This window comes from Mucilaginibacter phenanthrenivorans, from assembly GCF_024721155.1.
GTDB classification, from domain to species: Bacteria; Bacteroidota; Bacteroidia; order Sphingobacteriales; family Sphingobacteriaceae; genus Mucilaginibacter; species Mucilaginibacter phenanthrenivorans.
Genome location: NZ_JAHVAP010000001.1, coordinates 1 through 114410, shown reverse-complemented (window position 1 = coordinate 114410; position 114410 = coordinate 1). Strand labels below are relative to the sequence as shown.

119 protein-coding genes (1 of these 119 running past the window's edge) are annotated in these 114410 nt (G+C 41.9%); 58 read left to right on the top strand and 61 right to left on the bottom strand.

Annotated features, from left to right (window positions below; translation table 11 throughout):
• On the bottom strand, positions 1-842 hold the 5' portion of the coding sequence (locus KXD93_RS00590; protein WP_258134910.1) for a M16 family metallopeptidase. 400 nt of this gene lie to the left of the window's left edge; the window shows 842 of its 1242 coding nt (coding positions 1-842); it begins with the start codon at positions 840-842; its stop codon lies off the left edge, out of view.
• Between the two features lie 152 nt (positions 843-994).
• Here KXD93_RS00590 and KXD93_RS00585 point away from each other — a divergent pair, with 152 nt between their 5' ends.
• Complete coding sequence (locus tag KXD93_RS00585; protein ID WP_258134909.1) at positions 995-1549, top strand: HEAT-like fold family protein; 555 nt, start codon at positions 995-997, stop codon at positions 1547-1549.
• On the opposite strand, the gene KXD93_RS00580 is transcribed toward KXD93_RS00585, so the two are convergent.
• Positions 1546-1917, bottom strand: a complete 372-nt coding sequence (locus KXD93_RS00580) for a phosphoribosylpyrophosphate synthetase (RefSeq protein ID WP_258134908.1) — start codon at positions 1915-1917, stop codon at positions 1546-1548. The genes KXD93_RS00585 and KXD93_RS00580 overlap by 4 nt on opposite strands.
• Before the next feature lie 251 nt (positions 1918-2168).
• On the opposite strand from KXD93_RS00580, the gene KXD93_RS00575 reads away from it, so the two are divergent.
• Positions 2169-3632 carry a serine hydrolase gene (locus tag KXD93_RS00575; protein WP_258134907.1) on the top strand — a complete coding sequence of 488 codons (1464 nt, stop codon included), beginning with the start codon at positions 2169-2171 and terminating at the stop codon, positions 3630-3632.
• A gap of 9 nt (positions 3633-3641) precedes the next feature.
• Here the strand turns inward: KXD93_RS00575 and KXD93_RS00570 are convergent, their stop codons facing one another.
• Positions 3642-4070 (bottom strand): SRPBCC family protein, encoded by a 429-nt coding sequence (locus KXD93_RS00570; protein WP_258134906.1) that lies wholly within the window; start codon positions 4068-4070, stop codon positions 3642-3644.
• A gap of 160 nt (positions 4071-4230) precedes the next feature.
• Positions 4231-6846, bottom strand: coding sequence for an ATP-dependent chaperone ClpB (clpB, locus tag KXD93_RS00565; RefSeq protein ID WP_258134905.1), 2616 nt, complete (start codon positions 6844-6846; stop codon positions 4231-4233).
• A 300-nt stretch (positions 6847-7146) separates the two neighbouring features.
• Here clpB and KXD93_RS00560 point away from each other — a divergent pair, with 300 nt between their 5' ends.
• Entirely contained in the window at positions 7147-8481 is a 1335-nt protein-coding gene (locus KXD93_RS00560) for a sensor histidine kinase (RefSeq protein WP_258134904.1), read from the top strand.
• Between the two features lie 373 nt (positions 8482-8854).
• Here the strand turns inward: KXD93_RS00560 and KXD93_RS00555 are convergent, their stop codons facing one another.
• The 4 genes from KXD93_RS00555 to KXD93_RS00540 form a co-directional block, all read right to left on the bottom strand.
• Positions 8855-10432 (bottom strand): tetratricopeptide repeat protein, encoded by a 1578-nt coding sequence (locus tag KXD93_RS00555; RefSeq protein ID WP_258134903.1) that lies wholly within the window; start codon positions 10430-10432, stop codon positions 8855-8857.
• A 428-nt stretch (positions 10433-10860) separates the two neighbouring features.
• Complete coding sequence (locus KXD93_RS00550; RefSeq protein WP_258134902.1) at positions 10861-11286, bottom strand: hypothetical protein; 426 nt, start codon at positions 11284-11286, stop codon at positions 10861-10863.
• Between the two features lie 78 nt (positions 11287-11364).
• Positions 11365-12069, bottom strand: coding sequence for a dienelactone hydrolase family protein (locus tag KXD93_RS00545; protein ID WP_258134901.1), 705 nt, complete (start codon positions 12067-12069; stop codon positions 11365-11367).
• Between the two features lie 79 nt (positions 12070-12148).
• Entirely contained in the window at positions 12149-14968 is a 2820-nt protein-coding gene (locus KXD93_RS00540; protein ID WP_258134900.1) for a TolB family protein, read from the bottom strand.
• 195 nt (positions 14969-15163) lie between these two features.
• On the opposite strand from KXD93_RS00540, the gene hscA reads away from it, so the two are divergent.
• Both hscA and KXD93_RS00530 read left to right on the top strand, forming a co-directional pair.
• The gene (gene hscA, locus KXD93_RS00535) at positions 15164-17020 is read left to right on the top strand and encodes a Fe-S protein assembly chaperone HscA (protein ID WP_258134899.1); all 1857 of its coding nucleotides are present in this window, start codon (positions 15164-15166) and stop codon (positions 17018-17020) included.
• 120 nt (positions 17021-17140) lie between these two features.
• The gene (locus KXD93_RS00530; protein ID WP_258134898.1) at positions 17141-18133 is read left to right on the top strand and encodes a hypothetical protein; all 993 of its coding nucleotides are present in this window, start codon (positions 17141-17143) and stop codon (positions 18131-18133) included.
• Between the two features lie 85 nt (positions 18134-18218).
• On the opposite strand, the gene KXD93_RS00525 is transcribed toward KXD93_RS00530, so the two are convergent.
• Positions 18219-18509, bottom strand: a complete 291-nt coding sequence (locus tag KXD93_RS00525) for a hypothetical protein (RefSeq protein ID WP_258134897.1) — start codon at positions 18507-18509, stop codon at positions 18219-18221.
• A 93-nt stretch (positions 18510-18602) separates the two neighbouring features.
• Between KXD93_RS00525 and KXD93_RS00520 the strand changes: the two genes are divergently transcribed.
• The gene (locus KXD93_RS00520) at positions 18603-19748 is read left to right on the top strand and encodes a tetratricopeptide repeat protein (protein ID WP_258134896.1); all 1146 of its coding nucleotides are present in this window, start codon (positions 18603-18605) and stop codon (positions 19746-19748) included.
• Here the strand turns inward: KXD93_RS00520 and KXD93_RS00515 are convergent.
• Together KXD93_RS00515 and KXD93_RS00510 are read right to left on the bottom strand one after the other, a co-directional pair.
• Complete coding sequence (locus tag KXD93_RS00515) at positions 19745-20329, bottom strand: riboflavin synthase (protein ID WP_258134895.1); 585 nt, start codon at positions 20327-20329, stop codon at positions 19745-19747. The two genes, KXD93_RS00520 and KXD93_RS00515, sit on opposite strands and share 4 nt — an antisense overlap.
• 122 nt (positions 20330-20451) lie before the next feature.
• Complete coding sequence (locus KXD93_RS00510) at positions 20452-20949, bottom strand: SRPBCC family protein (RefSeq protein ID WP_258134894.1); 498 nt, start codon at positions 20947-20949, stop codon at positions 20452-20454.
• Between the two features lie 81 nt (positions 20950-21030).
• Here KXD93_RS00510 and KXD93_RS00505 point away from each other — a divergent pair, with 81 nt between their 5' ends.
• Positions 21031-21486 (top strand): NUDIX hydrolase, encoded by a 456-nt coding sequence (locus tag KXD93_RS00505; RefSeq protein WP_258134893.1) that lies wholly within the window; start codon positions 21031-21033, stop codon positions 21484-21486.
• Here the strand turns inward: KXD93_RS00505 and accC are convergent.
• Positions 21483-22964, bottom strand: coding sequence for an acetyl-CoA carboxylase biotin carboxylase subunit (accC, locus tag KXD93_RS00500; RefSeq protein WP_258134892.1), 1482 nt, complete (start codon positions 22962-22964; stop codon positions 21483-21485). The genes KXD93_RS00505 and accC overlap by 4 nt on opposite strands.
• 292 nt (positions 22965-23256) lie before the next feature.
• Between accC and KXD93_RS00495 the strand changes: the two genes are divergently transcribed.
• The 3 genes from KXD93_RS00495 to KXD93_RS00485 all read left to right on the top strand — a co-directional run bounded on the left by KXD93_RS00495 (position 23257) and on the right by KXD93_RS00485 (position 25694).
• The gene (locus KXD93_RS00495) at positions 23257-24066 is read left to right on the top strand and encodes a hypothetical protein (protein WP_258134891.1); all 810 of its coding nucleotides are present in this window, start codon (positions 23257-23259) and stop codon (positions 24064-24066) included.
• A 45-nt stretch (positions 24067-24111) separates the two neighbouring features.
• A complete protein-coding gene (locus KXD93_RS00490) occupies positions 24112-24786 on the top strand; it encodes a hypothetical protein (RefSeq protein ID WP_258134890.1) in 675 nt (224 codons plus the stop codon).
• Between the two features lie 77 nt (positions 24787-24863).
• Positions 24864-25694, top strand: a complete 831-nt coding sequence (locus KXD93_RS00485; RefSeq protein WP_258134889.1) for a DUF6263 family protein — start codon at positions 24864-24866, stop codon at positions 25692-25694.
• Positions 25695-26017: 323 nt separating this feature from the next.
• Here the strand turns inward: KXD93_RS00485 and KXD93_RS00480 are convergent, their stop codons facing one another.
• Positions 26018-26533: a GNAT family N-acetyltransferase gene (locus tag KXD93_RS00480; protein WP_258134888.1), complete on the bottom strand. Its 516-nt coding sequence runs from the start codon at positions 26531-26533 to the stop codon at positions 26018-26020.
• Positions 26534-26589: 56 nt separating this feature from the next.
• Positions 26590-27012, bottom strand: a complete 423-nt coding sequence (locus tag KXD93_RS00475; RefSeq protein WP_258134887.1) for a c-type cytochrome — start codon at positions 27010-27012, stop codon at positions 26590-26592.
• A 235-nt stretch (positions 27013-27247) separates the two neighbouring features.
• Here KXD93_RS00475 and KXD93_RS00470 point away from each other — a divergent pair, with 235 nt between their 5' ends.
• From KXD93_RS00470 to KXD93_RS00460, 3 genes are read left to right on the top strand one after another with little or no spacing between them, the layout of a single operon-like run.
• Positions 27248-27604, top strand: a complete 357-nt coding sequence (locus KXD93_RS00470) for a BlaI/MecI/CopY family transcriptional regulator (RefSeq protein ID WP_258134886.1) — start codon at positions 27248-27250, stop codon at positions 27602-27604.
• 12 nt (positions 27605-27616) lie between these two features.
• Positions 27617-29380, top strand: coding sequence for a M56 family metallopeptidase (locus tag KXD93_RS00465; RefSeq protein WP_258134885.1), 1764 nt, complete (start codon positions 27617-27619; stop codon positions 29378-29380).
• 27 nt (positions 29381-29407) lie between these two features.
• A complete protein-coding gene (locus KXD93_RS00460; RefSeq protein ID WP_258134884.1) occupies positions 29408-31249 on the top strand; it encodes a M56 family metallopeptidase in 1842 nt (613 codons plus the stop codon).
• A gap of 115 nt (positions 31250-31364) precedes the next feature.
• Here the strand turns inward: KXD93_RS00460 and KXD93_RS00455 are convergent, their stop codons facing one another.
• On the bottom strand, positions 31365-32450 hold the full coding sequence (locus KXD93_RS00455; protein ID WP_258134883.1) for a DNA topoisomerase IB: 1086 nt from the start codon (positions 32448-32450) through the stop codon (positions 31365-31367).
• Between the two features lie 205 nt (positions 32451-32655).
• On the opposite strand from KXD93_RS00455, the gene KXD93_RS00450 reads away from it, so the two are divergent.
• The gene (locus KXD93_RS00450) at positions 32656-33681 is read left to right on the top strand and encodes an aldo/keto reductase (RefSeq protein ID WP_258134882.1); all 1026 of its coding nucleotides are present in this window, start codon (positions 32656-32658) and stop codon (positions 33679-33681) included.
• A gap of 61 nt (positions 33682-33742) precedes the next feature.
• Here KXD93_RS00450 and KXD93_RS00445 read toward each other — a convergent pair whose 3' ends face one another.
• On the bottom strand, positions 33743-34756 hold the full coding sequence (locus KXD93_RS00445) for a threonine aldolase family protein (RefSeq protein WP_308726274.1): 1014 nt from the start codon (positions 34754-34756) through the stop codon (positions 33743-33745).
• A 77-nt stretch (positions 34757-34833) separates the two neighbouring features.
• On the opposite strand from KXD93_RS00445, the gene KXD93_RS00440 reads away from it, so the two are divergent.
• On the top strand, positions 34834-35523 hold the full coding sequence (locus KXD93_RS00440) for a hypothetical protein (protein ID WP_258134881.1): 690 nt from the start codon (positions 34834-34836) through the stop codon (positions 35521-35523).
• A 254-nt stretch (positions 35524-35777) separates the two neighbouring features.
• Here the strand turns inward: KXD93_RS00440 and KXD93_RS00435 are convergent, their stop codons facing one another.
• Positions 35778-36992, bottom strand: a complete 1215-nt coding sequence (locus KXD93_RS00435; protein WP_258134880.1) for a BaiN/RdsA family NAD(P)/FAD-dependent oxidoreductase — start codon at positions 36990-36992, stop codon at positions 35778-35780.
• On the opposite strand from KXD93_RS00435, the gene KXD93_RS00430 reads away from it, so the two are divergent.
• Entirely contained in the window at positions 36991-37644 is a 654-nt protein-coding gene (locus tag KXD93_RS00430) for an NADH-quinone oxidoreductase subunit A (protein ID WP_258134879.1), read from the top strand. The two genes, KXD93_RS00435 and KXD93_RS00430, sit on opposite strands and share 2 nt — an antisense overlap.
• Positions 37634-38164 carry an NADH-quinone oxidoreductase subunit B gene (locus KXD93_RS00425; RefSeq protein ID WP_258134878.1) on the top strand — a complete coding sequence of 177 codons (531 nt, stop codon included), beginning with the start codon at positions 37634-37636 and terminating at the stop codon, positions 38162-38164. The genes KXD93_RS00430 and KXD93_RS00425 overlap by 11 nt, the downstream gene beginning before the upstream one ends.
• A gap of 19 nt (positions 38165-38183) precedes the next feature.
• On the opposite strand, the gene KXD93_RS00420 is transcribed toward KXD93_RS00425, so the two are convergent.
• Both KXD93_RS00420 and KXD93_RS00415 read right to left on the bottom strand, forming a co-directional pair.
• On the bottom strand, positions 38184-38939 hold the full coding sequence (locus tag KXD93_RS00420; protein WP_258134877.1) for a molybdopterin-dependent oxidoreductase: 756 nt from the start codon (positions 38937-38939) through the stop codon (positions 38184-38186).
• 2 nt (positions 38940-38941) lie between these two features.
• Positions 38942-39667, bottom strand: a complete 726-nt coding sequence (locus KXD93_RS00415) for a cytochrome b/b6 domain-containing protein (protein ID WP_258134876.1) — start codon at positions 39665-39667, stop codon at positions 38942-38944.
• Positions 39668-39890: 223 nt separating this feature from the next.
• Here KXD93_RS00415 and KXD93_RS00410 point away from each other — a divergent pair, with 223 nt between their 5' ends.
• Positions 39891-40292, top strand: coding sequence for an RDD family protein (locus tag KXD93_RS00410; protein ID WP_258134875.1), 402 nt, complete (start codon positions 39891-39893; stop codon positions 40290-40292).
• A gap of 229 nt (positions 40293-40521) precedes the next feature.
• Here KXD93_RS00410 and KXD93_RS00405 read toward each other — a convergent pair whose 3' ends face one another.
• Together KXD93_RS00405 and KXD93_RS00400 are read right to left on the bottom strand one after the other, a co-directional pair.
• A complete protein-coding gene (locus KXD93_RS00405; RefSeq protein WP_258134874.1) occupies positions 40522-40932 on the bottom strand; it encodes a hypothetical protein in 411 nt (136 codons plus the stop codon).
• A gap of 118 nt (positions 40933-41050) precedes the next feature.
• Complete coding sequence (locus tag KXD93_RS00400) at positions 41051-41719, bottom strand: fasciclin domain-containing protein (protein ID WP_258134873.1); 669 nt, start codon at positions 41717-41719, stop codon at positions 41051-41053.
• A gap of 270 nt (positions 41720-41989) precedes the next feature.
• On the opposite strand from KXD93_RS00400, the gene KXD93_RS00395 reads away from it, so the two are divergent.
• Positions 41990-42508 (top strand): hypothetical protein, encoded by a 519-nt coding sequence (locus tag KXD93_RS00395; RefSeq protein ID WP_258134872.1) that lies wholly within the window; start codon positions 41990-41992, stop codon positions 42506-42508.
• A gap of 3 nt (positions 42509-42511) precedes the next feature.
• Here KXD93_RS00395 and KXD93_RS00390 read toward each other — a convergent pair whose 3' ends face one another.
• Entirely contained in the window at positions 42512-43111 is a 600-nt protein-coding gene (locus KXD93_RS00390; RefSeq protein WP_258134871.1) for a hypothetical protein, read from the bottom strand.
• Positions 43112-43732: 621 nt separating this feature from the next.
• On the opposite strand from KXD93_RS00390, the gene KXD93_RS00385 reads away from it, so the two are divergent.
• Complete coding sequence (locus KXD93_RS00385; protein ID WP_258134870.1) at positions 43733-44872, top strand: 5-(carboxyamino)imidazole ribonucleotide synthase; 1140 nt, start codon at positions 43733-43735, stop codon at positions 44870-44872.
• Positions 44873-44999: 127 nt separating this feature from the next.
• Positions 45000-45491, top strand: a complete 492-nt coding sequence (gene purE, locus KXD93_RS00380; RefSeq protein WP_258134869.1) for a 5-(carboxyamino)imidazole ribonucleotide mutase — start codon at positions 45000-45002, stop codon at positions 45489-45491.
• Between the two features lie 125 nt (positions 45492-45616).
• On the opposite strand, the gene KXD93_RS00375 is transcribed toward purE, so the two are convergent.
• Positions 45617-46180 carry a YqgE/AlgH family protein gene (locus KXD93_RS00375; RefSeq protein WP_258134868.1) on the bottom strand — a complete coding sequence of 188 codons (564 nt, stop codon included), beginning with the start codon at positions 46178-46180 and terminating at the stop codon, positions 45617-45619.
• A gap of 177 nt (positions 46181-46357) precedes the next feature.
• Between KXD93_RS00375 and pdxH the strand changes: the two genes are divergently transcribed.
• The 4 genes from pdxH to KXD93_RS00355 all read left to right on the top strand — a co-directional run bounded on the left by pdxH (position 46358) and on the right by KXD93_RS00355 (position 49942).
• Positions 46358-47005, top strand: a complete 648-nt coding sequence (gene pdxH, locus KXD93_RS00370; RefSeq protein ID WP_258134867.1) for a pyridoxamine 5'-phosphate oxidase — start codon at positions 46358-46360, stop codon at positions 47003-47005.
• Entirely contained in the window at positions 47002-47499 is a 498-nt protein-coding gene (locus KXD93_RS00365; protein ID WP_258134866.1) for an NADH-quinone oxidoreductase subunit C, read from the top strand. Before pdxH ends, KXD93_RS00365 begins: the two co-directional genes overlap by 4 nt.
• 242 nt (positions 47500-47741) lie before the next feature.
• Complete coding sequence (locus tag KXD93_RS00360) at positions 47742-48584, top strand: cupin-like domain-containing protein (protein WP_258134865.1); 843 nt, start codon at positions 47742-47744, stop codon at positions 48582-48584.
• A 233-nt stretch (positions 48585-48817) separates the two neighbouring features.
• Complete coding sequence (locus KXD93_RS00355) at positions 48818-49942, top strand: NADH-quinone oxidoreductase subunit D (protein ID WP_258135689.1); 1125 nt, start codon at positions 48818-48820, stop codon at positions 49940-49942.
• A gap of 293 nt (positions 49943-50235) precedes the next feature.
• On the opposite strand, the gene KXD93_RS00350 is transcribed toward KXD93_RS00355, so the two are convergent.
• Both KXD93_RS00350 and KXD93_RS00345 read right to left on the bottom strand, forming a co-directional pair.
• Positions 50236-51339 (bottom strand): S1C family serine protease, encoded by a 1104-nt coding sequence (locus KXD93_RS00350; protein ID WP_258134864.1) that lies wholly within the window; start codon positions 51337-51339, stop codon positions 50236-50238.
• Positions 51340-51352: 13 nt separating this feature from the next.
• Positions 51353-51922, bottom strand: coding sequence for an RNA polymerase sigma factor (locus tag KXD93_RS00345; protein ID WP_258134863.1), 570 nt, complete (start codon positions 51920-51922; stop codon positions 51353-51355).
• A gap of 227 nt (positions 51923-52149) precedes the next feature.
• On the opposite strand from KXD93_RS00345, the gene KXD93_RS00340 reads away from it, so the two are divergent.
• The 8 genes from KXD93_RS00340 to KXD93_RS00305 all read left to right on the top strand — a co-directional run bounded on the left by KXD93_RS00340 (position 52150) and on the right by KXD93_RS00305 (position 58205).
• Entirely contained in the window at positions 52150-52422 is a 273-nt protein-coding gene (locus tag KXD93_RS00340; protein ID WP_258134862.1) for a hypothetical protein, read from the top strand.
• A 153-nt stretch (positions 52423-52575) separates the two neighbouring features.
• The gene (locus tag KXD93_RS00335) at positions 52576-52773 is read left to right on the top strand and encodes a hypothetical protein (protein ID WP_258134861.1); all 198 of its coding nucleotides are present in this window, start codon (positions 52576-52578) and stop codon (positions 52771-52773) included.
• Between the two features lie 141 nt (positions 52774-52914).
• Positions 52915-53136, top strand: a complete 222-nt coding sequence (locus KXD93_RS00330; RefSeq protein WP_258134860.1) for a hypothetical protein — start codon at positions 52915-52917, stop codon at positions 53134-53136.
• 141 nt (positions 53137-53277) lie between these two features.
• On the top strand, positions 53278-54780 hold the full coding sequence (locus tag KXD93_RS00325) for an ATP-binding cassette domain-containing protein (protein ID WP_258134859.1): 1503 nt from the start codon (positions 53278-53280) through the stop codon (positions 54778-54780).
• 114 nt (positions 54781-54894) lie between these two features.
• Positions 54895-56019 carry a CofH family radical SAM protein gene (locus KXD93_RS00320; protein WP_258134858.1) on the top strand — a complete coding sequence of 375 codons (1125 nt, stop codon included), beginning with the start codon at positions 54895-54897 and terminating at the stop codon, positions 56017-56019.
• Between the two features lie 63 nt (positions 56020-56082).
• Positions 56083-56643, top strand: coding sequence for an SMC-Scp complex subunit ScpB (gene scpB / locus KXD93_RS00315; protein WP_258134857.1), 561 nt, complete (start codon positions 56083-56085; stop codon positions 56641-56643).
• A gap of 161 nt (positions 56644-56804) precedes the next feature.
• A complete protein-coding gene (locus tag KXD93_RS00310) occupies positions 56805-56990 on the top strand; it encodes a hypothetical protein (RefSeq protein ID WP_258134856.1) in 186 nt (61 codons plus the stop codon).
• 84 nt (positions 56991-57074) lie between these two features.
• Positions 57075-58205, top strand: coding sequence for a GNAT family N-acetyltransferase (locus tag KXD93_RS00305; RefSeq protein WP_258134855.1), 1131 nt, complete (start codon positions 57075-57077; stop codon positions 58203-58205).
• Between the two features lie 68 nt (positions 58206-58273).
• Here KXD93_RS00305 and KXD93_RS00300 read toward each other — a convergent pair whose 3' ends face one another.
• The 9 genes from KXD93_RS00300 to mce all read right to left on the bottom strand — a co-directional run bounded on the left by KXD93_RS00300 (position 58274) and on the right by mce (position 64596).
• Positions 58274-58615, bottom strand: coding sequence for a helix-turn-helix domain-containing protein (locus KXD93_RS00300; protein ID WP_258134854.1), 342 nt, complete (start codon positions 58613-58615; stop codon positions 58274-58276).
• A gap of 205 nt (positions 58616-58820) precedes the next feature.
• A complete protein-coding gene (locus tag KXD93_RS00295) occupies positions 58821-59669 on the bottom strand; it encodes a universal stress protein (RefSeq protein ID WP_258134853.1) in 849 nt (282 codons plus the stop codon).
• Positions 59670-59798: 129 nt separating this feature from the next.
• Positions 59799-60635 carry a 50S ribosomal protein L11 methyltransferase gene (gene prmA, locus KXD93_RS00290; RefSeq protein WP_258134852.1) on the bottom strand — a complete coding sequence of 279 codons (837 nt, stop codon included), beginning with the start codon at positions 60633-60635 and terminating at the stop codon, positions 59799-59801.
• Positions 60636-60690: 55 nt separating this feature from the next.
• The gene (locus tag KXD93_RS00285) at positions 60691-61119 is read right to left on the bottom strand and encodes a hypothetical protein (protein ID WP_258134851.1); all 429 of its coding nucleotides are present in this window, start codon (positions 61117-61119) and stop codon (positions 60691-60693) included.
• Between the two features lie 95 nt (positions 61120-61214).
• Positions 61215-61979, bottom strand: coding sequence for a triose-phosphate isomerase (gene tpiA, locus KXD93_RS00280; RefSeq protein ID WP_258134850.1), 765 nt, complete (start codon positions 61977-61979; stop codon positions 61215-61217).
• Positions 61980-62102: 123 nt separating this feature from the next.
• The gene (locus KXD93_RS00275; protein WP_258134849.1) at positions 62103-63284 is read right to left on the bottom strand and encodes a GlmU family protein; all 1182 of its coding nucleotides are present in this window, start codon (positions 63282-63284) and stop codon (positions 62103-62105) included.
• Between the two features lie 65 nt (positions 63285-63349).
• Positions 63350-63598 carry a type B 50S ribosomal protein L31 gene (locus KXD93_RS00270; protein ID WP_258134848.1) on the bottom strand — a complete coding sequence of 83 codons (249 nt, stop codon included), beginning with the start codon at positions 63596-63598 and terminating at the stop codon, positions 63350-63352.
• Positions 63599-63696: 98 nt separating this feature from the next.
• Positions 63697-64173, bottom strand: coding sequence for a hypothetical protein (locus tag KXD93_RS00265; RefSeq protein WP_258134847.1), 477 nt, complete (start codon positions 64171-64173; stop codon positions 63697-63699).
• A gap of 21 nt (positions 64174-64194) precedes the next feature.
• Positions 64195-64596, bottom strand: a complete 402-nt coding sequence (gene mce / locus KXD93_RS00260; protein WP_258134846.1) for a methylmalonyl-CoA epimerase — start codon at positions 64594-64596, stop codon at positions 64195-64197.
• Positions 64597-64690: 94 nt separating this feature from the next.
• On the opposite strand from mce, the gene KXD93_RS00255 reads away from it, so the two are divergent.
• The 3 genes from KXD93_RS00255 to KXD93_RS00245 all read left to right on the top strand — a co-directional run bounded on the left by KXD93_RS00255 (position 64691) and on the right by KXD93_RS00245 (position 66801).
• Complete coding sequence (locus tag KXD93_RS00255) at positions 64691-65902, top strand: IscS subfamily cysteine desulfurase (protein WP_258134845.1); 1212 nt, start codon at positions 64691-64693, stop codon at positions 65900-65902.
• Positions 65903-65975: 73 nt separating this feature from the next.
• Complete coding sequence (iscU, locus tag KXD93_RS00250) at positions 65976-66389, top strand: Fe-S cluster assembly scaffold IscU (RefSeq protein ID WP_258134844.1); 414 nt, start codon at positions 65976-65978, stop codon at positions 66387-66389.
• Between the two features lie 85 nt (positions 66390-66474).
• Entirely contained in the window at positions 66475-66801 is a 327-nt protein-coding gene (locus tag KXD93_RS00245; protein WP_073401317.1) for a HesB/IscA family protein, read from the top strand.
• A 138-nt stretch (positions 66802-66939) separates the two neighbouring features.
• Here the strand turns inward: KXD93_RS00245 and KXD93_RS00240 are convergent, their stop codons facing one another.
• Positions 66940-67461, bottom strand: coding sequence for a transposase (locus KXD93_RS00240; protein WP_258134843.1), 522 nt, complete (start codon positions 67459-67461; stop codon positions 66940-66942).
• 177 nt (positions 67462-67638) lie between these two features.
• The gene (locus KXD93_RS00235) at positions 67639-68352 is read right to left on the bottom strand and encodes a nuclear transport factor 2 family protein (protein ID WP_258134842.1); all 714 of its coding nucleotides are present in this window, start codon (positions 68350-68352) and stop codon (positions 67639-67641) included.
• Positions 68353-68639: 287 nt separating this feature from the next.
• On the opposite strand from KXD93_RS00235, the gene KXD93_RS00230 reads away from it, so the two are divergent.
• A complete protein-coding gene (locus tag KXD93_RS00230) occupies positions 68640-70553 on the top strand; it encodes an AMP-dependent synthetase/ligase (RefSeq protein ID WP_258134841.1) in 1914 nt (637 codons plus the stop codon).
• Positions 70553-71377: a CPBP family glutamic-type intramembrane protease gene (locus KXD93_RS00225; protein ID WP_258134840.1), complete on the top strand. Its 825-nt coding sequence runs from the start codon at positions 70553-70555 to the stop codon at positions 71375-71377. The genes KXD93_RS00230 and KXD93_RS00225 overlap by 1 nt, the downstream gene beginning before the upstream one ends.
• Here KXD93_RS00225 and KXD93_RS00220 read toward each other — a convergent pair.
• The 5 genes from KXD93_RS00220 to KXD93_RS00200 form a co-directional block, all read right to left on the bottom strand.
• Positions 71364-71723 carry an SDR family NAD(P)-dependent oxidoreductase gene (locus KXD93_RS00220; protein WP_258135688.1) on the bottom strand — a complete coding sequence of 120 codons (360 nt, stop codon included), beginning with the start codon at positions 71721-71723 and terminating at the stop codon, positions 71364-71366. The genes KXD93_RS00225 and KXD93_RS00220 overlap by 14 nt on opposite strands.
• Positions 71724-71749: 26 nt before the next feature.
• Positions 71750-72100 carry an SDR family NAD(P)-dependent oxidoreductase gene (locus KXD93_RS00215; RefSeq protein ID WP_258134838.1) on the bottom strand — a complete coding sequence of 117 codons (351 nt, stop codon included), beginning with the start codon at positions 72098-72100 and terminating at the stop codon, positions 71750-71752.
• 8 nt (positions 72101-72108) lie between these two features.
• The gene (locus KXD93_RS00210) at positions 72109-72525 is read right to left on the bottom strand and encodes an ester cyclase (protein ID WP_258134837.1); all 417 of its coding nucleotides are present in this window, start codon (positions 72523-72525) and stop codon (positions 72109-72111) included.
• A gap of 62 nt (positions 72526-72587) precedes the next feature.
• Complete coding sequence (locus KXD93_RS00205) at positions 72588-73478, bottom strand: helix-turn-helix domain-containing protein (RefSeq protein WP_258134836.1); 891 nt, start codon at positions 73476-73478, stop codon at positions 72588-72590.
• A 3-nt stretch (positions 73479-73481) separates the two neighbouring features.
• The gene (locus KXD93_RS00200) at positions 73482-74165 is read right to left on the bottom strand and encodes an HAD family hydrolase (RefSeq protein ID WP_258134835.1); all 684 of its coding nucleotides are present in this window, start codon (positions 74163-74165) and stop codon (positions 73482-73484) included.
• A 116-nt stretch (positions 74166-74281) separates the two neighbouring features.
• Here KXD93_RS00200 and KXD93_RS00195 point away from each other — a divergent pair, with 116 nt between their 5' ends.
• From KXD93_RS00195 to lysS, 3 genes are all read left to right on the top strand, one after another.
• On the top strand, positions 74282-74509 hold the full coding sequence (locus KXD93_RS00195; RefSeq protein ID WP_258134834.1) for a hypothetical protein: 228 nt from the start codon (positions 74282-74284) through the stop codon (positions 74507-74509).
• Positions 74500-74757 (top strand): Txe/YoeB family addiction module toxin, encoded by a 258-nt coding sequence (locus tag KXD93_RS00190; protein ID WP_258134833.1) that lies wholly within the window; start codon positions 74500-74502, stop codon positions 74755-74757. Before KXD93_RS00195 ends, KXD93_RS00190 begins: the two co-directional genes overlap by 10 nt.
• Positions 74758-74909: 152 nt before the next feature.
• A complete protein-coding gene (gene lysS / locus KXD93_RS00185) occupies positions 74910-76631 on the top strand; it encodes a lysine--tRNA ligase (protein ID WP_258134832.1) in 1722 nt (573 codons plus the stop codon).
• Positions 76632-76725: 94 nt separating this feature from the next.
• Here lysS and KXD93_RS00180 read toward each other — a convergent pair whose 3' ends face one another.
• Complete coding sequence (locus KXD93_RS00180) at positions 76726-78690, bottom strand: sialate O-acetylesterase (protein WP_258134831.1); 1965 nt, start codon at positions 78688-78690, stop codon at positions 76726-76728.
• A gap of 95 nt (positions 78691-78785) precedes the next feature.
• Between KXD93_RS00180 and KXD93_RS00175 the strand changes: the two genes are divergently transcribed.
• Both KXD93_RS00175 and KXD93_RS00170 read left to right on the top strand, forming a co-directional pair.
• Complete coding sequence (locus KXD93_RS00175; protein ID WP_258134830.1) at positions 78786-79109, top strand: hypothetical protein; 324 nt, start codon at positions 78786-78788, stop codon at positions 79107-79109.
• 120 nt (positions 79110-79229) lie between these two features.
• Positions 79230-79442, top strand: coding sequence for a hypothetical protein (locus tag KXD93_RS00170; protein ID WP_258134828.1), 213 nt, complete (start codon positions 79230-79232; stop codon positions 79440-79442).
• A 55-nt stretch (positions 79443-79497) separates the two neighbouring features.
• Here KXD93_RS00170 and KXD93_RS00165 read toward each other — a convergent pair whose 3' ends face one another.
• Entirely contained in the window at positions 79498-80049 is a 552-nt protein-coding gene (locus tag KXD93_RS00165) for a DUF2892 domain-containing protein (RefSeq protein ID WP_258134827.1), read from the bottom strand.
• Between the two features lie 72 nt (positions 80050-80121).
• Between KXD93_RS00165 and ung the strand changes: the two genes are divergently transcribed.
• Positions 80122-80811 (top strand): uracil-DNA glycosylase, encoded by a 690-nt coding sequence (gene ung, locus KXD93_RS00160; protein ID WP_258134826.1) that lies wholly within the window; start codon positions 80122-80124, stop codon positions 80809-80811.
• A gap of 95 nt (positions 80812-80906) precedes the next feature.
• Here ung and KXD93_RS00155 read toward each other — a convergent pair whose 3' ends face one another.
• A complete protein-coding gene (locus KXD93_RS00155; RefSeq protein WP_258134825.1) occupies positions 80907-81377 on the bottom strand; it encodes an Lrp/AsnC family transcriptional regulator in 471 nt (156 codons plus the stop codon).
• 127 nt (positions 81378-81504) lie between these two features.
• Here KXD93_RS00155 and KXD93_RS00150 point away from each other — a divergent pair, with 127 nt between their 5' ends.
• From KXD93_RS00150 to smpB, 3 genes are read left to right on the top strand one after another with little or no spacing between them, the layout of a single operon-like run.
• The gene (locus KXD93_RS00150) at positions 81505-82155 is read left to right on the top strand and encodes a metal-dependent transcriptional regulator (protein WP_258134824.1); all 651 of its coding nucleotides are present in this window, start codon (positions 81505-81507) and stop codon (positions 82153-82155) included.
• A complete protein-coding gene (locus KXD93_RS00145; RefSeq protein ID WP_258134823.1) occupies positions 82152-84068 on the top strand; it encodes an Nramp family divalent metal transporter in 1917 nt (638 codons plus the stop codon). The genes KXD93_RS00150 and KXD93_RS00145 overlap by 4 nt, the downstream gene beginning before the upstream one ends.
• A 17-nt stretch (positions 84069-84085) precedes the next feature.
• Positions 84086-84535 (top strand): SsrA-binding protein SmpB, encoded by a 450-nt coding sequence (smpB, locus tag KXD93_RS00140; RefSeq protein WP_258134822.1) that lies wholly within the window; start codon positions 84086-84088, stop codon positions 84533-84535.
• Between the two features lie 88 nt (positions 84536-84623).
• Here the strand turns inward: smpB and KXD93_RS00135 are convergent, their stop codons facing one another.
• The 4 genes from KXD93_RS00135 to KXD93_RS00120 form a co-directional block, all read right to left on the bottom strand.
• Entirely contained in the window at positions 84624-85280 is a 657-nt protein-coding gene (locus tag KXD93_RS00135; RefSeq protein ID WP_258134821.1) for a protein-L-isoaspartate(D-aspartate) O-methyltransferase, read from the bottom strand.
• Positions 85281-85372: 92 nt separating this feature from the next.
• On the bottom strand, positions 85373-85852 hold the full coding sequence (locus tag KXD93_RS00130; protein ID WP_258134820.1) for an OsmC family protein: 480 nt from the start codon (positions 85850-85852) through the stop codon (positions 85373-85375).
• A 15-nt stretch (positions 85853-85867) separates the two neighbouring features.
• Positions 85868-88354: a replication restart helicase PriA gene (gene priA / locus KXD93_RS00125; protein ID WP_258134819.1), complete on the bottom strand. Its 2487-nt coding sequence runs from the start codon at positions 88352-88354 to the stop codon at positions 85868-85870.
• Between the two features lie 4 nt (positions 88355-88358).
• On the bottom strand, positions 88359-88745 hold the full coding sequence (locus KXD93_RS00120) for a DUF423 domain-containing protein (RefSeq protein WP_258134818.1): 387 nt from the start codon (positions 88743-88745) through the stop codon (positions 88359-88361).
• 156 nt (positions 88746-88901) lie between these two features.
• Here KXD93_RS00120 and KXD93_RS00115 point away from each other — a divergent pair, with 156 nt between their 5' ends.
• Together KXD93_RS00115 and KXD93_RS00110 are read left to right on the top strand one after the other, a co-directional pair.
• Positions 88902-90494, top strand: coding sequence for a hypothetical protein (locus KXD93_RS00115; protein ID WP_258134817.1), 1593 nt, complete (start codon positions 88902-88904; stop codon positions 90492-90494).
• 123 nt (positions 90495-90617) lie between these two features.
• A complete protein-coding gene (locus tag KXD93_RS00110) occupies positions 90618-92051 on the top strand; it encodes a DUF5723 family protein (RefSeq protein WP_258134816.1) in 1434 nt (477 codons plus the stop codon).
• Between the two features lie 101 nt (positions 92052-92152).
• Here KXD93_RS00110 and tsaB read toward each other — a convergent pair whose 3' ends face one another.
• The 4 genes from tsaB to rpmH form a co-directional block, all read right to left on the bottom strand.
• On the bottom strand, positions 92153-92839 hold the full coding sequence (tsaB, locus tag KXD93_RS00105) for a tRNA (adenosine(37)-N6)-threonylcarbamoyltransferase complex dimerization subunit type 1 TsaB (protein WP_258134815.1): 687 nt from the start codon (positions 92837-92839) through the stop codon (positions 92153-92155).
• Between the two features lie 92 nt (positions 92840-92931).
• Complete coding sequence (yidD, locus tag KXD93_RS00100) at positions 92932-93174, bottom strand: membrane protein insertion efficiency factor YidD (RefSeq protein WP_258134814.1); 243 nt, start codon at positions 93172-93174, stop codon at positions 92932-92934.
• Positions 93171-93554: a ribonuclease P protein component gene (gene rnpA, locus KXD93_RS00095; RefSeq protein WP_258134813.1), complete on the bottom strand. Its 384-nt coding sequence runs from the start codon at positions 93552-93554 to the stop codon at positions 93171-93173. The genes yidD and rnpA overlap by 4 nt, the downstream gene beginning before the upstream one ends.
• 70 nt (positions 93555-93624) lie before the next feature.
• A complete protein-coding gene (gene rpmH / locus KXD93_RS00090; protein WP_094570576.1) occupies positions 93625-93783 on the bottom strand; it encodes a 50S ribosomal protein L34 in 159 nt (52 codons plus the stop codon).
• 177 nt (positions 93784-93960) lie between these two features.
• On the opposite strand from rpmH, the gene KXD93_RS00085 reads away from it, so the two are divergent.
• The gene (locus tag KXD93_RS00085) at positions 93961-94836 is read left to right on the top strand and encodes a ChaN family lipoprotein (RefSeq protein WP_258134812.1); all 876 of its coding nucleotides are present in this window, start codon (positions 93961-93963) and stop codon (positions 94834-94836) included.
• A 126-nt stretch (positions 94837-94962) separates the two neighbouring features.
• Here the strand turns inward: KXD93_RS00085 and mscL are convergent, their stop codons facing one another.
• Positions 94963-95376, bottom strand: a complete 414-nt coding sequence (gene mscL, locus KXD93_RS00080; protein ID WP_258134811.1) for a large-conductance mechanosensitive channel protein MscL — start codon at positions 95374-95376, stop codon at positions 94963-94965.
• A 157-nt stretch (positions 95377-95533) separates the two neighbouring features.
• Here mscL and rpoN point away from each other — a divergent pair, with 157 nt between their 5' ends.
• A complete protein-coding gene (rpoN, locus tag KXD93_RS00075; protein WP_258134810.1) occupies positions 95534-97009 on the top strand; it encodes an RNA polymerase factor sigma-54 in 1476 nt (491 codons plus the stop codon).
• Between the two features lie 127 nt (positions 97010-97136).
• Here the strand turns inward: rpoN and KXD93_RS00070 are convergent, their stop codons facing one another.
• The 7 genes from KXD93_RS00070 to KXD93_RS00045 form a co-directional block, all read right to left on the bottom strand.
• On the bottom strand, positions 97137-98153 hold the full coding sequence (locus KXD93_RS00070; protein WP_258134809.1) for a PorP/SprF family type IX secretion system membrane protein: 1017 nt from the start codon (positions 98151-98153) through the stop codon (positions 97137-97139).
• A 116-nt stretch (positions 98154-98269) separates the two neighbouring features.
• On the bottom strand, positions 98270-98416 hold the full coding sequence (locus KXD93_RS30580; protein ID WP_373417344.1) for a T9SS type B sorting domain-containing protein: 147 nt from the start codon (positions 98414-98416) through the stop codon (positions 98270-98272).
• Positions 98417-98555: 139 nt separating this feature from the next.
• Positions 98556-99260 (bottom strand): NUDIX hydrolase, encoded by a 705-nt coding sequence (locus KXD93_RS00065; protein ID WP_258134808.1) that lies wholly within the window; start codon positions 99258-99260, stop codon positions 98556-98558.
• A 168-nt stretch (positions 99261-99428) separates the two neighbouring features.
• Positions 99429-101198, bottom strand: coding sequence for an ABC transporter ATP-binding protein (locus tag KXD93_RS00060; RefSeq protein ID WP_258134807.1), 1770 nt, complete (start codon positions 101196-101198; stop codon positions 99429-99431).
• A complete protein-coding gene (locus tag KXD93_RS00055) occupies positions 101179-102930 on the bottom strand; it encodes an ABC transporter ATP-binding protein (RefSeq protein ID WP_258134806.1) in 1752 nt (583 codons plus the stop codon). Before KXD93_RS00055 ends, KXD93_RS00060 begins: the two co-directional genes overlap by 20 nt.
• Positions 102931-103121: 191 nt before the next feature.
• The gene (locus tag KXD93_RS00050) at positions 103122-103586 is read right to left on the bottom strand and encodes a DinB family protein (RefSeq protein WP_258134805.1); all 465 of its coding nucleotides are present in this window, start codon (positions 103584-103586) and stop codon (positions 103122-103124) included.
• A 42-nt stretch (positions 103587-103628) separates the two neighbouring features.
• Positions 103629-105080, bottom strand: a complete 1452-nt coding sequence (locus tag KXD93_RS00045; protein ID WP_258134804.1) for an aminotransferase-like domain-containing protein — start codon at positions 105078-105080, stop codon at positions 103629-103631.
• A 165-nt stretch (positions 105081-105245) separates the two neighbouring features.
• Between KXD93_RS00045 and KXD93_RS00040 the strand changes: the two genes are divergently transcribed.
• The 6 genes from KXD93_RS00040 (at position 105246) to KXD93_RS00015 (ending at position 113073) form a co-directional block, all read left to right on the top strand.
• The gene (locus KXD93_RS00040) at positions 105246-106739 is read left to right on the top strand and encodes a pyridoxal phosphate-dependent decarboxylase family protein (protein WP_258134803.1); all 1494 of its coding nucleotides are present in this window, start codon (positions 105246-105248) and stop codon (positions 106737-106739) included.
• The gene (locus tag KXD93_RS00035; protein WP_258134802.1) at positions 106736-107356 is read left to right on the top strand and encodes a GNAT family N-acetyltransferase; all 621 of its coding nucleotides are present in this window, start codon (positions 106736-106738) and stop codon (positions 107354-107356) included. The genes KXD93_RS00040 and KXD93_RS00035 overlap by 4 nt, the downstream gene beginning before the upstream one ends.
• A gap of 141 nt (positions 107357-107497) precedes the next feature.
• Positions 107498-108826: an acetylxylan esterase gene (locus KXD93_RS00030; protein WP_258134801.1), complete on the top strand. Its 1329-nt coding sequence runs from the start codon at positions 107498-107500 to the stop codon at positions 108824-108826.
• 282 nt (positions 108827-109108) lie between these two features.
• Positions 109109-109798, top strand: coding sequence for an ABC transporter ATP-binding protein (locus KXD93_RS00025; protein ID WP_258134800.1), 690 nt, complete (start codon positions 109109-109111; stop codon positions 109796-109798).
• Between the two features lie 4 nt (positions 109799-109802).
• Positions 109803-112358 carry an ABC transporter permease gene (locus KXD93_RS00020; protein WP_258134799.1) on the top strand — a complete coding sequence of 852 codons (2556 nt, stop codon included), beginning with the start codon at positions 109803-109805 and terminating at the stop codon, positions 112356-112358.
• A 28-nt stretch (positions 112359-112386) separates the two neighbouring features.
• Positions 112387-113073 carry an arylesterase gene (locus KXD93_RS00015; protein ID WP_258134798.1) on the top strand — a complete coding sequence of 229 codons (687 nt, stop codon included), beginning with the start codon at positions 112387-112389 and terminating at the stop codon, positions 113071-113073.
• Between the two features lie 39 nt (positions 113074-113112).
• On the opposite strand, the gene KXD93_RS00010 is transcribed toward KXD93_RS00015, so the two are convergent.
• Positions 113113-113868: a peptidoglycan-binding protein gene (locus KXD93_RS00010; protein WP_258134797.1), complete on the bottom strand. Its 756-nt coding sequence runs from the start codon at positions 113866-113868 to the stop codon at positions 113113-113115.
• Positions 113869-114075: 207 nt separating this feature from the next.
• Between KXD93_RS00010 and KXD93_RS00005 the strand changes: the two genes are divergently transcribed.
• Positions 114076-114300 (top strand): CDGSH iron-sulfur domain-containing protein, encoded by a 225-nt coding sequence (locus KXD93_RS00005; RefSeq protein WP_094572911.1) that lies wholly within the window; start codon positions 114076-114078, stop codon positions 114298-114300.
• Positions 114301-114410 lie beyond the last annotated feature (110 nt).

Genomic DNA, 114410 nt, shown 5'->3' with positions numbered 1-114410 from the left:
TGAACAAGCCCGCGGTATAAGCGTGACGAATGACCACGGGACAAAACATCCGACAGCAATTCAGCCACATAATAGCTTTCATCTAACCTGTCCCCCATCTGGAACGCGATGTAAATATCATTCAATGGAACTTTTGCAGTGACAGTAGCCCTGCGCTCATCATGCTGCTCGGGCTCCTGCGGCAAGTTGCGGTGATATTTCTCACCTGCAGGGATTGTACCAAACCATTTTTCAGAAAGCTCTTTAACCTGTTCTAAAGTAATATCGCCACCAACAACCATAATGGCGTTTTGCGGATTATAATGTTTTTTGAAGAATGCTTTTACATCTTCAATTTTAGCATCCTCAATATGTTTGATCTCTTTGCCGATAGTCGCCCACTGATAGGGGTGAACTTTATAGATCATCGGGCGCAGCTTCAACCAAACATCGCCGTAAGGCTGGTTAAGGTAGCGCTGCTTAAATTCTTCTATAACTACGTTACGCTGCACTTCAAGGCTTTTCTCGCTAAAAGCAAGGCTCAGCATGCGGTCGCTTTCCAGCCAAAAAGCAGTTTCAATATTTGAAGATGGCAGGGTGATATAATAATTGGTGATATCGTTGCTGGTAAAAGCATTGTTTTCGCCGCCTACGCGTTGCAGGGGTTCATCATAGCTGGGGATATTTACAGAGCCACCAAACATCAGGTGTTCAAACAAGTGTGCAAAGCCGGTTTGCTCGGGGTTTTCGTCGCGGGCGCCTACATCATAAAGAATGTTCAGCACCGCCATTGGAGTTGTATGATCCTCGTGTACAATTACACGCAGGCCATTATCTAAAGTAAATCGGTTGAATTTAACCATTTGTAAATTTTCAATTAACGGAGAGCAAATGTAGAGTTTTTGTTGATTGTTAAAACGTTGTAATGTTGAAAGGTTGTAAAGTTATTGTTGATTTTAATTACCTTGTTGATGACTAAAAACATTAAAATCCGCTTGCAAAATTTAGGTTTATCATGACAAAAGACGAACTTATCGATCAGCTGGTTGCCACATTTGGCAAAACCAAGGTGAACAAGCTAAGTAAAATACTGAAGCAACAAGGCTTTGCACTTCGCGATTTGATTGACCTTACATTTCGTGAGGATAAAACTATCGCATTTCGCGCTGCATGGCTGTTGGAAAATACCTTTTTGATAAACCCGGTGTCTTACCTGCCTGATCTTGATTATTTGCTAACACGATTTCACGAAGTAGTTTATCCGAGTTGTCAGCGGCACTATGCGAAAATCATGATGCACATTACGTCGTCAACGGCACATTACCTTATAAGGGAAAAACTACAGGATACCGACCTGGAACCTGTAGTTGAAAAATGCTTCGACTGGATGATTGATCCTAAAGTAAAAGTTGCCGTTAAAGTATTTTCTGCCGATGTGCTGTTCAATCTTCGCACCCGCTATCCCTGGATCACTGAAGAACTTACCAATCAAATAAAATTCCTGATGCGTAATGGCTCGCCTGGGATCCAATCGAGAGGCAAAAGATTACTGGCTGCGCTGGGAGCTTAATTTGCGATAGTGCCGGTCTCTGCATCGGCTTCTGGTTTGTCGGCACGGTTCAGGTTATCACTCACCTGGTCGTGGTTTAGTTTTGCCAGGATAGCCGATGAACTGGTATTGGCATAAGTACCAAAGGCATTAATCAGCACACCCTTTAAATCATACTTTTTTGAAGTAACTGCGTATACAATAGCATTATCATCAGGATTACTTGCGCCCTCAAAGCGGTAAAATTCATCAATTTCAATATCATCCGCAGTCATGTGAATGTTCTTATCCTTGTCGTCGACCGTATCGCCTTCAAGGCTTAGGTTTTCGGTGTATCCGCGCTTCATCAAGTCGTTAGTGGCTTCCACTAAATTATTATATGTTTTCATGGTGGGTTTATGTTTAAGTGTATTATTTATTGATAACCATAAAAATGGGAGGTTGTTTTTAATGAGGATGATTTGATATTTGCCCCCTATAGGTTAATACATTATGCAGGGTTAATTTATTTAAACCTAAGATGTGATTTGCTGCAACATTTTATTTAGCGCGTGCGTCTAATGATGCATTGTGTATATCTTTATAACGAAATTCCGTCTAATGCCCGTACTATTTTAGTTGATCTAATAAAATTCAATTTATGAAACTAACTTCCTTATCCCTGTCCCTGGCAATTTTATTGTTTGTTAAAACAAACACAAATGCGCAATCTCGCAATGCGGAAGTCGATGATAAAATAAAACAAGTTGAAAATAACCTGATCCCAGACATCCAAACCGGAAACGATGGCCCAACTAATATTACCGACCGGATGGCCATGTACAAGGTTCATGGAGTGAGTATAGCTGTTATACACAATTATAAAATAGAATGGGCAAAAGGATATGGTTTTGCCGATGATAGTTTAAAGATCCCCGTAACCACCCAAACGCTTTTCCAGGCGGCTTCTATAAGTAAGTCAATCAATTCCGTTGGTGTAATGAAACTGGTTCAAGATAAAAAGATCGATCTTTATGCCGACATCAACACCTACCTCACCACGTGGAGGTTTCCTTATGATTCTGTCTCAAAAAATAAAAAGATAAGCGTTGCCAACTTGTTGAGCCATACTGCGGGTTTAACGGTTCATGGTTTTGGAGGATACGAAAAAGGTGAGGCAATCCCTACAATTACCCAGATCCTGGATGGTAAAAAACCGGCAAATTCAGACGCTATCCGCTCTATGTTTGAACCTGGCATCCGGTCCGAATACTCGGGTGGCGGTATTACTATCTCCCAATTAATCGTAATGGACGTTACCCGTCAGCCCTATGACAAATTCATGTACGACAATGTTTTAAAGCCATTTGGAATGACAAGCAGCACATACGCGCAACCACCTGTTAATGTAAAGTCTGAATTATTGGCAACAGCCTATCGTGTGGACGGTTCAGCGATTAAGGGTAAATACCATATTTACCCGGAACAAGCCGCGGCCGGCTTATGGACAAACCCTACCGACCTTTCCAGGTATATTATTGAAACACAATTGGCGTTGCAAGGCAAATCAAACAAAGTACTTAACCAGCAATTCACAAAACTAAGGCTTACTCCATATATCGATAAAAATGCAGCGCTCGGCGTTTTTATAGATAGCCTGCAGGATGGCACAAAATATTTTGGGCATGGCGGCGCAAATGAAGGCTTCCGATGCCAGTATTATGGCAGCCTCGAAGGTGGTAACGGTGTGGTGGTAATGGTTAACTCAGACCATGGAGGCATTATGAACGAAATTGTAAACAGCGTTGCCAAAGTTTACGGATTTACCGGTCTAAACCGCTCGAAAGTAAGAAAGGTAGTTGCCGTTGCCGACAGTGTTTTGCAAAGTTATACCGGCAAATATGAACTCGCACCTAACTTTATTTTAACCATAACCCGCGAGGGAAACAACTTATTTGGACAGGCAACCGGGCAAGGTAAAGTCCAGCTTTTTCCTGAAACACAGAGCAAATTCTTTTTAAAGGTTGTTGATGCGCAAATTGAGTTTATTAAAAACGATAAGGGTATTATAACCAAAGCAACGCTTTTTCAAAACGGAACACGTGACGCTAAAAAAATTGAGTGAAATAAATGATCAATTTTCTTCTACCATTTCCTTCAGTCCTTTAAGTACTTTGTCCCAACCCTTAACAGATTTACCATATCTTTTTTCCGCATCGCCACCGCTACCGACGTCGTCAGTAATCGATAATGTGGTTTTTCCGTCTTTGTAGGTCAGCTTATCAGTTACCGTCGAAAAAGTGGACGAATCGTCGCTGTCATTCTTTAAGTTGTATTGCAACAGCTTTTCAGGCTCAATTTTTAAGATCCTCCCCTTCATCTTTATAGGGATTATCAAAAACATCCTTCCCTCAAAAGTTATCGGGCTCCCCTCCTTCCACGAGGAGATAACTTTGCAGTTAAAAAAATACTTTTTTGTTTTAACGGGATCGGTTAATGCATCCCAAACTACCGAAGGCTCAGCATTTATAGTGATGTCCTTCTTAACAACATACTCTTTCATAGCTCATTGATTATTAAGATTATACCATAGCGATTTAACAATCGAATTGTAGAAATGTGTTAAATTATTCTTAGGGCACATACTCTTAACAATCTGAACCAAATAACAAAGGCCGCCCCATGGGCAGCCTTTGTATCTATATGATGGAGTTATTATTTAATTATACTGCGGCTTCTTCAGCTTTGTTGTCGTTCAGGAACACAAATTGGTTATCAAACATATCCAGCTTTATTTTGCTGTCCTTATCCACTTTTCCGGCAAGGATCTGTTTCGACAGCTCATTCAGAATCCTTTTCTGAATCACACGCTTCAACGGCCTCGCACCAAATTGCGGATCGTAACCTAATTGCGCCAGCCAGTCCAGGGCTTCTTCAGATGCTTCTATGGTAATACCCATTTCCGCCAGCGTTTGCTGTACCTGTTTAAATTGCAGCTTAACAATATCGGTTATCTCATCACGGCTAAGCGGTGTGAACATAATGATCTCGTCTATCCTGTTTAAAAACTCGGGGCGGATGGTTTGCTTTAACAAATCAAACAGCTGATTTTTTGTTTTGGCGACCACTTCATCCCGGTTATCATCATCCAGTTCCTGGAAGTTATCCATTATCAGGTTTGAGCCAATGTTAGAAGTCATGATGATGATGGTGTTCTTGAAGTTCACCAGCCTGCCTTTATTATCAGTTAAGCGCCCATCATCCAACACTTGCAATAAGATATTGAACACATCCGGATGCGCTTTTTCTATTTCATCCAAAAGGATCACGCTATATGGCTTGCGACGCACGGCTTCAGTTAATTGTCCGCCTTCATCATAACCAACGTAGCCCGGAGGCGCTCCTATTAGTCTTGATACTGCATGACGTTCCTGGTATTCCGACATATCAATGCGGATCAACGCACCCTCATCATTAAACAGATACTCTGCCAATGCTTTAGCCAGCTCTGTTTTACCAACACCGGTGGTACCAAGGAATATGAACGAGCCAATCGGCTTGCGTTTATCCTGCAACCCGGCACGACTGCGACGAATAGCATCACTTATCGCTTCAATAGCTTCCTCCTGCCCAGCTACACGCTTGTGCAGCTCGTCTTCCAGACTTAATAATTTCTCACGCTCGCTCTGGATCATTTTTGAAACAGGGATCCCTGTCCATCGTGAAACCACGCCGGCAATATCGTCGGCAGTAACTTCTTCCTTTAGCATCCGGCTATCGCTTTGGTTTTCAAGCAATGCCTTCTTCAGGTCCTCTACTTCCTGCTGAGCCTTAACTATGGTTCCGTAGCGCAGTTCGGCTACCTTTCCGTAATCTCCTGCACGTTCAGCCTGGTCGGCTTCCAGTTTATAATTTTCTATTTGTTCAACCTTTAAGTTGATCCCATCTACCAGGTCTTTTTCTCCCTGCCACTTGGCACGTAAAGAATCGCGTTCAGCAGATAGGTTGGCAATTTCCTCACTTAAGTCCTCTACTTTTTTAGTATCGCGCTCGCGTTTGATTGCTTCGCGTTCAATTTCCAGCTGCATGATCCGGCGATTAAGCTCATCCACCACTTCTGGAACGGAATCCATTTCCAAACGTAATTTGGAAGCTGCTTCATCCATTAAATCGATGGCCTTATCAGGCAAAAACCTGTCAGAAATGTAACGCTGTGACATTTCGACGGCGGCAATAATAGCCTCGTCCTTTATCCGCACCTTGTGGTGGGTTTCATAACGTTCCTTCAGTCCGCGTAAAATAGAGATCGCGTCTGCAGTATCAGGCTCATCCACCAACACCATCTGGAAACGACGTTCAAGCGCTTTATCCTTTTCAAAAAACTTCTGGTATTCGTTTAAGGTGGTTGCACCTATCGCCCTTAACTCGCCACGTGCAAGCGCCGGCTTTAAAATATTGGCCGCGTCCATCGCACCTTCGCCTCCACCAGCCCCAACAAGGGTATGGATCTCGTCAATAAACATGATGATCTCGCCATCAGCCTGGGTAACTTCCTTTATAACGGCTTTTAAACGTTCTTCAAACTCACCTTTATACTTAGCACCTGCAATAAGCGCACCCATATCAAGGGAGTAAACGGTTTTTGTCTTCAAGCTTTCAGGTACGTCGCCCTTGATAATACGGAACGCGATACCTTCGGCGATGGCGGTTTTACCAACACCCGGCTCACCAACCAGTATCGGATTGTTTTTTGTACGGCGGGACAAAATCTGGATAACCCTCCTGATCTCCTCATCACGACCGATAACCGGGTCAAGCTTGCCTGATTCGGCATACTCGTTCAGGTTACGGGCGTATTTATTGAGCGCGTTGTATGTTGCTTCGGCGTTTTGGTCGGTAACCTTGTTATCGCCGCGTAAACTAATGATAGCTTTTTTAAGATCTTTCTCGTTGACGCCATAATCCTTTAAAGCCGAGCTGGTTTTATCGTTTACAGATAAAATTCCCAGTAAAATATGTTCTACCGATACAAATTCGTCCTTAAACTCCTTCAAATAAGCAGTAGCCTTTTGCAAGGCCGAATTTGAATTAGATGATAAATAAACGTCGCTGCCGCTAACCTTTGGAAACGAAGCGATCTGTGTATCCAAAGTCTCGTTCAAACGGTTAAGATTGACGTTTAATTTCTTTAATAAATATGATATTACGTTTTCATCAACCAGCAATAAACCTTTAAGCAGGTGCGCGGGTTCAATTGCCTGCTGCTGGTTCCCTGTAGCAATTTCAGAAGCCTTTTGAACAGCCTCCTGCGCTTTTATGGTAAAATTGTTAAAATTCATGGTTATGTTTTCCTTTTTGTTGTCTGAATCAGAATTTTAGAATTCAAGAATTTTCAAGATGTTAGTCGGATATTAGGGGCACTCTTTTCTCAACCGAACAGGATTCTGTTCATTCTAAAATTCAGCAAATTCTGATTCAGACTAATGGCATCAATTCCCCTGCCATACTTTTCAACCTGCTAAATTGTCGTTCAAAAACAAAACCGACCGCTACTTTGTCACAGCCTTGTAATCTGATATTTGCAGGCTTTAACTTGATTTAAAAATTATATTTTTGCTTAGCCCTAATAATAGTTCACTTTGGATAAACACTTTTTTAAATACTTACCAGGGAAATATAAAAATGCCTACCGAGATTACTACACCAGCCAAAACCTGGCTTCTGTACGTATAGGGAGCATTATTTTCCTGCTATTGAATGTGGTTATCAGGCTATTGTATTTTATTTTCCCATTGAGTCTTACCCGTGCCGAAAACTTTCCTGAGTTTGACATCACCAATTGGGTGTTTATGGGTTCAGCGCTGTTGTTTTATATCATCAGTAATTTTTTGATAGATGAATTTAAGAAAAACAAGAAGGCTACTGCCATAATGTCGCTGTTTGTTTTTTGCTTTTCGCTGTATATTATCGTTTGCGGAATGTTCAGCAGCTTTATTGCTACCGCCAACCCACGCAACGCCCTGATACTTTACCTTATATCGTTAACGGTTATCAGTATCCTTTGCGTTTTCGAATATTATGAAACTATAATTCTCATAATAGCAATCGAGCTATTATTTACTTCGTTATTGATCCACAGCCATACCGACCCTACGGAAATGATCTATAACCAAATGGTTTCCGTCGTTTTACTAGGGGGATTTTATTTAATATCAAGATACTTTTTCTCGTACAAAGCCAATTATTGGATGCAGGTAAATGAGATCCGCGAAAAAAACCTGGAAATTGAACGGGGAAGTGAGTTTAAGAGCCAGTTGCTTGGCACCGTCGCGCATGATCTTCGTAATCCCATCGCTGCTGTTGAAACGCTGGCCATGATGATGGAGATGGAGGATATAGACGCCGACACCCAGGATACTTTAAACCTGATGAAGGCCTCGTGCATCAGGGCGCGCACCATTATCGACGACCTGCTTGAATCAGCCCGGAATGATAATTCCGGTGAGTTCATAACGGTTAAAACCGAACTTAATGAGTTAATCAAACAAAATATAAATGTTTGGAAGATCCAAAAGGAGGCTAAGAATACTATCGAGATACTGAGTTCCATAAATCCGGCCTACGCATTAATCAATCACGAAAAATTCACGCGCGTGTTGGATAACCTGATCGGCAACGCATTAAAGTTTTCGAAGGAAAAAAGCAAGATCGAGATCTTTCTGAGCAAAAAGAATCAAAACATCATTATTGAAATAAAAGATAGGGGCCTTGGGATCCCAAAAGAGATGCTGCCGATAATCTTCACCCCATTCTCAAAGGCCGGGCGTACCGGGTTAAAGGGAGAACAATCCACCGGCTTAGGACTTAGTATTGTTAAGCAGATAGTTGAGAAGCACAAAGGAAAAATTGAAGTAGAAAGCGAAGTGGGAAGCGGTTCGACTTTTAGGATTGTGTTGCCGGAAGAAAAAAATTAATTGTTAAAACTCACCCGGTTCAGCCTGTTTTTATCTTTTACCAGGTTTTTTCCGATGATATAGCTTTTCTTCATACAATTGGAACACCTGTAACGTTCAACAGGGAGCCAAAACAATAATAGCTTTACCAATATAGCCCTTCTGGCCCGATATTCTAAAAAGCCCGATTTACACCTTTTACATTTTTTTGGATTCCCCTGGGTCATAACTATCATGAATTAAAGTTTCATAAAATTAGCGTACAGGCAGGGCAAACTATAATTTTCAAGGTGGACAAAAAAGGGACAAATCTGTTACTTTTTTGATACTGGTAACAGCCGTCGTAATGCTTTAAAGTACTATGATTTAACCGATGGCATTTTTATAAAGGAGGTTATATTTCAGCTATAAATTTTTCTAAGGTTTCATTATCCGGAAGTTCTAATTTTTTTCGCAACCGTTGTTTAGCCTTTTTTATTCCTTCCTGTGTTATACCAAGCATATTTGCCATTTCGCGGTTATTCAGGTTCAGCCTCATTAGTGTTAATAGCCTTGTGTCCGCACCGCTTATGTTGGGATTATGTTTCTTGAGATTAAAGAAAAACCCGGAATGTACTTTTGTAAACAATACTTTAAATTCATCCCAGCTTTTATCTGTCATAATATTTACCGGCATTAATTCCTCCAGTTGATAAACATTGGCTTTGTTTTCCTTAATGCTGGCTAACTGCTGCTTAAACTTCTCTATAAGTTTGTTCTTTTGTTTCAGATTTTCAGTATAGATCTCTAATTCAACAATTGAATTTTTCAACTCGTCATCAAGCCTTTGTTTCTCTATACTTAAAAATTCCTTTTCCTTTTTTGCTTTAAATAATTGCCTGTTATAAATCAGCCCAAATATGATGATCAATAAAAACAGCATCGTAATAATAGCATTCCGCTTAACAAATCCTACTGCTTCATCTGATTTGAGTTTATTAACCAAATTACGGTGCGAATCTATTAAATACATTAACCTCATCCGCTCAAACGCGGCAATGTTTTTCTTGCCTGCCAAACTATCCTTGGCAACTTCCAGCATCTTCCTGTAGCTTACCGCCGCTGCCAGATTTCCGGTATGCTCGTATACGATTGACTTTAACCCATAATATTCAATCCATTGATTTAAAATATCTGATGGACCGTAGGTTATATTATTAATCATATTATTAACAGTGTCCAGTTGCTTGGCAGCCATTTGAATATGACCTGTCTGAACGTTTATTTTTGCTAACCGGAGCAAAGCAATTGCAGCATTTTCAAGTTCATTATATTTTAATGACACGTTGTAATCCCTTCGGATAAAGGGCAGCGCTTTTTGATAATTGTTTTGCATTAAATAAACTGATCCTATATTTCCACCTGCAATCCCTATCCATGCAGTATCCTTGCTTGCAATAGCCAGGTTTAAGGATTTATTTAAGTAATAAAGCGCCTGCGGGAATTGCAGGTATTTTCTATATATTAAACCAATGGAATTGATAGCGCTAATCTCACTGCGTTTATTAGGGGCTTTATATTTAATGGCTTCCGTTAGCAGCAGGTTTGCGTTATAATAGTCTCCTATGTTATAATAAAACACAGCAAAATCATTTATAAAGCTAAAGATGTTTGGAATTTCTTTAAATCCTATGTTACTGAATTTATCATAGGCATCCTGCAAATAAGGGTAAGCACCGGCATTGTTTTTATAGGTATAGTAATACATACCCATTTGATGCAAAGCTATTGCAGTTTCAATTTCCATGTCATTATCTTTTGCAAAATCAATTGCTTCCTGATAATAATTAAGGCCTAGAGAATTAAACCCCCTGTTAACTGAATAATAATCAGCTCTAAGCCCAAAAACAGCCCATTGTAATGATTTGTCATTTAATTGGGCGGCAATGTCATTCAACCGGTCCAAATTCGTCATTGCCATGCCGGCAGTCATTTTCCGGCAGTTATTTTTATAAATCTTAATCGCAAGCTCTGCTCTTTTTTTTTCAGGAGCTGAACTAACAGTATAAAAAATATTGGTTTTGGGTAAATCTGTTTGATAAGTGGATGCTCTTAACCCGCGAACATTAAACAAACAAGTTAAAAGGGATAAAAGAGTTAGTTTTACTATAATACCGGTTTTTATTAAACGGGTGTCACGCAGGAGATTATGCTTGAATTTCACAGTAGAAAACTATAAAAAATCCAATGATTAATAAAATTTAAATTAACTTACATAACGCCCATTTCAAAATAAAAATCGGCTTAAGCATCCCATGTGAGCTTGGTTTTAAAATCGCTAAAAACAAAAATAAAATTAAAGCAACATATAAAACAGGGTGTAATTTATTTTGAAATTTTCCTGCCGGCAGATTAGGGATTTTACAGATCCACCCCGTTTAAATCCTTTACTATTTTTAATGTGCTGTCAAATGTAAACCGGCAGGTATCGGTTTTCAGCACACCTTTTTTATTTTTTGCCTTATATATTAGCCTTACGTCCCAGCCGGTAACAACGTTTTTGTAAGCTTTTTCCTTTTCCTTTATTACTGCATATAGCTCCTTTACTTTTACCGTATCATTAGCATTTGCAAAATGATTAACGCCACGCAAAAGTGCCCTGTACATGGGCGTATCATGAAAAGTTGAGTAAATGCTATCTGGTTTTAAAAACTTAATGGTGTCGACAGACGTAAGGCCAGGATATTGTTTTTTTAAATACGCAACGCTGCTTTGCTTATAATTAACAGGGGATGAGCAACTGAACAAAAACATGGCGGCAACAAAACCAAATAAGATCCTTTTCATTGCTCAAATATAGCAAAGATAGATGAGCAGCTAAAAATCCTTTTTTACTATGAACTATGAACCATCAACTATGAACTACTACATATTATCCCTAAAGAACGCCAGTGTTAATGCCCACGCTTCCTTTGCTGCGCTTTCGTTGTAGCTTGCCCGTTCGTCGCAATTGAAACCGTGGTCGGCGTCTGAAAATTTTACGTTGATATAGTGTTTGTCGGCGGCGTCCATTGCAGAGGTAACGGCATCAATCTGATCCTGGCCGATATGTTTGTCTAGCCCGCCCCAGAAAAACAGGTGCCTGCCGCTTACATTTTTTGCCTTGTCTGTAACAGATTTAATATTCCCGCTATAGTAGCTTGCCCCTGCCTTTATCGGCATAGTTGCATTAGCTAAAAATGACATCCGGCCACCCATACAGTAGCCAACGCTGAAAATATTCGCAGGATTTACCAATTCATGCTGGCTCAGCCAATGATAAGCAGCCCTTATATCAGCCTCATTACCGTCAACCGTCATTGCCGAGGCGTGAGGTTTTACCTCATCAAAGTTATCATAGCCGGTTTCGAAATACGGCGGTGCAGTACGGTGATACATTTCAGGTGCTATAACCACAAATCCCTGGGCAGCGAAGCGATCGGCAACATCGCGGATATGGTGGTTCACACCAAAGGCTTCCTGTAATAAAATTAGTCCGGGATTGGTTTTGCCAACTGCATCTGCCGGGATAGCCGTATAAGCTTCCATACTGGTGCCATCGGCCACTTTTAGATTCACATATTTCTCCATGCTTCAAGAACAAAATCAGATTTGCGAAGTTTTTAAAAATCGCTATAAATCACTAATTCACTCCTCACTAATTCACTAATTAAAATATCGTTACAGGAACTATTAGTTCAAACCTGTTATGCCCGGTTCCGCCAAAAATATCATTGTCAATTAAATAGCTGTACCTAAAGCCAAAGCTGATGGACGCCTGGTTAAAAAACTTGGTGTCAAAATAGACCTCGGCACCGGTTGAGCGGAAAGTCCCTTTAAACTGGCTGCCATCAACATAATAATCTGTTGCGCGGGTAAAATCATAAAAGGCATTACCCCTGATGCGCTGCAGGTAAAAAGTATTGGCGAAACCAGCGTCCGGATAGGCTATAGGGAATTGGTAATTAGCCCCGAGCTTATTCATATCATGCAAATTCTCTGCCTGGTATCCCCTCGAAAAGGGGAAATCATTGGAGAAGCTGATCGCGTTGTTTTTATCCTTTTGCTGATGTGCCGCACTTATAGCAAAACCATGATTGGTAAATAACCCCGGGAAATAGAAAGTTCCTGATGCTAAAAATTGATTGGCGTTCAACCCCGAAATGGCTGTTTTATAGGCCAGCGAAATACTTTGCCCGAAGTTGGGATAAATATTCTTCCGTGCCTGTTGCGTTTTATTACTGAATGAAATAAAGCTGCTGTTATAAACGTACGACCTGTCAGCAAACGTCGCCTGGTAGGGTTGTTGAAAGTTGGTTTGCGAATACACTAACCCACTACCAAAGCTTAGGCCGGTTAGGTGTTTACCGGCAGAAAAATCAAGCGGCACTTCCAATCCGGCATCAACCTGCGTTTCGTTCCAGTAAATATTGCTGCCTTTGTAGTAGCCTTTACGGTCTATTGTGTAATTCGCACCTCCATATACATAGGGAAACCAGGCACCGTAAATGGCATCAACGCCAAATTGTTTATAACCCTCATCACGATTGTAATTAAAGGAGATGTTTGTTTGCAAGGTATTCAGCACGTTTTCACCGGCAATGGAGATCTGGTAATTAGGGTCGCTAAAATTAGGGATCAGGCTATGAAAATTGAGCGGGTGGTAAAGCTTTGGATATTTGGTTACCTCTAAAGGCTCATTTTTCACATCCTTTAATACATCTGTCGATGAATCCCTTTTTAAGGCGCTGATGTTGAAATCGGGTAATCCGCCGGGGATATTGTTATTGCTGATCTCTTCCCATTTCAAGTCCTTTTTATCAGCTTCATTTACGCGGTAACCAAATGCGGTAAAGCCTACCCAGGCAAATTTTTTGTTGCTGATTGTTGCCTGGTAATTGCCTATCGACCCATTTTTATTAAAGGTTGATAGCTCATACAGCTTGCCCGATTTTATGCTTAAAGCAAACAGCCTGTCATTTATCCCTGATGTTGCGGAAAAATAAACGGTATCATTTTTTACAGTTGGGAATACGATAGGCTGATACGAGAATGGCAGCAGGAATTTAGCATCACCGGTTTTTATATCGATAATGGCTAATGACATTTTACCTCTTGAATTACGAACTGCTGAGATCAGCTGATCGTCGCCATAAAACTTTGGATAGGTAAAATAAAGATGCTGCTTGTTTGGCACAATTGAAAGCTGCTTGCCATCTGCTGCACTTAGTAAATGAATATCGCTTTTCCCCGTGGTTGATTCTTCTACAGTAACTATTGTTTTCCCATCATCGCTGAAGGCGGGCGAAAAATATTTGGTTTTACGGGTTAGCCGTTGCTCATCTCCGGTTTTTATATCCAGCTCAACCAATTCGCTAAAGTCACGATAGCCCCAGCGTGCATCGGGCCGGAACGAACTATAAATTATCTTCCCGTCGTGATAGGCAAAGTAATTATCTATCGACACATCCCGCACGCCGAGCACCTTTTCCTTGTTACCAGTTTTAATTACGAATGCGGGTAAGTGATCATACGTGGTTTTCATGTAGATCATTGTGCTGTCGTTCACGTAAGCCGGGTACTCCCGGTCGGCGTCAAAATGTTTAGTTTGTTTTTCGGACGATTTGTTATCATTCTTAAATACCTGCTTAAAATGATTCATCCCATTGTTCCTGAAAGTCTCAAAATCGACACCGGCATATTTCTTTATGGCGCGTTGCAGCGGGTAAAATCCGCCATTATAAGCCGCAGCGTCGCGGGTAACGTTTTTCCAGAAATCATCGCCGTATTTTTCCCGTCCATATGAAACCATCATATAGCCCAAAGGATACCAGTCGGGTGTATAATCTCTATAGGATCCATTTCGGATCTTCATATAGCTGTAATTTGTGCCATCGGCCCATAAGGCCCTAAATCCGTTGTAGAAAAAAGGTAAGCGCCCCCTGCCCTGCTCGCTCACGTGGGTTTCGTTAAAAACTGCATCTCCCTCAAAAAACCAATCAGGTACAGAAAGTGCATTACCAAGCGCCTGCCCGCCCTCGCCAAACACTACCTTTAACACGTGCGACAGACCAACGTTAAAATTATTATACTGCTGCACATGCCTGAATTCGTGGATGGCCAATTGCTCGTTCCATGGCAAACTACCTACATCAAAGCTATTTTGTTCGGGTGTTAAATAAAACTCGCTTCTGAATGGCGCTAAACCCACGTAAGCATTAGCAATAGTGGTTTGATTTTGCAGTACGATGCTCACCTGCTTTTGTTTATACCCGATGGTCGGCTGGATCAGCCCGTTCATTTGCTGAACTATGTTAGCCACCCGCATCGCCATAGAATCCAGTCCGTTTGGAAAAATAACCTTTGCTGCCGGGGTATTTACCTGGTGCCATTTGATAGACGGTGGGTTACCCCCGAAGGTTTGAGCTTTGGAAATAGTTGCAGTGGAAGTAATTAGTAGTAGCAGGGGGATTTTTAGGCTGAATTTCATTGATGTGAAAGTAAGGAGATTTTGTCTGAATCAGAATTCGCAGAATTATTAAATTTTCAGAATTCATTTCAAGAATGGCCGTCAACATCTTGTTACTTCTCAAATCCTGTAAATTCTGATTCAGACAATTCCGAAATTCAAATGACATACCATCGCTTAAAACTAAGTACATTTGCGCTTTGTTAACAAAGTATAATGGCTAAAGTTTCTATCAACCTGGCAACAGGTTCTATACAGAAGGAAGAAATAATTGTAGGGATCGATTTGGGCACCACCAACTCACTGGTTGCCTTCATCAACCCGGATAAAAATCCGCAGGTAATTAACGATACAGGCAAGGGTGTTTTGGTGCCGTCGGTAGTGCATTTTGGGCCAGCGGGTGAAATCACCGTTGGTAACGAGGCAAGGGAATACCTGGTCACCGATCCGCAAAACACCGTTTTTTCGGTTAAACGCCTGCTCGGCCGTTCATATCATGATATTGAAAACTATAAGGATTTTTTCTCCTACAAAGTAATCGATGATGATTCGGAGAGCCTGGTAAAAATAAAGGTGGGCGATAAATTTTATACGCCTATAGAACTTTCCAGTTTAATATTAAAGGAACTGAAGGCTCGTGCCGAACATGCATTAAAAACGCCGGTAAACCGTGCGGTAATTACTGTACCTGCTTATTTTAACGATTCGCAGCGACAGGCCACCCGAGACGCAGGAAAACTTGCCGGCCTCGATGTACTACGCATCGTAAATGAGCCTACCGCAGCAAGCCTGGCCTATGGCATCGGCTTAAACCCGGAAGAAACCAAAACCATCGCCGTTTATGACTTAGGCGGGGGAACGTTTGATGTGTCCATTCTGCAAATTCAGAATGGCATTTTCGAAGTATTGGCAACAAACGGCAACACTTTTTTAGGCGGAGATGATTTTGACAGCGCAATTGTTGATTATTGGATAGAGAAAAACCAGTTAAATAAGGCTGATATAATTGCCGATAATAAACTTGCCCAAAAACTTCGATTGAAAGCGGAAGAAGCAAAAAGGGCATTTGCTTATCAAAGTTTGGTAAATGATAAAATAGGCGACATCTGGTGTACGCTTGACAGAAATACATTTGAGCAACTGATCCTGGGCAAGGTACAGGAAACCATTACCTGCTGCCAGAATGCGTTGAAGGACGCAAAAATCGAGGTTGGCCAGATTGATGAAGTGATTATGGTTGGCGGTTCAACCCGGACGGCTTTAGTTAAAAAGATGGTAGCGGAATTTTTCGGTCGCCCTGTGCACGACGAAGTTAACCCGGACGAAGTAGTTGCCCTCGGCGCTGCTATCCAGGCAGACGTGCTTGCAGGCAACCGCAGCGATATTTTATTATTGGATGTTACCCCGCTTTCACTTGGTATTGAAACCATGGGCGGATTGATGGACGTGATTATTCCGCGTAACTCAAAGGTTCCTACTAAGGCTGGTCGCCAATATACAACTTCTATAGATGGGCAGGTAAACATGAAGATAGCCGTTTACCAGGGCGAACGCGACCTGATTAAGGAAAATCGCAAACTTGCGGAGTTTGATTTGAAGGGTATTCCGTCAATGCCGGCTGGATTTCCCAAAGTAGACATTAACTTTTTACTGAACGCAGATGGGATCCTGAAAATCCAGGCGATAGAACTGCGGTCAGGTGTAAAACAGGAAGTGGAGGTTAAACCTACCTACGGTATCACCGACGACCAGGTGGAACAAATGCTTTTAGACAGTATTACCCATGCAAAGGATGACGTTAGTCAGCGGATGCTGATAGAAGCGCGTGTTGAAGGGGAACAAATGGTTAAACAAGTTGAAGGCTTTTTGAGGAAGAACAGTGATTTTGTTTCGATAGCAGAAATAGCGGACACAACTAAATATATTGATAAATTGAATGCAGCGTTAACCAGCGGAGACAAAGATGCAATTCATAAAGCAATTGATGAGCTGAACGAATTTACCCGCCCGTTTGCTGAGCGGTTAATGGACCAGGCTATTAGTCATGCAATGAAGGGGAAGAGTATAGAATAACATTCTTAGAGACGCAACATTTTGCGTCTCTCGCTGTTAGACCGATTATTGTTTATTGATTTGCATATAGGAGACGCAAAATATTGCGTCTCTACAGAAAATACATTATAACCACCTATTTTGAAAAATAACAAATTCGTCTTATTCGCCGCGATTTGCTTTTTGAGCCTTACAAAAGTATCAGCAGCAAAATTCACCTACCACAAATTTACCGACACAACGCTGAAGCCTCTTGACACTGCGCTATATGATTCCTTAATGCTTAAACTGGCAAATGGCGATAAAACCCACAGGTGGCCGGTTAAAACAAAGGCCTATCCCCTGCCTGGTGCAATTTTACCTTTTTATAGAATAGTGGCTTATTACGGCAATATGTATTCAAAAAACATGGGCGTGCTGGGCCAATATCCACCCAAAATAATGCTGGCTAAACTGAAAACTGAAGTAAAAAACTGGGAGAAGGCGGATACAAGCACACCTGTGAAACCTGCCCTGCATTATATCTGTGTTACCGCACAAGCCGATGCCGGCAGAAACGGACTTCATAATTTACGGATGCCATTTAAACAAATAGACAGCGTGCTCAGTATGGCAGCATCTATTGATGCATTGGTGTTTTTAGACCTGCAGGTTGGTTTCAGTACCGTACAAAAGGAAATTCCTTTGCTGGAGAAATATTTAAAAATGCCGAATGTTCATTTGGGCATCGACCCGGAATTTTCCATGAAGGAAGGCAGCATCCCCGGCAAGCGCATCGGCACGTTTGACGCGGACGATATCAATTATACTACGCAGTACCTTGCGTCGCTGGTGAAGAAATACAACCTGCCGCCAAAGATCTTTATCGTACACCGTTTCACTAAAAAAATGGTGACCAATTACCAGAACATCAAACTACGCCCTGAAATCCAATTTGTGATGGACATGGACGGCTGGGGTGGTCCCGATCTTAAAAAAGGAACCTATAAATATTTTATTTCAGGCGAGCCTGTACAATTTACAGGCTTTAAGCTATTCTATAAAAATGACATTAAAAATGCCCCAAAGCGGATGCTGACCATGAAGGAGATTTTGGAATTGAAACCGGCACCAATTTATATACAGTACCAGTAAAGTAAAAAGCTGAAAGGTAAAAGCTTAAAGCGGCTTTTCGCTTTAGTCTTTTAGCTTTCAGCTTCTACAAAGCTTTAAACCTCTCCTATAAGTTGTTTATTGCGTCCTGTTCTTTTAACGCGGCAATGTTATTAGTGTCGCTGAACTTATCTGTTTGATTGGCAAAATCTTCTAAAATTGCCGCAATGGTGTCAAGGTTGTCTGCTACACGCTGGTGCATGTCGGGCAGGTCTTTTTCAAGTCTCTTATCCCCCAGCTCCATATTGTCGACTTCAATTTTAGCAAGTTTTTGTATGATGGCCTGCTGGCTATTTTTTAAATCTTCCAGCTCATGGACAATCTTTTCCATTAATCCGAATTTCTTTAACTTATCCATAGTGTTGTGTTTTTATTTGTATGGATATAACCTGTTTTGTAAGAAATTGTTTGAAAGTTTGGATTTATGATTTATAACTAATAACTTAGTTATATGAAAAGCATATTATTACCCTTCTTTGTATTATTTTCAGTTGTTTCGGCAATTGCACAGGAAACCAGTAAAATTGATGATGCACAATTGATGGAATATTTCCAGGGCCAGCGTTATAACGATGCCTTTAAATATCTTCAAAAAAACTTTCCGGAGCCGGTTACAGATTTAAAGGTTCTATCAAGGTTGGCTTATGCATCACAAATGGCTAATGATCTGCCTGATGCAGAAAATTATTATCAACGTGCTTATACTATCGATACCACCAATCAAACCATCCTGTTCAATATGGCTGGCATCAACTTACGCCGTGGCAATTTCCCCAAGGCGGAATTATATTATAAACAAATAGCCTCAAAAGACACCGGGAACTTCACCGTGTATAAACAATTAGCGTCTTTGTCCGAAAGGAAAAACGACACTGTTTCAATGATAGGCTATTACGAACAGGCTAACAAGATCAATCCAAATGATGTTGATGTAGCTACTTCATTAGCCGATATTTACACTACTTTAAAACATTTCGACAAAGCGTTGGCCGTATTAAATAAGGCAGCGGTTGGCGATCCGGATAATATTTTCATTTTATTAAGCACGGTAAAGCTTACCTACAGCGAAAGTAAGTGGGCTGAAACGGCCGGGACGTGTAACCGCCTGATAAAGATGGATGCCGCCAATGCCGAGATCCTTACCAAACTTGGCATTGCCTATTATAATTTAAAAAACTATGCCTGCGGCGCAGAAACGTTCGCTAGTCTTAAAGGTATCGAGCAAACCGAATATAGTTTTTATTATGCCGCATTGTGTTATAAAGGGCTTAAAGACGAACCGCAGTCTATCAACTTCATGAACCAGGCGATCTTCCAGGGAATCTCGTCAAATATTGCGACCTATTACGGTGAAATAGCCGACAGCGAGGGCAACTTAAATAAGTATAAAAAAGCAGCGATGGCCTATCAAAAGGCGTTACAGTTTAAGGAAACGCCCATAATTTATTACTTGTTGGCAAATCTGTACGACACGAAGCTGAAGGATAAAAGAAACGCCGCTATCTATTATAAGAAGTTTTTAAACTCAAATCCGGTTGGGAAACAAATGGCCTATATACCGTATGTAAAGAGCAGGATTGACCAGCTTAAAAACTAACGCTGCATTAACCGCGCCACATACTTACCTATAATATCAAATTCGAGGTTAACCATTGAGCCTTTTTTTACATGCTGCAGGTTGGTATGCTCAAAAGTATAAGGTATAATGGCAACCGAGAAGCTGTTATTGTGAGAGTTAACTACCGTTAAGCTAATCCCATTTACGCAGATAGAGCCTTTTTCAACAGTTACATTTCCGTTGGCGGCATCATATTCAAAAGTATATTCCCAGCTGCCGTCCAATTCCTTAAAATCTATGCAGGTTGCAGTTTGATCAACGTGCCCCTGTACAATGTGGCCATCAAGCCGGGCATTCATTTGCATACAGCGTTCCAGGTTCACTAGGTCGCCGGTTTTTAAGTGGCCGAGATTTGTTTTGTTAAGCGTCTCCTCGATTGCGGTTACCGTATGTTTACCATCAGCTAACGCGATAACCGTTAAACAAACCCCGTTATGCGCAACCGACTGATCAATCTTCAGTTCAGCCGCGATTGATGATTCAACGGTGATGTGCAGGTTGCCCTGTTCGTGTTGTAAATCGGTGATTATTCCTAAAGTTTCTATTATTCCTGTAAACATGAGGCCCCCTAACCCCCTAAAGGGGGAATTTTTGATTGGCGAAGTTAAATAATCGACATTATTTAAGTGTCAAATGAGTGTGGTTTTCTAATGAAAAGTTGCTCCCTTTATGGGCTGGGGCTCTATTTAAAATTACTGCTCAACTCCAACCTCTTATTCCTTAAATCCACACCACCCTCAATTATTGATTTCAGGTTGGCCATATAAAAGGTCCACCCTATCTGGCATTGGATATACAGGTTCTTTGAAGGATCAGCTTCTTCCGGGATATTGGTTTGTGTGAGTTCGACAATTGAAACACCGTTGCGGCTATAAATAAAAACGGTAACAATGCTGCCGCCCGAAAAGGTAAACCTTATCGTATCCGTTCCATTGGCTTCCAGCACCTGCCCTTTTTCAAATGTTGTATCGTCGTAACCATGCCAGTACCATTCATAAGTATCCTCGGTCATGATAAATTCGTGAGGCTCACGCGTGCGGCGGGGAACGGTGTAGAAATTGGCTTTACGCAAAAACCATTTCTCAATCCCCTCGGTTGTTGCCCACGCTTCATAAAGACTTCTTACGTCTGTATTATAGTCGCCGGCTATCTTAAAGCTGGTCCATTTATTGTCGGTCATACAGGTAATATAGGTTTATTTAATTCAAATTTAATTATAATAGTTATTGTGTTTGTTAACTTGCTGATAAATCTTAAAAAAATGTCCAGTCAAAGTGCAGGGATCTTATTATACCGAAAAGCAGGTAACCAACTACAAATCTTCCTGGTGCACCCGGGTGGCCCGTTCTTTAAAAACAAGGACCTTGGGGCATGGTCCATCCCCAAAGGTGAATTTACGGACGATGAAGAACCGTTAGCAGCAGCCAAACGCGAATTTGAAGAAGAAACGGGAAAAAAAGTTGACGGCGATTTTATCGAACTAAATCCTGTTAAATTAAAAAGCGGCAAAAAAGTTTACGCATGGGCTGTTGAGGGCGATATCGATCATGAAGCTATTGTCAGCAATTTATTCGAAATGGAATGGCCGCCAAAATCGGGCAAAAAGCAAGCGTTCCCAGAGATTGACCGGGCAGGATGGTTTGAGGCTGATGAAGCGAAGTTGAAAATAAATATTGCGCAGGCAGCGTTTATTGAGGAATTGGCAGCCCGGGTTTAAACGGATCGTCTGTTCTTAACCCAATTTGAAACTTCACCATCGGCTACCTCCGCAACTTTTAATCGTTGCTCACCTAAAAGCTTCTCCATTACCATGGCGGCAATCAGGGCTTCCTTTTCAGTGTCATTTTGTAATACGCCCGGCTCAAAATATTTTTTTACAAAATGAGTGTCAAAGTTACCAGACGTAAAAGCCTCATGCTGCATCACAAACTTGCCGAAGCCTAAAGTAGTAGTTATGCCGGTAATATGGTATTCGTCAATAGCGCGGATCATCCTTTCAATCGCTTCAGTTCTGTCCTTACCATAAGTTACCAGTTTGGCTATCATCGGATCATAATAGATAGGGATCTCCATGCCCTGCTCAAAGCCATCATCAACCCTAACACCAGGGCCCTTCGGAGTTATGTAGGTTTGCAGTGTTCCGATATCCGGCAGGAAATTATTGTCCGGGTCTTCCGCATAAACACGTAGCTCGATAGCGTGTCCAATAATTTTCAGGTCTTCCTGTTTAAAGCTGATGGCCTCTCCCCTTGCAATACGGATCTGCTCCTTCACCAAATCAACACCACTAATAAATTCCGTAACTGGGTGCTCTACCTGCAGACGGGTGTTCATCTCCAAAAAATAGAAATTCAGCTGTTCATCCATAATGAATTCCACGGTACCAGCCCCGGTATAATTTACCGACCGCGCTACATCAACTGCGCATTTACCCATCTGTTCCCTTATTTCAGGAGTTAATACCGATGACGGCGCCTCCTCAATTACCTTTTGGTGCCTGCGCTGTACGGAGCAATCACGTTCAAAAAGGTGCAATATATTACCGTGCGTATCGCCAAGCACCTGGATCTCAATATGCCGTGGCGATGAAACATACCGCTCTATAAATACCGAGCCATCCCCGAAGGCAGAGATCGCTTCGGATACTGCCAATTGCATTTGCTCTTCAAAATCAGCGGCGTTATCTACTATTCTCATCCCCTTGCCACCACCACCGGCTGCCGCCTTTATCAGGATCGGAAAACCAACTTCTACAGCACGGAGCTTTGCTTCTGAGACATCAGTGATAGCTTCCTCTGTACCTGGAACCATTGGGATATTATATTTTAACGCAGCCGCCTTTGCGGAGAGTTTGTTACCCATTATCTCCATGGCTTCCGGCGATGGGCCGATCAATATCAGCCCTGCTTCCCTTACCTGCCTGGCAAATGCCGCGTTCTCGCTCAAAAACCCGTAACCAGGGTGAATTGCCTCTGCCCCTGTCTTACGGCAGGCGGCAATTATCTTATCTCCTACCAAATACGACTGGCTTGATGGTGAGTCACCAATATGGACAGCTTCATCAGCATAACGCACGTGCAGTGCATTGCGGTCGGCATCTGAATAAACAGCTACAGTTTTAATACCCATTTCGCGCGCCGAACGCATTACCCTAAGCGCTATTTCGCCGCGGTTGGCTACAAGGATCTTTTGCATAATGGCAAATGTAATGGATTTGGGCAATACTACAGTGCGCACCATTATACAAACGAGTTGGTATTTTTTATAGCGATGCAACCCCTTACTTTTACAAACGGTTAGGTATAGTAAACAGCGGGAGTGTATGTTATAACAGGTTTTTTAAGTAAATATTAATTTACACTTTGATAAAAAATATTTAATTTGGATAACTATTATTCCATCTTTAAATTAAAAACCTGTTAATCACTAAGTAATGCACGCCCGCTCAATTATTAAAATTGCGATATTGTTTTTCATTTGCGGATGCATGGTATTTCCAAAAAAGGCTTTATGTCAAAACGATTTTGAAAAGGCTTTGGCAAAAAAAGTGGACTCGTTGCTGGCGCCGGAAAAAACAGGAAATAATGGAATGGAAAATCAGTTAATGCCTAATGATGCGCAACAAAGTGCCACCATCCCAATGGGTTTTGGAGGGTTTGGCACCTACGCATTCGGCAGCATTGCAGGTGTTTATAAACAGGTGTATCACAATAATGCCGACTTGATAGCATCTGGCGGCTTTTGTGCAGGTGATCCTATTAAAGCTGTGAATTTTGCCGCCGGTATTAATATGACCGACGTGCACCGGTTTCGCGATTTTTCGGCTAATTTTATGGTAAGCCGTTTTGTTGCGAATGGCACCAGCGTTTCAGCAGGCGGACTGCAACTATTTGCCAGTAAAAAGCAATCTGATGCACCGGGTAGTACTTTTTTTGTTGCTGTGAGTCATGCAGTACAAACAATGCCTTCAGCAACTCCGGGCGCATCAAGGCTTACTTATACCATTGGCATTGGCAACGGGCGCTTTTATAATAAAAGCTACGATGATATTGCAGCGGGCAGAGGCCAGCATGGCACTGCAGTATTTGGGGGAATATCTTACGAGTGGATTGAGCATGTTAATTTGATTGGTGAATGGTCTGGGATGAATTTGGGCTTATCAATGGGAATAAGACCTTTTAAAAACCCGTTATCGTTAGCTGTTGGCGCTATAAATTTATTACGTTACTCCGGCGATAAGCCGAGTTTACTATTTTCTATCGGATATCCGCTTGCGTTAAGCAGGCAGGCAGACTAAAAAAAATACCAGGCGGCGTATGCTGCCTTAAGTTAAAATATAAAAATGAAGAAAGTAATTTATGTTTTATTGCTCCTGGGTTTTATGGCTGTAAGCTTGACGGCCTCGGCGCAACATGGAGATTTTTCGGACTGGAATGTCCCGTTACCGTTGCCGCCGGGAAGCATCACCAAAAGTGTTTCACCGGGTAAGCCGAAGACAGCAGTGGTTGTACCGGTAATCGATCTGCCGTCATTTGCACTGCCTAAAACGGCCGGCGTAAAACTTGGCAAGTTAGCGCCTGTTTCGTCCGAAATTCCCGAAGTTGCGATACCAAAACAACCGGCATTTCCAGCTACCCCAACATTGCTGGCAGAAATCCCGTTGCCGGATGTTCCTGAAGCACCGGGCCTATCTGGCCAGGCGCCTCAAGACAAAATAATAAACAATGATCTTATTGACATACCTGTACCGGAAGCGCCTGATATGCCAGATATGCCAAAGGCTCCGATTGTGACAAGTAGTTCTTCTGCCGCTCCGGTTAAAATTCCGGTAACACCCTTGTTGCCAACCCAGGTGGCTCCTGTGATGTCCACGGATTTTCCGTTTACCGATTGGCCCTTACCGCTGATACCGGTAAATACAAATTTCAATTTTTTGTTGCCAGATAGTTCTGATAATGCTAACCCAAAACCGAAAACCATTCAAAAGGCAAAAAGGCCGCCCCATCGAAGTAATTAGCCCGCCTGAATTTTTTGTTCAGCCGGGTCGATAGGCGCCCCAAGGTTTATAACACGATCCTAACCAAAAGCATTAAAATGAAACTAAGTTTTACCATTATAAAAAGTCTTCTGATACTATCCCTTCTGCTTATAATAAGTACAAGCGATGCACAAACCGTGCACCGAGATTTTAGGTTTAAAAAGGGAGATGAATTTGAACGGCAACTGGCTGTAAAATCAAACTGTGTAATGCAGCGCGGCAGCCAAAAGTTAAACATCAGCACTTACTCTGCGGTTACAAAAACATATAAGATCAATGATGTTGTTAACGGCAACGCCACAATTCACATCACTTTTAATAAGGTTATTGATTCAATAAATGCGCTTGGACGAAATGTTAATTTTAACTCGGATAAAACGCCCGATCCAAATTCAGATATCCAGATGTCGTTGTACCAGTTGATTGGCAAGTCGGCCATAGTTTCGGCCGATTCAAAGGGCACTATATTAGCTGTAAAGAAACGTGAACCGGTTAGCGATACATTAATGGCATTTACCGGCATCCAGTCTGAAAATCTATCGCCCAATAACCAGCTTGAATTTTTGCTGGATTTTCCCGCCAGTCCATTTCTTAAGAAGGGATATACCTGGACAGATGTAAGCCCGGTAAACAACGTATACAACACTACCTATACCATTTATGCAGTAACCGGAAGGACCACCACTATCACTTATAAAACTTCAATTTTGAAAGACGCGATGAACACCAGGATAAATGGAGTAATGTTGATTGACAACGATTCAGGAGTAGTGCTGAAAAGATCAATGCAAAGCGTTACAACCGGATATGAGGAAATAAAGGGAGTAATATACACCGTTATCCGCCGCAGTGCAAGCTCTGAAGTTTGCTATAAAAAAACAAACTAGTCATCCGCGGAAATTGAACGACTAAAAGCCCATACAATTCTTCGATCAAATATTTTATACCACAAAAACATTCCGGATTGTTGTAACCTCTTATGTGCCTTTTCCGTAAAAAAGGCAACAATCAGCAAATTTTCCGTTTATGAACGTTTTTATTTTTCTTGTGAAATCACTTATGATCCTCGGCGCTGTCTTATTTGTCGGGGTATTACTCTTCAGTTTCATTAAATATCTAAAAAGGACCCGTTATCCTAACTGGAAATTTCCTGATTATATAAGCGTTGGCTATGCTGAATATTTGTATAACAAATACATTAAAAAAAGCATCAAATAGCTTCGGGCGAAGTCAATATTAATTCCAGGAATTTAAGATCAAGCCAGCGGTTAAATTTATACCCCACTTCCTTAAAGTGAGCTACCTCCGCAAATCCAAATGATTGGTGGAGTTTTATGCTTATCTCGTTATCCGCGCTTATTCCTGCCAGCAACGCGTGAACATTTTTCTCGCGGGCAGCATCAATTAATAATCGCAACATCAGCTTGCTGATCCCTTTTCCCCGGTGAGTAGCCTTCACGTAAATGGAAAGTTCCGTAGTATACCTGTAACAAGGCCAGGCCCTGAAATGTCCAAAACTGCAAAAGCCGGCAATTTCACTGCCAACTACTGCAACAAATACCGGGAAATTATTACTTATCCTTTCCTGGTACCAGTCTTTCCGCATTTCGAGGGTGTGGGGCAGTTCGCTGTAAACTGCGGTGGTATTCAGGATAACCTCATTATAGATATCAAGAATGGCAGGCAAGTCAATTTCCTGCGCATCTCTAATGTTTATGTTATTCATAATTATTATGAAGCAAAACACCCTTTAGTATTGCACTAAAGGGTGTTTATTATATTTTACTGTTTATGATCGCCTTGAGGGGCCGACGCTCCACCCGGAGCAGGCGCACCCGGAGGGGGACCACCTGGGCCTCTCCTACCCTCAGGAACCTTAACTTCGGGATGTGATTCACCACGGTGACAAGAGTAGCAATTTACACCGCTTTTCATCACCATTCCTAATGAATCTTTTTTAGCTCCAAAATATTTTTGATTTAGCTTGTTCATCATTTTGTACATTTTGCGGGCCATTTCTTTTTCAGGCTTGGCATCGCTCACAAAATCCATTTTCTTTTCTGCTTCATTACGTACGTGGCAAAAATTACAATGTACGCCTAATGAATGTGCCCACTCATCCATTACATTGTCCAATTGCTTGTCGGTAATGTTTTTAGGCAGTACTTTAAGATTTTTAAATTTATGTTCATCCTCTGGTTTCATAGATGTTAGTGCAACTACTGCTATTACAGAAGACAGACAAAGTGTTACTAAGATTTTTTTGTTGATAAGCATATTTGTCATGATTAAGTCATCTAAGGTAATTTATTAGTTTGAATGTTACAACAGTCAACTCATTTATAGCCGAATAGTTACACATAAAAATATTTGTTAAAAAAAGTTAAAATATTTTGATATTTACGAATTAATCGTAGCTTTACGAAACAATCGTAAAAACATGGAGAAGTTATCAAAACAAGAGGAAGAAGCCATGCAGGCGGTATGGCAGTGCGGTAAAGGTTTTATTAAAGATTTTCTTGACCTGATGGAAGAGCCCAAACCGCCCTATACTACCCTTGCATCAACAATAAAAAACCTTGAACGCAAGGATTTTGTGAAAGGCGAAAAATTAGGAAACTCGTTCCGCTATGCACCGGTAATATTGGAAGAGGATTATAAGAAGAAGTTTATGAATGGCTTTGTAAGCGATTACTTCCAAAATTCATATAAGGACCTGGTGACCTTTTTCGCAAATGAGAAAAAGATAAGTGCCAATGAACTGAAGGAGATCATTAAACTTATTGAAAAACACTAAACCCTGATTGCCATGCCGGTTTTATTTATTTTTCTGTTAAAGGTAAATGTTGCCCTGTTGCTATTTTGCGCCGGCTATTACATGGTGCTCAGGCATATTACCTTCTATACACTAAACCGCATTTACCTTGTTGCCGCCATTTTATTCGCAACCATCTATCCGGAAATAAATTTGTCAGGCTTTTTACAACAGCATGAGCAAATTGCCAAACCTGTTGAGGCTGTAGCTATAAACTGGCAAGCACCCACAACAGCACTTGTTAAGCCACTTACGGTACCCGCTTACTGGAATTGGATTGAGCTTATATTTTGGATTGGGGTCATCTTGCTAGCGTTAAGGTTGATTATGCGGCTTTATTCTTTGTATAAATTATACAGTAGTTCCACAGCTGCGCAGATCCACGAGCACGATGTAAGGCTGGTAAATACAGATTCGGGGCCATTTTCATTTTGGAAAAGCATTTATGTTAATCCTGCGAACATTAAACCTGCCGACCTAAAATCAATATTAATGCACGAGCAGGTACATGTAAACGAATGGCACACTTTGGATATTTTGATTGCTGAACTAAGCACTATATTTTACTGGTTTAACCCGGGGGTATGGCTAATGAAAAAGGCAATACGGGAAAATATAGAGTTTATAACCGACCGCAAGATCATAAAAAGCGGCGCTGATACAAAGCAATATCAATACAGCCTGGTAAGCGTAAGCTTCGCAGCATCGCCGAATACCATTTTTAATCATTTTAATATCTCGGCCATAAAAAAGCGGATAATTATGATGAATGCTGAACAGTCATCAAAATTTACGTTGAGTCGTTATGCTTTTTTAGTGCCTGCCGTTGTTGCGATGTTATTGGTTTTTAGTATCTCAAAAGCGGCATTTGTAAAAAAATCCACTTTGGTTAACCATCAGACTGCTAGCGTTATGCTCATAACACCTGTGCAAAAACCTGTTAAAAGGCCGCGTGTTAAGATCGATTCTGCTAAAAAGACAGCGATAACAGCGAATATCAATTTATCTATTGATACGCAAAGCATGAGGAATACAACCACCAGCCCCTGGAACAATAAAGTGGTTGACAGCAGCTTAAAAACAAACAGCATAGTTATTGACAAAAACGGAGCCATTAACATTACACAAAACGGAGCGCCTATTAAGCCATTGATGTATGTTGTTGATGGAAATATATCAAAGAATTACGATCATGGCAAGTTGAATAAGGCTAACATTAAGAGCATTGACGTTGGTGAAACCCTTGATAAAAAAACAATTGTATATATCAAAACCAAAAACGGAATTGAAACAGCGCCAATTATCGCAATACGGATTAATGGCGAATCCGCCAGGCACACGCAGGGAAAATTGATTGACGGTAAACTTGCCGTAATTGATACGGTCAAGATAGTGAACCGCCGTCTGATTTTGGATACTACCTACCTCACTAAAGCGCATGCAAGTACATTAAGTACTGCACCAGGTAATGCAAAAATGATATCATCACTAACCTGGTCAAAATCAAGCTTACAGATCAAACCAGTGTTAAAAGTCCATGCAGAGGACTCAGTAATAAGAAGGCCAAACGGCATATCATGCTTTTTCGGGAAGGCAGAAGTAACTTACGGAACTACTAATGTGAAAGCTGACTATATCGAATACGACAGCAAGGCCAACACAATTAAAGCAAAAGGGGCTGTCATTGTTACCCAAAAACAAAACAATGAAACGTTAACGTCCACTGCTTCAGATTTTTTGTGGCAGTTGAATAAATAAAATAACAAACCTTAAAATACTGAAATCATGCCAGATCTTTTTATTTTCCTGTTAAAAGTAAACGCGGCACTGCTGTTATTCTGCGCCGGCTATTACCTGGTTTTAAGGCACCTTACCTTTTATACCCTGAACCGTATTTACCTGTTGACTGCAATTTTATTTGCTACTGTTTATCCCAAAATAAACCTCTCGGCATTTGTAGAGCGTCATAAACAAATAGTCAAGCCTGTTGAAGGCATTATGCTAAGGTGGCAGGCACCGGCCAAGGCTTTAATAAATGAAAGACCCGATTACTGGCTTTGGGTTGAGGTTGTTTTTTGGGCGGGTGTTATTCTATTGGCAGCAAGGCTCATGGTCCAGCTTTATTCGCTGTTTAAACTATACCGCAATTCAACAGCTGCTCAAATTTATAACCACAACGTGAGGATAATGAATACCGATAGCGGACCCTTTTCCTTCTGGAAAAGCATTTACATTAACCCGGCAAATCATGAACCGTCCGACTTAAGATCGATACTGCAGCATGAGCAGATCCACGTAAGCGAATGGCATACATTGGATGTTTTGCTGGCCGAACTAAGCACCATATTTTATTGGTTTAACCCCGGTGTCTGGCTAATGAAAAAGGCAGTAAAAGAAAACATAGAATTTATAACCGACCGTAAAATATTAAGAAACGGCACCGACAGCAAGCAATATCAATACAGTTTGGTAAACGTGAGCTTTTCGGCAGCGCCACAAGGCATTGTAAACCACTTCAATATATCAACCATCAAAAAAAGAATTATCATGATGAACGCAAAAAGATCCTCAAACTTTAAACTTACCCGGTACGCATTTCTTGTACCTGCTGTGGTTGCAATGCTACTGGTTTTTAGCATTTCGAAGGCAGCGCTGGTTAAAAAATCAATTAGCAATATAAAAGCGTCCTCGTTGGCGCTATTGGAACGCAAAAACCCTGCTCCTGTAAACGTTCCCAATAACAAAGTAAACACCAGCGCTGGTGTTGTTACCAAAAAGAATATAGCTCAACAAAAAATTATCGTAAAGTTGATAGACACCATTAGAAAGGGTAAGATCTTTATCAGCTCTTCGGACAAGCTAGACTCGGTTAATATAGTAATAAACGGTGTAAAAGCGTCCAAAACTGATTTTGATAAAATAAACCCCAATGATATTGAAGCCATAAATATCGTATCACCGAATGTTGGTAATAACGTAATTTTCAACCTTGACAACAAACACGGAACAGTATTTGTAACCACAAAGGGATCTGAGGCCGGTGCAAAATTCCGTGAAAAAATGGATAAGTGGCCTTATAATGCTCACGGTATAAATGGTACCGGTAACTCGTCCGGCAACTTAACCAGTGTTGTTGTTGTAGGCCATCCTTCGGCAACAAATGGCGATTCAGATTATGACGGTCCTACCAAAGTTGAATCATTTAATATCACCTCTTCCAACCCTGCAACAATAACGGTTCGTGGTAACAATGCCTCCGGATCAGGTGTAGTGGTTTACGATAACAAGCTGTATAAGGACACCTCAATAAAAGTCGTAAAGGGTTATTCAATTTTAGCTGATACCTTCAAGAGTCTAAAAAATAACTCAAGGCCTTATAAAGTTAATGGCAGTTCAGGGCGTACCTATTCAAATTTCCAGGTTGTAACCTCACCGAATCATTTCAGCGTTGATCACATTGCCGACAAAATGATCATCATCAACGGCAAAATATCCACACAGGCCGATCTTAAAAAAATCTCCGCTTTTGATATCGACAAAATGGTTTTGAAAACCGACAACGAAACCAAGGAACTTTATGGCGATAGGGCAAAAAATGGGATTGTGTTTATAGTTACTAAGAAGTAGTGGTTGATTATTTAGATTGAGTTGATTGGGTTATCGGGACCGATAATAAGATCAGTTAATAGTTATTGTCTTCTTTAACTTAATCAACCTAATCTAACTTAATAAACTCAACCAACTAACTGGCTTCGGCCAGTTTTTCGTTTTCAAGGATACTTAGTAAAGCTTTTTCCGCGAGGTTTAATTCAGCAGAATTTACATCCTTATCTTCATCAAGTTGTTTGATGTATTTAAAAATAGCACCATCCTCGTAGCTTTTTATCACCGTTGGATGCACGTAATATTTTTTGCAAACGGTGCGGGTGTTGCCAAGGTTAATAGCCACCTCGTCCAAAACGCTTACAATCTTCTTTTTGCACTCTGTAATTGTTTCAAATTCTCCCACTTGCTTAATCGCATATAATGCACTTACACTGCCGGTCCAGGTGCGGAAATCCTTGGCGGTAAAATCCTCGCCGGTTATTTCCTTCAGGTACGCATTTACATCGCCTGAACCGAGCGAGCATTTGCTGCCGTCTTCGTTATAATATTGAAACAGCTCCTTACCCGGAATTTCGCGACATTGTTTTACCAATCGGGCAAGCTTCCTGCTTTGCAGGGATACTTTGTGATAAACCCCTTTTTTGCCTTTAAACTCAAAGTTAAGTGTCGATCCCTCAATTTTTACGTGCCTGTTCATTAGTGTAGTTAGTCCAAATGAACCATAAAGCTTTTTGTATGACTCGTTCCCTATCCTTATACTGGTAAGTTCCATCAAGCGGACCACTAGCGCCACTATTTTATCATGATCTGGATTGGGCCTTAACAGGTCCTTATCAACCTGTTTGCGGATGGCGGGCAAGTAACCGGCAAATGTTTGTAAGCGATGATATTTTGATTGATTGCGAATTTTGTTCCAATCCGGATGATAACGATATTGCTTTCTGCCCGCAGCATCCGTCCCGGTAAATTGCAAATGCCCGTTATCATAAGGAGAGATCCAAACATTCGTATACGCAGGAGGGATAACGAGTTTATTGAACCGGTTGATTAACTCCTTATCCTTAACAAGCTCACTTTTAGCGTTATAATAACTCCACCCCTTGCCCGCCTTTTTGCGGGTATAACCAGGCGTGGAATCTGATACATAACGCAAACCTACAGCCTTCGCTGTTATTTTGGGGTCGCGTCCTATTTTTTCAAGTTTGCTCAATAATCGGTTCATGGAATATAATACAAGCACCGGGAAGATAAGTTTGTTAAGTTTAAAGAAATAAATAGTCTCCCCCATGTACTTTGCCCTTTCTCTGTTACCTCTGTGGTTACTTTCTCTGCTGTCTCACAAAGCATTTACCTACTTTTGACCCTCTGCTGACTTTTCTCAAACAATAATCGCCCAATTTTACTTTTATAAACAAATCATCAAATTTATGAAATTCAATTTTTTAGGAAACACCGGCCTGGTGGTATCCGAGTTATGTTTTGGCACCATGACCTTCGGCGGCAAGGGTTACTGGGAGGCAATCGGGACTGCACAACAACAGGAGGTGAACGACCTGATGAAAGTTGTGGTAGATTCAGGCATTAACTTCATAGACACAGCTAACGTTTACTCTTTCGGCGAATCAGAAAAACTACTAGGTCAATCTATCCTAGATCTTGGCTTAAACCGCAATAACCTGGTAATCGCAACCAAGGTTCGCGGTCGCATGGGCGAGGGTGTAAATGATATGGGGCTTTCGCGCTATCATATTTTCCAATCGGTTGACGCCAGTCTACAACGTTTACAGGTGGATCATATTGACATTCTGTACGTCCATGGCATCGATCCAAAAACTTCAGTAGAGGAAACCGTTCGCGCACTAAATGATGTTGTACAAAGCGGCAAAGCACGTTACATTGCCATTTGCAACTGGCCTGCCTGGATAGTGATGAAGGCCATTGCCATAACCGAAAAACATGGCTGGAACAAATTTATGGGTCTGCAATATTTTTACTCCTTAGCATCACGTGACATTGAAAGGGAGCTATTGCCACTTGCCCACGATCAAAACATAGGCGTAATGCCGTGGAGCCCGCTTGCCGGTGGTTTTCTTGGTGGCAAGTATGGCCGTAACGCAGGGAACGCAGCAGGCAGCCGCAGGGATACTTTTGATTTTCCGCCGATTAATAAGGAAAAAACCTACGATATAATTGATGTGGCTACCGAAGTAGGTAAGCAGCATGGCGTATCAATAGCCGAAGTGTCACTGGCTTGGGTTCGTCAGCAAAAGGGCGTAACCAGCACCATCATCGGTGCAAAAAGTATTGATCAGTTGAATGCCAACATCAAATCAACCGAACTGGTTTTATCGGCAGATGATCTGAAAAAGCTTGATGAAGTAAGCGCTTTAGCAAGGGAATATCCTGGCTGGATGGTTGAAAGACAATCGGCAGACAGGGAAATAAAGTCCTAAGTCTTGAGTAATTAGTCTTGAGTCGTTTGCTCTTTTTTGACTTACGACTCAAGACTTTAGACTACAGACTTTTCAATACCCCCACTACATACTCCACCTGTTCCGGATGCACATCCAAATGCAGCACAAAACGGATGCGGTGTTTATCGGTTGATAAGGCTTTGATGCCTTTTTCTTCCAGTTTTTGGAGGATTACGCTTGCGGGTTCCACTGTATCAAATAAAACAATGTTGGTTTCCTGTGGTAAAACATTTGCTACCCAACCGCAATTAGCCAGTTCCTCCGCAAGAATTTGCGTGTGAGAGTGGTCTATTTTTAACCGCTCCACATGATGATCGAGCGCATAGATGCCGGCTGCAGCTAAAAAGCCTGCCTGGCGCATGCCTCCGCCAAACACTTTACGGATGCGACGGGCATATTTTATAGTCGCCTTATCAGCCAAAAGTACGGACCCAACTGGTGCCCCCAGACCTTTTGAAAGGCAAACAGAAATTCCATCGAAATATTTACCGTAATCAACAGCGGCATCGCCAGTATGCGCAAGTGCATTAAAAATACGGGCACCATCTAAATGGAGCTTTAATCCTTTGCTTTTGCACAATTCAGCTATCGGCTTTATTTGTTCCAATGTATAGCAGCTTCCGCCACCTTTATTTACAGTATTCTCCAGCACAACCAGGGTGCTATGAGGATAATGAATATTCTCAGCGTTAATCTCCGGCTCAATCATTTCTACGGTAATTATGCCGCGATAACCGTTTAGTAAGCGCGTTGATACCGCTGAATTGAAAGCGATCCCCCCACCCTCGTAGCGATAAACGTGCGCGGTTTGGTCGGCAATCAACTCCTCCATTGGGTTTGTAAAACATTTAATGGCAATTTGGTTGGTCATGGTTCCCGACGGGCAAAAAATGCCGGCTTCCATCCCAAAAATGGCGGCAGTTTTTGCTTCCAGTTCGTTTATCGTTTCGTCCTCGCCAAAAACATCGTCGCCAACTTTTGCATTGAACATGGCTTCCAGCATGCCGGGGGTAGGCTTTGTAACAGTATCGCTTCTTAGATCAACAATCATCATATTAAATGTCGTAAAATTACGTTATTTGTGTTTTAGTAATTATGCGTCCAATTTTAATCATTTTATTTTTTATGCTGATGATTATATCAGCAAAATCACAATCCGGCAAATGGTTGCCCGGCAGGTTTACCGATGTGAAGGGTAATACTGAGACCGGTTTTATTCGGGTTAATCCATCGGCTAAAGGACCGGTAAAGGACGAGGGCTTTATTGAGTTTAAGGATAATAATAAAACCGAGCCATTTAAATTGAGCGCCAGCGATCTGAAATCGTTTGTGATTGGCAGGGACAGTTTTGTAGTTGCCCATGCGCCCAATAATGAAATCTGGGCAAAAAAAGAACTTGATTTTGTAAAAGTAGCACTCAATGAAGACGTAAAACTTTATATGGCTGGCGGTGGCGGCAAAGGTGGCGGCGGGCGTGGATTTGGAATTTCTCCCGATTTAGGTGTAGGCGTTGGTGCAGGTACCGGCGGCTATGGCAGCGGCGTTGGCGCTGGTGTTTCCATTCCCATCTTCGGAGGAGGCGGTGGAGGAGGCAGCGTCGAAAAAACTGTTTACTACTATGGCGAAAACACTGCCCAAATGAAGCGTATCACCAACGAAAACTTTGAAGACGTAATGAGCGATATCATGGGCGATTACCCCGAAGTTGTTGATAAGATCCACGCCAAAGTTTATATGCTGGCCAATATCGACAGGCTGATTGTTTATTATAAGCAAGTTAGCGGAGGTGAAAGCTCAAAGCTCAAAGCAAAAAGCAATTAGCATCACTAATGACCAGAGGTTGATCTGATAGTTTTATACGAGAATGTAAACCCGCTAATTTTCAAAAAAAATAATATAAGTGATTGATTAACAGAAATTTAAACAGGGGTTTACATAGAAACTATGTAAACCCCTGTAAACCCCCTCTTTTTAGTACTCGCCCCGAAACTTTACATCAATTTATGGTTGACATAACACCGGGATAGTGTCCAGGTAATACTCCTTGCCTTCAGCTTTGGTCTTTTAGCTTTCAGCTACAGTCCCTGCGCTATCACAAACCCACTGGCCCATGCCCATTGAAAATTGTAGCCGCCCAGCCAGCCGGTAACATCCACACATTCGCCGCCATAATACAGTCCCGACATTTTTTTAACTTCAAGTGTTTTGGATGAAAGTTCATCTGTTGATACGCCACCGCGCATTACCTCGGCTTTATCGTAGCCCTTATCCCCTGCCGGTTTTACCTTAAATTCATGGATCAATTGACTGATTGAATCAATATCGACCTTACTTAATGACGCAAGGTTTTTATCGACGGGCAACTTATCGCTCAGTGCTTCCGCAAATTTGCGGGTAAACAGGTTAGCTAAATAGGCCAGCAACATTTTTTTGCCGTTCGCCTCCCGCTCCTGCCGGATCAGTTCAACTATGTTTTGATTGGGCAGCAAGTCGATATAAATATATTCCCCGGGCCGCCAGTAGGAAGAGATCTGTAAAATGGCCGGGCCGCTTAACCCCCAATGGGTAAATAGGATATTTTCCTCAAAACTGATCCTGTCATTCCAAACCCGGCAGAAGATAGAATTGCCGGAGAGTTGCTCATACCATGGCTGATCTTTCCCGATTATGGTAAGCGGCACTAAAGCAGGTGCTGTATCGTTGATTTTGAGATCAAATTTTCGGGCGATCCGCAGTCCAAAATCAGTCGCACCCATTTTAGGAATCGGCAATCCACCGGATGCTACTACAACTTTAGGGGTAAACAAGGTTTGCCTCTGTCCGTTTCTTTCAAATGAAACATAATAGCCACTATCCACTGGTTCGATCCCATCAACAAGGGTATCACACCAGATCCCCTGTCCTAAATCTTCACAAAGAGAGGTAAAAACATTTACAATATCTTTTGCCTTATCGCTTTCAGGAAAAAGCTGGCCAAGTGTTTTCTCCTTACCAATAATCCCATAAGTCTCAAAAAAACTGACGGTATCCTCAACCGTCCATTGCGACAGGGTTGATTTGCTAAAATGCTCATTTGCTGAAATAAACTGCTGTGCTGATGTATATAAATTGGTATAGTTACACCGCCCGCCGCCACTGATCAGGATCTTGGCGCCTACCTTATCGTTCCTCTCCAGCACAAGTGTTCGCTTGCCTAAAAAGCCGGCTTGCACCGCGCACATTAATCCGCAGGCGCCTCCGCCAATAATTATAGCGTCAAAATCTGTTTGTTTTGTTAAATTTGCTGTCATGGCTGAAGTGTCGCAAATATCAGAATTTGGAAAGATACTTATCTTCCTTATTACAGGAATAATAATGGTGTGCGTGGCTTTTGGCATAAACAAGCTATTGGCTCCGCATAAACCTAATCCTGAAAAGCTTACTTCGTACGAGTGCGGCGAAGAAACTACCGGCAACGCATGGCTCCCGTTTAATTCCCGTTTTTATGTCATAGCGCTGGTTTTCTTGTTGTTCGATGTGGAAATGGTATTCATTTTTCCATGGGCAACAGTTTTTGGCAGCCATGAGATAAATAATATCGAGCCGCGCTGGGGCTGGCTGGCATTAACAGAAATGTTCGTATTTCTCGGCATCCTGATCCTCGGCTTGGCCTATGTTTGGGTAAAAGGCGACCTGGACTGGATAAAACCCAAGCCAATTGTACCAACAACAGATACGTATATTCCAAAATCTTTGTATGAAAAATTGAATTTAGAACAAAGTAATTATAAAGTAAAGGCGTTTGCACTTACCGCTGTTCCATTTGAAACAGTGTTAACATCTGAAACACATGGAACAGTTGGAACACCCAAAACAGATGAAACACCTGGAACACCCGAAACAGCGCCTATAAGAAAACCCATGTTTAAACCCACCTTTAAAAAACCAGGCAATGAGCAGTGATATAACCAGTGAGAACGGCGGTGTGGTGATCACCAAAATGAACGACCTGCTGAACTGGGCGCGTTTATCATCTTTATGGCCATTAAGCTTTGGGATAGCATGCTGTGCAATTGAATTTATGGGGGCCTTTGCCTCTACTTATGACCTTGACCGCTACGGCGTATTCCCGCGCCCATCTGCCCGTCAGGCTGATGTGATCATCATTGCCGGAACAGTTACCTTTAAAATGGCGGAACGCATTAAACGATTGTATGAGCAAATGCCCGAGCCAAAGTATGTGATCTCTATGGGTTCCTGCTCCAATTGCGGCGGGCCTTACTGGCAGCATGGCTACCATGTAGTTAAGGGTGTCGACAGGGTGATCCCCGTTGACGTTTACGTGCAGGGTTGCCCGCCAAGGCCGGAAGCGTTAATAGGCGCTATTTTGGAACTGCAGAAAAAGATCGAGGGTGAGAAAATGCTGGGTGGGGTCCGGAAGTTGGAAACGACCGAAAGTCCGAAAGCAGAAGAGATCGTATAGAGAGATTTGAAATCTGCAATCATATCCCGGTATACCACGACCATCCATTAGAAATATCCGGCCCCGCGTCCACGAATTTATCGGTTACCACAATACGTTGTAGGTATTTAACATTCTTATAACCAATTTGTGTCTCTACCCGCAGGCGAACTGGTGCTCCATTACGCGCTGGAAGGGTTTCGCCGTTCATAGTATGAGCCAGGATAGTTTGTGGGTGAAAGGCGTCCAACATATCAATGCTCTCGCCATAATTATCAAATCCGTAAAAACACACAAACCTTGCAGCAGGCAAAATGCCCGCGTGCTGCAACAGGGCGGCCAATGGTACGCCGGTCCATTCGGCAATGGCGCTCCAGCCTTCTTCGCAGCTATGACGGGTAATTTGTGTGCGCTCCCCAAGTTTCTTAAGATCATCCATTGAATATTTGCCAGGCTTGGCCACGCTGCCCTCAACAGAAAGCGTCCAGTCTTTAAAGTTATTGCGTTGCAGTTCCTGGTATACTTTGCTGTAGGCGGCTTTGCTTGCCGGGTCGGCAGGGTCGCCGATATCGGTAACAGGGAAGGAAGTTATATCGCTTTTTTGGTACTCCATTGCCAATGCCCGCTGCGAAAGCAGCCCGCGCTGGGCTATATACGTGAGGTTATCGCCCATTCGCAATATATTACCGTAAGTTGGGAGTGCCTTTTTTAAACATCCCGAAAGAAGCAGCGCACCCGCAGAGGTAATCCCCGCGAAAATAGCCCTGCGCCTGTTCATGCCTTTTTTTTCCTTCATTGTTATTTCCCAAAAGTTATTGCCAAAATATTTTGTTTAAAGCCCGACCGTACTACCATTACCACATGCACCAACAGAAACAATAGCAACGCGGTGGCAGAAAAAAAATGAATGGTGCGCGCCGATTGATGGCCAAAAAATATTTTAAGCAGGAAGGGATAAGATGCTGTAATCGCGGGCGACATGGTGAAGCCGGTTAAGATCACAACCGGGAACAGGAAAAATATAACCGCCATATAGGTGATCTTTTGCAGTAGCCCATACTTACCCCCGGTGTACAATTGCTTTCGGAAATGGCTGGCGAAATCGTGGCAGAAGAGCTTAAAACTAAACTCTTTTTTGCGTGGCACCAAATTTCTTCGGAAATGGCCGCTGAAAAAGCCAAACATCAAATAGATAAGCCCGGTTATCACTAAAAACCATGCCGCCAGGAAGTGGGTGCTGCGCCCCCAGCCGTTTTGATTAAAAATATCGTAAGTGCGAACCGCGCTTATCTGCGATCCGGTTAAATGTTTAAACTGGATTCTTTTTTCCCATCCGCCGTGCTGGTAGTTGCGGCTGATGGGCAGTTCGAACAACGCCGGAGTAAGATCATTGCCTGCCTTTCCCCAATAGAGCCGGGGGTGCGACATCAGGATCACATAACCGCTAACGGTGAGCGCGAGGAAACTTAAAGTAATGATAAAATGCGCGCCTTTAACCCAGCGCTTATGCTGAACGTCTCCCATTTTATAGCTTTAAAAGCAGCTCATTTTCAACACACTACCTAATGGTGTTTTGATGGCAGGTATAAAGATAAAATAAAAATTTAAAATTAAAAGTTAGATATTTATTCCCAGCGATTTAAGGATCAGCTCAAACCTAAACATACATTTAGCATTCAATAATTAAAATCCCAACCTACCATAATTATGAAATCTAAACTATATATTTAGTCATCTAAAACTACATATGGAAGATGAGTATCCGCCGCTGATTGTTCGCCTGCAATCTATGTTTATTGATACGGTAATTATTATCGTTTGTATGGTTATTTTCTCGATGGTACTGGACCATTTTCCCGGCGCGCCCGACTGGCTAAGGATCTCTCTTTTTTTAGCTGTGTTTATTTTTTATGAGCCATTTTGTTTGACTTTTGGTTTCACCATTGGCAATTATATCAAGGGTATCCGCGTTAAAAAATTTGCGGATACAAATAGCAGGATAAGTTTTTTCCATGCCGTAATCAGGTATATCGTGAAGGTACTTTTGGGGTGGATCTCCTTTTTAACCATACACAGCAATCCCTCAAAAAGAGCGATACATGATCTGGCCTCGGGAAGTGTAATGATAAATCATAAAAAAAAGGATTGATAGCTACCAAATACATCTAGCGGGATTTAGGTATAGGGCATTACTTTCTTACAACATTAAGCCTGTTACCTGTGTCTCCAGGCGACGGGCATAAAGCAAAACTCCCTTCTTCCCTATTGGCTGTGTCCTCACAGCCAATTCCAGAATGCCTAACGGTTAGCACAATGATTTTACAAACCATAACATATTGCCTGTGAGGACACAGGCAACGGGAACTGGTTAAATTTCTTCAGCCAAAAAACATCACCTTAACAACTATCGGGATGATAGCTATCCCTAACGAATACCAAACATATTTGCGATATAATCTACCGCCCTCATCGTGATACTTCTTTAACACTTCGTTATACTGGTCGTTATTAAAGATCACCAGGTAGTTCAACAACACGAAAGGAATAATAAAAGTGATAACGATCGAGATAAAGGAATTTAAAGGATGTGCGTTAAAGACATTAACAGGCATATACAGCAATAAATTACGATCTACTATCACCCGCATCCAATAAAAAAATGTAAACAAATTGATGCCCATAATTAAGGATAAAGGTATCAGCGTGTACAGTTTCCAGCTCGTATGTTCGGCCTTTTTCGCCTTTTGCGATATGATAGCATCAGCCCAGATTCTATTATATAAAGTCATCCCTTTTAGTTTATGTATTTATTACAAGCACGATGCCAAAATCAATACCATATAATATCCACTAAAAAGTAAGACCCGGCATGTTTCCATACCGGGCCTTAACATATAGCGGTTAGTGTTATTTAGACATTAATACACCGTTAACACCATCAATAATACCGTTTGTTGCAGGCGTATCAAATGAAGTTATTTCGGCGGTATTGCCCTGTGCATCCTTCAGCTGCACTTTCTTATTTACTACGGCAATAGTTATAGTTTGGCCGTCAACAGTTTTCAATGTTGCTGTACGGCTTGCATTAGTTAAAGCCTTTATAATGCCGGCTTTATCATATTTACCAACTACAACATGCGCTTTTACCAAAGCTCCCAGTTTAACAGGATCCTTCATTAAGCTATCCAACTTTGTTTTTGGAATTGCGCTGAATGCAGCATTGTCCGGTGCGAACAACGTGTACGGACCGGCTCCCTTTAAGGTAGCGTCCGCATTTGCAGCCTTTACCGCGCTTGTTAGTGTCGACAGATCCGCAACATTTGCGATGGTAGCCTGTAAATCCTTTACCGAATCGGCCTTGGCTGCGGTTGGCTGCGGCGTAGCCGGCTGTGTTGTAGGTGTCGGATTGGGGTTCGGCACCGGCTGCGTCGGCGTTGGCTGAGTTGGGGTCGGAGTCGGCATTGGTGTCGGCTGCGTTGGGGTCGGCGTTGGTTGTGGTTGCGTTTGCGCAAACACGTTATTTGATAATAGTCCTATTGATAAGCCTGCGGCTAAAATTAAAATTGATTTTTTCATGGTTCCTTTTGTTTCTTTTAACAGTTATAACTAGCAATTAATAAGTGCAGGTTATAATTTTTTCGTTGCACTTAATTAATTTGCATTTTTATAACCACCAATTATGCCGTATGGTTTTAAAGAAATAAAAAAAGTTTGGCAATAATCTATTTTACAGTTAGTTATAGTGAAACTTATTTTTATCATACCATCTAAAAGCACATAGTGCATTAATAATTTACAATCTCCTTTCAGAAAATTATCTACTTTTAAATTTTCTAAGTTATATAGATGCCGAAAAAAGAAATTGTTCCCAAAAAAGACGTCCCACAAAAAAAAGACAAGATCTTTTTGAATATTCTATGGATAGGTTTTGTAGTAGGGACGCTTGACGGTATCGGCGCCATCCTATCTGCGTATAAAGCCGGTCCGGTTATTATTTTCCAGTTTATTGCCAGCGGCGCCTTTGGAAAAGCCACCTTTAAAGGCGGCATGCCCATGTTTTGGTGGGGTATTTGGTTCCATTATTTTATTGCGTATTCATTTACTGCAGTATTCTATGTAGCCTATCCCTCCTTTTATAAATTCTTCCGGAACAAATACCTTATCGGTCTTGAATATGGTATCATTACCTGGATAGTGATGAATTTCATAGTAGTTCCAACAAGTAAAATAGGATTTCATCCCATCAAGAATGTGCTGCCGATATTAATCGGCATAGGTATCCTGATTATTTGTGTGGGAATGCCGATAGCCTTGATAGCGGATTTTATCAGGAAAAGGAAACTGATGGCTAAAAACTTAAAATAACGCTTATTTTGGGTGAGCGATAATATATTCGATTAAACGCTGCATAATTAAAGCATTCCAATCCGTCGAAAAGGTAAAGCTTTTATGTTGTTTGGCGTTTTCGGCGTTATAGACCATGCAATAGGTTCGGTATTTACTCAAGGCAATCTCGCTCCAAAGTAATTTATTTTTAGTGTCCCATCGTATCCCCTCAAACAAAAAGTTCAGGCCTACAAATTCGAATACTTCATGTTTATTGTATAAGTCGATATATTCATTGAGGATCTTATTAAAATAGGCATTCCATAATTGGTTAATTATGGCGATACAGGCTTTATTATAGGCATGCTTCCTTATTCCATATAAACTTCTGAGCTTTAATTTAAATACTTCATCCCGGCCATGTTTAATTTCTATAAAGTATTGTCGGCCAATCACAAACCGATATCCGCGCGTCCACGTAACGCCATACCTGAAGGCGCTTATATCTTCTGCCGGGATCAAAACTATTGGATCAAAGCTTAGCGGTTTTTCAATCTGAAGACCATCAGTGCCAAATGTGAGTTTTTTAGCAGTCTTGCTCTGAAGGAAAGAGGGAATTTCTACAACACCTGGGATATCCATGATCCAAAATAGTAAATAATTACGAAAGTCGGTATAGCAAAAAATAGCTTTTCCGTTTTCGAGTGAGCTCGTTTAACACCAAAGCCAGATTTTGACATTCAGATTAATACTCTGTGATCCCGGCTAAACAATTCTGAATTTGTTTTTATTAATTTTGCCCTTTACTATGAACGGACTGCCAAAAAATCTTTTCAAAACACTTATCATTTCAATTGTACTGTCAATTGCGGCAAATTGTATCTATTATGCAGTTTCGCAAAAAGGAGCTCCGCACGACTATGCACATGTTGTTCCACCGATAATTTCCGGGGCGCTACTTCTTAATTTGATTTTGGGAATAATGGCTGTTCCGTCGTTATTTTTAACAAATGCCGCGTATTGGAAAAACATCTCCGTTAGGTTACTGCTTTACTTCTCAGGCCCCCTCCTGTTTCTCGTTACTGTGCTTTATATGCGGTTACAACCTGCAGTTGCAATATTTTACCTTTCAACCGGCATTATATTTATATTAGTGCACACGTTTTTTTATTTTAGGCTGATAAGAAGAAAAGTATAATTTTAGGCAGATGTATCCTTAAATACCGCTTTTTTGAAAGATTTAGGCTAAACTTGCATCATTAAATGAAAGCATTTTACGGAGACCTTAAACTCGGAATTTTAGGCGGCGGCCAGTTGGGGCGCATGCTGATTCAACAGGCTATAAATTATAACGTTACGGTAAAGGTCCTTGATCCTGACCGCGAAGCTCCCTGCCGCAAATTGTGCGATGAATTTATTGTCGGGTCCCTGGGCGATTATGAAACTGTTTACAACTTTGGCAAAAAAGTCGACCTGTTAACTATCGAAATTGAAAAGGTAAATGTTGACGCGCTGGAGCAGCTGGAAAAGGAAGGCGTAATGGTTTACCCGCAGCCACGTATCATACGCCTGATCCAGGATAAAGGCCTGCAAAAACAATTCTTTAAGGAAAATGACATCCCAACTGCACCCTTCCAGGTGATTTCATCGCCCAAACAACTAAAGGAAAGTCATATTTCTTTCCCTTATATTCAAAAATTAAGGCGAGACGGTTACGATGGTAAGGGCGTTTATAAAGTTATTGACGAATCATATCTCGCAGGCGCTTTTACTGAGCCCAGCCTGATAGAAAAGTGGATTGATTTTGAAAAGGAAATAGGGATCATAGTAGCACGCAATGAAAGCGGTGAGATAAAAACATTTCCGTTGGTCGAAATGGAATTTAACCCACAGGCTAATCTTGTAGAGTTTTTGATTTCGCCATCAACCCTGCCCTTTGAAATTCAGCAGGATGCTGCACAAATAGCGGTTAAAATAGCAGAGGACCTAAAGATAGTAGGCTTGCTGGCTGTCGAAATGTTTTTGGATAAACATGGCAAAATATTGGTTAATGAGCTTGCGCCCCGGCCTCATAATAGCGGGCACCAAAGCATTGAGGGCAATGTTGTTTCACAATTTGAGCAGCATTTAAGAGCCATATTTAACCAACCGCTGGGAGATACCGCATGTTTAAATAATGCTATAATGGTGAATGTTTTAGGTGAGGCCGGATATGAGGGCCCTGCCGTTTACGAAGGCATTGAAAAGGTATTGAAATGCCCCGGTGTTTATGTACATTTATATGGAAAGGCCTTAACCAAGCCATTCCGAAAAATGGGGCATGTTACTATTGTGGATGCGGATCGTGAAAAGGCTATAGAGAAAGCAAGGTTTGTGCAGGAGACGTTGAAAGTGATAGCATAAGTTAGTTCATAGTTGATGGTTCATAGCAGTAATTTAGAACCGCAATTAGTGAACCAGTTTTAAATAATTAAATTATTAGTGAATTAGCCGTTTTACTGATCCGGCTATGAATCATGAACTATTAACCATGAACCAACCCAAAGTCGCCATAATAATGGGCAGCAAGTCTGACCTTAACGTAATGCAGGACGCTGCCGATGTGCTAAAGGAATTAGGCGTTGAATACGAAATAACCGTCGTATCAGCCCACCGCACACCCGATCGCATGTTCACCTATGCCCGTGAAGCAGCCGGCCGTGGCTTGAAAGTTATTATAGCCGGCGCAGGCGGCGCAGCGCATCTGCCCGGGATGGTGGCGTCCCTAACCCATTTACCTGTTATTGGCGTCCCGGTAAAATCAAGCAACTCAATTGATGGCTGGGATTCTATCCTGTCGATATTACAAATGCCAAACGGCATCCCTGTAGCGACTGTAGCACTTAACGCTGCAAAAAATGCAGGAATCTTAGCCGCGCAAATCTTATCCACAGCTGATGAACAAATCGTCAAAAACTTAATCGCCTTTAAAGAAGATCTAAAGAAAAAGGTAGAAGAATCGGCGCAAAGCATGGAAAAATAATTCCGTCAGACTTACGAAGTTTTGCAAACTTCGTAAGTCTGAAGCACTTCTTTCTTTCGGACTTCCGGACTTTACCGACTTTCGGACTCAAAACAACTAGTCTCTAATCTCCAGTCTCTAATTAACTAATTTAGCGCCGGATTTTCCGGGAAATTAGCGATATGCGCATAGCGCTGGCCTAATCCAATCACCACTTCGCGCCATAATGTCTCTTCATTTTGGGAGAATATGGTATCGATATTTAATTGATTAGCCACTATCCAGCTGTCTTCTTTTATCTCATCATCCAATTGTTTTGGGGTCCAGCCGGAATAACCCGTAAAGAAGCGGATCTCATCTGCATTTAACTGGTAGCTGGTTATCAGTTCCTTAACCACTTCAAATTCACCACCCCAAAAAACGCCTTCGGCTATTTCAATACCGTCAGGAATTTTATCCGGGCAGCGGTGAATAAAATGCAGCGTATTGACCGAAACCGGTCCGCCTATAAATACCGGGATCTCCGAGTAGGAAAGATCAGGCAGAATATCGCCCAATAAAAATTCGCTGGCATGATTCAAAATAAAACCCATCGCTCCCGCTTCAGAGTATTCTGTTAAAATAATAACTGAGCGCCTGAAATTCGGATCTGTCATAAAAGGCTCCGAAATTAACAAGCGCCCCGCGGCGGCCGAAATAGAACTAAGCATATGGGTTAAATTTATATATGTAACAAGTATTGGAAAAATATGTTCGTTTTCCAAAAAAGAGTTAAAGATAAGCGCCACGACAAAGCAGCTCCCTTATCAAAACTAATTAACTTTTTCCTATCTTGAATCTTGTCTCTTTCTCTGTATACGGGATAATTATTTCGTAAGTTTGCATCGATGGATCAGGAAAAGTTAGAAAACACAAGAGTAGATTATACAGCTGCTACGTTATCTGAAGCGAGCACCAAAGCGGACCCAATAAAACAGTTTGAGATTTGGTTTGATGAGGCCCAGGAAGCAAACGTTCCTGAGCGGAATGCCATGACGCTTTCAACAGCTACTACCAATGGTATTCCGTCTGCAAGGATTGTTTTACTAAAGGGGGTTTATCATGGCGGCTTTTCATTTTACACCAACTATTTAAGCCGTAAGGGTAAAGAACTTACAAAAAATCCAGTATGCGCCTTAACTTTCTTTTGGCCGTCAATGGAGCGCCAGGTTAGGATTGAGGGAACTATAGAAAAACTAAGCAAGGAGCAATCCGAAAAATATTTCCATTCCCGCCCTAAAGACAGCCAGATAGGTGCTGTGGTTTCTCCGCAAAGCCAGGAAATAGACAGCCGTGATCTGCTCGAAAAAAAGTGGGATGAGCTGGCAGCCGAATTTGCTGAAAAAGAAGTTCCTAAACCATCTTTTTGGGGTGGTTACCTTGTTACGCCCCGCCTGATAGAATTCTGGCAAGGTCGCCCAAGCCGCCTGCACGACCGCATAGTTTATAAAAGGATAGACGCCAAAACCTGGAAAAAAGTTCGTTTAGCACCATGAGTTTTGAGGAGATTAAGTCGTTATTGGTCGATAAATTTGGCGTAGGGGTAATTACCGGCGAAGAAACCGGCGGATTACAACCTGCTTTACTTATAGCGCCTGATCGTATTGCCGATGTCTGCCTCGAACTCCGTAATAATCCCCTTACTTATTTTGATTTTTTGAGCAGCATAACCGGTGTAGATTACGGTGTGGAGGCAAACCGCTTCGGGGTAGTATATCACCTGGCCTCTATCCCCTATCAAACACAATTAACGCTGAAGGTAAGCGTAGAAAACACCCGTGATTTAAACGATCTGCCAACATTCCCGAGCATAACTTCCGTTTACCGCACCGCGGATTGGCACGAGCGTGAAACATACGACCTGCTGGGCATATTCTTCGAAAACCATCCCGATCTCCGCCGCATCCTGCTCCCCGACGATTGGGAAGGCTTCCCCCTCCGCAAGGATTACAAAGCAGCCGAGTATTATAAGGGAATAAAGGTTGATTGAGGGTTAGAGATTAGAGACTGGAGATCAGAGATTAGTTGAACGCGGCCGATCTTTTGCTGCTCGAACTCGATTTTCATCGTTTCTTACCTAGTCTCTAGGTAACCAATACCAAAGGTAACTCCGCTATTTTCTCACCTAATCTCTGATCTCTAACCTCTAATTAACTAACCCCAACCTTTTAAATTCCAAGTCCGTATAAACCAATAACAATTTAGTAAAACCGACTAAAATCAATTGGCACTATGGATATCATAAGAAGAGACAATATTTCTTACGAAGAGTTTATGGAGGAGCATTACAAACCGGGGATTCCCCTTGTTTTTACAAATGCAGCAAAGGTTTGGAAGGCGAACGGCCTTTTTACACCGGATTGGTTTAGAGAAAATTTCCCTGAACGGGAAACCGATTGCCGGGGAACCTCATACAAAATGAAGGATATAATGGATATGGTAGAAACCAGCACCGTTGAAAAACCTGCAGTTTACCCTATCATTTTTGATATCCCCGCAACATTACCTGAGTTAATGCCATTGCTTGACCCGCTTGATTTAAACTATGCTTCGCCAAACTGGCTTAACAATAAAATGTTTAATATTGGTAAGTGGGGTGGCGTTACCGAACTATTTATTGGTGGCCCGGGCGGTAAATTCCCTTATTTGCACATCGACTATTATCATTTAAATGCCTGGATAACCCAACTATATGGCGAAAAACGTTTTACCGTTTTCCCGCGTGGCCAGGATGAATTTTTATATCCCCGCCCTGATGATCCATGGCGCTCTGAGTTAAACATTTTTGAGCCTGATTACGAAAAATTCCCTAAGTATAAGAATGCAACGCCCATTCATTTCACAGTTGGGCCGGGCGAAACCCTATTTATTCCGTTTGGAATGTGGCATACTGCTTACTCGCTAACACCGACCATCTCTGTGGCTTTTGATACGCTTAACAGTAAAAACCATAAGCAGTTTATGCAGGATGTATGGACATTTAAAAAACGGGACAGTAAAGCAAAAGCTGTTGCTATGTACGCATATGCGTGGGTGGCAACACAAACCAGCAAGCTTAAGGAAAGCTTCGCTTAAAGAGCATGTAGTTTTAATTTCGAAAGTTCCATTTCGGGATTAGTAATTATAGTTTATCAGTCGCCCGTGGAGTTAGTAACCACGGGCGTTTTTTTGTTTATACCCTACTGATCCGGTAGAATTTCCTAAATTTGACGTTCAAAACAAATCCGGAATTGAATACCACAGCACCCAAGTACGACGAAGCTTTAAACAACTATTATCAAAAGATAGCCGAAGCAGCTACCGAGGACATGGTGCTCAATATGGGCCCGCAGCACCCATCCACCCACGGCGTATTGCGATTGGAGTTAATAACCGATGGCGAGATTGTTAAGGAAGTGATTCCGCATATTGGCTACCTGCACCGTTGTTTTGAAAAACATGCCGAATCATTAACCTACCAGCAAACCATCCCCTTTACAGACAGACTCGATTACCTGGCATCAATGAACAACAGCCATGCCTTTGTAATGGGTGTTGAACGGATGATGGGCATTGATAAGGATATCCCAAAAAGAATTGAATATATCCGCGTGCTGGTTTGCGAATTGAACCGCATTGCCTCGCACCTGATAGCCATTGGCACCTATGGCATTGATATCGGCGCATTCACCCCCTTCCTGTGGTGTTTTCGCGACAGGGAGCATATCATGGGGATGCTGGAATGGGCCTCGGGCTCACGCATGTTGTACAACTATATCTGGGTGGGTGGTTTGTTTTACGACCTGCCAGTTGGATTTGAGGAACGCTGCAGCGAGTTTATAACCTATTTTAAACCCAAAATGGTTGAGCTGAACCAGCTTTTAACCGATAACCAGGTATTCATTAGCCGCACAGCCAATGTAGGCGTGTTGCCGCTCGATGTAGCCATTAACTATGGCTGCTCCGGGCCCATGCTGCGCGGCTCCGGTCTTAAATGGGATTTGCGCCGGATAGACAATTATTCTGTTTACCCTGAACTTGAATTTGACGTGCCAATAGGTAAAGGCGAAATGGGCACCGTGGGCGATTGCTGGGACCGCTACAAAGTGCGGGTTGACGAGATAGAACAATCTGTTAAAATGGTTGAGCAATGCCTCAGCCGCCTGCAAAACGAGCTAAAACGCACACCTGATTTTGATCCCCGCTCAAAAATGCCACGCAAGATCACACCGAAGGCACAAGACTATTACGTCAGGTGCGAGGGAGCCAAAGGTGAACTTGGTTTCTATTTTATGGCGGATGGCCGTTCAGAGATCCCTACCCGCGTAAAATGCCGTGCTCCCAGCTTTAATAACTTATCCGTACTGCCTGAACTCGCCAAAGGCGTAATGATCGCTGATATGATCGCCATAGTAGGCTCTATCGACTTTGTGTTGGGCGAGGTGGATAGGTAGATGATGTGCGAATGCGTGGGTGTGCAGATATGCGGATGAAAAAAATACCTGTTTGCTCAAAAAAGGACTTGCCATCAAAAAAAAGTGGCTCCGTAGGAGTCTAATATTGGTAGAAAAAGGAACAAATTAATCCTTTGCCCTGTAGGAGCAACACCTATGCGACATGCAAATCGTCGTGAATATTGTGATACCAACGAAAACGCCCGTCGACTTACAGAGTCATCTATAAAAAACAGGGGCGCTATGATATGATCACAGCGCCCTGAACTATATAAAATAGTTTTTTGGGATCTTTATTGATTAGAGTAAACCCTAACCATAAACACATAATTCTCTAATTTCTCAATTTGCTGCGGACGGGCTAAACCAGCCAATATGTTTTTACCGGTTGTGTTAAGTGGCTTATTTAACGAGTCGGCAGGAATATCTTTAATCGCCTTTAAAAGATAACTTGTTTTAACTGCGAAGGCAGCACCCTCAATACGCGTTTGCTTGCCATTTACAATACCGATTACATTGCCTTTACTATCTAATAAAGGACCACCGCTATGGCCATAATCAAGAAGGGCAGAAATTTGATATTGCGTGGTATCTCCTTTGAATCCTGTGCTTGATGTTAAAAAACCTGCCCCTAACACAATATTATCCTTTGGATATCCAATTGTAAATACTGTTTCGCCCAAATCGGTTTCAGCCTTTTTGAAGGTGTAAGGTAATGCAGCCAACGGTTTAAATGATGGATCCGTTATTTCTAAAATTGCAATATCGTTTGCAGGCTCAGTATATATAACCTTTGTGCGATATGATTTGCCATCTGCCGCCTGTACGTATACTGAATCTGCATTGCGAATTACATGATTGTCAGTAATAATATATCCGTTTGAAGAGATAGCAAAACCTGTACCCCTAAAATTGCCCGGATTGGTAACAGTTGGATGTTGCGGGCTAAGGCTATTAATTGTGTTCTGCAGGTTATGCTGACCGGTTTTCAATTTACCTATCTCGCCTACCAACTGCCCGTAATTTACTTGTTTGTTACTCAAATATCCCGTAAAAAACAACGTACACAACGCAGCAAAAATAGCTATAGATGCAGCCACCGATATTTTAGAGTGATGGTTCCTCCATGTCCTGATTATCCATGAAGGATGAATCATCATTTCATCTTCCAAAGCCTGTACATCTATCTCATCATGAATCGCATCCAAACGCTGCTCTAATTCAAGGCGCTCACCGTACTGTTTTATCAGGTTGGTGAAATGCTTATGCTCGGCAACTTTGGTATTAACGTCGGCATCCTTAATACGCAGTTCTTCAAACTGGGCACGTTCAGCCTTGGTCATCTCGCCGTTGAGGTAACGTTCAATGGTTTCTGTTAACTGGTTATTCTCGCTCATAGCCTTACTCTCCTTATTTCTGCTGAAAAAATAATTTCTTCAGCCTTTGCAGGCATTTATATTTCTGGGTTTTAGCGTTATCTGCATTGGTGTACCCAAAATTTTCACAGATTTCCTGCATCGATCTGTTATTTATATAAAAATCTTCTATTATCGTTTTACAAGGCTCGCCTAAAAGCTGCAAGGCATTCCCCATTTTATTAAACTGGATATCGCGCTCGTTATTCTTTTCGGTCTCATCATCAACAGTAAGGTATTCCTGGAAATCTTTTATATCTCCCCCATAACGGTTCATTTGCGTTAGTCTTTTTAACCAAAGCCGCCTGCAAATGGAGTAGATATAGGTTTTAAGCTTGCTGCTTAACTCAAAATCGCCTGTTTTAACTTTATTATAAAGAACAATTATGGCTTCCTGGTAAATGTCTTTTGCATCGTCCGAATCGCCATTATTATTAATAACCAATTGTAATATCATCGGAAAGTATGCGATGTATAGCCGCTTTAATACACTTTCCGAATTGTTAAGGATACCTAGAATAACTTCACTATCCGTTGGTACACCGCTGTTTAACTCTTTACTCACTACTTAATACTATTTATGCGAAATTGTAACCCATTATTCATAAAAAAAAATTAAAGCTAAAATATTTTTCCTGTTTTAGCGGGAGTGCCTGTTAACGTTGTTAGCGTTACAGATGTTATAAGTGTTGAAAAATAGCTGCCCGCTGTTGATTATTCAATACGTAGCTCCTACCAGCCAAACTATCAATTGTAAATTTTGTTAGCTATCAACACATTAACAACAAACTCATGAAAAATATAACAAAACTTCCCCTATTGGCACTTCTCATCGCTTTATCTATGGGCGCCTGTAAAGGTAACAAATCATCCGGTGGTACCGACTCCGCAAAGACAGATTCATCAACCATACAAGACACCATCAAACATTCCGACACAACTTTAAAAGTAGACACAGTAAAACCGGGAACTGACACCTCGGACATGAAGACGGATACGATAAGTAAGAAAATTTCAAGTAAAGTGGAAATTAAAAAAACCACCACTAAAAAAGGTAAAGAGTAGTAATTACACGGGACCCGAATCATCTTTGAATATAATCACTCACATTAAAACTACTAAAACTATGGGATTTATATTTTTTTTTAATTTTAATGGGTTACCTTTTTAATTCAACGGTATTAATGATACAAACACTCACATTTAAAATATAAAAAAATGAAAAATTCATTCAAATTAGGTTTCGTTGCTTTAGTTATTGCTGTTTCTGCTGCTGCTTGCGGTGGTAGTGCAAAAAAAGATGGTGCTGATACAACTGTTAAAGTTGACTCTACTGTTAAAGTTGACTCTACTGTAAAGAAAGACACTGTTACTAAAGTTGACACTACTAAAAAAGACACTACTAAAAAGAAATAATCTGATAGGATTTTTCTGTTAATTTTTTAGTTTTTACACTTTTAAAAGGTAATCTGCGATTTTTTTTTAAATTCATGGGTTACCTTTTGCTTTTTGAGGTATTAAGTTGAAACTATTTAATCACTTAAAAAGAAAATTAACATGAAAAATGCATTCAAAATGGGCGCTTTAGCTCTAGTTATCGCAGTTTCTTTCGCTGCTTGTAAAGGTAAATCTGATTCAGCTGCTACAGATTCAGCTAAAACAGATTCAGCTAAAATGGACTCAGCTAAAATGACTGATACAGCTAAGAAAATGGTTGACACAGCTAAGAAAATGGTTGATTCAGCTAAAGCTAAAACTGACACTGCTAAGAAAAAATAATTTCGCTTTTAGTGAAAACAAAAACGCCTGGTTAGCAATAACCGGGCGTTTTTGCTTTATTAGCTTTCCGAAAAAGCTGTTTTTAAATTAATTCAGGGTTATTCAAATAGATAATTAATTTTACCGGCTACTTATACGCTGATGGATCTACCCTTAATTTCTATAAATAACGCCACCGTTCGTTTTTTAAATAACCCCCTGTTTACCGGTTTAAACTTTTTAGTTGATAAAGGCAAAAGCTGGGCATTAATAGGCAAAAGCGGCTCAGGCAAAAGCGCCTTGTTACACACTATTGCGGGCCGCTTCAATATAACCGGGGGCGAAATTAACTTTCACTTTTTCGATGAATTTCTTCGGGATACCCCAAACACTGACGGGCACCTCACCCATCATAAGCTGATAGCCCTGGTTGAGCCCAAACATCACTTTAAAAACCTATCGAACACCAGCGATTTTTACTACCAGCAACGTTATAATTCCTCCGACTCGGAAGATGCACTTACGGTTGAGCAATATTTACATTCCATCAAACCGGCATCCGACAAAAACATTTACTGGACCTTTGAAAAAACAACAAAACTTTTAAACCTCGGCGAGCTACTAACCAAGCAGATCATCAAACTTTCAAATGGCGAAACCAAACGATTGATGCTGGCCGCTGCATTATTAAAATCTCCTGTTTTGCTATTGCTGGATAGCCCCCTTACCGGGCTGGATGTGCAAACGCGCAAAGAATTTAATGCTATTATCGACGAGATCATCAAATCGGGTATAACAATAATTATGGCTACTTCGCCTTACGAGATCCCGGATGCCATAACCGATGTTGCTGTTTTGCAGGACGGTGTAATAATCCAGGGCGTTTCAAGGGATAAATTTGATCCAAAGCAATTTATTGAACATGACGAGGACGAAGTTGACAATGAAGAGCTAAAAGCGTTACTAAACCCCAACACAAATAAATCTGCTTATAAATATATCGTTAAAATGAACGACGTATTTATCAAGTATGGCGAAAAAGTAATCTTAAATAAAATAAACTGGCAGATCGTCCCCGGTGAAAGATGGGCGTTGCTCGGGCCGAACGGAGCCGGAAAGTCGACCCTGCTTAGTTTAATAAATGCGGATAACCCGCAGGCTTACGCCAATGATATTATCTTGTTCGATAAAAAACGCGGCACCGGCGAAAGCATCTGGGATATAAAAAGCAAGATCGGCTTTGTTTCTCCTGAACTACACCAGTACTTCCCTACCGACAACAGCTGTTTACAGGTTATTGAATCCGGCTATTATGATACACTTGGGCTGTTCCGCCCATCACAAAAAGCAAAAGCTGACACCGCCCTGCGTTGGATGAAGGCTTTGGAGATCGATAAATACGCACGCGTATTGTTAAAGAACATCCCCGCAAGTGCGCAACGCCTCTGTCTGCTGGCACGTGCTCTCATCAAAAATACCGACCTGCTTATTTTTGATGAACCCTGCCAGGGCCTTGACGATCACCAGCAACATCATTTTAAAACCCTGGTTGATACCATTTGCCGGCTAAGCACCGTTACGCTGATTTATGTAACGCATTACCAGCATGAAATTCCGGATAGTGTGACTAAGGTTTTGAAATTGGATAAAGGGAATGTAGCTTAAAGCGAAAAGATCAAAGCAGAAAGCTTTTTTGTTTTTTTGTTGTAAAACTTTTCCCCTCATCCCGCTTTTACCTTTCTGCTTTCGCCTTTCACCTCCTACTTCGTATATTTGTGCATGAACACAGCCGATCTGTTGCAACGCGCTTTGCAGTTTGATTTTTTAACGCAGGATGAGGGAGTTTTTCTTTACAAAAATGCTTCCACCGCCGATTTGATGTACACGGCCAATGAGCTGCGCAAGATCCAGGTGCCTCATGGCAAGGTAACCTGGCAGATCGACAGGAACGTGAATACTACCAACGTTTGTATCGCCAATTGCAAATTCTGTAATTTTTTCCGTCGCCCCGGCCACGAGGATAGCTATATAACCGATATAGAAACCTACAAACAAAAGATCGAGGAAACCTTCCGCTACGGCGGCGATCAGTTGTTGCTGCAGGGTGGCCACCATCCTGATTTGGGATTAAAATTTTATGCAGATACATTTAAACAGTTAAAGGAACTATATCCTACCCTTAAGCTTCACTCTTTAGGTCCGCCGGAAATTGCGCACGTTGCCAAGCTGGAGGGTATGAGCCACTACGATGTTTTAAAGGAACTAAAAGCTGCCGGACTTGATTCATTACCCGGTGCCGGTGCTGAAATATTAAACGATCGCGTTCGCCGACTTATCAGCAAAGGCAAATGTGGCGGCAAGGAATGGCTCGACGTAATGCGTGCAGCTCACCAACTGAACCTGCCAAGCTCCGCTACAATGATGTTTGGCCATATAGAAACTATTGAGGAACGCTTTGAACATTTGGTTTGGATCCGCGAGGTACAGTCAGAAAAACCTGAAGGCCATTACGGGTTTGTTGCGTTTATTCCATGGCCGTTCCAGGATGACGGCACCTTGTTACGTAAAGTAAGAGGCATTACCAACAATGTTACCGGCGATGAGTATATCCGTATGATAGCCCTGAGCCGCATTATGCTGCCTAATATTAAAAACATCCAGGCGTCATGGTTAACAGTTGGTAAACAAGTGGCCCAATTGTGTCTTCATGCCGGCGCCAACGATTTTGGATCTATCATGATTGAGGAAAACGTGGTATCTGCAGCAGGAGCTCCGCACCGCTTCACAGCAAAAGGCATCCAGGATTCCATCAGGGAGGCAGGCTTCGAACCGCAGCTGCGTACCCAAAAATACGATTGGCGCGAAATTCCTGCGGCTATTGAAGAGCAGGTGATAAATTACTAAGCAGTTAGTTAATCAGCGAAATCATTTAATCAATAAAATCAGCGGTCTACTTCCGGACTCCAAATGGACAATATAGAACAATACATAGAGGCCCTCATATTTGCATCGGAACAAAGCATCCGTACCGAAGAGATTATTTATTGCCTGCAATCAGCCTTTGAACAGGATTTCACCGAAGAAGAGATTAATGGCCACTTGCAAAACATCACCAATAAATACCGCGACCAGCAATTTGCTATTGAAGTGGTTAAAGTAAGTAACGGATATCAATTTTTAACAAAGAAAAACTATCACCAAATAATAAGCCTGCTGCAGGCGCAGCGCTCAAAAAAGAAATTGAGCCAGGCTGCACTTGAAACCCTTGCCATTATAGCCTACAAACAACCGGTAACAAAGCCTGATGTAGAACAGATCCGGGGCGTAAACTGTGACTACTCGATTCAAAAACTATTGGAAAAGGAATTGATCTCCATTGTAGGCAAATCGGAAGCATTGGGTAAACCTATCCTTTATGGCACCAGTGTATTGTTTATGGACTATTTTGGAATAAACGACATCAGCGAATTACCTCAAATGAAGGATTTTGCCAGCGCTGCTACATCTATAGGCGAAGAATCAGAATAATTAATTCCCTGTAAAACAACAGAAAAATATTTTTTTTAAAATGATGTTTTTATTGAAAATGATTTTGATTATTTTTACTAAGAAATAAGAAGACCAGATTAAGTTATTGCATTTTAAATGCACTTATTAATTGAAAAAAAATTACTATAAAATTCATGGCGATGGGAACTCCAAAAAAACCTGTAAACAAGAAAGTTGAAGACACCGACGAAGATGAAGATGATGATGCGACTCTCGATCAGAAACCGAAGAAAAAGGTGGATGATGACGACGACGATTTTGACGGCCCTTTAGACGATTTAGGGTTTGAAAACTACGGGGACGACGACGACGACGACGATTATTAATCTTTAAATAAATAGAAGTGCTTTAAGCATCCGGGCCATGCCTTAGGATGCTTTTTTTATATTTGCCACTGCTATACAAAACTTATGACTGTAACCGAGGTTAAGGACAAGACTACCAAAAAAGCTTTTTTAGATACCGCCAGGATAATTTATAAAGACGACCCGATTTGGGTTTGTCCGCTTGACAATGACATTGAAGCAGTTTTTGATCCGGCGACGAACAATTTCCACAACGACGGCAAGTGTACACGTTGGGTTTTAACCAACGAAAGTGGAAAACTGATAGGTAGGGTTGCAGCTTTTATCAACAACAAAAAGGCCTACAATTATGAGCAACCTACCGGCGGCATGGGTTTTTTTGAATGTATAGACAACCGGGATGCCGCTTTTTTATTATTTGACACCGCAAGAAAATGGTTGAGCGAAAATGGAATGCAGGCAATGGACGGGCCGATAAACTTTGGTGAAAATGATAATTTCTGGGGTTTACTGGTTGAGGGATTTATTCCTCCCTCCTACGGCATGAACTACAACCCACCTTATTACAAGGCTTTCTTTGAGGAGTACGGGTTTGAAACGCTTTACGCACAGATCACCAATCATTTAGACATAATAAAACCATTTCCCGAAAGATTTTACAAAATAGCCAAATGGGTTACCCAAAAGCCCGGTTATGAATTTAAGCATTTAACGGCAAAGAACATAGAAAAATTCGCAGCCGATTTCATAGAGATCTATAACGATGCCTGGCGGGATTTTGAAAATTTTGTACCGATAACACACGCCACCATTGCCGAAAGTTTTAATAAAATGAAACCTTTGATGGACGAGAACCTGATATGGTTCGCCTATGTAAATAATGAACCGGTATCCTTTCTTATAGTTTTACCGGATGCCAACCCCATGATAAAGCCCTTAAAAGGCAAGTTAAACCTTATTGGTAAACTAAAATTTGTATACAATAGGTGGAGGGGTGTTTCGCGAATGAGGGCTATTGTGATGGGAACAAAACAAAAATTTCAAAATCATGGAATCGAGTCGGCACTTTTCATAACGCTTGGCGAGTATGTTTTGCCTTTAAATCAATATACAGAACTTGAACTTTCGTGGGTTGGTGATTTTAACGAAAAAATGATAGCAATGCACAATGCAATGGGGGCGGTATTTGGTAAGAAGCATTTAACAATGCGTCATATCTTTAACGGGCACGAGTAACAGCGAATTTATCAAGTCATTTTAACCGGACTAATATAGTTAGTCCGATTACGTCCATGCAGTTAATTTCAGGCTGTTACTCGGTTGTGCCTTAACTCTTCAAACAACTCTATAACCTTTTTTTGCAAATCAATAACCTCTGTTTCGCGGTCCATTAACTTTTTATTGATGGTTTCAAGTTCATTAATAATTTTCTGATCCTGCTCAGAATCGCTAAAAGTAAGCAACTGAACTACCGACATCTCGAACAGGGTTGCTATCTGCTCAAGCCTTGATAGGTTGATATCAGTAATACCTGTTTCAATTTTTGAAAAAGCGGGGATAGAAATATCCAATCTTTTAGCAACATCCTCCTGGCTCCATCCTTTTTGATGACGTAATAACCTGATTTTTTTTCCGAGTGTCTTCATATAACATTAAAGGTTAAAAGATTTCGCGATAGTTAATAAAGTTACAATAATATTCAATATCTATCTAATTATCAACAATTTTGTATACTATTTTATTTTAATGTGAAGTTAAGTTATTACTCACATATAATATATTATACCTATTGTTATTATTTAAAAACTAATATCTATTTTTTTTGCGACTTATACTAATAAACCAAACTTATTATTTCAGCAACAATACAGGCACAGCAGCACTTTCAAGCAACTGTTTCGAAACACTTGTCTGTAGCAACGATTGCAAAAAACTGTATTTATGCGGCAGCGCTATTACAATTTGCGCGTCATGATCGCTGGCAAACTGCAATATCCCATTAATAATATCTGCCTGCTTAATAAAATAATACTTAGGGTCATACTGCTTCAACACACCATATAAGGCAGTATGCTCAGCTGCCCTTTCAGCGTCTTCAGGTTTACTGCCGGCTTTATTGTCAATATTCACTACCAGCAGATCAAATTTCTTCCTGTTGAGTAGTTTTACCAGCGAATCCAGGGGAGCAGCTTCTGTTACTTTTTTAAAGTCGCAGGCAACAACAACGCGGCTAATTTCTTCAATATTATACGCCGGCGGAACAACAATCACTGGAACCGGGCAGGCTTTTGATACCTTAACTACGTGACTGCCTATTTTTGCATCGTCATTACTGCTGTTACCCTTGCTGCCCAGGATCACCAGGTCGGCGTTCCTGCTAACAGCATTTTCAACAACCGCCCTTAGTAAATGTGAACGGTTCAAATGTGTACTTATCTTAACACCAGGCCTAACCTGTTTTAAAAGATGCTGCTTAAAGTCCTCCAGCTTTGCTACCCGGTCGGCGGCATTTTGTTCAATTTCTTCCTCCCTTACCAACACCATATCAGGGTTTGGCAGCATCGTTTCATATATCGATACGTAATAGGCATTCAATAAAATGATATGTTCCACCTGTGTTTGGTGACTCAAAGCCGCAGCGAATTCAGCAGCATGGGTTGCTGTTTCAGAAAAATCTACAGGAACAAGATATGTTTTCATTTACCGGGAAAAAAATCAGGCTTCAACAACCTGTCTTTTGCTCACTAAATATAGAAAAAAATAACCGGAATTTACGAATATTTAACATAAATTATATATTTCCAAAGCCCGGTTTATACAGGTGGGCTCTTATTTCACAAATTTTGCAGCTACCCAGTCTTTGTCTTTTTTATGGCTGATGTATTTTAAGCCATATTTACCGCCTTCACTGGAAATTATGTCAAGGTCCGGAGTTTCATAAAACCCACTGAAATAAATTTCGCCGCCGGCTTTTAGCGCTTCACTATAACGCCCCATCTGATCAAGCAGGATATTGCGATTGATATTCGCTAATATGATATCAAAAATTTCTTCCGGAATAGCCTCTTTTGAACCACATAAGGCTTTAATATTTTGAACGTTATTGAGGTGAGAATTTTCAATTGTGCTTTCATAACAAACCGGGTCGTAATCAATTGCTGTTATCGCTTTGGCGCCTAATTTTGATGCCATAATAGCCAGGATGCCAGTTCCGCAGCCCATATCCAGTACATTTTTTCCGGCAAAATCATTTTCAAGCGTCAACTGTAACATCATCGAAGTAGTCTGGTGATGCCCGGTCCCAAACGCCATTTTAGGGTCGATAACTATCTCGTAAGGAATTTCCGGCTTTGGCTGATGAAAGGTTGCACGTACAAAGATCTGGTTACCTATCTCTATCGGCTCAAAATTACTTTCCCAAACCTCGTTCCAGTTTTTTTGGGGGATAAGTGTGAGCTCGTAACTAAACGTGAACATATCCTGGTAAACTGATAATGTTGTATCCAGGGTTTCCTGGTTAAAATCACCTACCGGAATATAAGCTTTAAAGCCAAACTCTACTTCCTCAAAGGTATCGAAGCCAATCTCTCCCAAAGCATTTATAAGCAAATCCTGTTGGTAATCTTCAGTAACTATGGTGGTAAAAAGAAGTTCGTAATAGTTCATTTTCTTTTAGATATGAGATTTGAGACGTGAGATTTAAGATCAAAAAACAGCAAAATCAACGGTCTTCGAACAAGTATAAAACGAGCAGGTTAATAAACCAATAGCCTAATTGTACCGCCGTCATAAAACCCACAAGCTTAACAAGGTTACTGACTCCGCGCTGCGGTTCCCAAATGGCGTAGCTTATGCCAAGGGCAAACACCAGGCAAATAAAACAAAGGTCAATGATAACATTTATCTTATCAGCAATTGTCTTTTTCTCCATCCCGTTCCATACCGGCGCGATCACAACATATTGCGTTAATACAGCTACTAAAAACAGCAATGGTAAAGTATACCGGTAAAAAGCCATAAAACTCGTCAGGTTACCAACGCCCATTTTATCAATTTGCAGGGTAAAGTATAGCGTGCTATACCTTATCGCAACAAAGTAGATAAAGAAGCCAATGAACGGCGGGAGGATAACTCTGAGGAGGTGTTTCATGTTAGTGATTAGAGGTTAGAGACTAGAGGTTAGTTTAAAAGATTAGTTTTTTTATTTCAACTAGTCTCGGATCTCTAACTTCTAATCTCTCTAAATCAATTAAACACTTTCACGATATCGATAAAATCGCGGGATTTCAGGGACGCGCCACCGATCAGACCACCGTCGATATCCGGTTGTGCAAACAATTCAGGCGCGTTTTTAGGATTGCAGCTTCCCCCGTATAAAATGGTGGTATTGGCTGCAATCTCCTGACCATATTTTGCGGCAATTTCTATCCTGATAAAAGCATGGATCTCCTGCGCCTGCTCTGACGATGCAGTAACACCTGTACCAATAGCCCAAACCGGCTCATAGGCAATTACCAGTTTTGCGAAGTCTGTTTCGTCAAGGTGAAATACACCTTCAACCAACTGGCTCTTTATAATATTGAAATGCTCTTCTGCTTCTCTTTCCTGTAAAGTTTCGCCGATACAGAATATCGGTTTTAAATCATTTTTTAATGCGGTATCAGTTTTTGCAGCAAGCAGTTCATTGGTTTCGCCAAAATACTGGCGACGTTCAGAATGACCTAATATAACATATTCAGCACCAACAGATTTTATCATTTTTGCAGAGATCTCACCGGTATAAGCACCTGATTCGGCCTGGTGAGCATTTTGTGCACCTACTGCAACATTATTGTAGCCTTTAGCCAGTTGAGCCAGACTGTGCAACTGAATAAACGGGCTGCAAATAACAGCTTGCTGCTGACCTGTAGCCTCGTCCTTAAACATATTTATTATTTCAGAAAACAAGCTTAAACCTTCGTTATAGTCGAGGTTCATTTTCCAGTTTCCGGCAACAATTTTTTTTCTCATGATTGTGTTGTTATGGTGGTTAGTTGTTAAAGTTGTTGTAAGGGTTGTAAGGGTTGTAAATGTTGTAGTGGTTGTAGTGGTTGTAGTAAACAATTACAACTCCTACAACCTCTACAACCATCATCATCTCCTAAATTCCTTCGTTAGTTCAAAAATAGTTTCTAAAATATGCTTTTCGTTTTCATCAAATTCACGATGATCCCTACGGGCGAAAACCCTTTCGGCCGTTTCAAACATTTTTTTGATGGAATAAACATCAAGGCCCTGCGCACCGCCCCATGAAAAATCAGGAATGAAATTGCGGGGAAAGCCAGCGCCGAAAATATTCGCACTAACCCCTACTACCGTTCCGGTATTAAACATGGTATTTATTGCGCATTTGGAATGATCGGCCATAATTAAGCCGCAAAATTGCAAGCCTGTTTTGCGAAAGCGTTGCGAGGGATAATCCCACAGCTTCACTTCCTCATAGTTATTTTTAAGGTTTGAGTTGTTGGTATCTGCACCTATATTGCACCATTCACCCAGCACAGAATTGCCGAGATAACCCTCATGGCCCTTGGCTGAATACCCCCAGATCACTGCGTTATTAAGTTCGCCCCCTACCCTTGAGTACGGGCCAACGGTTGTGCCTCCATAGATCTTCGCCCCCATTTTCACCTGGGAGTGTTCACAAATGGCAAATGAGCCTCGGATGTGTGTACCCTCCCAAACTTCAGTATTATTGGCAAGATAAATAGGGCCGTTAGTGGTATTAAAGGTTGAACATTCTGCAATTGCTCCTTCTTCAGCAAAAAAATCGTTTCCGATGATGGTATTGGTTGAGCTGATTACTGCGCTGGTTCGTCCTTTGGTAAGGCTGCTAAAATCCTTGCGCAGTTCAATATCGTTCTTCTTGAAAATATCCTCGGGGAATTTGATCACCACCGGGGCGTTTTCCAATAACGTTATTGATGAAAATTCAACATCGCAATTAAAATTAGCAGCATCTGCCTCATTTAATTTAACAGCGATCAGCTTGTCTTCAAATTTTAATGCTTCACCGCTTTTTAGCTTATCAATTGCATCCAGCAGGTTTTCATCGGGGCAAACAGCTCCGTTGATAAATATATTTTCCTTCTCAATTCTTATCGGGAACTTTCCACGCAGCCAGGGCTGGGTATGGAATGAAAAATCCTGTTTAAGATATTTGGCCCACTTCTCGGCAATGGTAAGAATGCCGATTCGCAAGTCGGCAACCGGTCGGGTAAAAGTTAAAGGCAGAAGAGTTTGGTGTGCGTTATCGTCAAAAAGGATAATTGCCATGGTGCAAAAATAAAAAAAGTCCCCCGATGTACCGGGAGACTTGTAAATATTTTATCGAAACAAAATTATTTTTTGTTGTAACGGGTGCGGAATTTATCAATACGCCCTGCAGTATCAACCAGCTTCATTTTGCCAGTATAGAAAGGGTGTGAAGTGTGAGAAATTTCTAATTTGATCAACGGGTATTCATTGCCATCTTCCCATTTAATGGATTCGCGGCTGTCGATGCATGACTTAGTGATAAAGGCATAGTCGTTTGACATGTCTTTGAAAACAACTAATCTATAGTTTGATGGATGCAGATCTTTTTTCATTGTTATTTACTTCTTATAAAAGAGGTGCAAATGTAGTAATTATTTTTAAATATGAAAAAGGTAAATTTATTTTTTAGTGAATGGTTGATTGGGTTAGATTATTTCTGCAATGCCTTTATCTTCCTTTTAAGTATCTGATGTAAATGCGATGTTTGCAAAGACAATGTATCCCAGTTACAAACGCCACTGTACTCTACTGATTGCCTGAATATGCCCGGAAGTTTACCATAATCAATAATTAGTTTGAGATCACCAACAAAATCCGTACAAGATGCTCTTGGCTGTACCGGATTAGATATAATATCGCTTGCTAAATTGAACAAACTATCTTTCTCTTTCATCGTAAAATATGCTTTGGAAGAATCAATTTTTAATTTATGCCGACCTGTAAAAAACCCACCGTTGTCATAAAATTTCACTAGTGAAGTATCATCAAAATTATTGATAGTTATAACGGTGTGATCTTCTGATATAACAGTCAAAGAATTCCAATCTCTGCTCTTTTGTTTTCTACCAGAGTCGCATCCTGAGTTAACTATGAATAAACATATGGCTAATGGAAATAAATACTTCATAACATAAAATTTATCAACCAGTTAAATTACCGACTGACACAACTCCACCAACACCCCATTAGCACTTTTCGGATGCACAAAACACACCAATTTATTATCAGCCCCTAATTTTGGCTCTTCATTTAACAATACAAATCCATCTTCCTTTAAACGCTTCATCTCCGCCCTGATATCATCTACCTCAAAGGCAATATGGTGAATTCCCTCTCCTTTTTTAGCAATGAACTTAGCGATGGCGCTATCGGGGTTTGATGCCTCCAATAACTCGATCTTATTGGGTCCATTCATCAAAAACGCGGTTTTCACACCTTCCGACTGCACTTCTTCAATTTTATAAACCTTAGTATTAAGCAGTTTCTCATAGATATTCCCCGCGCTTTGCAAATCGTTAACCGCTATACCTATATGTTCAATCTTGTTCATGTCCAAATATTGTAAATTAAAGGTAATTTACTGCTTATTTTGAATGATTTTAAATAAAACTTACCTATCTTTGTTTTTGTTAATACTATTGACTATGAATCTTCCAATATATTTAGATAACAACGCCACCACGCCAATGGATCCACGGGTACTTGAAGCGATGTTGCCTTATTTTACAACAAAATTTGGTAATGCAGCAAGCCGTAACCATCCGTTTGGCTGGGTAGCCGAAGAAGGCGTTGATTATGCCCGCGAGCAGGTAGCTAAACTGATAGGTGCCAATGAGAAAGAAATTATTTTTACATCAGGCGCTACAGAGTCAGACAACCTTGCGATTAAAGGTGTGTTTGAAATGTATAAAGACAAAGGCAACCACATTATAACTACTGTTACCGAGCATAAGGCGGTGTTAGATGCCTGCAAACACGTTGAAAAACTTGGCGGAAAGGTTACTTATTTACCTGTTAAGGAAGATGGCATACTTGACCTTGAAGTTCTTGAGCAAGCAATGACTAACGATACTATCCTGGTATCTGTTATGTATGGCAATAACGAGATCGGTGTTATTCAACCGATAAAAGAAATCTCGGCCATTGCACACAAATACGGCGCTTTGTTTATGACAGATGCTGTACAGGCAGTTGGAAAAATCCCTGTGGATGTTAATGCTGACGGAATCGACCTATTAGCATTATCAGCACACAAAATATACGGACCTAAAGGCGTTGGCGCATTATACGTTCGCCGTAAAGGACCGCGTGTTAAAGTTACTGCCCAAATGGACGGTGGTGGCCATGAACGCGGTATGCGTTCTGGTACATTAAACGTACCTGGCATTGTTGGCCTTGGTAAGGCATGTGAGCTTTGCGGTTTAGAAATGGAAAGCGAAGCAAAACGCTTATCCGCTATGCGCGACAGGTTACAGGAATCATTAACCGTGCTCGAAGAAAGCTATGTAAACGGAAACGTTGAGCACCGCCTTCCGCATGTAGCCAATATCTCTTTCAAATATGTTGAAGGCGAAGGCTTAATGATGGCGATGAAGGATTTGGCTGTATCTTCAGGATCGGCTTGTACTTCGGCTTCGTTAGAGCCGTCTTATGTATTGAAGAGCTTAGGCTTGTCAGACGACCTTGCGCACTCATCAATCCGTTTTGGATTAGGCAGGTTCAGCACCGATGAAGAAGTTGACTACGCTATTGAAGTTACCAAAAAGGCTGTAACCCATCTCCGCGAACTTTCACCACTATGGGAAATGTTTAAAGAAGGTATCGACCTTGACTCAATTGAGTGGGCAGAACACTAATTTAATTTCGGAAATCGGATTTTCGATTTCGGATTTATTTATATAACAACAACTATTAAAAAAATATAAGAAAATGGCTTATTCAGATAAAGTAATCGATCACTATACCAACCCCCGCAATGTTGGCACTTTGGATAAAAGTAACCACAAGGTAGGTACCGGTTTGGTTGGTGCCCCTGAATGCGGCGACGTTATGCGCCTGCAGATCCAGGTTGATGACAACAACATGATCACTGATGCTAAATTTAAAACATTTGGCTGTGGCTCGGCAATTGCGTCATCATCATTAGCTACAGAATGGCTTAAAGGCAAAAGCATTGACGATGCCATGAAGATTGACAACATGGATATTGTTGAAGAACTGGCATTACCGCCGGTAAAAATTCACTGCTCTGTTTTAGCAGAAGACGCTATCAAAGCAGCAATTAACGACTATCGCGTTAAAAACGGTATGGCGCCAATTGAAAGCGAAAAAGTACATCACTAAGAAGAAACAAGACAATAAGAGTCAGGATTTAAGAATATATTTTTCTTGATTCTTGCTTTCTTGATTCTTGAATCTAACTAAAGAAATGATAACAATTACTGATAAAGCAAAAAGTAAAATAGATCACCTGATGACAGATTCGGGGCTTGATGCTTCGTATTTTCTGAGGGTGTCTGTTCAGGGAGGTGGATGCTCAGGCTTATCATACAACCTTGATTTTGATAACGAAATGAAGAAGGGCGATCAGTTTTTTGAAGATCGCGATATCCGCATTGCCCTTGATATGAAGTCGTTCCTGTACCTTGCCGGTACCGAGCTTGATTTCTCGGACGGCTTAAACGGGAAGGGATTTAATTTTCATAACCCTAACGCAAGCAGAACCTGCGGCTGCGGGGAAAGTTTTTCGGTGTAAGCTGATTAAAAATATAAACAAAGAAAGGCGCCAATCGGCGCCTTTCTTTGTTTCCTTCTTCTCCCCGGTGGCTGTGTCCCCACAGCCACCCGCAGATAGGTTAGAGAATTTGCCCCTGCAACTCTGCTGACACCTCACTCAAATCACATCCATATAGTGAGTTAACCAATCAAACTTATCATCTCCTCGCTCATAAAAGGAACAGGATGAGTAATAGTAATCGTTTGGATCGTCCACTAAATTCCAATGTGCCTGCAATGGGCTTAAATGGATATAATCTAACTTTTGCTCCAATATCTTTCTGTCGAACATAATAATCGGCAAACCTTTCTTTTGCCAGAATTGGTGATCGCGGCTAACATCATCCACCTTAAATTTATTTAGCATAGGATCATTGGTCGTTCTCAACTCCTTTAAAAATTCATGGCTTGTGAATTTCATAAAACTGGCATACGGCATTTCTTTGCCGTTTTTAGCTTTACATTCCCATATGATGTGGATATGGTTTGGCATAATCACAAAACCATAAACAATCAGCTTATCCCTTTTCACCAGGTGAATAATACTATCCAATACGATTTGCTTAAATTTTTCATTCTTTAAAAGTGGAATCCAATCGACTATGGCTACGGTGTAAAAAAAAATTGTGTTTAGCTCCATGGTTAAATTTATTAATTTTCTTTAAACCTAATACATCTTCGCCTAGCATGTTGGTGGCTGTGAGGACACAGCCACGGGGAGAGTTGAAAGAAAGTCATTCTTGGGAGCATCGGAAACTCTTTACCCCAACCCCGGTGGCTGTGTCCCCACAGCCACCCGCCAGTAAAGGGGGTAATACTAAAACATCCCATTCCCATGTGCCATTGCATCCGGCACTTCCTGCTCCGCACTCCAATGCTCAGCAATTTCACCTGCCCCAATTCTGAAAATATGAAATTGTGAAAATACTTTAATATTCACTGTAGATTCACAGTGTGCTACAACAAAATCCCCCTCGCCTATTATCCGGTGAACTTTGATAATGCCGGTGAGTGAAAATTTATTCGATGCGTTATGTTCAAGGTAATTTGATGCAAAATATTGAAATGCTCTCTCTCTGCTTTCAAACATCCTGCTGATTAAACGTTTGTTGGCTACTGAATCAGCAGCTTCATCAATTATTGAAGTTCCGTTAGTCATTGTTACTTCGCCATCTTCATCAGCAGGCAACGCCTGCCCCACATCCCAATGCTCGGCAATCATCCCACCTTCGAGCCGGAAGAGATCGATAACTGCTACTCGTTGCGCCATAAATTTAATGTCCAGGTGAGCGGCCACCAGGTCTCCATCCGCAATGACTCTTATGATTGGCGACGGCCCGGGCTCTGAAGGCTTTGGTAATGTTTTAAGAAATGCCAGCATTTCAAGCAAGCCGGTGCGACCATCTTTTACTTTGGGGCTATGCTGGATGTAATTTTCTTTAATATACATATCGACCAGGGAAAGATCAAGGTCACGGATTATTTTGCGGTAACAATCTAATACTATTTGTTTATTGGATTTTTGCTCCATTTTTTTGAGGATAAAAAGCTAACCGCACAGAAGTACAGTTGCTCTATGTAAATAAGTAGTTTTAACTAAAATTGAAGGGTATTAGCAATACAACGCCAACCGGTCAAAAAACCAGCGCTTGTATAACCTGTTTAGCAGGCCGGATTTTTGGCAATCCGTATTTGATATGTTGTGAAAGTAATTATGCCATAAATCTAAAGAAAAAAATCGGTGCAATCGTATTTCTTAAATCGACGCAATCCATATTATTTTTTAGATTTGCTTACATACAAACCGCTATTAACCGAATGAACACGGCAACCAAACGATCCACCATTCCGAGTCTTATCCGCTATATCATAAAGAATATCCATCCTGAAGACCACACATTCATGACCCACAAAGTTGAGGATACATGGGTGGAGATCAGCTATAAGCAAGCCATAGAAAAGATAGATGCTATCTCTTCGTGGCTGCTTGATATCGGCGTTAAAAAAGGTGATCGCCTGTCGTTAATAATTGAAAATGGCCCGGATTATATTTACTACGACCAGGCATTACAGCAGATAGGCGCAGTAAATGCCTCTATCTACCCTACCCTTTCAGAAACTGAAATTGAATATATTTTAAACGATTCCGGCGCAAAGACCATTTTGGTTGGTAATCCGTTTTTGTTACGCAAGATCACCAGGATAGCCAATAATTGCCCGGCGCTTATCCGCATCATCCCGGCATTTGAAGATTTTGAAAAATCATTGGCTAAATTAAATCTCAACGCCGGTGTAGTAAGCCTTAAACAGGTGATTGACGAAGGCTTAAAAATGGATGATAAACACACTGCTGCTATAAATAGCGCGCGCGAAGCCATTTTACCATCCGACCTTTCCTGCCTCATTTACACATCCGGCACCACAGGTACGCCAAAGGGGGTGATGCTTACCCATTTCAACCTTACTGAAAATGCAAGGACAAGCTTAATCCAAATCCCGATCATCGAATCGACTGATGTATTCCTGTCGTTCCTGCCATTATCACACGTATTTGAACGCACGGCAACTTACCATATCTGCCTGTTTACCGGCAGTAAAATAGCATTTGCCCAAAGCCTCGACCTGCTTGCAAAAAACATGGCCGAAGTACGCCCTACTGTAATGAACTGCGTACCAAGGCTTTTAGAACGCATCCACGACCGGGCCATGAAAAACGGAACGACCGCAGGCGGCGTTAAGTCGAAGATCTTTTTATGGTCGCTAAAAATTGGCAAGAAGGTAAGGCTTGTGCATGAGGCCGGCAAAAAGCCGGGTTTGATCCTGAGTCAGCAGCATACAATTGCGGAGAAACTGGTATTCAGCAAGATCAAAGAAAAAACCGGGGGCAGACTTAAGATTATGCTTTCCGGCGGCGGGGCATTACCCAAAAACATTGGTGAGTTTTATGGCGATCTGGGGATAAAGGTATTAGAGGGCTTCGGATTAACGGAAACCTCGCCCGTAATGGCAGTAACTGAAACCGACCGCATCATTTATGGTACCGTAGGCAGAATTATTCCAGGCATTGAGGTGGCTATCCAAAATGTCGACACCCAACAGATCTATACCATTCAAACTCACGATACGTTCAAACCCGATTTTCAGTCGGAAGAGGGTGAGATTATCGTGCGGGGGCATTGCGTAATGAAGGGTTATTGGAACAAACCCGAGGAAACCGCTACCGTTATTGATGCCGATGGCTGGTTCCATACAGGCGATATAGGCCGCTATTTCAGGGGCAACCTGCAAATAACCGACAGGCTGAAAAACATGCTGGTAAATGCCTATGGTAAGAACATTTATCCCACCCCGGTAGAAAACACCTATCTAAAAAGCCCCAAAATTGAGCAGATCTTTCTAATTGGCGATAAACGGGAATACATAACTGCGATAATAGTACCCTCTAAAGAAGGGTTGCAGGAAGCTTTTCAACTAAGCAACGAGTATTTTGAAAAGCCGGATGTGTTTATCGACGAAAAAGACATAACAGACTGGATTGGCCAGGACATCAAAAAATACTCCAACGAATTGGCAAAATTTGAGCGGATAAAGAATTTCAAGGTAAAGCGTAAACCATTCAGCATCGAAGATGGAGAGATCACCCCTACCATGAAAGCCAAACGCAAAGTAATTGAGAAAAAATACGCTAAGGACATCGATGAGTTGTACCTGGGCGACGCGGAGGCGGATTGATGTTAAAAGAAATATTTAACATCAGTGAATATCCGTCGCTAGACCAGCAAGGTAATTCATCCTTCATTCAAAAAATAGCCACCATACTAAAAACGTACGGGCTTATTTTCCTTTGCCTGATCCTCTCCGGATGGCTAAGCGTTTGGGTTGAATATTTTGTTACTCATTCACTGCACTTTAAAAGCATCCAAAAACAGTATAGCAAAACATTTGAGGAACAGTTTAAGAAGACCGGGATAGCCTGGGGCATGATCTACATTTGCCTTATTGGACCAATAATGGAAGAAACTGTATTCCGGCTTCCCTTGTCTTTAAAAAGGGTTCATGTTGCAATATGCATTGCCATCGCGTTTTTCATGTTTGGCAACGTTATTCCGTTTGTTAAAAACTTAAGCCACCTGCTTGGAAAAGGCTTTGCATTGGGTATTCGGGTCGCTGTAATTCTTGCAATCTATTTCGTTGTTGTACAGCTCATCCCAAAAGGCCTCGAAATAAGCGATAAACTAAAAAAACGCATTATAATCACTTCCATGTGCCTGTTCGCACTGATGCACATTGCAAATTTCATACCGCTGCAATGGAGCCTGATCTGGGTTTACCCTATATATGTATTGCCGCAATTTTTCATGGGCTGGGGCATCACCTATGTTCGTTTCAAACATGGGTTTGTTTGGGGAATAGTGTTGCACTGTTTGATCAATTCCGTATCCATGTCGTTTTATGCTACTTCGTTAAGCAGCAGGACCAAACACCTGCATCCGGTTGTCGACTCTGCTGCTAAACATAAACCTGGACAAACGCCTAAATCGGTTACCACGGACTGATACCCGTTTCTGCGTTATTATCTACGCTGTAAAAAATGCCATGTGGACCGTTCTCATCCAGCGTTGCAAATCTCACAATATCCTTTGCTGCGTCCGTCACGTGGCGGGGTCCGCCGTGATGGTTAAAATCCGTTGCCGTATATCCCGGATCTACAACATTTATCTTAAAGGCAGTATCTTTCAACTCGTAGGCAAGTACTACTGTATAAGCATTCAATGCTGTTTTTGATGGCCCGTAAGCTGCAGTTTTTACCTGATAATACTGCCATGTTGAATCATTATGTAAAGTGAGTGAACCCAATCCCGAAGTAACATTAACGATCCTCGGCGCATCGGATTTTTTCAGCAGGTCGAGAAAGTTATTAGTTACCTCTATCGTTCCGAAAAAATTGGTGGCGAACCTTCACGTGCAGTTTGAGTTGTCATCCCGAGGGCGTTTTGCGGAAATCCGCCACTGATGCCTGCATTGTTAATCAGCACATCCAGTGAGTTTATTTTTGTGCCGATCTCTGCCCTGGCGGCTTTTATCGATTCATCGCTGCTGATGTCGATTACTATCACTTCTACATTAGTTAAACCCTCAGCCTTCAATTTCTCAACCGCTTCATTTCCTTTTTCAAGATCACGACTACCGAGATAAACATAGTAGCCTGCTTCTATCATTTGTTTGGCGGTTTCAAAGCCGATGCTTTTATTCGCGCCTGTTATCAATACTGTTTTCATGGTAAATTTTAATTATTAGGTAATGGATTAACCAGGCCACTTATATCCCTGATGCTCCAGTGTTCTGTGTATTGCCCGTTATTTACGGTGATTATGTCGATGATATTTATGCTTCCCCGTTTACCGCTTGGTGCAATGCCCATAAAGGTATCAACATGAGTTCCGGAAATTGTTTTACGGGTAACAACTTTATCGTCTTCAAAAACCTGGTCGTGAATTTCAACCTTAATATCCTTTAACGCTTTGTGCATGATACTAATGGTAAAATCAATTATCCCCTGCGGCCCCCGGGCTGAACCAGGCGCTGTGTAGTTAACAAAATCGGGGTGGATAATTTCGTTGATGGCATCGATACTGCCTTTTTCGAGTACTTCCCTGTTGAAGCGGAGCACTACTTCTTTGTTCTGTTTTTCCTGTTCTGTCATATGTAATTTAATACGACAAAGGTATCACGGCAAAAACAGTTAAAACTTCACAAAGGCAGGCATTAATGGTACATATTCCGGCTTTGCTTGCGATAATTCATTGGTGTATCTGCAATCAGCCGTTTAAAGAAACGGTTAAAATAGGACGCATCCTCAAATCCCAGTTGCCAGGCAATCTCTTTAATAGAGAGTTCGGTATGAAATAAAAGGCGCTGCGCCTCAAGTACCAGTCGCTCATGGATAATCTCGATGGCGGTTTTTCCGCTTTGCTGTTTAATCACCTCGCCCAAATGGCCAGCGGAAATATTAAGCTGATCGGCATATGCGGCCACATCGTGTAATTCGGTATGTTGTTCCTCAATCAGCTGCCTGAATTTCTTCAGGAGCAAGCGATCAGTCGATAGATCTTCGCCTTCGTATTGTTCCTTATACAGCCTGCTTAGATAAATCAGTAAAACCCTTAAATAAGAAAGCAGCATCCCGTTACGCCAATCCTGCTTTTGCGCATGCTCGGCTTGCATCTTGAGTATCAGGTCTTCAATAAAAATAATATTCTCATCGGTCAGTTCAAGCTCATGCCCGTTATGCAGATTTTGGATGATTGGTAATTGCTTCAACAATGCATTTTCTTCTATTGCCAAAAACTCATCGGTAAAGCAAATAATTTTACCAATGGACGGAACTGATTTCTCCTTCACATGAACCTGGTGCGGCACTGTGAAATAAAAAGTATCCGGTTTTAAGGTATAGGGCACCATATCTATCCAGTGCCTGCTGCATCCCTGCTTTATTAAAGCCAGAAAATAGTAATCCCTGCGGTGCGGACTTAAAAACACGGTAGGAAGTTGCGCATATTGTCCCTTCATATCAAGAATCTCGAACAAGCTGTTCCCAGTCATGCTAATTTCCTTTAATGAATATATCGGGATTCCTGTTTCTGTTAGCTGGTTCATCGTTTACAAAAATTCAAGAATATCCTTAATATGGATTACACTTTTAAAGTTATCGTTTTCAATACTATGCTCAATGTGTTCGTGTGCCCAGGTGATGTGATAAGGCACATGCACACCATGCCCGCCAACATTTAATACCGGTAAAATATCACTTTTTAAGGAGTTCCCCACCATCATCAGTTCTTCCGGCCTTACGTCCAAATGCCTGATCAGCTTCAGGTAATTGGCATCATCCTTTTCAGACATGATCTCGATGTGGTGAAAATAATGGCTCACCCCCGATTTTCGTAGTTTACGCTCCTGATCCAGCAGATCGCCTTTTGTGGCAACAACCAACCTGTATTTATCCTTTAAGGCATTCAGCACATCCTCCACCCCATCTAATAACTCAATGGGTTGATTAAGCATTTGCTTACCAAGCTCCAGGATCTGGTCAATAACATCGGTGGTGATGGTGTTGCTGGTGATCCGAAGTGCGGTCTCTATCATTGATAGTATGAACCCTTTTATACCGTAGCCATACAAGGTAAGGTTCTCTATTTCTGTTTTCAGCAACTCACGCTCCAACTCGTGCTGGGTTGAATATCCGCCAAGTAATTGATAAAACTGCTCTTCCGTATGCCTGAAGTACGGCTCATTTACCCAAAGCGTATCATCAGCATCAAATGCAATTACTTTTAAATTCATATGGCAAATCTAATATCTACGTTATGAATATACGTAAACAGTATTTGATAAAATTTTATTTAAATTTGTGTGAGAGACTCATTTACCTATCAATCTATTAAAAAGCATAAAGTAAAATGAAAACACTAACAGTAAATATTGACGACTCTTTGTCTGAAAAAGCAATTACCGCTGTTTTAGATGCACTTAAGTTAGAGTACGATATTGAAGATGACAGTCAATACAAAGATGAAACCGAGCGAATCATGGCCAACTCATACCTTTCTGATAAAATAACCCAGGGAAGAAAAGATATGGAAGAAGGCAAAGGAGTAAAGATTGCGCTTAAAGACTTATGGAAGTAGTTTATCAACCCAAAGCTCTGGACGACTTAAAGTATTGGAAAAAATCAGGGCAAAAACATTTACAAATTAGAATACTCTCTTTAATTCAATCAATTCAAGAAACCCCGTTTGATGGTATTGGAAAACCAGAACCTCTTAAACACAATTGGAGCGGAATGTGGTCACGTCGTATAAATAACGTGCATCGGATAATATATGAAATCAAAGAGAATGAGATTCATATTTATTCACTAAAAGATCATTATTAAACAGCCAACTAGTTGACCTTACTCCTAAAATACTCGTCAAAAAACCTTTCTCCTTTAACCTCAAAACGCCTCCACACCTAATTCCCAAACCTTTCTCCTTTTACCTTTCAGCTTTCGCCTCAAAACCCTATTTTTGCACCTTTATTAAAAATATGAGCACTGCCCTATCCGAACAGGAAATTTTTCGCCGCAAATCATTACAGGACCTGCGTGCCTTAGGTATCAACCCGTATCCCGCCGAGGAATATAAGGTTACCGCCTTTGCACAGGATATTACTGACAATTTTAACCGCTACCCGGATCACTATAAACAGGTTACCCTTGCAGGCCGAATCATGACGCGCCGCATTATGGGCAATGCATCCTTTGCTGAGCTGCAGGACTCAACCGGTCGCATGCAGATCTATTTAAAAAGAGATGACCTGTGCCCCGGTGAGGATAAAACTTTTTACAATACGGTATTTAAAAAGCTGATGGACATCGGTGATTATATTGGCGTAAAGGGTTTTGTTTTCATAACTCAAACCGGCGAGATCTCTGTTCATGTACAGGAATTAACCTTACTGGCAAAATCATTAAAACCGCTTCCGGTTGTTAAACGTGAGGAAGACGGCCAGGTGCATGACGCCTTTACCGATCCTGAACAGCGTTACCGCCAGCGTTATGTAGATTTAACGGTTAACCCGGAATTTAAGCAGATCTTCATCAAACGCTCAAAGGTGATCAGCAGCATGCGCGAGTATTTTAACAAGCAGGGCTGGATGGAAGTGGAAACACCGATATTACAGCCTGTGCACGGTGGCGCAGCGGCACGTCCGTTCAACACGCATCACAATACACTGGACATGCCTTTATACCTGCGCATAGCCAACGAGCTTTATTTAAAAAGATTGATAGTAGCGGGTTTTGATGGTGTGTATGAGTTTGGTAAGATGTTCCGCAACGAGGGCATGGACCGTACCCATAATCCGGAGTTCACCAGCATGGAGATCTATGTAGCCTATAAGGACTACAACTGGATGATGGCAATGGTTGAGGAATGTTTGGAGATTGTTGCACGCACTGTTACCGGCATCCCGGTTGTACAGGTAGGCGCTAACGAGATCAATTTTGCAGGCCCTTATGAAAAGCTTTCCATGTATGATTCCATCCTGAAATATACCGGGATAGATGTATCAGCTATGGACGAAGCAGCCTTACGCGAAACTTGTGTCGGGTTAGGTATCGAAACAAATAGTACAATGGGCAAAGGCAAGCTGGTCGACGAGATCTTCGGCGCGAAGGTTGAAGCCAACCTGATCCAGCCAACCTATATTACCGACTATCCCATAGAAATGACGCCGCTTGCTAAAAAGCACCGTACAAAAGAAGGATTGGTTGAACGTTTCGAGCTGTTTGTAAACGGCAAGGAAATAGCTAACGCTTATTCAGAATTAAACGATGCTATCGACCAGCGTGAGCGCCTGGAAGAACAGCTGATCTTAGCCGGTCGCGGTGATGACGAGGCAATGGCGATGGATGACGACTTTTTGCGCGCGCTTGAATATGGTATGCCGCCAACTTCAGGTTTGGGTATTGGTATCGACCGTTTAGTGATGCTGATGACCAATCAGAGCACTATCCAGGAAGTATTGTTTTTCCCGCAAATGCGCCCGGAGAAAAAAACAAAGACCGTTACCGTTGATGACTTTGTTCATGTAGGCGTGCCTGTTGAATGGGTGCCTGTTTTAAACAAAATGGGGATCAATAATTTAGAAGAATTAAAAGCCGCTAACCCAAACAAAGTATTTAACGACCTTGGCGGAATGCGCAAAAAATTAAAACTGGATATTACCATGCCTGCAAAGGAAGTGGTAATGGCCTGGTTTGCGTAATTATTCTTTGTAGAGACGCAATATTTTGCGTCTCCAAACATAACTGACAAAATATCTCAGAGACGCCCCGACAAATCGAGGCGTCTCTGCTTTTTTATTCAAACTTATGCCCAAGCGTAACACCGTCCCAGGTATCTGATCGGAACGGACTTACCGGGAAGCCCTGAATATTGAACAGGTTGGCATCAACCGGCGCATTTGTCCACCCATACCGAACAGCCACAGGATTTGGGACCGCACTGCACCAAACTTTCACTTTATTTTTATCGGTTATTACTGCCTGCGCGTAGTAAAATTTATGATCGGCTCCAGCCAGCTCAAATCCCTTTACATAACCATATTGATCTTTCGCCATTAAGCCGTTTTCGGCATTTGAGAAGCTAACCAAAGCTGATCCGCCTGAAAAATCAGCAGAGACAAACAGGGGGCTCGCAAAAAATCCGGGCTGGTGGTAAACCTGGGTTAATGAAGTAGCAGCCAGGCGGTAACCTACGTCTGCCTTGTCCTTCGGGTGGATATTAAAGGGGTCGCCAATATCTGTTGTTACAGCAACGCCTGTATTTGGCAGCTGCAAAGCCATATTCTGCGCCTCACGTAATTCGGCCCAATTGCTGCCGAGGTTACTATTTTGCGAGGTGCCGAATGATGATAGTTGCACAAATAGAAACGGCAGTTGCTCTTTCCATCTTCCGCGCCAGTCGTTTATCAGCATCTGGAATACCGAGCGATACTGGAATGCCCGTTCAGCATTTGATTCCCCCTGGTACCAGATCACCCCGGCCAGCGCATAAGGGATCAGCGGGTTGATCATGCCATTATATAAATCAAACGCGGTATTATTTGGCAGAAAATCAAAATGGTATGGCTTACTCAAATCCGGCATTACATGCCAGTTACCATCGGCTATGTTGATAGTTGTATCAGCAAAACGAATATTCAGGTCATTTGCACCCGTTCCGTTGAGCCCTGTACCAAACCAGGTTGGATTTTTTTGCGCCGATTGAAAGTTGATCAATAAACTATTCATTCCTGTCTTCCATGTTCCGGCAGGGAGGCTAAGCTGGTAATTTGTCGGTAGCGCACCCTTATTAATTAGCTTCCCATTAATGTAGATATCCATATCGGCGTCTGTTTGACCGAGTGAAATAACCGAACCAACTGAACTGTATGAGCTATCCAAACTTAAGGTACGCTGCATAAATCCCAATCCCCGGTATGAGTACAGCCTGCCGTTCCACTCCCACGATCCCGGTGCATAAGCATGCTGCCAGGTGTCAAAAAAATAACCGGGCTTCGTTGCCAGGTCTTCCGCGGTAAAGTTTACAACCGGGCCGTTATGATAGGCCCATCTTTTTAATAATTTGTCTGATCGTTGGCTTAGCTGATCGGCGTTTTGCGGCAGATCTGGCACTAAGGCCTTAAAATCCGGGGATGCAACTATAGTTTCCCTGCTGATCCAATCCTCAGCTTCTGTTCCGCCCCAGCTGCTGTTTATGATTCCAACGGTAACATGCAAAGTTTGCGAAAGCTTTTTGGCATAGAAATACCCAACTGCTGTAAAATCTCCAATGGTGTTAGCTGAGGCAAGTATCCACTGGCCGGTAACATCTTTTTCGGGTGTGAGACTGATCTTGTTTTGAACATGAAACTGGCGGACAGCCACCTGCGATGCTACCTTTTGTTCAGCTTTATACCCGTATGCATTTTTAAGCTGGAACTCCATATTTGATTGCCCGGAGCAAAGCCAAACTTCACCCAGCATGATATCAGAATAACTTATAGATTCTTTTCCCGATGAGATCTTCATTGTGTAAGGCCCTCCCTCCTTCATCGACGCTAGTGTGGCCGTCCAGTTTCCCTGTTCATCGGCCTTGACTACTATATGTTGGTTGTTAAGGTCGATTATAACCTTGGCTTTTTTTCCGGTGCGTCCCCAAACCGGAATATTATGGTTTCGTTGCAGCACCATATGGTCGCCGAAAAGTTTTGAGGTAGAAAGCTGTGCGTAGACGGCAGATGCAGCAAAGATAGCTGCAAGCGTAATCGTTAAAAATTTCATACAAATATTTACAGGGTATTGGCTCGTAAATATAAAAATTTAACGCTGGGCGGGTATATAGTATTATAGCTTAAATTGCGTGATATTTTACAGCGATGAAAAGCAGGATCATGTACATAGAACGAAAGGCTAACGAAGTTACCGGAACAGCAAGGATTGGAAGAGTTACTTTTTCAAAAACGCTTCGTACAATGTATTACGATGGTAAGGAATTCATCAAGGTAAAGGGCGGGTATAAATACAATTGCATTGAAATAGCAACAACAGAACCTTACTGGATCTCGGGATGCAAAAAGAATGGCGATGATACACTTTATGGCGGTAACATTCCTATCGAAATAGACGGGGATGTCCGTGAAGAATATTGGACTAAAATAAGATTGAAACCTCATCTTCAGGAAAAAAACACATCGAATTAAGCATTACAACCACTTGTTAATATAACTCATTAACAATTCTTTAATAAAAGGATAATTTTAATAACACTTTGGCATTTGGTATGTTGATTACTTTTACAATGCAACAAAATGCAAATTAAGATGACTAACTCAATATTAGAAATAACCGAAAACGAATACCTGATAAAACTGAACAGAAGCAACTTTAATCTTTCGTTCATCAGGAGCCTTTTGAAAATGGTAGAGGTGGCTAATCCAACGGATGAAAGCTCGTTTATTGCCGACAGGTATATCGCACCAGCTCAAATCATCTCTTCTGAGCCAGAATATTACAGCTCAATTGAAGAAAAATAAAAGGGACGCGATGATTTCGCGTCCCTTTTATTTTTTTTGATATTTCTACCTGCCTTTAGAATTGGCGGTATCCGCCCCTTACTACCTGTTGCTTATCCATTTGTGCCATTTGGCCCTTCATCATTTTTATCTGTTCGGTAAGTAATTTGTTCTTATCATCCTTTGACGCTTCCGACAAGTACATTTGTGCTTCGCGTTTGTTACGTTTTGCCATTGCTATGCCTGCCAGGCTCAACTTAGCCAACGCTACATTATGCGACATTTTCATACCCAGGGTAAGCGATTTCTTAAAATACTTTTCTGATTTCAATGGTGATTTGCGCGATTCAATCAAACCGATCAACAAATTGTAATAACCCCACTGGCTTTTGTTCAGTTGTTTTTCGTAGTCGGTAATCTTCAATAACCATTCTTCAGCTTTTTCAGATTGTTCTTTTCGCAAAAACCATTGCGAAATGATCATGTTTTCATTAAAGAAATAACTAAGCAATACAAAGCCACCTAAAAACAATACAGGTATGCCCCAGCCCCAATGGCCAAAAACACATAGTACTATGGCAGCACCCATAATTCCGCAGGCAATAATTAACCTTACTATATTTGACATCTTTTAAAACTATAAATTAGTATGCAAATATCCGTTTATTTGTACGCTTAATCAACATCTATATTAATATTTATGGCAGGAGAATTAGAGCCCTCGTGGCTGAAAATTTTAGGCGAAGAATTTAACAAACCTTATATGGTCAACCTTAAGATTCTTTTAAAAAAGGAAAAGGACGAAGGCCACAAAACTTACCCTAAAAACGCCGACATTTTTAACGCATTCAACAAAACGCCGCTTGACAAACTGGAGGTCGTTATTCTTGGCCAGGACCCTTACCATGGCGAAAATCAGGCACACGGATTATCATTTTCCGTGCAAAAGGGCATCACTATTCCACCATCCTTACGAAACATTTATAAGGAGCTATCCACCGACATCCCCGGCTTTATTATTCCTAACCACGGCGACCTGACTGAATGGGCGGAACAAGGAGTGTTGCTTTTAAATGCAAGTCTGACCGTAAGAGCGGGCACACCTAACTCACATCAAAAATACGGCTGGGAGACTTTTACCGACACTGTGATCAAAAAGATCTCGGACGAAAAAAAGGGCATAGTCTTTATCCTATGGGGCGCCTTTGCACAAGCCAAGGCTGAATTGATCGATCAAAAGAAACACCACATTATCAAATCGCCGCACCCCTCGCCATTTTCAGCGGATCGGGGATTTTTTGGCTCAAAGCCTTTTTCAAAAACAAATGAGATCTTGGTAAAAGAGGGAAGAAAGCCGATTGATTGGCAAATTAGCCCCCTAACCCCCTAAAGGGGAGATTATAATGCGATGTCAAAAGAAAGGCCTGCTTTATAACAAAGCAAGCCTTTTATTTTTTATCTCCCCCTTTAGGGGGCCGGGGGGGCCTAATATTCCAGCGGCACTATCGGCTCCTTTTTACTCGTTGACATGATCATCATGGTCTGGAACGTTTTAACCACTGTTATGCGGCTGATCTTTTCCATGATCAATTGCTCGTACGATTTGATATCGCGCACATAAACCTTCAGCAGGAAATCGCACTGACCTGTTACGTGGTGGCACTCCGTTACCTCTTTGATATTCTGGATCTCATCCAAAAATGTTTGAATGGTGTTTTTTTGATGAAAATCCAGCGAGATCTGGATAAAGGTTTTAATTCCCAGTCCAAGTTTTTCCTCGTCAACCAGGGCATGATAGCTTTTGATATATTCGGCATTTTCAAGCTTGCGCACACGCTCCAACGTAGGTGCAGGCGAAAGCCCTATTTCGTTTGAAAGCTGGAGGTTGGTTATCCGTCCGTTCTCTTGTAATATCTTTAATATTTGAAGGTCTATTTTATCTAATTCGGCTCCCATAGTTCTGCAAAGATATAGTTTTCCTTAATCCACAAAATAAAATTTTTCAAAAAACACGTTTAACAAAAATATATTCTTTATGTATAAATATTTAGGTTTGTCTAAATTTATTATTAGATTTGCTTAAATGAATACCTTAGCCGAAGAAAACTATTTAAAGTCAATTTATCACCTTTCGCTTAACGACGAAAACGTGAGCACCAACCAACTGGCTGCGCTGCTGAATACCAAGGCATCGTCAGTTACCGATATGCTTAAAAAACTGGCTGATAAAACGCTGATCAATTACACGCCATACCAGGGAGTTACCTTAACCGCGGCCGGTGAAAAGATCGCAGTAAATATTATCCGGAAACATCGCCTTTGGGAGTTTTTTTTAGTGGAGAAATTAAGTTTTAAGTGGGATGAGGTACATGAAATGGCCGAAGAAATGGAGCACATCTCATCAAACGAATTAATAGACCGCCTGGATAAATTTATGGATTACCCAAAATACGATCCGCATGGCGACCCGATCCCCGATAGTGATGGAAAATTTAAATTGCATGATCTTAAACCTGTTTCGGCAATTGAGGTTAATACCTGCGGCGTGATCTGCGGGGTGCGCGATCACTCCTCCTCTTTTTTACAATACCTGGAAAAACAGGGCCTCACCATTGGAAAAAAAATCACGGTGAATGACATTATAGAATTCGACAGATCAATGATACTGCAAATGGAAAATAAGACTTTACAGATAAGTCGTGAGGTAGCTAATAATTTACTGATTACTATATGAGCAAGCAAAACGACAATTCATTAGCTAACGTTCACAGTTCGATAAATCCCGAAGCCAAAATCGGGTGGAAAAGGGTTTTGGCATTTTTAGGCCCGGCATACCTGGTAAGTGTAGGCTATATGGACCCGGGTAACTGGGCGACAGATATTGCGGGCGGCAGCGCATTCGGCTATAAACTCATTTGGGTGTTATTCGCCTCAAACCTGATCGCCCTATTATTACAATCGTTAAGCGCGAGATTAGGCATCGTTCGCGGGCTTGATTTAGCGCAGGCTTCAAAAAACGCCTATCCCCGTTTCGTAAACTTTTGCCTTTACATACTAGCCCAAATAGCCATCATAGCCTGTGACCTTGCGGAGATCATCGGTATGGCTATTGGCTTGCAGTTGCTATTCCATTTGCCGCTCATTTGGGGCGTATCATTAACCATTACCGACACGGTGCTTATGCTGTTCCTGATGAACAAGGGCATGCGCAAGCTGGAAGCATTTATCATGTCGATGATATTTATAATCGGCGTTTCCTTTTTGGTGGAGATGTTTATTGTGGGGCCTGATTTCGGCGGGGTGCTAAAGGGATTCATCCCAAGCAATCTATTTAAAAAAGATGCGACCACTCAAAACATGCTGTATATCGCCATCGGAATTATTGGAGCCACGGTGATGCCGCACAATTTATACTTGCATTCTTCTTTGGTTCAAACAAGGCAGATCAGCCGCACCGACGCCGGGATCAGGTCATCCATCAAGTTCAATCTTTTTGATACCGTCATCGCGCTAAACCTTGCATTTGTGGTTAACGCAGCCATCCTGATATTAGCTGCGGCAGCATTTTTCAAGAACGGGTATTTTAAAGTAGCCGAGATCCAGGACGCTTATAAATTACTGGAACATATTTTCGGCCGGATAGCGCCTACCCTGTTTGCAATAGCTTTAATTGCATCGGGTCAAAGTTCAACTATTACAGGTACACTTGCCGGGCAAATAATTATGGAAGGTCACATCAACCTTCGTATTGAGCCCTGGCTGCGTCGTCTGCTAACCCGAATCCTGGCGATTGTGCCAGCGGTATTCACCATTATTTATTTTGGTGAAACCGGTTTGGGCAGCCTGATAATTTTAAGCCAGGTTGTGCTAAGCCTGCAGTTGGGATTTGCTGTAATCCCACTCATCCACTTTACATCCAACCGCAAACGGATGGGCAAGTTTGCCATCAGCCTGAAGGTTAAGATCCTGGCATGGGCAAGTGCAATACTGATAGTAGCGCTGAATGCCAAGCTGGTTTATGACCAAATTGGCGACTGGATAACACAATTCCCGTCCGCAGCGATATGGATCTATGTTTTTGTTACGCCTGTTGTTATTGGGATAGCTTTGCTGTTAGTGTACGTATTTTTAAGGCCGATACTTTATAAGCATAATGATGAACCATCAAGCGTTCCGCACGGACTGGCATCAAAAATCGAGGACCTGTCGGCCATTGATTACCACAACATTGCTGTAACCATCGATTTTTCAAACAACGATACTGAATGCATTCGTAATGCCATCATGCAGGGCGGCAAAAAGGCGAAATATACGCTAATCCACGTGGTGGAAACCGCCGGTGCGCGTTACTATGGCGGGCAGATAATGGACCACGAAACGCAAAGCGATCTGGATAACCTTGATGTATATGTTAAGGCGCTTACCGATCTTGGTTACAAAGCTAAGCCTCATATCGGCTTCGGCAGCGCCGCACGTGAAATAGCAAAGTTTGTTAACGGAAATGATGTTGATTTTATAGTAATGGGATCGCATGGGCACAAGGCATTAAAGGATCTGATCTTTGGCACAACGGTGAACTCTGTAAGGCACATGGTGAATATCCCGGTGCTGGTGGTTAAGCCTCCACGGATCCTGTCACCAAAATAATTCGCATATTTGCACCAATGGATCAGAATATCTATATCAAGAATAAAAAGGCTTATTTTGAGTACCACATACTCGACAAATATATTGCGGGCATAAAATTGCTGGGCACGGAGATTAAATCCATCCGGGAAGGCAAGGCAAACATCAATGACGCATTTTGTACCTTTATAAATGAGCAGCTTTATGTACGCAACCTGCACATCGCCGAATATAGCTATGGCTCGTTCTACAACCATGAAGCAAAACGCGACCGTGTGTTACTCCTCACCAAAAAAGAACTAAAAAAGCTACAAACCCGCGGCGAGGAAAAAGGATTAACCATAGTACCGCTTGCATTATTCATCAGCGAACGCGGTTTTGCAAAACTGGAAATAGGATTAGCACAGGGTAAGAAAACTTTTGATAAGCGTGAAACTTTAAAGGAACGCGACACAAAGGTGGAGATGGATAGGGCGATGAAGAGGTAGCCCCCCGGCCCCCTAAAGGGGGAGTTTTGATTAGCATGATAGATTTGCGAAGCGACTATTGTTCCCCTTTAGGGGTTAGGGGCTTCTCCTACCACGCCTTATCCCCTACCAGCGGCACAAACCTAAAGGTATCCAGCACGATCTTTTCATAATCATGTTCACCAACTTTTAGCACAGTCACCATTTTTTGGGTTTTCTCATCGCCAACAGGGATAACCAGAATCCCGCCGATGTTCAGTTGTTTCAACAATACATCAGGAACCGTAGGAGCACCCGCAGTAACAATTATTTTATCATAAGGCGCATGTTTGGCTATCCCGATCGAGCCATCGCCAACAAAAAAATTGGCCTTATAACCTATATGTGGCAATACCTGGCGGGTGTGGTTGTAAAGTTTTTCCTGCCGCTCAATGGTATAAACCTTTGCGCCAAGTTCAAGCAGGATACAGGTCTGGTAGCCGCAGCCGGTACCAATCTCCAGTACCTTATCCCCTTTATTTATGTGCAGTAATTGCGATTGATAAGCAACGGTATAAGGTTGCGAAATGGTTTGCCCCTCGCCTATCGGGAAGGCAATATCCTTATAAGCCTGGTTCCAGAAAGTTTCGTCGAAAAAATAATGTCGCTTTACGGTGCCTATCGCGTTTAATACCCGCTCATCATCAATTCCTTTTTTCTTTAATTCTTCTACCAGCTTTTTCCTGGCACCCTTCTCGCGGTAATTGTCGATATACTTATAGGCCATTATACATGCAAATCTAATACGTTTTTAAGATTTATAGCTGTATAAAATTGGTATAGCCCCTTTATAAATTTATCTGCCTGATTTGTCGCCGATTATTTTTTCAGATCGCTCACTTGGCACGTTGGTGAATGTTTAACAGGAAAATTTACAGAATTAGCCACAAAACACATTTTATTTGCTTCATGATGCAGCGCATTAGCTTTTTCAATCATCGATGCCTCGGTTACAGTTACCTTTGGGAATAAGGTAACATCTTTAAAGTAGCCGCCTCCATCCGCTGTTTCAACCATTACACCTATTGCTTCATCACTATAATCAACCACAACCACGCCTGCCACGCTGCATAGGTGCAAATACCATAACATGTGGCAAGATGACAATGAAGATACCAGCAACTCCTCCGGGTTATACCTTGTTTTGTCGCCGCGAAAAGATGGATCGGATGAGGCAGGAATTTCGGGTTTACCGATTACGCTGATAACATGATTGCGTTCATAAGCACGGTAATTACTGGTTCCGGAACCAAGATTTCCGGTCCAGGTGATGGTGGCTTTGTAGTGGTGCTCACTCATGGTCTTAATTTAAATTTAATACGGGTCAACATCCGGCTGCACAATACTCCCTTTGCTCAATTTGGTAGTTTGAAACTGGGTGATCACGTCCCTTATAATGGCCTTTGCTTTGTTAATGGAAACACTGTCCTTTTCAAATTTCAGCATAATGCTTTTGATATAATAATTCCTGATCCTGCTAACCAATGGCGATTCGGGCCCAATTACCCTATCATCGAATTGCTTGCGCAATTCGTTTGCAAGATAGATAGATTGGTTATGAACGATCTCCGGATCCTTATGCTTTATATCCAAGTTAATGATGCGGTAAAATGGCGGGTATTTAAAACTTCTGCGTTCCTCCATTTCCGTAAAATACAAATCGGTATAGTTGTTTTCAATTACCTGTTTGATTACTCGATGACTGGGGTCATATGTTTGGATCACCACCTTTCCTTGTTTACCCCTGCGGCCTGCCCTACCACTTACCTGTGCCAGCATCTGGAAGCTGCGCTCGTTTGCCCTGTAATCTGGATATTTTAATAGGCTATCTGCATTGATGATCCCGATAACTGTGACATCAGAAAAATCCAGCCCCTTGGCTACCATTTGCGTACCTACCAGTATATCTATTTTCTTCTCCTCTAAATTATTTAATATGGTTTGCAGGGAGTTGCGCGAACGCGTAGTATCCAAATCCATGCGGGCCATGCGGGCATCTGGCAAAAGCATTACCAGCTCATCTTCAACCTTTTCTGTTCCAAAGCCTTTATACTCCAGGTGCGTTGAACCACATGCCGGGCAAATATTTGGTGCATCATCCTTATAACCACAATAGTGACAGTGCAGCTTACCGCTGCTTTTATGGTAAGTTAAACTAACATCGCAATTGATGCATTTTGGGGTGTACGCGCAGATCTTACACATCAGCAGCGGCGCATAACCCCGGCGATTTTGGAATAAAATCACCTGTTCCTTTTTTTCGAGCGCTGCATTTATATCGGCCATCAGCACACTGGTAAAGTGCGACTGCATGGTTTTGCGTTTGGTTTCTTCGACAATGCTTACTACCTCAATTTCAGGCATCTTTACGCCGCCATATCTTTCGGTAAGTTCCACCAAACCATATTTTTTTATCCTCGCGTTATAGTAGCTTTCAAAGGACGGCGTTGCAGAACCAAGCAATACCTTTCCTTTATGCATGTTTGCCAGAAAAATGGCGGCATCTCGTGCGTTGTATCGTGGGGCAGGATCAAACTGTTTGTAGGAGGTTTCATGCTCCTCGTCAACAATGATCATACCGAGGTCGTTAAAAGGCAGGAACACCGCCGACCGTGCGCCAAGTAAAACCTTATACTCGCCGCTAAGTACTTTTTGCCAAACCTCCACCCTTTCGTTATCATTAAAACGAGAGTGGTAGATGCCAATGCTGGCGCCAAAATATACGCGCAGCCGCTCGATAATATGCGTGGTAAGTGCAATCTCGGGCAGCAGATACAAAACCTGCCGGCCTGAATTGATCATCTCTTCTATCAACCGAATATAGATCTGCGTTTTGCCGGATGAAGTTACGCCATGCAACAACACTACATCCATTTGCTTAAACTGATCCTTTACTTCGGAAAGCGCAATACCTTGCTGCTGGCTCAATTCAAAATTGTTGTATAGCTCTTCCTCCTCAAAGAACAGTCGACTTACATTCTTCTCCTCTATAACAAAAACTTCTTTCTCCTCCAGCGACTTGATACTTGCCGCACCGGCTCCGCTTTCCTCAATCAGTTCAGCTTTTGAAATACTTTTTTGAGTTCGGGCAAGCTTGATGTAAGCTAACACCGCGTCAGCTTGTTTTGGGGCACGTTTTTCGAGAATACCAAACAGCTCCCGCAAATTATCCTGGTTTTGATAAACAGGGTTAAGTGCGATAAAACTACGGGTGCGGGGCTTATAACGTTCACTTACTTCTTCCGATATATTGATGATGTTTTTTTCGAACAGTATTTTCAAAATCGGCATTACTGTTTTTTGCCCCAGCAGTTTTACAATATCGCTAACTGTTAATTCAGGCTGAATCCCGAGCGCCTCAACAATCAGGTATTCTTTGTCATGCAGATCGGTGCGGTCAAACTCGAAGCCTTTATTAAGAACTATTTTGGTTTCGCTTGCCAGCTTCAATGCCGATGGCAGAGCTGCATTCATTACCTCGCCCAAAGTACACATGTAATATTCCGACATCCATTGCCAGAATCTTAATTGTTCACCAGTAACCACCGGGCGGTCGTCCAGTAGTTCTATAATATACTTCGCCTGGTATTTCTCAGGTGCCAGTTTACCTATTGATGCAATAATTGCCGTATAAAGCTTGCTCTTACCAAACTGAACCACTGCGCGCTTGCCCACCGCTACCGCGTCGTTCATTTCAAACGGAACACGATAGGTGTAATTTTTCGCAATAGCCAGCGGCAGGATCACTTTTACAAAAAGTGTCTCACGATCGGTAAATTGTGCCTCGGCAAACTCTAACATTAATTTATTTGTTTTTAGTAGCGGCTATCCCCATAGTTATCCACCCACCTATAAATAATACGCCGCCCAATGGAGTAACAGGGCCAACAAAACGCAACCATTCCCAGCCTAAAATACTCCGGGTGGCAAGCAGATATAACGAGCCGGAGAAAAATAAAATCCCTACTGTAAACAGGTAATAACAATCCTTTATCAGCCGGGTTTCATAACGGCTTAACGCTGCCAGCCCGATTAAAGCAAACACGTGATAAAACTGGTATTGAACAGCAGTATTCCATACATGCAGATCCTGCGCAGACAGTTTTTCTTCAAGCCCGTGTGCACCAAATGCACCGGCGATAACCGCGAGCGCCCCTAACACAGATGCGGTTACAAATATTCTTTTCTTCATAATATAATTGGCTAAGTTAATTAATTTGATGAATGGTTGAATTACACTATTGTTGAAAGCTTGTAATGTTTAAAAGTTGGGAACTTGTACAGGTAATCAAACCTGTTTCCTCCGGCTAATCCAACTTAAAAAACTACATTTGCAATGCAAGCAGCAATGAGAAAGCAAATAATTATTACCCTGATTTTATTGGCGGCCACTGCGTTCGTTACGGTAGTTTATTTTAAAAATTTAAATCCGCCAGGCACGCGCACCAGCCAGGTAATGCGCTTAATTCCGGATAATGCTTCACTTGTGTTTGAATTTAACAACGATAAGGGTTTTTACGATATTTTTAAGGATAACAAGCTTTTTGCCGCAATTATAAGTAAACAAAAGCTTGGCCAGTTAGATACACTGAGGCAGGTGCTGCTCCAAAATCCATTATTAAGCAAATACTTCACGGCGCAAGACCTGTTTATTTCCCTGCATCCCTCCAAAACCAATGGAATAGAGCTCCTGTTATCTGCGTCGCCTGCAACTCCATTTGATCCGGACGTATTTGACCAGTTATCAAAACAACCTAAAAACGGCCTGGTAATCACGCCTATTCGCAAACCCGGTAAAAGCGGGTACAATATTTATGTGAACATACTTAAAACGCGCTTTTATATAATCAACAAAGGTGACAATGCTTTTTCCGGCAGCTTTTCCGAAGAACTGGCAGAACAGAGCGCAACGTATAAGAGCAAAACAGACAAGCCGGTATTTATTTTGTTATCTGAGCAGCAAAGCAACAATTCATTGGGTAACCTATATGTAAACTACAGCCAGCTTTCGCCCTTGTTTGAACAGTTATTCAGAAACAAAAATACTGATATCCTTAAAACGTTCAGGATGCTGCCTGCTGTTGCTGCCTTAAGTTTAAACTATCGCAGTGATGCCATCATGTTCAATGGCTCCACTACCATACAAAAAGACGGGCCTTCGGCTTATTTAAAACTATTCGTGAACCAGCAACCGGTGATCAATCATTTAAACGACATCTACCCGTCAACAACTGCATACGGCACTAACTTCCTGGTATCTAACCCGGCCAAATTTGGATCAGATCTCTCCGAATGGCAAAATAGCACAGGGCTGGCAAAAGAGCGGGATCAACTATTTAGCAAGGTAAAAGCTGAGACCGCTGTAAGGATCAAAACCGAATTTGATAATTTACTTGGAAATGAGTTTGCTATTATAACAACCCGTTATTTTGAAAAATTCGGCATTGTATCTGTAAAGGACGGCTCGAAGCTTAAACTGGTATTATCGGCCATCAGCATTATGAGCGACGAAAACAAAGGGGAATTGAGTTACGAAAAGCTGCCGCTGTTTTTATTGGGTGATGCATTTGGCATTTTCAAAAAGCCGAATTTTATGATCATTGACAACTACCTGGTACTTGCCAATAGCAATAACGAGTTGACGAGTTTTTATGACACTTATATAAACCGCAAATTTTTAAGCAAGAATAGCCAATTCAACCAATTTAACGACCTGCTTGCGGCACAAAGCAACGTATCATTTCTTCTGGATTTTAAAAATATCCAACCAATATTTGAAAGAGATATGAACCCGGATTTTTACGACGATTTTAAATCCATGGAGCCCGGCTGGAAAAATTTCTTTGCCGCATCCCTCCAGTTTTCAGCGGTTGATAAAAACTTTTACACTAACTTTTGCATGAGGCTGAATTCAGATACAGTTGCGTATAAATTAAAGTAGATTTTATCCACAACACAACTATACCTCCACATTTCCGTTAAAATGTTAATTATTGTTTAATTAAGTCAATTGGGAATTTTATCTTTAAGACGAATATAAAAAGCACCCTGTATAGCGCGATATATGAAGAAGATTTTACTCGTTCTTTTAATACTTACATCTACAATTAAACTTTTTGGCCAACAATTTTCCCAATATAACACGGGAACTTTATACGACTCGTTTGAAAACCCGTCACAAAAAGCGTTCATTACCGACTCCAGCAAGCAGTTTGCCTCCAATTTCCTCATACCCAATCTTAATGTTAATTTTTTTATAACAGGCGATGCACAGGCTACGTTAAAAAGCAGGGCATTCAGTAACAAATATGATAACTCAGCATTGGTTATTAACGGAGGAAAAGTAAATCATGTAAACCTGAATGCCGGGAATTACGACATTATGTTTAAAATGTTCTCGAGCTTAAATGGAGACGTGGAGCTTGGCTTTTCGGTACAAACCAAATTTGAAGGCAAGGGGCTTTTTACAGATGAATCCATATCGTTGTTAAATGGTCTAGGAAATTTTAAAGACGATAATTATTCCGATATTTTTAATGATAATTACTACTTTCAAACCTACCATCAAATAGGTTTTAGCTATCGCGAAAAAATCAACAAACAATTTTCATTCGGCGCAAAACTGAGCGCATTAATGGGGATCCAGTATGAAAAAATGGATATCGTCCATTCGCAAGTGTCCTTTGATAAGGCCGATGACTCAGCCATTTTGGGTTTAAGCGGAATATATTATTCCAATTACATTCCCGGGCACCTGATTCCACGTGATTACCTGCCGAACTTCCGGAACCCGGGTGCGGCAATCTCGATTGGCGGAACGTTCAGAACTGAGGATGGTTTTATTATCCAGGGAAATGTAAAAGACCTTGGGTTTATTCACTGGAGCAGCAGGTCGCATATTTACGCTTTTGACGACATCCAGCAAATAGAAGGTTTATCAACCCCTAGTCGCGAAAAAAATGTGTATAATTCTCTTACAAAAATAATTCACGGCAACCAGGTAACAAGCTCATTCACAACGCCTATTGACGGCCGCGGCGAGTTAAGTGTAAATAAGATGTTCTGGATAGATGATAATAAGAATTTTAAATATTCGCCAACGCTCATCGCCTCCAAGGAGTTATTTTATCCGGGCTTTACAGGGGCGCTAGTTAACCCGTTTCAATACAAGAAATACATTTTAACCCTCACCACTACATACGACGACATGAAGCTGTTTAACCTTGGGGCACAGTTCATGATCCAGACACCAAACTTTGATTTCTTTTTGGGCAGCGATAAGCTTACACAAACGGCCAGCCTTACATCTGCACAGCTAAGCAAAAGCCCTACCCAAACATATTCGAACGGTTCATTCACAGGGGCAAGTTTCTTTCTCGGTGCTTCCATTAAATTCGGGCCGGTAATTGAGCATCCAATGAACGCAAGTACAATTCCGACTGGCGAAAAGGGATTTTTGGGAAGATTATGGGGCAGGATCTTTAAGACTAACGATTAAATCCATTTCGGAATTCGGATTTTCCATTTCGGATTCAGAATATTATGTTAGAAATTTTTTATTCCTGTTAAAATTCGACATCGAACATTCGAAGTCCGAAATCAAACCGCTTTCTTTCCGGCGATAAAATCCTTTAGATAATATGGCTCAAAGTAGGCTACGTCTTCGAAATCCTTAGCAGCAAATTTATCCACTGCTTTCCTGGTCAGATCTTTTGCTGAATTGACAAATTCCGGCAGGTATAATGCATTTGGGTTTTGCTTTAAAACATTAAAGCATTTTTCGGCGCCATCGCCAAAAAACAAGATCTTGTTCGTTTTTAAAATATCGGCAAAGCTGTTTTCGTCAATTATTTCAGCTGCAGTTGATTTAATAGCAGCGCCCTTTGTGTCAAATATTGCGGTATAAACCTCCATCCTTCGGGCATCAATCATGGGGCATAAAAGCAGGTTCTTTTTTGTCGAATATTCTTCCATCCCAATAACGCCATCAGCCATCGCCGCTAAGGTTTCAATGGCAATAAGCGGTTTATCAAGCGCGAAGCACAATCCCTTTGCTGTAGATATGCCAATTCGTAAACCTGTATACGAACCCGGTCCGCAGCTAACAGCAATAGCGTCCAAATCATTATAACTTGCGCCGACTTCAGCCAGGATAGTTTCAATAAACCTGGTTATTACCTCGGCATGTAAATTACGCCCGTTAACCTCTTTAAAGGCCAATACATTGCCATCCTTTGCTAATGCAACGGAACAGGATGTAGTGGCGGTTTCTATTTGTAATATCATTCTTTAAATGTTGAGTCTTGAGCCCGTAGTCCTAAGTCCGCAGTAGCAAATATGTTTGCATTCAGACTGAGAACTAAAGACCTCAAATTAATTTATGGCACAGGATCATGCCCGTGCCCACCCCAGGGATTGCAGCTGGCAATCCGTTTCAATGTTAACCATCCGCCTTTAAAAGGACCATGTTTTTTTATGGCCTCAACTCCATACTGCGAGCACGTAGGCGTATACCGGCATGAAGCTCCTGTTAAGGGCGAAATAAAGTACTGGTATATTTTTATAAGAACAACGAAGATTGATCCTACTATCAGCTTTAATATGTCAACAATGAGCTTCATTTGGTTATCTCGGCACAAAGCTGCGTTAAAAGTTTCAGCATCTTTTTCTCCATAAAATCGTACTCAACAATTTCCTTTCCTATAAATCCAACAGAGAGAATGATTCTTTTATCCAGGCTTATTAGTACATTATATAAATGCTGCTGTTTATTAAGCCTGTATGCCTCACGCGTGCGGCGCTTTATTAAATTACGGTCAACGGCGCGTTTGTATCGCCTTTTTGATACCGAAAACAAAATTTGCGTGGGGAATTCGCCGGGCTCGTCAATAAACAGCCACGAAGCTTTGAAGGGATAACACAAAAAAGAAGAACCGTTATGAAAAAGCTTATCGATAAGCTTCTTGTTACATAACCGTTCTTCTTTGTTAAAAGTATACATTGTTGCTGATGCTGAACCGAAAATTAAGTATATAAACGGCTCAAGCCCCTATGCCTGGAAGGCAACCAGCTTATGCTTTGTGGCTGCGCTCGTCAGATACTGATAATCTCTTTCTGCCTTTAGCTCTTCTCGATGCTAATATTCTTCTGCCGTTAGCAGTTGACATGCGCTCACGGAAACCGTGTTTATTTCTTCTTTTCCTTTGTGAGGGCTGAAACGTTCTTTTCATGGCTATTTTATTCTATTCGTCGTTTTTAAAACAAGAGCGCAAATGTAGTCATTTTTTAAATAATTTCAAATATAAGTTAATGTTGTTGAAAATTAAGCTTAAGTTGAAAAAGTTGTGGTAGTTTTAAACATTGTAGTAAGGTAAATATATTCCATCTTGCATTCAAATTAAACCATAATGAAAATCCTGGCAATCATCATTCTGCTTATCCTGCCTTTTTCCGTTTTAGCGCAGGATTCGCTTTCCACCCACTATAAAATCTACAGCACATCAAAGCAAAAGATAATTCCGGTTGATGAAATAGTTAATGATATGGATAAAGCCGATGTATTGTTCTTTGGTGAGGAGCATAACGATTCAACGGGCCACTATTTAGAACACGTGATATTTGAAAAACTTGCCGCCAAATACCCGGGTAAACTGGCCCTGTCAATGGAGATGTTTGAAACGGATTGCCAAACGCCGCTCAATGAATACCTCGCCGGCTTTATCCGCGAGAAAAACTTCATTACCGAAGCGCGTGCCTGGCATAATTATAAGGACTACCGCCCAATGATAGAGTTAGCTAAAGCAAATCATATCCCCGTTACAGCAGCCAATGCCCCTGCACGTTATACAAACATGGTTAATCGATTAGGGTTAAGCAGCCTGCAGAAATTGGATGCTGGCAAAGCATTCCTGCCTCCCCTGCCTATCGATACTGCTACCGGCAAATATTACGATAAATTTGTTGAAATAATGGGCGGACACGGCGCAATGGGCAGCATGAAAATGTACCAGGCGCAAAACCTGTGGGATGCGACGATGGGCTGGAACGTAGCACAATTATTTAAGAGCCACAAGGGATATAAAATCATGCAGGTAAACGGCGGCTTTCATAGCGAGGGAAAATTGGGTACGGCCGCCCAACTGAAAAAATACGCACCAAAAGCACACATACTAAATATTGCAGCTTATGCCGATGACAGCTTTGACAACCCGGATTGGAGCAAGTTCAACGACAAAGGCGATTATATCATACTAACAGACCCCAAGCTGCCAAAAACTTTTTAGTTCATGGTTAACGGCTGATAATTCATGCTAGCTAAAAAAATGGTTCATAGTTCAACCCAAAATCATGCGGCTATGAACTATGAACCATCAACTATGAACTTTTTGAACCATCAACTATGAACAAGATTACGCTTTCTTAGCAAGCAAATCTCTTATCTCTGTTAATAAAACTTCTTCTTTTGTTGGTGTTGGATCTACTGGGGCCGGGGCTGGCTCTTCCGCCTTCTTTAGGGAGTTAATCGCCTTAACCACCATAAAGATGCAAAAGGCAACTATCAGGAACTGGATTATTGCGTTTATAAAGTTGCCGTAGTGGATTGCGTTTTCTACGATCTTGTGGGCCGGATCGGCTTCTTTGAGAACAATCTTTTTTTCGGAAAAATCCACACCACCAGTTATATACCCTATAGGCGGCATTATAACATCCGCCACCAGCGAGGTGACTATCTTACCAAACGCAGCACCGATGATTACACCTACTGCAAGGTCGACGACGTTGCCACGCATGGCGAACTCTTTAAACTCTTTAATTATAGCCATATGCCCTGTTTTTATTTATCTTATCTAAAGTAACAAATAAATTTTCTTACCGTACAAACAAAATATTTTTTTTGGCATTTAAAGCAATGTCAAATCTCATTTATTTAGCTATTTTTTAGTTAAAGTAATTGATGTATTTTTGACCCCAGTCTAATTTATGCTAAAACAGAATCTTCAACAGAAACTTTTACAAAAGCTCTCGCCTCAGCAGATCCAATTTATAAAATTGCTGCAGGTGCCAACGGTATCGTTAGATACCCGCATAAAGGAGGAACTAGAAGAAAACCCCGCTCTTGAGGACCTTAGCTTAACCAATTTAAACGAACCTGAAGAGGCTTACCCTGACCGCGACCCGGAAGAAGATAATTTTAACGGCGACGAAGAGAAAGGTGAAGCAGACGAGTTTAACATTGAAGACTACCTGCAGGAAGATAATTTGAATGAATACGGATCGAAATACGATCAAAACGGCGATGACGAGGACGAACGCAAGGAAATTCCTATTGCCGTACAAAGTTCATTTTTCGAAAGCCTGCAACAGCAACTGGATCTGCTACCCCTTTCAGACAAGGATTTCAGAATAGGTAAACAGATAATAGGCAGCCTGGATGATGATGGCTATTTACGCCGCCCGATAACCTCGCTTACCGACGATCTGGCATTTTCGCAGAACGTTTTTGCAGAGGATGATGAAGTGGAGGATATGCTCCGGGTAATCCAGAGCTTCGATCCTGCAGGAGTCGGCGCACGCAGTTTACAGGAATGTTTGGTGATCCAATTGCGTAAGAAGGACCCAACAGACCCCATTATTAAAAAGGCAATGCTGGTGGTTGAGCATTATTTAGACGAGTTTACCCGCAAGCATTATGACAAGCTGGAGAAATCGCTAAATATGACATCGGCTGAATTAAAGGCTGTTGTGGCAGAGATTCTGAAGCTTAATCCAAAGCCCGGCGACTCGAACGAGATCAACACCAAGCAGATGCAGGTGATCCCGGATTTCCACATCTCTAATAACGATGGAGTACTTATACTCACCCTTAATTCAAAAAATGCGCCTGAACTCAGGGTAAGCCGCTCATACCAGGAGATGTTTGAGCACTACGATAAAGCATCGGCAAAAGATAAAAAATTAAAGGAGGCAGTTCAATTTGTAAAGCAAAAGCTCGATTCGGCAAAATGGTTTATAGACGCCATAAAGCAGCGCCAGCAAACGCTTTTGAAAACCATGAACGCCATCATGCAATACCAATACGAATTCTTCCTTACCGGCGATGACAAGAACCTGAAACCGATGATCCTTAAGGATATTGCTGACAGGATAAATATGGATATCTCTACCGTATCGAGGGTTGCCAATTCAAAATATGTGCAAACCGAGTTTGGTACTTTCCTGTTGAAATCATTCTTCTCTGAAGCAATCCAGACCGAAAGCGGCGAGGAAGTATCAAACAAGGAAGTTAAAAAGATCCTGGAGGAGCATATCGGTACAGAAGACAAGCGCCATCCCCTGGCAGATGAAAAGTTAACGGAGATCTTAAAAGACGCCGGCTACAACATCGCCCGCCGTACAGTTGCCAAATACCGCGAACAGATGAATATCCCGGTGGCAAGGCTGAGAAAGGAACTGTAAGGCCCCCAACCCCTAAAGGGGAGCTAAAAAAGAAAACAGATCTCAACAAGAATCGCGGTTTTTATCATTGGACTAAATAATCGATCTTACAAATCAAAAATCCCCTTTAGGGGTTAGGGGCTGTACTTTAGAAAAGATGCTGCGGACAAGTTACCTTATACCTGTTATTAAGTAGTAAGGCAATCACAATTTCGTGTGTACCATTACTTACCGTATTTAACGCAGAGGTAGTAATATCGTAGGAATACCCGATATTGATGAACGAGCTGATATTTACCCCTGCCAATACCCCAAACGAATCGTTATGGCGATAGGAACCACCAAACCAGAACTTATCACTGAATGAGAATTTGGCATTCAGATCATAAGTGATTGGGGTTGGTTCAATTACCTTAATCAGCATTGATGGCAACAATGTAATCTCATCTGTCAAAAACAGCTTTACCCCTGCTGTTGCAAAATATTGCGGAACAGTTTTACTTTGATTGTATGAATTATTACTGCTGAAATATAAATTTTGAGGGAGGATCTGTTGTACGGAAGCCCCGAAGTAATAATTTGATGAATACAACCAAACTCCTACTGAAAGATCAGGTTTCCATTGACTATTGTTGCCGTTGCTGATCGCCGGATCGAGCGGATTTTCAAGCGTAATAAGCGATGTGTTTAAGCTGATATGGCTCACTCCCGCTGATACCCCCATGGCCAAATTCAAATTGCTTGTTAAGCCCAGATGATACGCGTAGCTGGCATCAATATTTGTTTGGGTAATAGGGCCAGCCTGGTCGGTAACTATCATCGCACCGATTCCATGATGAGGCTCAGCCGCCATATAGTTTTGCGTATACAACCTGCTTGATGGATTTACACCACCGTACGCTGGGAAGGCAGTTGCGTCACCCTGTAAAAAGTTACTTCCCAAGGGGGCGTTTATTGTTAAATAACTGGTTACAGGGGCTCCCTGCAAACCTGTCCATTGGCTGCGGTAACCGGCTTTAACATCGGTATAGTTTTCAATACCGGCAACAGCTGGATTTAACAGGTAATTGTTAAAAACATATTGCGTGTATTGAGGCTTCTGCTGCGCAAATAAGATTTGCGTACTTAAAACAAATACAATTAAAAAGTAGAAGTTCCTCTTCATTATTTATCTTATCTGATAATTGCTACCCAGCCTGATAAGGCTTTACTACCATTCTTAAGGTTAATAATATAATAATAGGTGCCGGTCGGTAAAGGCTTTCCGTTATAGAATCCATCCTATGGGATTCCGCAACCAACAGACGAATATACCTTTTCTCCGTATCTGTTGTATATACCAACTGTATTATTAGTATAAGAATTAAGGTTTTCTATCGTCCAGGTATCGTTTATACCATCACCATTTGGCGTAAAGGTATTATTAATAACTATTAGTTTAATATCCGGATTGACAGTAAGTACGCCGAAAGTATAATTAAAACTATAGTTAACCGCCGTTACGCCGCTTACCGTAATTGTATACTCGCGGCATATTCATTAACGAAAACGACAAATGCAGCTTTATCTAGAAAAACTTGTCCGGGTTGGGCACCAGGTTCAAAAATCTTTCAAAGTTTTCGGCATAGTGCGATTGATCAAGCTTATAATAAAATGCGCCTTTTTTTGAGGAGAGCTTATCCTTTTCAGCTTGCTTAACCAACAAGCCTGTGGACAAAAGCTTACGGCTGAAATTGCGGTCATCAAAGGTTGTGTTATAAACACCCTCGTAAAGGGCTTGCAGCTGCGGAATGGTAAATTTCTCGGGCAATAGCTGGAATAAAATGGGGTGCAACGCTGCTTTATAACGCAGTTGCCTTTTAGCAAGGTTCACCATTTCCCGGTGATCAAAAATCAGATCAGGCATTTCACTTAATAAAAACCATTCAGCATGGTATTCGTCGCTGATCTGTTGTTCGTACTGGTGAATATCTATAAGCGCAAAATAAGCTATGGAAAGTGTACGCTCAACCGGATCCCGGTCGGGTTTACCAAACACCTGGAACTGCTCCATGTAAACATTCTTTAAACCGGTACGGAGTTCCAATACACGATTAGCCGCGTCATCAGGCGATTCTGACGGTTGAATAAAGCCGCCCATCAGGCTCCATTTATTTTTCTCAGGCTCAATATTACGCTGTACAAGCAGCAATTTCAGGTTCCATCCGTCAAATCCAAATATTATACAATCGGTAGCAACTAAAATTCGTTTTTGACCTGTATATCTCTGCATAATTGGTTTATAGTTATTTACAAGTGTAGGAAAAAAAATAGAGATTAGAGACTGGTGATTAGAGATTAGGCAAGAAAAAGCGTCTGAAAATTAGTGGTTAGCATACCACAAAATATAAATCGCGCGACGGCGCAAAGCAACTGATCTCTAATCTCCAGTCTCTAATCTCTAACTAACCCTCTTCCCCTGCAGCAGCATTTCCATCGCCAGGTTGAACGAGCCGGCGCGAATAACCTCTCCGGAGTTTACAAAGAAAATCTCATCAGCATTTTCAATGGTATTTAAACGGTGGGCTATAATTACGCGGGTCGTGGTTTTCGGCAGATTATTGAGTATATCGCTTAGCAGTTTTTCTGTAATGGTGTCAATATTAGCCGTGGCTTCATCCAAAATAAGCAGCTCGGGATTTCGCAATACGGCGCGCATAAAGGCAATTAACTGCTTTTGCCCAAGGCTGATGCTGTCGCCGCTTGAAAGCACTTTGGTATCAAGTCCGGTTTCGAAAATTGCCAATAAACTACCCAGGGTTGCGTCCTTTATAACCTGCTCCAACTGTTCATTGGTATAATTTACATAGCGTTCGTTACCATAAAGTATATTATCACGTACTGTTCCCGTAAACAAAAATGGCTCCTGCAAAATAAAACCAATCTTTTTGGTTCGCTCTGCCGCATCATAGGTTCTGATGTCTCTCCCGTTAAGCAACACCAGCCCCTTGCCCGGATCATACAAGCGGGCAATTAACGAGGCCGTGGTAGTTTTACCGCCGCCAGTAGGGCCAACCAAAGCATAGGTTTTGCCCTGCTCCAATTTAAAACTGATGTTATGCAGGATCTCCTGGTCATCGGCATAACCAAAATGAACGTTCCTGAATTCAAGCAATGCACCATTGGGTTCTTCAATCCCGTTTTGAATAGGTGTCAGGTCGGTATCCATTTCAAGAATTAGTGCTATCCTGTCCCAGCCGGCCATAGCCACCTGGAAGTTAGCCCATAGTGCAGCCAGTTGCCGCAACGGGTTATAGAAATTATTGGCGTATGATGGGAAGCTTACTGCAAGCAACCCAATTCCCAATTCTCCATGTGATAGCAGGTATATTCCGTACACAAACACTATGATCTGCGCCATGCTGGAAAAGAATGCATACACCGGAACATACGAGTTATTAGCGATCCCCGCTCCTATGGCTGTTTTATAATTTTGCTGATTGGCCTCATCAAAGCGTTTGCGGAAATAATCGCGGCGGTTAAAGGCGATGATCACCTTAAAATTATTCAGGCTCTCCTGGATCTCGGCACTCATACCGCCAACACTTTTCAGATTCTTAGCATTCTTCCGTTTTACCCAGGCTGATGTTACGCTGGTAAATAACAGGATGATAACCGCCGGGATAAGCGCTGCCGAACCCAGCTTAATGTTTATAGACAATAAAAAGATGCCTGCACCCAGCATGGTAGCAATACTGCCGATGAACTGCATTAATGATTGCGAGAAAAATTGGTTCAGTTTATCTGTATCATTATTTACCCGCGAGATCAGATCACCTGCCTTATTTTGATTAAAAAAGCCAACAGGCAACATTTGCAGCTTATTAAATATGGAATTACGTAATGTAAACAGCATCCGCTGCCCCACTCCGCCCATCAGCATAGTTTGGGCATAGCTGGTAACTAATGAAACCAGGTACATACAAAGCAAAATACCGCAGTTTATGAGTACGCCATGGTAATTCTTATGCGTTACAAAAATATAATCGTCAATAGTGTGCCCTATTACAAGCGGCCCCATTAAATTAATTGATGAGGTAATCAGGATGATAAAAAAGGCCAGCCAAAGATTCCTTTTTTCGTGCGAGATCAGCTTCAGCAAGTTATTCAGCGACGACCAGGTTGACCTTTTGGGCGCCTTTGCCTGCAGATCATTTAGATTGTAGTTCATAATTGCTGGTACTTTGTTGCGAATTAAAGATCTGTACGTATTCAGGGCTAGTTTTCATCAGGTCGCCGTGTTTACCGCTGGCCACAATTTCGCCCTGCATTAATAAAATTATCTGGTCGTAATGCTCAACTGAAGCTATTTTTTGAGTTACCGATAAAAGCGTTAATCCCGGGTAGTTTTTTTGCACATTGGCAAGGATCTTCTTCTCGGTATTATTATCAACGCGTGCTGTAAAATCATCCAGCAACAAAATCTTAGGGTTTATTGCCAGGGCCCTCGCCAGCATAATACGTTGCTTTTGTCCGCCCGAAAGGCTTGATCCGCGTTCCGAAACTATTGTGCTCAATTTATCCGGCAGACTTTCAACAAAATCCTTCAACTCCGCTGTGTCGATGGCTTTTTGTAAGGACTCATCAGTAACTGTATCACTAAATGCAATATTCTCACGAATGCTCATGTTAAAAATGATGCTATCCTGGAACACAAAACCTACCTGGCTATGGAACGATTCGCTATTATATTGTTCAATGCTTTTGCCATCGAACAGTATGGTTCCGCTATTTTGTTTTATAAGGCCAGTCAACAGGTAAAGCAGTTGCGTCTTACCAGCGGCTGTAGGGCCGATAATCGCAATTTTTGATCCGGCTTTGATATCAAGCGATACACCCTTCAATGCCGGCTTTTGCCCGTATGATAACGAGACATCGCTAATCTGGATATTGCCCAGCAATGATTCGGTTAATGTTCCTTTTTCCGTTGTGTCGACAGCATTTAAAACCATACCTATTCGCTGGTAAGAAGCGGTTGCCGCAGCAATAATATTACTCATGAAGCCGATCACCAATATCGGGAAGATCAGTTGCGCCAGGTAACTGTTGAATGCACCGAAATCGCCCAAACTCATAGTGCCATTTATAATAAAATGCCCGCCCAACGCTAAAATGCTCAACATGGCAATATTTGCCGAAAAGGTAATAACCGGGATCAGCCCGGCAAACAACCGTAAAATCGACAATCCGAAATCTTTAGCTTTGGTGTTTGCTTGCAGGAACTTATCAAACTCAAGTTGCTGCGAATTGATAACCCGGATGAGCGCCGATCCGAAAATACTTTCGTTAATTACCTTGTTCAGCCAGTCTATCACCTCACGCGCCTTAATAAACAGCGCCCTTACTTTTTTTAGCACATAAAAAAACGTGCCGCCGATGATCGGAATAATAGCAATAACGCAGAGCGCCAGCTTCCAGTTAATAGTAAGCAGCAAAATACTGGCACCGATTATTATAAAGGCCGACGAAACGATGGATACCAGTGCCTGCGACACAAACAACTTTATAGAATCAACGTCTGCAGTAAGATTGGTTAATAGCTTTGATGGATTTGCCTGTTCCACAAAGGCATAGCTTTGCCTCGAGATTTTGTCCGAAAGCCGGGTACGCAGGTCCCTGGCTACTTTTTCCGAAGTGTAGGTTTGGATAACACTTTGCAGGAATGAAAAGATAAAAATAAAAGTTATTGCCAGTCCAAATTTGAGAACAACCGGGTTAACATCAAAATGCTCCCGCTGCATTACACTGTGGATATAACCGTCGATCCCGTGCGAGACGATCTTTGGCAGCCATAAGCTAACGCTATTGCTAAATAGCGCAAATAAGATCAGTAAAAACACCAATCCCGAATACGGTTTTAGGAGGCTGAAAATTCCGGGCTGTTTAGGTTTTTCTTCGGGCATGTTTTTCCAATTTTTATTTAAACACAAAAGGCCGGTAAAAATAACAATGAATTGCTATTAATGTGAAGACGAACGAGGAAAGAAATAATTTTATTGATCACATCGAAATTTCAGGGAAAACATTTCAGGATCAGCAAGATTGGGCCATCATTCTGATGATTCACTAATTCTGGAAATTCTGATTCAGACAACTATTTCAATGTATGCGTCAATTGAAAGATAGCAAACAAATGATGGGCCTCGTGCAAAAGGAAAAACTCAGTCCAGTCTAAAATATTCAGTTTACCGTATTTGGAGTGGATTCCAATTCTATCTAGTTTATCTGGCGACAACTTAGTTACCAGGTTATAGATCACCTCCCTGTCTGATGAGATCTTCTTCAGCAGTTCATAAGTAGTAAACGCACAATAAATTTCAAAACCGTCATCATTATCGGCGCTATAAGCTTCAAATTCAGGATTATCCATCAATAAGATCTTGCGAATCCTGTCGATAAAAACAGGCTGGTATTTTGCCAGGTGGGCAATTTGTTCGTGGATGCTCCACTTACCTTTTATATGGTGCTGCTGGATCTGCCTGTCATTAAGCCTGATGATAATTGGAGTAATAGCCTTGTGCTGATCTTTTAAACGATGTGTTAGCGAAGATTGGATCATATTACAAAATAACGTTTTTTTTAAAGGATGGTTGGCTGTATTTTAAAATTTACTGATCAAACGTCCGAGCGTTTTAAGGCCTTTATCAACTTCATCATTGTAAGGTGCTCCGAAACTTATCCTGATAAAGTTTGTAAAACGACTATCAGTGCTAAAGATCTGCCCGGGTGAAATACTTATTTTATAGGTGAGCGCCTGCTTGTAAAGTTCAAAAGCATCGATCTTTTTGTCCAGCTCGATCCACAATACATAACCACCCTGTGGCCTGCTCACCTTAACATCATCCGGAAAATGTTCGGCAATTGCCTGGGTATACCGCAGGCATTGTGTGTGCAGCGCTTTGCGCAGGTTTCGCATGTGCAGGTCATAGCGCCCGGTTTCAAAAAAATGTCCGATTGCTGCCTGTGTTGGCGATGCAGATGAAAGCGAATGCATCAATTTCAAATTTACAATCTCCCGCTTAAACTTACCGGGAATACACCACCCCACCCGGTAACCCGGCGCGAGCGTTTTTGACACCGACGAGCAAAGCATCACCAAACCCTGCTTGTCGTAACTTTTACAGGTGCGCGGCCGGGTTTTGCCAAAATACATTTCGCCATAAATATCATCCTCAATCAGCGGCACTTCATGTTTAGCCAGTAATTCAACCAGTTGCTTTTTCCTTTCGTTAGTCATACAATACCCCAGGGGATTACTGAAGGTAGGCACAAATAAACAGGCTTTTATTTTGTGAACGCCGATAGCTTTTTCTAAATAATTAAGGTCAAGGCCATCTGTTGCGTCGGTAGGAATCTCCACTATTTTTAATCCCAGGCTTTGCACGGTATTAAAGATCCCAAAGTAAGTAGGGCCCTCAATAGCAACCACATCGCCCGGTTTCGTTACTGCTCTTAAACAAAACACCAAAGCCTCCATACAGCCTTGTGTGGTAACAATATCGTCAGGCAAAATATTCCCGCCCCAACTAAAAGCATGGCGGGCAATATGTTTCTTTAATGTTTCGTTACCTTGAACACTCTCATAGCTAATACAGCTGTTGGGGCTTAGCCTGATGGCCTCCATCATTGATTTATTGAGCCTGGCCTGCGGCAAAAGAGATAATGCAGGCGAAGCGACAGACAGCCGCAACATACTCTCTGCGGAGAAGTTGCGGTAAACCATAGCTATCATCTCATCAAGACTTACCTTTTTCGATTCACCTTCCTGTTGCTCCCCCTTAGGTTTAATTTTATCGAATGAACGTGCCGGAGTGTACCGAACATAATATCCGGATTTCGGCCGCGCCTCTATAAGTCCCTTTATCTCCAATTGAACATAGGCCTTATATGCCGTACTGAGGCTTATCCCCTGTTCGTGGCTCAAAGCGCGCACCGACGGCAGCTTCTCTCCGGTTTTTATCACCTGCTGCCTGATCTGGCTGCCCAGTCTGTCAGCAATCTGCACATACAGGAAGTCCTCATCAGGAATAGTGGTTAGTGTTGATTTTTCCATTATTTCAGCAATAATCGGGTTTGTATTAATAAATAATCAATGGAACTTAGCTATTCATTTCGAAAGCAACAAGTAAAATCTGTTATGCGCAAAAATAATAAATGTGCATCTGTTTTACCAATGATTTATCAATCATTTTTGTAATAGAATAATATTATGAACGAAATGCTTACAAAAGAAATCGGCCTTGACCCTGACAACTGGGATGATATAAAAACACTGGGTTACCTGATTATTGACGATATGGTTGAATACCTGAAAAATATCGGCAACAAACCCGTATGGACGCCTGTCCCGCAACTGGTAAAGGATGAGCTTAACAAATCCATCCCCCAGCAGCCACAAAATATTTTTGATATTTATGATGATTTTAAGCAGCAGATCTTCCCTTATCATGGCGGCAACATCCACCCTAAGTATTTTGCATGGGTTCAGGGTACCGGAACGCCAATGGGCGCCTTTGCCGATCTGCTTGCCGGTGTAATGAACAGCAACACAGCGATAGGCGACCAAAGCTCACTTTATGTAGATAAGCAGGTGATCAATTGGTGCAAGCAACTCATGAACTACCCGGCTGACGGCAGCGGGATACTTGTGAGCGGTGGTTCAATAGCCAACATTACAGCCATGATTGTTGCCCGCAATACCATTATTACAAACTCCAAAAACGCGGGTGTATACGCTGTTGAGGGTAAACTGACCGCCTATTGCAGCAGCGAGACGCATAATTGCATGGTGAAAGCGGCTGAGGTAATTGGTATAGGGAACCAGCAGTTAAGGAAGATTCCGGTTAACGATAATTTTGAGATAGACCTGGACGCATTAAAAACAAAGATCAGCGAAGACAAGGCTAACGGCTATGTGCCATTTTGTATCATTGGCAATTGCGGAACAGTTAACACCGGGGCTATTGATCCCCTAAGTGACTTGCTACAAATAGCGCGTAACGAAAATATCTGGTTTCACATCGATGGCGCATTTGGGGCATTGGCTAAATTAGTTCCAGCCTACCAGGATAAGCTGATAGCCATTGAAGAAGCGGATAGCATAGCATTTGATTTGCATAAATGGATGTATATGCAATATGAAGTTGGTTGTGTACTGTTTAAAAATGCCTCAGCCCACAGGGCGGCTTTTGCAACAGCAGCGAGTTACCTTACCGCCCATGACAGGGGAATTGCAGCTGGACCAGAGACGATTTCCAATCATGGAATGGAACTGTCGCGTGGATTTAAAGCCTTAAAGGTGTGGATGAGCTTAAAGGAGCATGGTATGGAAAAATATGCGGCTATGATAGCTCAGAATATCGACCAGGCTTTTTATCTTGGCCAGCAAATTAAACAGCATCCTGAATTGGAACTACTTAGCGCAGTTACCATGAACGTGGTGTGCTACCGGTACAATCCCGGCAATTTGGATGATGACCAACTGGATGCGCTGAATAAGGAATTATTAATGCGGATGCATGAAAACGCTATTGCAGTACCCTCAAGCACCATACTTAGCGGCAAATATGTCATTCGGGCAGCTAATGTAAACCACCGTACCAGGCTTCATCATTTGGATGAAATGGTGGCCGGCACAATAGAAATCGGGAGGATCCTGGTAAAGGAATATGAATCTAAATTATTCAAATTTGATTTTTTAATACACAAATGAATATGAACACACTGGATTATGATTTGAATGCAGATTATGTTTTGGAAGATGAGCGTGTATTATTAAGGCCATTAAAGGAAAGCGATTTTGAAAACCTGCTGCCATTTGCGCTAAATGAACCGGATACCTGGAAATACTCGCATTTAAGCGCCCGTGGCGAAGACGGTATGCGAAATTATATTACTAATGCATTGAAAATGCGCACCGCCGGAAAAGAGTATGCATTTATAGTTTTTGATAAACAAACACAAAGTTATGCAGGCAGTACCCGGTTTTACGATATTCTACCCACCTGGCAAACGCTCCAGTTAGGTTACACCTGGTATGGCGAAAAATTCAGGGGTACCGGATTAAATAAGCATTGCAAATTTCTACTATTACAACTCGCTTTTGAAAAGCTCAATGCCGTACGTGTTGAGTTTCGTGCAGATGCCCGGAATGAAAGAAGCATCGCCGCCATGAAAAGCATTGGCTGCACGCCCGAAGGAATTTTAAGAAACAACATGCCCTTACAGGAAGGCGGTCGCCGGGACTCAATAATATTGAGTATCTTAAAAGATGAGTGGGTAAATAATGTTAAAGAATTGATAAAAAGCAAAATGGCGGGCAAATACTGATCTTGATTGTGGAATTAAATGCACACTTATTTTTGTTACCCATTTTTATCAATTAGGATAAAAAGAGCCACATAGCGTAAAAACAACGCTTACTCCGCATTTATGGCAATGGCATCAATATTGCCCCATTGCTTGTTGAGTATGATGAGAAACCTCTACAAGCTATTTATCACAATTATAAGCCTGTTGACTTTAAATGCCGACGCCGTGTCTGCGCAACAGACTCCCGCAAACCCTGTTGAGGTGGAAGGAGAAGTAAGCACCGTTTTAACGGCGCAAAGCAAAAACGCCATTTTTGACAATGTCGCATCTTATACATTCGAAGTTAAAAACGCATCAAACGCTACGCAAACGGGCAAGGTGTCGTATATTATAACAGACCAGTTCAATAAAAAATTACGCAAGGATTCTATTCTTGTAAATATAAGCAGGGCAAGCACACACAGTTATGATTTTACTATCCCCGGTTTAAAAAGCGGGTTTTATAAGATCAATTTCATGATCAATGTTACAGATTATGACGACACCACCCGCCGGGTGTTCGGTATCAGGCCGGAAGAGATCCGGTCGACACATGAAAAACCAGCAGACTTTGACAGTTTTTGGGAGAACACGAAAACTGAACTTGCCAAAGTAAAGCCGGAATACAAGGTCACAGAAAAATTCGACCTTGAAAAAGATAAGCGCAAGGTATTTTTGATCGAGATGAAGTCGCTGGGAGGTGTAACCATTTATGCGTGGTTAACTGAACCCGAGCACCACATGAAGCACCAAACCTTCCCTGTGTTATTAATGCTTCCCGGTTACCAGGCAACTAATGTCGCTTTAATGGGGCGTGATGATGACATGGCGTTTGTGGGGATTGATGTACGGGGCCAGGGACTTAGTAAACAGGGCCTTGAAATGCGCCGTGAGGATTATATTGTAAACGGGCTGGAGGATAAAAACAAGTATATAATGCGCGGCATCATAATGGATTGTATCCGCGCGGTCGATTTTATATTTACAAGATCGGAACTGAGCAAGGATCGTGTGGCGGTAACCGGCGGCAGTATGGGCGGTTATTTGTCAATTACAACAGCAGCGCTGGATAAGCGCATAACTTTGTGCGGCCCACAAAATCCATTTTTCAGCGATATTTACAATATGGATAACGGCGCCGTTGAGTGGCCGTTAAATCATATGAGGGAATATGCAAGGATCCGTCCTGGATTAACATTCCCAAAAGCACTGGACAACCTGCAATATTTTGATACAAAAAACTTTGCGGGTTCAATAAACTGCCCCGTAATTATGGGTATTGGCCTGCTTGATCCATTTGTACCGCCAAATAATTCTTACGCGGTGTATAACAATATCCGGTCGAAAAAGAAGCTGTTCGTATTTAAGGACCTTGGTCACGAGGTTGGTGATAAATACTATCGCTACGAAACCTTGTATACACGCGATGCATTCGGACTGTTCTTTTGAGTTAGTTGTAAAGGTTTTATTTGTTGTAAGGGTTGCAGATGTTAACACTTCAGCGTAAGGCAATAGTAAGCACTACCTACCATTCCGCCCCCGTATAACAACTACAACTGACTAACCAATTTTCTTATCAACCTTTACAACAACTACAACCCCTACAACAATTACAACTACCCTCACCTCAATGTCATAGTTTTATAATAAACACTTTTTTCGTGGCTATCGGTTTTTAAAAGGAGTAACAAAACAATCTTTTAACTATCTATACAGAAAAAAGCATTTTTAGTGGAAACTATCCTTCATATTTCAAATCTTACAAAAACCTATCAAAGCGCAGGCAGAACGCTTACCGTGCTTGATGATATAAATTTTTCAGTCGCTGCCGGTTCAACCAATGCGATTGTTGGCCCATCAGGCAGCGGTAAAACCACCCTGCTTGGCCTGTGTGCCGGACTCGATAGGGCCAGCTCAGGCATTGTTGAATTAAATGGGATTGACCTTGGCAAACTGAGCGAAGACCAGTTGGCCCAGGTACGTAACCAATACATCGGGTTCATCTTCCAGAATTTCCAGTTGCTGCCAACGCTAACCGCGTTGGAAAACGTGATGGTGCCGCTGGAACTTCGGGGCGAGAAAAACATCCGCGCGCGCGCCTTGGATCTTTTAGATAAAGTTGGCCTTGCTGATCGCGGGCACCACTACCCTACTCAATTATCAGGCGGCGAACAGCAACGCGTGTCACTCGCAAGAGCCTTCTCCAATGCACCGCGAATTTTATTTGCCGATGAACCAACCGGAAATCTCGACGCCGAAACCAGCGAAAAAGTGGTAAAGCTGCTTTTCGATCTGAACAAGGAGGCCGGCACAACGCTTGTTGTGGTAACACACGATTTGGATCTCGCAGCTAAAACACAGCGCATCCTGCGGATAAAAGGCGGCAAATTAGTGGCCGATGATGTAACAGTAAACGGATAAGGCGATGGATACGACGCATATCATCTCCAAAAGAAAAATAAATATCCCCTGGCTTTTTGAAATGGCCCTGCGGGATAGCAGGAAAAACCGTTCGCGGTTGTTTCTTTTTATTTCAGCCATTATATTCGGGATAGCCGCCTTGGTTGCTATTTATTCGTTCAGGTACAATCTACAAAATGACATTAATGCACAAGCAGCGACATTGATCGGGGCTGATTTAGCCATATCAGGTAACAGGCCTGCAGATGCCACGATAAGTCCCCTGCTCAAAACGCTTGGAGAAAACCGATCAGAAGAACGGGCGTTTGTGTCAATGATCTATTTCCCAAAAACACAGGGAACGAGGCTTGTCCAGGTTAAGGCTTTGCAAGGCGATTTTCCTTATTATGGGAGCCTTGAAACTGAACCAGTAGCAGCCGGTACATCCTTTAAAACCAGCAAATCGGCTTTGGTTGATAAAACACTGGCATTGCAATTTAATGTGCATGTAAACGATTCGATCAAGGTTGGCGAAGTTACTTTCCTAATTGCCGGGATCCTGGATAAGGCGCCGGGTCAAACCGGGGTATCGTCCGGTGTTGCACCAATCGTGTACATTCCGATGCAGTACCTGGAACAAACCGGCCTGTCGAAAAAAGGAAGCCGGATAACATACAGCTATTACTATAAATTCGACAAAAAAACCGACATAGCTAAGCTCACCAAATCCCTTGATCCAAAGCTTGATAAAGCTGACATGAATTACGAGACCATTGAGAGCCGCAAACAAAATACCGGCCGTTCCTTCGGTGATTTGACGCGATTTTTGTCGCTTGTTGGTTTTATTGCCTTGTTGCTTGGCTGTGTTGGGGTCGCAAGTGCTATTCACATTTACATTCGCGAAAAAATTGCCTCCATTGCCATTATGCGCTGTTTAGGCGTTAAGGCTTCCGAGGCATTTTTGATCTACCTGATCCAGATCATCGGCATCGGGATCATCGGTTCCGTTATTGGGGCCGCACTCGGCACTTCAATCCAGCATATTTTACCAATGGTGATGAAGGACTTTTTACCCATCACCATCTCAACAGATATTTCATGGCTGGCCATAGGCCAGGGTGTTTTACTGGGTGTTATCATCTCGATATTATTCGCACTGCTGCCGTTAATTTCCATCCGCAACATCTCGCCGCTTAATACACTTCGGATAAATTATGATGAGGTTAACCTTGTGCGCGATCCTTTCAGGTGGCTGGTTTACTTGCTGATCACGCTTTTCATTATCACATTTACCTTTTTACAGCTTGATAGCTGGATGGCAAGCATATTTTTCACCATCGGTATCCTCATTGCGTTCCTGGTGCTAACATTCACTGCCTGGCTGTTAATGAAGCTGATGCGGGTGTTTATAAAAAGCACCTGGGGCTATTTATTCAGGCAGGGCTTTGCGAACTTATACCGGCCAAATAATCAAACCATTATCCTGATCGTGTCAATAGGCCTTAGTACCGCTTTTATTTGTACGCTGTTCTTTATCCAAAGCATTTTGATGGGACAGGTTAAATTATCGTCGAGTGGCAACCAGCCAAATATGATCCTGTTTGACATTCAAACCGGTCAGGAACAGGCCGTTGCCAAATTAACCAAGCGACAGGGCCTCCCCGTGGTACAACAGGTACCAATTGTTACCATCAGGCTCGACAAAATAAACGGCAAAACAGAAGCCGATGTAAAAAAAGACACCTCGCTTAAAATTTCGCCTCGTGCCTTCACTTATGAATACCGGGTTACCTACCGCGATTCGGTAACTACTACCGAAAAGATAGTAAAAGGCAATTGGGTAGGCAAGGCCGAAGTCGGAAAGGAAATACCCGTATCCATCGAAGAAAATTTTTCCAAACGCAACCACGTAAATGTGGGCGATCATTTGGTTTTCAACGTACAGGGAGTGAGTATGCCTGCGGTTGTAGCCAGCGTAAGGCAGGTAAACTGGGGCAAGATCCAGACTAACTTTCAAATAGTTTTCCCCACCGGGGTTTTGGAGGATGCACCGCAGTTTCATGTGCTACTTACCCATGTACCGTCTGCTAAAGTTTCGGCGCAATTTCAACGGGCGGTTGTGAAACAATTTCCCAACATTTCTATCATCGATTTAGGCCTGGTTTTAAATGTAATAGACAGCCTGCTTGATAAAATTGGCTACGTGATCCGGTTTATGAGCGCCTTCAGTATTATTACGGGGATAGTTGTACTTATTGCGTCTGTAAGGATCAGCAAATACCAGCGCATCCAGGAAAGTGTATTGCTGCGCACCCTTGGGGCAAGCCGGAAACAAATATTTACCATCACTGCTTTGGAATACTTATTTTTAGGCGTTCTTTCAGCATTGACAGGAATCCTGATTGCTTTTGCCGGCAGCTGGCTTTTGGCCAAATATAGTTTTGAGGCACCGTTCAGCATTAATTGGGTACCGGTGGTAATATTGTTTTTAATTATCTCGTTACTTACAGTAATCATCGGCCTTTTAAACAGCCGGGGCGTGTTGAACAAACCGCCTTTGGAGATTTTGAGAGGGAATTAGTTGTTGGAGATTAGTTAAAACAATAAAAATGCGTAAGTTAAATATCATCTGTCTGTCGATAATTGCTGTTTTGTTTTCAGCCTGCGGCGATAAAAAGGCTGCACCTGTGGAGGCCGCTGTTACCGTTGCAAAACCAGATTCAACATCAACAGATAAAACTGTTTTATTTTTTGGCGATAGCTTAACAGCCGGATACGGCCTGGATGATCCGTCACAGGCTTACCCCAGTGTGGTACAAACTAAAATTGACGAAGCAAAACTTCATTACAAAGTTGTTAACGCCGGTGTAAGCGGCGAAACATCAGCGGGTGGCAAAGCGCGCATTGCGTGGATCCTAAAACAAAAAGTAGATGTGTTTGTGCTGGAACTTGGCGCAAATGACGGGCTTCGCGGCATCCCTGTAACCGAAACCATGCAGAACCTGCAGGCTATTATTGATGCGGTAAAGGCAAAATACCCAAATGCAAAACTGGTATTGCTCGGCATGCAGGTACCGCCAAATATGGGTGGTAAATATGCCTACAGCTTTAAAGCCATTTTCCCCGGCCTGGCTGCAAAAAACAACATGACATTTATGCCCTTCCTGTTAGAGGATGTTGGCGGCGTACCGTCCCTTAACCAGAAGGATGGCATCCATCCCACTGCCGAAGGCGCTAAAATTGTCGGCAATAATGTTTGGCAAATCTTGCAGAGCGTTTTACTAAGCAAAAACTAGTTACTAACTTAACAGGCCAAAGTCTCTAGTCTCTAGTCCTCACTCAAACTGGATAAAACCTGTATTGATCGTATCTATATACCTGCCTTTTCGCCTAAAAACACCAATAGCACCGTCGCTGCTGTCTACACAGATATTGCCTTCAATGGTAGTTAACAAGCCACTTTCGTTTCTTTCCACTAAACCTGCATGTCCGTGTCCGCCGCCGGTCGAAATAAAGAACACCTGCCCGGGTAACACAAGCGAGGTATTTACCTTCGCATCATGATTAGTTAAAAGTTTACCCTTTGCCTTTAACCAACCCTGGATAACATCACCGGTTTTAAACACCGGGTTATTAACTTCCAATTTTGTGCAGGCCTGGCTAAAGCACCAATAAACAAACGCTAATGACCAGCGTTGCCCATGCGCTATGTTTACCGCATCCTGGTATTTGCTTACACCGGGGCCTTCGTTGCTTCCGGAAGGAAATTCAACAACCCCTATTTGTGATCTTGCCACATCAAGTACGGTCGATAGTAAAATATTGGGAGCTTTCGTTATTGATTGGATATTCTTTGTTCCGAATAAAGCCGCCCACGTTATAGGCCCGACAACGCCATCGGCGTCCAGTGGGGTTCCGTTTACATCGTTAAAGCGTGTTTGAAAGAGCATTACAGCATGGCTGGTATCAAGGTCGTAGTCGCCGTTAATTTTTAGCGGGCCACAGCCCTTAATGTTTAATTGTTGTTGAATAGCTTTAACGCTGGTAATGTCAAAAGCCTGTAATTGAATAGTGTGCCCAGGGTAGTCCATTTTTTTTAGCTTAGGTAAATTGTTGATACAGGTTATAGACGACAGAAAGGTAAAGGGCGTTACCAAATCTTACGTAATATTATTTCAGCGCTGTTATAACGCACCTTTTTTAAGAAAATTGTGTGGCTTTAATTAGAATTCGTCTATATAAGCATCCGGTCCTCACTGATAGCAAAGGATTATTAACTTCGCAAAAAAGAATTATCCATGGAAAAAACCAAACTTACGATCAATAATAACGGCTCGGTAAAAATTGAGGGCGACTTTGAAATAGTTGATATGCAAGGCAATGAATATGGCTTACAGGGCCGCACCATTGTTTCTATCTGCCGTTGCGGATTGTCAGCAAACAAACCTTTCTGTGATGGATCACATAAAGGCCACTTTGAACATAACGCTATCGCGTTCGATCTTCCTCCAAAGAAGGTTTAATTTTACACTGATCAAACTTACCAGGTTTAATAAACTTCGATTTCTATGATCTATGCAAGTAATTTATGATAATTATTTTCGTATGCTCGATTTTGATTAACGCAGGCAAA

What these genes read in the sequence shown, in the direction of transcription:
- KXD93_RS00585 (WP_258134909.1), top strand. Translation starts at nt 995, where the DNA reads ATGACAAAAGACGAACTTATCGATCAGCTGGTTGCCACATTTGGCAAA.
- KXD93_RS00580 (WP_258134908.1), bottom strand. Translation starts at nt 1,917, where the DNA reads ATGAAAACATATAATAATTTAGTGGAAGCCACTAACGACTTGATGAAG.
- KXD93_RS00575 (WP_258134907.1), top strand. Translation starts at nt 2,169, where the DNA reads ATGAAACTAACTTCCTTATCCCTGTCCCTGGCAATTTTATTGTTTGTT.
- KXD93_RS00570 (WP_258134906.1), bottom strand. Translation starts at nt 4,070, where the DNA reads ATGAAAGAGTATGTTGTTAAGAAGGACATCACTATAAATGCTGAGCCT.
- clpB (WP_258134905.1), bottom strand. Translation starts at nt 6,846, where the DNA reads ATGAATTTTAACAATTTTACCATAAAAGCGCAGGAGGCTGTTCAAAAG.
- KXD93_RS00555 (WP_258134903.1), bottom strand. Translation starts at nt 10,432, where the DNA reads ATGACTGCCGGCATGGCAATGACGAATTTGGACCGGTTGAATGACATT.
- KXD93_RS00550 (WP_258134902.1), bottom strand. Translation starts at nt 11,286, where the DNA reads ATGAAAAGGATCTTATTTGGTTTTGTTGCCGCCATGTTTTTGTTCAGT.
- KXD93_RS00545 (WP_258134901.1), bottom strand. Translation starts at nt 12,069, where the DNA reads ATGGAGAAATATGTGAATCTAAAAGTGGCCGATGGCACCAGTATGGAA.
- KXD93_RS00540 (WP_258134900.1), bottom strand. Translation starts at nt 14,968, where the DNA reads ATGAAATTCAGCCTAAAAATCCCCCTGCTACTACTAATTACTTCCACT.
- hscA (WP_258134899.1), top strand. Translation starts at nt 15,164, where the DNA reads ATGGCTAAAGTTTCTATCAACCTGGCAACAGGTTCTATACAGAAGGAA.
- KXD93_RS00525 (WP_258134897.1), bottom strand. Translation starts at nt 18,509, where the DNA reads ATGGATAAGTTAAAGAAATTCGGATTAATGGAAAAGATTGTCCATGAG.
- KXD93_RS00520 (WP_258134896.1), top strand. Translation starts at nt 18,603, where the DNA reads ATGAAAAGCATATTATTACCCTTCTTTGTATTATTTTCAGTTGTTTCG.
- KXD93_RS00515 (WP_258134895.1), bottom strand. Translation starts at nt 20,329, where the DNA reads ATGTTTACAGGAATAATAGAAACTTTAGGAATAATCACCGATTTACAA.
- KXD93_RS00510 (WP_258134894.1), bottom strand. Translation starts at nt 20,949, where the DNA reads ATGACCGACAATAAATGGACCAGCTTTAAGATAGCCGGCGACTATAAT.
- KXD93_RS00505 (WP_258134893.1), top strand. Translation starts at nt 21,031, where the DNA reads ATGTCCAGTCAAAGTGCAGGGATCTTATTATACCGAAAAGCAGGTAAC.
- accC (WP_258134892.1), bottom strand. Translation starts at nt 22,964, where the DNA reads ATGCAAAAGATCCTTGTAGCCAACCGCGGCGAAATAGCGCTTAGGGTA.
- KXD93_RS00495 (WP_258134891.1), top strand. Translation starts at nt 23,257, where the DNA reads ATGGTATTTCCAAAAAAGGCTTTATGTCAAAACGATTTTGAAAAGGCT.
- KXD93_RS00490 (WP_258134890.1), top strand. Translation starts at nt 24,112, where the DNA reads ATGAAGAAAGTAATTTATGTTTTATTGCTCCTGGGTTTTATGGCTGTA.
- KXD93_RS00485 (WP_258134889.1), top strand. Translation starts at nt 24,864, where the DNA reads ATGAAACTAAGTTTTACCATTATAAAAAGTCTTCTGATACTATCCCTT.
- KXD93_RS00480 (WP_258134888.1), bottom strand. Translation starts at nt 26,533, where the DNA reads ATGAATAACATAAACATTAGAGATGCGCAGGAAATTGACTTGCCTGCC.
- KXD93_RS00475 (WP_258134887.1), bottom strand. Translation starts at nt 27,012, where the DNA reads ATGAAACCAGAGGATGAACATAAATTTAAAAATCTTAAAGTACTGCCT.
- KXD93_RS00470 (WP_258134886.1), top strand. Translation starts at nt 27,248, where the DNA reads ATGGAGAAGTTATCAAAACAAGAGGAAGAAGCCATGCAGGCGGTATGG.
- KXD93_RS00465 (WP_258134885.1), top strand. Translation starts at nt 27,617, where the DNA reads ATGCCGGTTTTATTTATTTTTCTGTTAAAGGTAAATGTTGCCCTGTTG.
- KXD93_RS00460 (WP_258134884.1), top strand. Translation starts at nt 29,408, where the DNA reads ATGCCAGATCTTTTTATTTTCCTGTTAAAAGTAAACGCGGCACTGCTG.
- KXD93_RS00455 (WP_258134883.1), bottom strand. Translation starts at nt 32,450, where the DNA reads ATGAACCGATTATTGAGCAAACTTGAAAAAATAGGACGCGACCCCAAA.
- KXD93_RS00450 (WP_258134882.1), top strand. Translation starts at nt 32,656, where the DNA reads ATGAAATTCAATTTTTTAGGAAACACCGGCCTGGTGGTATCCGAGTTA.
- KXD93_RS00445 (WP_308726274.1), bottom strand. Translation starts at nt 34,756, where the DNA reads ATGATGATTGTTGATCTAAGAAGCGATACTGTTACAAAGCCTACCCCC.
- KXD93_RS00440 (WP_258134881.1), top strand. Translation starts at nt 34,834, where the DNA reads ATGATTATATCAGCAAAATCACAATCCGGCAAATGGTTGCCCGGCAGG.
- KXD93_RS00430 (WP_258134879.1), top strand. Translation starts at nt 36,991, where the DNA reads ATGGCTGAAGTGTCGCAAATATCAGAATTTGGAAAGATACTTATCTTC.
- KXD93_RS00435 (WP_258134880.1), bottom strand. Translation starts at nt 36,992, where the DNA reads ATGACAGCAAATTTAACAAAACAAACAGATTTTGACGCTATAATTATT.
- KXD93_RS00425 (WP_258134878.1), top strand. Translation starts at nt 37,634, where the DNA reads ATGAGCAGTGATATAACCAGTGAGAACGGCGGTGTGGTGATCACCAAA.
- KXD93_RS00420 (WP_258134877.1), bottom strand. Translation starts at nt 38,939, where the DNA reads ATGAAGGAAAAAAAAGGCATGAACAGGCGCAGGGCTATTTTCGCGGGG.
- KXD93_RS00415 (WP_258134876.1), bottom strand. Translation starts at nt 39,667, where the DNA reads ATGGGAGACGTTCAGCATAAGCGCTGGGTTAAAGGCGCGCATTTTATC.
- KXD93_RS00410 (WP_258134875.1), top strand. Translation starts at nt 39,891, where the DNA reads ATGGAAGATGAGTATCCGCCGCTGATTGTTCGCCTGCAATCTATGTTT.
- KXD93_RS00405 (WP_258134874.1), bottom strand. Translation starts at nt 40,932, where the DNA reads ATGACTTTATATAATAGAATCTGGGCTGATGCTATCATATCGCAAAAG.
- KXD93_RS00400 (WP_258134873.1), bottom strand. Translation starts at nt 41,719, where the DNA reads ATGAAAAAATCAATTTTAATTTTAGCCGCAGGCTTATCAATAGGACTA.
- KXD93_RS00395 (WP_258134872.1), top strand. Translation starts at nt 41,990, where the DNA reads ATGCCGAAAAAAGAAATTGTTCCCAAAAAAGACGTCCCACAAAAAAAA.
- KXD93_RS00390 (WP_258134871.1), bottom strand. Translation starts at nt 43,111, where the DNA reads ATGGATATCCCAGGTGTTGTAGAAATTCCCTCTTTCCTTCAGAGCAAG.
- KXD93_RS00385 (WP_258134870.1), top strand. Translation starts at nt 43,733, where the DNA reads ATGAAAGCATTTTACGGAGACCTTAAACTCGGAATTTTAGGCGGCGGC.
- purE (WP_258134869.1), top strand. Translation starts at nt 45,000, where the DNA reads ATGAACCAACCCAAAGTCGCCATAATAATGGGCAGCAAGTCTGACCTT.
- KXD93_RS00375 (WP_258134868.1), bottom strand. Translation starts at nt 46,180, where the DNA reads ATGCTTAGTTCTATTTCGGCCGCCGCGGGGCGCTTGTTAATTTCGGAG.
- pdxH (WP_258134867.1), top strand. Translation starts at nt 46,358, where the DNA reads ATGGATCAGGAAAAGTTAGAAAACACAAGAGTAGATTATACAGCTGCT.
- KXD93_RS00365 (WP_258134866.1), top strand. Translation starts at nt 47,002, where the DNA reads ATGAGTTTTGAGGAGATTAAGTCGTTATTGGTCGATAAATTTGGCGTA.
- KXD93_RS00360 (WP_258134865.1), top strand. Translation starts at nt 47,742, where the DNA reads ATGGATATCATAAGAAGAGACAATATTTCTTACGAAGAGTTTATGGAG.
- KXD93_RS00355 (WP_258135689.1), top strand. Translation starts at nt 48,818, where the DNA reads ATGGTGCTCAATATGGGCCCGCAGCACCCATCCACCCACGGCGTATTG.
- KXD93_RS00350 (WP_258134864.1), bottom strand. Translation starts at nt 51,339, where the DNA reads ATGAGCGAGAATAACCAGTTAACAGAAACCATTGAACGTTACCTCAAC.
- KXD93_RS00340 (WP_258134862.1), top strand. Translation starts at nt 52,150, where the DNA reads ATGAAAAATATAACAAAACTTCCCCTATTGGCACTTCTCATCGCTTTA.
- KXD93_RS00335 (WP_258134861.1), top strand. Translation starts at nt 52,576, where the DNA reads ATGAAAAATTCATTCAAATTAGGTTTCGTTGCTTTAGTTATTGCTGTT.
- KXD93_RS00330 (WP_258134860.1), top strand. Translation starts at nt 52,915, where the DNA reads ATGAAAAATGCATTCAAAATGGGCGCTTTAGCTCTAGTTATCGCAGTT.
- KXD93_RS00325 (WP_258134859.1), top strand. Translation starts at nt 53,278, where the DNA reads ATGGATCTACCCTTAATTTCTATAAATAACGCCACCGTTCGTTTTTTA.
- KXD93_RS00320 (WP_258134858.1), top strand. Translation starts at nt 54,895, where the DNA reads ATGAACACAGCCGATCTGTTGCAACGCGCTTTGCAGTTTGATTTTTTA.
- scpB (WP_258134857.1), top strand. Translation starts at nt 56,083, where the DNA reads ATGGACAATATAGAACAATACATAGAGGCCCTCATATTTGCATCGGAA.
- KXD93_RS00310 (WP_258134856.1), top strand. Translation starts at nt 56,805, where the DNA reads ATGGGAACTCCAAAAAAACCTGTAAACAAGAAAGTTGAAGACACCGAC.
- KXD93_RS00305 (WP_258134855.1), top strand. Translation starts at nt 57,075, where the DNA reads ATGACTGTAACCGAGGTTAAGGACAAGACTACCAAAAAAGCTTTTTTA.
- KXD93_RS00300 (WP_258134854.1), bottom strand. Translation starts at nt 58,615, where the DNA reads ATGAAGACACTCGGAAAAAAAATCAGGTTATTACGTCATCAAAAAGGA.
- KXD93_RS00295 (WP_258134853.1), bottom strand. Translation starts at nt 59,669, where the DNA reads ATGAAAACATATCTTGTTCCTGTAGATTTTTCTGAAACAGCAACCCAT.
- prmA (WP_258134852.1), bottom strand. Translation starts at nt 60,635, where the DNA reads ATGAACTATTACGAACTTCTTTTTACCACCATAGTTACTGAAGATTAC.
- KXD93_RS00285 (WP_258134851.1), bottom strand. Translation starts at nt 61,119, where the DNA reads ATGAAACACCTCCTCAGAGTTATCCTCCCGCCGTTCATTGGCTTCTTT.
- tpiA (WP_258134850.1), bottom strand. Translation starts at nt 61,979, where the DNA reads ATGAGAAAAAAAATTGTTGCCGGAAACTGGAAAATGAACCTCGACTAT.
- KXD93_RS00275 (WP_258134849.1), bottom strand. Translation starts at nt 63,284, where the DNA reads ATGGCAATTATCCTTTTTGACGATAACGCACACCAAACTCTTCTGCCT.
- KXD93_RS00270 (WP_258134848.1), bottom strand. Translation starts at nt 63,598, where the DNA reads ATGAAAAAAGATCTGCATCCATCAAACTATAGATTAGTTGTTTTCAAA.
- KXD93_RS00265 (WP_258134847.1), bottom strand. Translation starts at nt 64,173, where the DNA reads ATGAAGTATTTATTTCCATTAGCCATATGTTTATTCATAGTTAACTCA.
- mce (WP_258134846.1), bottom strand. Translation starts at nt 64,596, where the DNA reads ATGAACAAGATTGAACATATAGGTATAGCGGTTAACGATTTGCAAAGC.
- KXD93_RS00255 (WP_258134845.1), top strand. Translation starts at nt 64,691, where the DNA reads ATGAATCTTCCAATATATTTAGATAACAACGCCACCACGCCAATGGAT.
- iscU (WP_258134844.1), top strand. Translation starts at nt 65,976, where the DNA reads ATGGCTTATTCAGATAAAGTAATCGATCACTATACCAACCCCCGCAAT.
- KXD93_RS00245 (WP_073401317.1), top strand. Translation starts at nt 66,475, where the DNA reads ATGATAACAATTACTGATAAAGCAAAAAGTAAAATAGATCACCTGATG.
- KXD93_RS00240 (WP_258134843.1), bottom strand. Translation starts at nt 67,461, where the DNA reads ATGGAGCTAAACACAATTTTTTTTTACACCGTAGCCATAGTCGATTGG.
- KXD93_RS00235 (WP_258134842.1), bottom strand. Translation starts at nt 68,352, where the DNA reads ATGGAGCAAAAATCCAATAAACAAATAGTATTAGATTGTTACCGCAAA.
- KXD93_RS00230 (WP_258134841.1), top strand. Translation starts at nt 68,640, where the DNA reads ATGAACACGGCAACCAAACGATCCACCATTCCGAGTCTTATCCGCTAT.
- KXD93_RS00225 (WP_258134840.1), top strand. Translation starts at nt 70,553, where the DNA reads ATGTTAAAAGAAATATTTAACATCAGTGAATATCCGTCGCTAGACCAG.
- KXD93_RS00215 (WP_258134838.1), bottom strand. Translation starts at nt 72,100, where the DNA reads ATGAAAACAGTATTGATAACAGGCGCGAATAAAAGCATCGGCTTTGAA.
- KXD93_RS00210 (WP_258134837.1), bottom strand. Translation starts at nt 72,525, where the DNA reads ATGACAGAACAGGAAAAACAGAACAAAGAAGTAGTGCTCCGCTTCAAC.
- KXD93_RS00205 (WP_258134836.1), bottom strand. Translation starts at nt 73,478, where the DNA reads ATGAACCAGCTAACAGAAACAGGAATCCCGATATATTCATTAAAGGAA.
- KXD93_RS00200 (WP_258134835.1), bottom strand. Translation starts at nt 74,165, where the DNA reads ATGAATTTAAAAGTAATTGCATTTGATGCTGATGATACGCTTTGGGTA.
- KXD93_RS00195 (WP_258134834.1), top strand. Translation starts at nt 74,282, where the DNA reads ATGAAAACACTAACAGTAAATATTGACGACTCTTTGTCTGAAAAAGCA.
- KXD93_RS00190 (WP_258134833.1), top strand. Translation starts at nt 74,500, where the DNA reads ATGGAAGTAGTTTATCAACCCAAAGCTCTGGACGACTTAAAGTATTGG.
- lysS (WP_258134832.1), top strand. Translation starts at nt 74,910, where the DNA reads ATGAGCACTGCCCTATCCGAACAGGAAATTTTTCGCCGCAAATCATTA.
- KXD93_RS00180 (WP_258134831.1), bottom strand. Translation starts at nt 78,690, where the DNA reads ATGAAATTTTTAACGATTACGCTTGCAGCTATCTTTGCTGCATCTGCC.
- KXD93_RS00175 (WP_258134830.1), top strand. Translation starts at nt 78,786, where the DNA reads ATGAAAAGCAGGATCATGTACATAGAACGAAAGGCTAACGAAGTTACC.
- KXD93_RS00170 (WP_258134828.1), top strand. Translation starts at nt 79,230, where the DNA reads ATGACTAACTCAATATTAGAAATAACCGAAAACGAATACCTGATAAAA.
- KXD93_RS00165 (WP_258134827.1), bottom strand. Translation starts at nt 80,049, where the DNA reads ATGTCAAATATAGTAAGGTTAATTATTGCCTGCGGAATTATGGGTGCT.
- ung (WP_258134826.1), top strand. Translation starts at nt 80,122, where the DNA reads ATGGCAGGAGAATTAGAGCCCTCGTGGCTGAAAATTTTAGGCGAAGAA.
- KXD93_RS00155 (WP_258134825.1), bottom strand. Translation starts at nt 81,377, where the DNA reads ATGGGAGCCGAATTAGATAAAATAGACCTTCAAATATTAAAGATATTA.
- KXD93_RS00150 (WP_258134824.1), top strand. Translation starts at nt 81,505, where the DNA reads ATGAATACCTTAGCCGAAGAAAACTATTTAAAGTCAATTTATCACCTT.
- KXD93_RS00145 (WP_258134823.1), top strand. Translation starts at nt 82,152, where the DNA reads ATGAGCAAGCAAAACGACAATTCATTAGCTAACGTTCACAGTTCGATA.
- smpB (WP_258134822.1), top strand. Translation starts at nt 84,086, where the DNA reads ATGGATCAGAATATCTATATCAAGAATAAAAAGGCTTATTTTGAGTAC.
- KXD93_RS00135 (WP_258134821.1), bottom strand. Translation starts at nt 85,280, where the DNA reads ATGGCCTATAAGTATATCGACAATTACCGCGAGAAGGGTGCCAGGAAA.
- KXD93_RS00130 (WP_258134820.1), bottom strand. Translation starts at nt 85,852, where the DNA reads ATGAGTGAGCACCACTACAAAGCCACCATCACCTGGACCGGAAATCTT.
- priA (WP_258134819.1), bottom strand. Translation starts at nt 88,354, where the DNA reads ATGTTAGAGTTTGCCGAGGCACAATTTACCGATCGTGAGACACTTTTT.
- KXD93_RS00120 (WP_258134818.1), bottom strand. Translation starts at nt 88,745, where the DNA reads ATGAAGAAAAGAATATTTGTAACCGCATCTGTGTTAGGGGCGCTCGCG.
- KXD93_RS00115 (WP_258134817.1), top strand. Translation starts at nt 88,902, where the DNA reads ATGAGAAAGCAAATAATTATTACCCTGATTTTATTGGCGGCCACTGCG.
- KXD93_RS00110 (WP_258134816.1), top strand. Translation starts at nt 90,618, where the DNA reads ATGAAGAAGATTTTACTCGTTCTTTTAATACTTACATCTACAATTAAA.
- tsaB (WP_258134815.1), bottom strand. Translation starts at nt 92,839, where the DNA reads ATGATATTACAAATAGAAACCGCCACTACATCCTGTTCCGTTGCATTA.
- yidD (WP_258134814.1), bottom strand. Translation starts at nt 93,174, where the DNA reads ATGAAGCTCATTGTTGACATATTAAAGCTGATAGTAGGATCAATCTTC.
- rnpA (WP_258134813.1), bottom strand. Translation starts at nt 93,554, where the DNA reads ATGTATACTTTTAACAAAGAAGAACGGTTATGTAACAAGAAGCTTATC.
- rpmH (WP_094570576.1), bottom strand. Translation starts at nt 93,783, where the DNA reads ATGAAAAGAACGTTTCAGCCCTCACAAAGGAAAAGAAGAAATAAACAC.
- KXD93_RS00085 (WP_258134812.1), top strand. Translation starts at nt 93,961, where the DNA reads ATGAAAATCCTGGCAATCATCATTCTGCTTATCCTGCCTTTTTCCGTT.
- mscL (WP_258134811.1), bottom strand. Translation starts at nt 95,376, where the DNA reads ATGGCTATAATTAAAGAGTTTAAAGAGTTCGCCATGCGTGGCAACGTC.
- rpoN (WP_258134810.1), top strand. Translation starts at nt 95,534, where the DNA reads ATGCTAAAACAGAATCTTCAACAGAAACTTTTACAAAAGCTCTCGCCT.
- KXD93_RS00070 (WP_258134809.1), bottom strand. Translation starts at nt 98,153, where the DNA reads ATGAAGAGGAACTTCTACTTTTTAATTGTATTTGTTTTAAGTACGCAA.
- KXD93_RS00065 (WP_258134808.1), bottom strand. Translation starts at nt 99,260, where the DNA reads ATGCAGAGATATACAGGTCAAAAACGAATTTTAGTTGCTACCGATTGT.
- KXD93_RS00060 (WP_258134807.1), bottom strand. Translation starts at nt 101,198, where the DNA reads ATGAACTACAATCTAAATGATCTGCAGGCAAAGGCGCCCAAAAGGTCA.
- KXD93_RS00055 (WP_258134806.1), bottom strand. Translation starts at nt 102,930, where the DNA reads ATGCCCGAAGAAAAACCTAAACAGCCCGGAATTTTCAGCCTCCTAAAA.
- KXD93_RS00050 (WP_258134805.1), bottom strand. Translation starts at nt 103,586, where the DNA reads ATGATCCAATCTTCGCTAACACATCGTTTAAAAGATCAGCACAAGGCT.
- KXD93_RS00045 (WP_258134804.1), bottom strand. Translation starts at nt 105,080, where the DNA reads ATGGAAAAATCAACACTAACCACTATTCCTGATGAGGACTTCCTGTAT.
- KXD93_RS00040 (WP_258134803.1), top strand. Translation starts at nt 105,246, where the DNA reads ATGCTTACAAAAGAAATCGGCCTTGACCCTGACAACTGGGATGATATA.
- KXD93_RS00035 (WP_258134802.1), top strand. Translation starts at nt 106,736, where the DNA reads ATGAATATGAACACACTGGATTATGATTTGAATGCAGATTATGTTTTG.
- KXD93_RS00030 (WP_258134801.1), top strand. Translation starts at nt 107,498, where the DNA reads ATGATGAGAAACCTCTACAAGCTATTTATCACAATTATAAGCCTGTTG.
- KXD93_RS00020 (WP_258134799.1), top strand. Translation starts at nt 109,803, where the DNA reads ATGGATACGACGCATATCATCTCCAAAAGAAAAATAAATATCCCCTGG.
- KXD93_RS00015 (WP_258134798.1), top strand. Translation starts at nt 112,387, where the DNA reads ATGCGTAAGTTAAATATCATCTGTCTGTCGATAATTGCTGTTTTGTTT.
- KXD93_RS00010 (WP_258134797.1), bottom strand. Translation starts at nt 113,868, where the DNA reads ATGGACTACCCTGGGCACACTATTCAATTACAGGCTTTTGACATTACC.
- KXD93_RS00005 (WP_094572911.1), top strand. Translation starts at nt 114,076, where the DNA reads ATGGAAAAAACCAAACTTACGATCAATAATAACGGCTCGGTAAAAATT.